The sequence below is a fragment of the Sphingobium sp. DN12 genome (genome assembly GCF_051058005.1).
Lineage (GTDB): Bacteria > Pseudomonadota > Alphaproteobacteria > Sphingomonadales > Sphingomonadaceae > Sphingobium > Sphingobium yanoikuyae.
Genome location: NZ_CP173719.1, coordinates 170,930 through 278,126, shown reverse-complemented (window position 1 = coordinate 278,126; position 107,197 = coordinate 170,930). Strand labels below are relative to the sequence as shown.

The 107,197-nt window shown below is 62.8% G+C and carries 109 protein-coding genes and 9 pseudogenes (1 of these 118 only partly in view); 50 read left to right on the top strand and 68 right to left on the bottom strand.

Annotated elements, in window-relative coordinates; genetic code table 11:
- Nucleotides 1-27 precede the first annotated feature (27 nt).
- Genes ACI6S0_RS26555 through ACI6S0_RS26545 form a run of 3 tightly spaced genes read right to left on the bottom strand, consistent with a single transcriptional unit; the run spans nucleotide 28 to nucleotide 1,996 of the window.
- Nucleotides 28-891 carry a 3-hydroxyacyl-CoA dehydrogenase gene (locus tag ACI6S0_RS26555; RefSeq protein ID WP_313326569.1) on the bottom strand — a complete coding sequence of 288 codons (864 nt, stop codon included), beginning with the start codon at nucleotides 889-891 and terminating at the stop codon, nucleotides 28-30.
- On the bottom strand, nucleotides 888-1,385 hold the full coding sequence (locus tag ACI6S0_RS26550) for an acyl-CoA thioesterase (RefSeq protein ID WP_004207018.1): 498 nt from the start codon (nucleotides 1,383-1,385) through the stop codon (nucleotides 888-890). The genes ACI6S0_RS26555 and ACI6S0_RS26550 overlap by 4 nt, the downstream gene beginning before the upstream one ends.
- Nucleotides 1,382-1,996 (bottom strand): TetR/AcrR family transcriptional regulator, encoded by a 615-nt coding sequence (locus ACI6S0_RS26545; protein WP_004207015.1) that lies wholly within the window; start codon nucleotides 1,994-1,996, stop codon nucleotides 1,382-1,384. Before ACI6S0_RS26545 ends, ACI6S0_RS26550 begins: the two co-directional genes overlap by 4 nt.
- A gap of 121 nt (nucleotides 1,997-2,117) precedes the next feature.
- Between ACI6S0_RS26545 and ACI6S0_RS26540 the strand changes: the two genes are divergently transcribed.
- From ACI6S0_RS26540 to ACI6S0_RS26485, 12 genes are all read left to right on the top strand, one after another.
- Nucleotides 2,118-3,206, top strand: coding sequence for a catalase family protein (locus tag ACI6S0_RS26540; RefSeq protein ID WP_434406017.1), 1,089 nt, complete (start codon nucleotides 2,118-2,120; stop codon nucleotides 3,204-3,206).
- A gap of 40 nt (nucleotides 3,207-3,246) precedes the next feature.
- Nucleotides 3,247-3,858 (top strand): hypothetical protein, encoded by a 612-nt coding sequence (locus ACI6S0_RS26535; RefSeq protein ID WP_004207013.1) that lies wholly within the window; start codon nucleotides 3,247-3,249, stop codon nucleotides 3,856-3,858.
- Between the two features lie 3 nt (nucleotides 3,859-3,861).
- Nucleotides 3,862-5,229, top strand: a complete 1,368-nt coding sequence (locus ACI6S0_RS26530) for a Dyp-type peroxidase (RefSeq protein WP_004207012.1) — start codon at nucleotides 3,862-3,864, stop codon at nucleotides 5,227-5,229.
- Nucleotides 5,230-5,353: 124 nt separating this feature from the next.
- Entirely contained in the window at nucleotides 5,354-5,692 is a 339-nt protein-coding gene (locus tag ACI6S0_RS26525; protein WP_017503244.1) for a hypothetical protein, read from the top strand.
- A gap of 22 nt (nucleotides 5,693-5,714) precedes the next feature.
- The gene (locus ACI6S0_RS26520) at nucleotides 5,715-6,056 is read left to right on the top strand and encodes an MFS transporter (RefSeq protein ID WP_037490093.1); all 342 of its coding nucleotides are present in this window, start codon (nucleotides 5,715-5,717) and stop codon (nucleotides 6,054-6,056) included.
- Nucleotides 6,057-6,076: 20 nt separating this feature from the next.
- Complete coding sequence (locus ACI6S0_RS26515) at nucleotides 6,077-6,511, top strand: hypothetical protein (RefSeq protein ID WP_025290603.1); 435 nt, start codon at nucleotides 6,077-6,079, stop codon at nucleotides 6,509-6,511.
- A gap of 111 nt (nucleotides 6,512-6,622) precedes the next feature.
- On the top strand, nucleotides 6,623-7,156 hold the full coding sequence (locus tag ACI6S0_RS26510) for an SMI1/KNR4 family protein (protein WP_082733396.1): 534 nt from the start codon (nucleotides 6,623-6,625) through the stop codon (nucleotides 7,154-7,156).
- 4 nt (nucleotides 7,157-7,160) lie between these two features.
- The gene (locus ACI6S0_RS26505; RefSeq protein ID WP_161734492.1) at nucleotides 7,161-8,753 is read left to right on the top strand and encodes a GMC family oxidoreductase; all 1,593 of its coding nucleotides are present in this window, start codon (nucleotides 7,161-7,163) and stop codon (nucleotides 8,751-8,753) included.
- A gap of 12 nt (nucleotides 8,754-8,765) precedes the next feature.
- Nucleotides 8,766-9,167 carry a DUF2147 domain-containing protein gene (locus tag ACI6S0_RS26500; RefSeq protein ID WP_004207001.1) on the top strand — a complete coding sequence of 134 codons (402 nt, stop codon included), beginning with the start codon at nucleotides 8,766-8,768 and terminating at the stop codon, nucleotides 9,165-9,167.
- A gap of 429 nt (nucleotides 9,168-9,596) precedes the next feature.
- A complete protein-coding gene (locus ACI6S0_RS26495) occupies nucleotides 9,597-10,184 on the top strand; it encodes a recombinase family protein (protein ID WP_025290601.1) in 588 nt (195 codons plus the stop codon).
- Between the two features lie 27 nt (nucleotides 10,185-10,211).
- Nucleotides 10,212-10,520: a BrnT family toxin gene (locus ACI6S0_RS26490; RefSeq protein ID WP_037474511.1), complete on the top strand. Its 309-nt coding sequence runs from the start codon at nucleotides 10,212-10,214 to the stop codon at nucleotides 10,518-10,520.
- Nucleotides 10,501-10,836 carry a BrnA antitoxin family protein gene (locus ACI6S0_RS26485; protein ID WP_004206995.1) on the top strand — a complete coding sequence of 112 codons (336 nt, stop codon included), beginning with the start codon at nucleotides 10,501-10,503 and terminating at the stop codon, nucleotides 10,834-10,836. Before ACI6S0_RS26490 ends, ACI6S0_RS26485 begins: the two co-directional genes overlap by 20 nt.
- 47 nt (nucleotides 10,837-10,883) lie before the next feature.
- Here ACI6S0_RS26485 and ACI6S0_RS26480 read toward each other — a convergent pair whose 3' ends face one another.
- Nucleotides 10,884-12,257, bottom strand: a complete 1,374-nt coding sequence (locus tag ACI6S0_RS26480; RefSeq protein ID WP_313326573.1) for an aldehyde dehydrogenase family protein — start codon at nucleotides 12,255-12,257, stop codon at nucleotides 10,884-10,886.
- A gap of 146 nt (nucleotides 12,258-12,403) precedes the next feature.
- Between ACI6S0_RS26480 and ACI6S0_RS26475 the strand changes: the two genes are divergently transcribed.
- Both ACI6S0_RS26475 and ACI6S0_RS26470 read left to right on the top strand, forming a co-directional pair.
- Entirely contained in the window at nucleotides 12,404-13,192 is a 789-nt protein-coding gene (locus ACI6S0_RS26475) for a hypothetical protein (RefSeq protein WP_434406016.1), read from the top strand.
- A gap of 4 nt (nucleotides 13,193-13,196) precedes the next feature.
- Complete coding sequence (locus ACI6S0_RS26470; protein ID WP_434406015.1) at nucleotides 13,197-14,813, top strand: LuxR C-terminal-related transcriptional regulator; 1,617 nt, start codon at nucleotides 13,197-13,199, stop codon at nucleotides 14,811-14,813.
- A gap of 76 nt (nucleotides 14,814-14,889) precedes the next feature.
- On the opposite strand, the gene ACI6S0_RS26465 is transcribed toward ACI6S0_RS26470, so the two are convergent.
- Nucleotides 14,890-15,333 (bottom strand): TetR family transcriptional regulator C-terminal domain-containing protein, encoded by a 444-nt coding sequence (locus ACI6S0_RS26465; protein ID WP_434406031.1) that lies wholly within the window; start codon nucleotides 15,331-15,333, stop codon nucleotides 14,890-14,892.
- Between the two features lie 45 nt (nucleotides 15,334-15,378).
- Nucleotides 15,379-15,513, bottom strand: a pseudogene (locus tag ACI6S0_RS26460) (TetR family transcriptional regulator); the annotation flags it as partial.
- On the opposite strand from ACI6S0_RS26460, the gene ACI6S0_RS26455 reads away from it, so the two are divergent.
- From ACI6S0_RS26455 to ACI6S0_RS26440, 4 genes are read left to right on the top strand one after another with little or no spacing between them, the layout of a single operon-like run.
- Nucleotides 15,458-16,972 (top strand): TolC family protein, encoded by a 1,515-nt coding sequence (locus tag ACI6S0_RS26455; RefSeq protein ID WP_434406014.1) that lies wholly within the window; start codon nucleotides 15,458-15,460, stop codon nucleotides 16,970-16,972. The pseudogene ACI6S0_RS26460 and the gene ACI6S0_RS26455 overlap by 56 nt on opposite strands.
- Nucleotides 16,969-18,006 carry an HlyD family secretion protein gene (locus ACI6S0_RS26450; protein WP_004206989.1) on the top strand — a complete coding sequence of 346 codons (1,038 nt, stop codon included), beginning with the start codon at nucleotides 16,969-16,971 and terminating at the stop codon, nucleotides 18,004-18,006. Before ACI6S0_RS26455 ends, ACI6S0_RS26450 begins: the two co-directional genes overlap by 4 nt.
- Nucleotides 18,003-19,166 (top strand): ABC transporter permease, encoded by a 1,164-nt coding sequence (locus ACI6S0_RS26445; protein ID WP_161734484.1) that lies wholly within the window; start codon nucleotides 18,003-18,005, stop codon nucleotides 19,164-19,166. The genes ACI6S0_RS26450 and ACI6S0_RS26445 overlap by 4 nt, the downstream gene beginning before the upstream one ends.
- Nucleotides 19,163-20,293, top strand: a complete 1,131-nt coding sequence (locus tag ACI6S0_RS26440) for an ABC transporter permease (RefSeq protein ID WP_228221674.1) — start codon at nucleotides 19,163-19,165, stop codon at nucleotides 20,291-20,293. Before ACI6S0_RS26445 ends, ACI6S0_RS26440 begins: the two co-directional genes overlap by 4 nt.
- A gap of 163 nt (nucleotides 20,294-20,456) precedes the next feature.
- On the opposite strand, the gene ACI6S0_RS26435 is transcribed toward ACI6S0_RS26440, so the two are convergent.
- The 10 genes from ACI6S0_RS26435 to ACI6S0_RS26390 form a co-directional block, all read right to left on the bottom strand.
- On the bottom strand, nucleotides 20,457-21,368 hold the full coding sequence (locus ACI6S0_RS26435) for an alpha/beta hydrolase family protein (RefSeq protein ID WP_039996358.1): 912 nt from the start codon (nucleotides 21,366-21,368) through the stop codon (nucleotides 20,457-20,459).
- 295 nt (nucleotides 21,369-21,663) lie between these two features.
- Nucleotides 21,664-21,903, bottom strand: a complete 240-nt coding sequence (gene acpP / locus ACI6S0_RS26430; protein ID WP_004206981.1) for an acyl carrier protein — start codon at nucleotides 21,901-21,903, stop codon at nucleotides 21,664-21,666.
- A 102-nt stretch (nucleotides 21,904-22,005) separates the two neighbouring features.
- Nucleotides 22,006-22,305: a hypothetical protein gene (locus ACI6S0_RS26425; protein ID WP_313326577.1), complete on the bottom strand. Its 300-nt coding sequence runs from the start codon at nucleotides 22,303-22,305 to the stop codon at nucleotides 22,006-22,008.
- A 14-nt stretch (nucleotides 22,306-22,319) separates the two neighbouring features.
- Entirely contained in the window at nucleotides 22,320-22,745 is a 426-nt protein-coding gene (locus ACI6S0_RS26420; RefSeq protein ID WP_004206979.1) for a PaaI family thioesterase, read from the bottom strand.
- Between the two features lie 8 nt (nucleotides 22,746-22,753).
- Nucleotides 22,754-23,680, bottom strand: a complete 927-nt coding sequence (locus ACI6S0_RS26415) for an electron transfer flavoprotein subunit alpha/FixB family protein (RefSeq protein ID WP_004206978.1) — start codon at nucleotides 23,678-23,680, stop codon at nucleotides 22,754-22,756.
- Between the two features lie 115 nt (nucleotides 23,681-23,795).
- Complete coding sequence (locus ACI6S0_RS26410; protein ID WP_313326578.1) at nucleotides 23,796-24,539, bottom strand: electron transfer flavoprotein subunit beta/FixA family protein; 744 nt, start codon at nucleotides 24,537-24,539, stop codon at nucleotides 23,796-23,798.
- A 9-nt stretch (nucleotides 24,540-24,548) separates the two neighbouring features.
- Nucleotides 24,549-25,457, bottom strand: a complete 909-nt coding sequence (locus tag ACI6S0_RS26405) for an NAD(P)H-dependent flavin oxidoreductase (RefSeq protein WP_025290593.1) — start codon at nucleotides 25,455-25,457, stop codon at nucleotides 24,549-24,551.
- Entirely contained in the window at nucleotides 25,454-27,244 is a 1,791-nt protein-coding gene (locus tag ACI6S0_RS26400) for an acyl-CoA dehydrogenase C-terminal domain-containing protein (protein ID WP_025290592.1), read from the bottom strand. The genes ACI6S0_RS26405 and ACI6S0_RS26400 overlap by 4 nt, the downstream gene beginning before the upstream one ends.
- A gap of 45 nt (nucleotides 27,245-27,289) precedes the next feature.
- On the bottom strand, nucleotides 27,290-29,641 hold the full coding sequence (locus ACI6S0_RS26395) for a 3-hydroxyacyl-CoA dehydrogenase/enoyl-CoA hydratase family protein (protein ID WP_161734707.1): 2,352 nt from the start codon (nucleotides 29,639-29,641) through the stop codon (nucleotides 27,290-27,292).
- Nucleotides 29,638-30,774, bottom strand: a complete 1,137-nt coding sequence (locus tag ACI6S0_RS26390) for a thiolase family protein (protein WP_004206969.1) — start codon at nucleotides 30,772-30,774, stop codon at nucleotides 29,638-29,640. Before ACI6S0_RS26390 ends, ACI6S0_RS26395 begins: the two co-directional genes overlap by 4 nt.
- Nucleotides 30,775-31,056: 282 nt before the next feature.
- On the opposite strand from ACI6S0_RS26390, the gene ACI6S0_RS26385 reads away from it, so the two are divergent.
- From ACI6S0_RS26385 to ACI6S0_RS26365, 5 genes are all read left to right on the top strand, one after another.
- Nucleotides 31,057-31,701: a DUF3422 family protein gene (locus ACI6S0_RS26385; RefSeq protein WP_099233883.1), complete on the top strand. Its 645-nt coding sequence runs from the start codon at nucleotides 31,057-31,059 to the stop codon at nucleotides 31,699-31,701.
- 211 nt (nucleotides 31,702-31,912) lie between these two features.
- The gene (locus ACI6S0_RS26380) at nucleotides 31,913-32,317 is read left to right on the top strand and encodes a DUF2147 domain-containing protein (protein ID WP_026109759.1); all 405 of its coding nucleotides are present in this window, start codon (nucleotides 31,913-31,915) and stop codon (nucleotides 32,315-32,317) included.
- 32 nt (nucleotides 32,318-32,349) lie between these two features.
- A complete protein-coding gene (locus ACI6S0_RS26375) occupies nucleotides 32,350-33,657 on the top strand; it encodes an OmpP1/FadL family transporter (RefSeq protein ID WP_036526777.1) in 1,308 nt (435 codons plus the stop codon).
- On the top strand, nucleotides 33,657-35,333 hold the full coding sequence (locus ACI6S0_RS26370) for a long-chain-fatty-acid--CoA ligase (RefSeq protein WP_017503286.1): 1,677 nt from the start codon (nucleotides 33,657-33,659) through the stop codon (nucleotides 35,331-35,333). The genes ACI6S0_RS26375 and ACI6S0_RS26370 overlap by 1 nt, the downstream gene beginning before the upstream one ends.
- A gap of 81 nt (nucleotides 35,334-35,414) precedes the next feature.
- Nucleotides 35,415-35,885 (top strand): MerR family transcriptional regulator, encoded by a 471-nt coding sequence (locus ACI6S0_RS26365; RefSeq protein WP_017503287.1) that lies wholly within the window; start codon nucleotides 35,415-35,417, stop codon nucleotides 35,883-35,885.
- Nucleotides 35,886-35,953: 68 nt separating this feature from the next.
- Here the strand turns inward: ACI6S0_RS26365 and ACI6S0_RS26360 are convergent.
- From ACI6S0_RS26360 to ACI6S0_RS26345, 4 pseudogenes are all read right to left on the bottom strand, one after another.
- A pseudogene (locus tag ACI6S0_RS26360) lies at nucleotides 35,954-36,151 on the bottom strand (hypothetical protein); the annotation flags it as partial.
- Between the two features lie 347 nt (nucleotides 36,152-36,498).
- A pseudogene (locus ACI6S0_RS26355) lies at nucleotides 36,499-37,230 on the bottom strand (DUF4158 domain-containing protein); the annotation flags it as partial.
- A 4-nt stretch (nucleotides 37,231-37,234) separates the two neighbouring features.
- Nucleotides 37,235-37,678, bottom strand: a pseudogene (locus ACI6S0_RS26350) (recombinase family protein); the annotation flags it as partial.
- A gap of 16 nt (nucleotides 37,679-37,694) precedes the next feature.
- Nucleotides 37,695-38,042: pseudogene (locus ACI6S0_RS26345) on the bottom strand (integrase core domain-containing protein); the annotation flags it as partial.
- Nucleotides 38,043-38,195: 153 nt separating this feature from the next.
- Between ACI6S0_RS26345 and ACI6S0_RS26340 the strand changes: the two are divergent.
- Nucleotides 38,196-39,489, top strand: a pseudogene (locus ACI6S0_RS26340) (IS110 family transposase).
- Between the two features lie 213 nt (nucleotides 39,490-39,702).
- On the opposite strand, the pseudogene ACI6S0_RS26335 reads toward ACI6S0_RS26340, so the two are convergent.
- Both ACI6S0_RS26335 and ACI6S0_RS26330 read right to left on the bottom strand, forming a co-directional pair.
- Nucleotides 39,703-40,508 (bottom strand): annotated as a pseudogene (locus tag ACI6S0_RS26335) (transposase); the annotation flags it as partial.
- 63 nt (nucleotides 40,509-40,571) lie between these two features.
- Nucleotides 40,572-40,727 (bottom strand): annotated as a pseudogene (locus ACI6S0_RS26330) (recombinase family protein); the annotation flags it as partial.
- A 738-nt stretch (nucleotides 40,728-41,465) separates the two neighbouring features.
- Here ACI6S0_RS26330 and ACI6S0_RS26325 point away from each other — a divergent pair.
- Nucleotides 41,466-42,540 (top strand): annotated as a pseudogene (locus ACI6S0_RS26325) (IS110 family transposase).
- A gap of 241 nt (nucleotides 42,541-42,781) precedes the next feature.
- Here ACI6S0_RS26325 and ACI6S0_RS26320 read toward each other — a convergent pair.
- The 5 genes from ACI6S0_RS26320 to copC (ACI6S0_RS26300) form a co-directional block, all read right to left on the bottom strand.
- On the bottom strand, nucleotides 42,782-43,198 hold the full coding sequence (locus ACI6S0_RS26320; protein WP_230188858.1) for a MerR family transcriptional regulator: 417 nt from the start codon (nucleotides 43,196-43,198) through the stop codon (nucleotides 42,782-42,784).
- Nucleotides 43,195-45,552 (bottom strand): heavy metal translocating P-type ATPase, encoded by a 2,358-nt coding sequence (locus ACI6S0_RS26315; RefSeq protein ID WP_434406013.1) that lies wholly within the window; start codon nucleotides 45,550-45,552, stop codon nucleotides 43,195-43,197. Before ACI6S0_RS26315 ends, ACI6S0_RS26320 begins: the two co-directional genes overlap by 4 nt.
- A gap of 107 nt (nucleotides 45,553-45,659) precedes the next feature.
- On the bottom strand, nucleotides 45,660-46,334 hold the full coding sequence (locus ACI6S0_RS26310) for a class I SAM-dependent methyltransferase (protein WP_062787969.1): 675 nt from the start codon (nucleotides 46,332-46,334) through the stop codon (nucleotides 45,660-45,662).
- Between the two features lie 36 nt (nucleotides 46,335-46,370).
- Complete coding sequence (copD, locus tag ACI6S0_RS26305) at nucleotides 46,371-47,315, bottom strand: copper homeostasis membrane protein CopD (protein ID WP_062787970.1); 945 nt, start codon at nucleotides 47,313-47,315, stop codon at nucleotides 46,371-46,373.
- 4 nt (nucleotides 47,316-47,319) lie between these two features.
- The gene (gene copC, locus ACI6S0_RS26300) at nucleotides 47,320-47,697 is read right to left on the bottom strand and encodes a copper homeostasis periplasmic binding protein CopC (protein ID WP_007406420.1); all 378 of its coding nucleotides are present in this window, start codon (nucleotides 47,695-47,697) and stop codon (nucleotides 47,320-47,322) included.
- 132 nt (nucleotides 47,698-47,829) lie between these two features.
- Between copC (ACI6S0_RS26300) and ACI6S0_RS26295 the strand changes: the two genes are divergently transcribed.
- From ACI6S0_RS26295 to ACI6S0_RS26255, 9 genes are all read left to right on the top strand, one after another.
- Complete coding sequence (locus ACI6S0_RS26295) at nucleotides 47,830-48,099, top strand: hypothetical protein (RefSeq protein WP_037447996.1); 270 nt, start codon at nucleotides 47,830-47,832, stop codon at nucleotides 48,097-48,099.
- A complete protein-coding gene (locus tag ACI6S0_RS26290; protein WP_026109207.1) occupies nucleotides 48,099-48,539 on the top strand; it encodes a periplasmic heavy metal sensor in 441 nt (146 codons plus the stop codon). The genes ACI6S0_RS26295 and ACI6S0_RS26290 overlap by 1 nt, the downstream gene beginning before the upstream one ends.
- Nucleotides 48,536-49,102, top strand: a complete 567-nt coding sequence (locus ACI6S0_RS26285) for an RNA polymerase sigma factor (protein WP_017501305.1) — start codon at nucleotides 48,536-48,538, stop codon at nucleotides 49,100-49,102. The genes ACI6S0_RS26290 and ACI6S0_RS26285 overlap by 4 nt, the downstream gene beginning before the upstream one ends.
- 67 nt (nucleotides 49,103-49,169) lie before the next feature.
- Nucleotides 49,170-51,095 (top strand): copper resistance system multicopper oxidase, encoded by a 1,926-nt coding sequence (locus ACI6S0_RS26280; protein WP_313326464.1) that lies wholly within the window; start codon nucleotides 49,170-49,172, stop codon nucleotides 51,093-51,095.
- Nucleotides 51,095-52,243: a copper resistance protein B gene (locus ACI6S0_RS26275; RefSeq protein ID WP_313326463.1), complete on the top strand. Its 1,149-nt coding sequence runs from the start codon at nucleotides 51,095-51,097 to the stop codon at nucleotides 52,241-52,243. The genes ACI6S0_RS26280 and ACI6S0_RS26275 overlap by 1 nt, the downstream gene beginning before the upstream one ends.
- 90 nt (nucleotides 52,244-52,333) lie before the next feature.
- Nucleotides 52,334-52,807, top strand: a complete 474-nt coding sequence (locus ACI6S0_RS26270) for a DUF305 domain-containing protein (RefSeq protein WP_004212732.1) — start codon at nucleotides 52,334-52,336, stop codon at nucleotides 52,805-52,807.
- A 59-nt stretch (nucleotides 52,808-52,866) separates the two neighbouring features.
- Nucleotides 52,867-54,402 (top strand): PAS domain-containing sensor histidine kinase, encoded by a 1,536-nt coding sequence (locus ACI6S0_RS26265; RefSeq protein WP_313326462.1) that lies wholly within the window; start codon nucleotides 52,867-52,869, stop codon nucleotides 54,400-54,402.
- Nucleotides 54,392-55,015 (top strand): response regulator transcription factor, encoded by a 624-nt coding sequence (locus ACI6S0_RS26260; protein WP_007683357.1) that lies wholly within the window; start codon nucleotides 54,392-54,394, stop codon nucleotides 55,013-55,015. The genes ACI6S0_RS26265 and ACI6S0_RS26260 overlap by 11 nt, the downstream gene beginning before the upstream one ends.
- An 81-nt stretch (nucleotides 55,016-55,096) precedes the next feature.
- Nucleotides 55,097-55,504 carry a response regulator gene (locus ACI6S0_RS26255; RefSeq protein ID WP_007683354.1) on the top strand — a complete coding sequence of 136 codons (408 nt, stop codon included), beginning with the start codon at nucleotides 55,097-55,099 and terminating at the stop codon, nucleotides 55,502-55,504.
- A 62-nt stretch (nucleotides 55,505-55,566) separates the two neighbouring features.
- On the opposite strand, the gene ACI6S0_RS26250 is transcribed toward ACI6S0_RS26255, so the two are convergent.
- From ACI6S0_RS26250 to ACI6S0_RS26240, 3 genes are all read right to left on the bottom strand, one after another.
- Nucleotides 55,567-55,725 carry a CorA family divalent cation transporter gene (locus ACI6S0_RS26250; protein WP_254908007.1) on the bottom strand — a complete coding sequence of 53 codons (159 nt, stop codon included), beginning with the start codon at nucleotides 55,723-55,725 and terminating at the stop codon, nucleotides 55,567-55,569.
- Between the two features lie 18 nt (nucleotides 55,726-55,743).
- Entirely contained in the window at nucleotides 55,744-56,229 is a 486-nt protein-coding gene (locus ACI6S0_RS26245; RefSeq protein WP_016743853.1) for a hypothetical protein, read from the bottom strand.
- Nucleotides 56,230-56,480: 251 nt separating this feature from the next.
- Complete coding sequence (locus tag ACI6S0_RS26240; RefSeq protein ID WP_037479754.1) at nucleotides 56,481-57,311, bottom strand: SDR family oxidoreductase; 831 nt, start codon at nucleotides 57,309-57,311, stop codon at nucleotides 56,481-56,483.
- Between the two features lie 69 nt (nucleotides 57,312-57,380).
- Here ACI6S0_RS26240 and ACI6S0_RS26235 point away from each other — a divergent pair, with 69 nt between their 5' ends.
- The 4 genes from ACI6S0_RS26235 to ACI6S0_RS26220 all read left to right on the top strand — a co-directional run bounded on the left by ACI6S0_RS26235 (nucleotide 57,381) and on the right by ACI6S0_RS26220 (nucleotide 62,834).
- Nucleotides 57,381-57,947: a TetR family transcriptional regulator gene (locus tag ACI6S0_RS26235; RefSeq protein WP_313326461.1), complete on the top strand. Its 567-nt coding sequence runs from the start codon at nucleotides 57,381-57,383 to the stop codon at nucleotides 57,945-57,947.
- 738 nt (nucleotides 57,948-58,685) lie between these two features.
- A complete protein-coding gene (locus ACI6S0_RS26230; RefSeq protein ID WP_015449259.1) occupies nucleotides 58,686-61,388 on the top strand; it encodes a TonB-dependent receptor domain-containing protein in 2,703 nt (900 codons plus the stop codon).
- A 10-nt stretch (nucleotides 61,389-61,398) separates the two neighbouring features.
- The gene (locus tag ACI6S0_RS26225) at nucleotides 61,399-62,103 is read left to right on the top strand and encodes a PepSY domain-containing protein (protein WP_004213138.1); all 705 of its coding nucleotides are present in this window, start codon (nucleotides 61,399-61,401) and stop codon (nucleotides 62,101-62,103) included.
- Entirely contained in the window at nucleotides 62,100-62,834 is a 735-nt protein-coding gene (locus ACI6S0_RS26220; protein ID WP_004213137.1) for a PepSY domain-containing protein, read from the top strand. The genes ACI6S0_RS26225 and ACI6S0_RS26220 overlap by 4 nt, the downstream gene beginning before the upstream one ends.
- A gap of 3 nt (nucleotides 62,835-62,837) precedes the next feature.
- Here the strand turns inward: ACI6S0_RS26220 and hutC are convergent, their stop codons facing one another.
- The 9 genes from hutC to ACI6S0_RS26175 all read right to left on the bottom strand — a co-directional run bounded on the left by hutC (nucleotide 62,838) and on the right by ACI6S0_RS26175 (nucleotide 71,880).
- Nucleotides 62,838-63,527, bottom strand: a complete 690-nt coding sequence (gene hutC, locus ACI6S0_RS26215; protein ID WP_313326460.1) for a histidine utilization repressor — start codon at nucleotides 63,525-63,527, stop codon at nucleotides 62,838-62,840.
- Nucleotides 63,528-63,718: 191 nt separating this feature from the next.
- Nucleotides 63,719-64,156, bottom strand: a complete 438-nt coding sequence (locus ACI6S0_RS26210; protein ID WP_004213035.1) for a DUF411 domain-containing protein — start codon at nucleotides 64,154-64,156, stop codon at nucleotides 63,719-63,721.
- A 68-nt stretch (nucleotides 64,157-64,224) separates the two neighbouring features.
- A complete protein-coding gene (locus ACI6S0_RS26205; RefSeq protein WP_313326459.1) occupies nucleotides 64,225-65,466 on the bottom strand; it encodes an MFS transporter in 1,242 nt (413 codons plus the stop codon).
- A complete protein-coding gene (locus tag ACI6S0_RS26200; RefSeq protein WP_026109204.1) occupies nucleotides 65,460-66,446 on the bottom strand; it encodes a copper resistance protein B in 987 nt (328 codons plus the stop codon). Before ACI6S0_RS26200 ends, ACI6S0_RS26205 begins: the two co-directional genes overlap by 7 nt.
- On the bottom strand, nucleotides 66,443-68,149 hold the full coding sequence (locus tag ACI6S0_RS26195; protein WP_313326458.1) for a copper resistance system multicopper oxidase: 1,707 nt from the start codon (nucleotides 68,147-68,149) through the stop codon (nucleotides 66,443-66,445). The genes ACI6S0_RS26200 and ACI6S0_RS26195 overlap by 4 nt, the downstream gene beginning before the upstream one ends.
- Nucleotides 68,150-68,174: 25 nt before the next feature.
- Complete coding sequence (gene adhP, locus ACI6S0_RS26190; protein WP_313326457.1) at nucleotides 68,175-69,200, bottom strand: alcohol dehydrogenase AdhP; 1,026 nt, start codon at nucleotides 69,198-69,200, stop codon at nucleotides 68,175-68,177.
- Between the two features lie 26 nt (nucleotides 69,201-69,226).
- On the bottom strand, nucleotides 69,227-70,747 hold the full coding sequence (locus ACI6S0_RS26185) for an aldehyde dehydrogenase family protein (RefSeq protein ID WP_004213023.1): 1,521 nt from the start codon (nucleotides 70,745-70,747) through the stop codon (nucleotides 69,227-69,229).
- Nucleotides 70,748-71,000: 253 nt separating this feature from the next.
- A complete protein-coding gene (locus ACI6S0_RS26180; protein WP_150289956.1) occupies nucleotides 71,001-71,330 on the bottom strand; it encodes a hypothetical protein in 330 nt (109 codons plus the stop codon).
- 148 nt (nucleotides 71,331-71,478) lie between these two features.
- A complete protein-coding gene (locus ACI6S0_RS26175) occupies nucleotides 71,479-71,880 on the bottom strand; it encodes a hypothetical protein (RefSeq protein ID WP_202600425.1) in 402 nt (133 codons plus the stop codon).
- 398 nt (nucleotides 71,881-72,278) lie between these two features.
- Between ACI6S0_RS26175 and ACI6S0_RS26170 the strand changes: the two genes are divergently transcribed.
- Nucleotides 72,279-72,500 carry a hypothetical protein gene (locus ACI6S0_RS26170; RefSeq protein ID WP_046765852.1) on the top strand — a complete coding sequence of 74 codons (222 nt, stop codon included), beginning with the start codon at nucleotides 72,279-72,281 and terminating at the stop codon, nucleotides 72,498-72,500.
- 622 nt (nucleotides 72,501-73,122) lie between these two features.
- Nucleotides 73,123-74,589: a multicopper oxidase family protein gene (locus ACI6S0_RS26165; RefSeq protein ID WP_031290511.1), complete on the top strand. Its 1,467-nt coding sequence runs from the start codon at nucleotides 73,123-73,125 to the stop codon at nucleotides 74,587-74,589.
- Between the two features lie 143 nt (nucleotides 74,590-74,732).
- Here the strand turns inward: ACI6S0_RS26165 and ACI6S0_RS26160 are convergent, their stop codons facing one another.
- On the bottom strand, nucleotides 74,733-75,179 hold the full coding sequence (locus ACI6S0_RS26160) for a hypothetical protein (RefSeq protein WP_159365907.1): 447 nt from the start codon (nucleotides 75,177-75,179) through the stop codon (nucleotides 74,733-74,735).
- Nucleotides 75,180-75,749: 570 nt separating this feature from the next.
- Between ACI6S0_RS26160 and ACI6S0_RS26155 the strand changes: the two genes are divergently transcribed.
- The 7 genes from ACI6S0_RS26155 to ACI6S0_RS26125 are packed head-to-tail and all read left to right on the top strand — an operon-like array spanning nucleotide 75,750 to nucleotide 81,206.
- Nucleotides 75,750-76,514 (top strand): universal stress protein, encoded by a 765-nt coding sequence (locus tag ACI6S0_RS26155; protein ID WP_086012833.1) that lies wholly within the window; start codon nucleotides 75,750-75,752, stop codon nucleotides 76,512-76,514.
- Nucleotides 76,442-77,683, top strand: coding sequence for a hypothetical protein (locus tag ACI6S0_RS26150; RefSeq protein WP_004212669.1), 1,242 nt, complete (start codon nucleotides 76,442-76,444; stop codon nucleotides 77,681-77,683). Before ACI6S0_RS26155 ends, ACI6S0_RS26150 begins: the two co-directional genes overlap by 73 nt.
- A gap of 15 nt (nucleotides 77,684-77,698) precedes the next feature.
- Complete coding sequence (gene gnd / locus ACI6S0_RS26145) at nucleotides 77,699-78,685, top strand: phosphogluconate dehydrogenase (NAD(+)-dependent, decarboxylating) (RefSeq protein WP_004212668.1); 987 nt, start codon at nucleotides 77,699-77,701, stop codon at nucleotides 78,683-78,685.
- A gap of 6 nt (nucleotides 78,686-78,691) precedes the next feature.
- Nucleotides 78,692-80,128, top strand: a complete 1,437-nt coding sequence (gene zwf / locus ACI6S0_RS26140; RefSeq protein ID WP_021243094.1) for a glucose-6-phosphate dehydrogenase — start codon at nucleotides 78,692-78,694, stop codon at nucleotides 80,126-80,128.
- A gap of 34 nt (nucleotides 80,129-80,162) precedes the next feature.
- The gene (locus ACI6S0_RS26135; RefSeq protein WP_021243093.1) at nucleotides 80,163-80,357 is read left to right on the top strand and encodes a hypothetical protein; all 195 of its coding nucleotides are present in this window, start codon (nucleotides 80,163-80,165) and stop codon (nucleotides 80,355-80,357) included.
- Nucleotides 80,266-80,463 carry an HAD hydrolase family protein gene (locus ACI6S0_RS26130; RefSeq protein WP_376784566.1) on the top strand — a complete coding sequence of 66 codons (198 nt, stop codon included), beginning with the start codon at nucleotides 80,266-80,268 and terminating at the stop codon, nucleotides 80,461-80,463. The genes ACI6S0_RS26135 and ACI6S0_RS26130 overlap by 92 nt, the downstream gene beginning before the upstream one ends.
- Entirely contained in the window at nucleotides 80,460-81,206 is a 747-nt protein-coding gene (locus ACI6S0_RS26125) for an HAD-IIB family hydrolase (protein WP_004213020.1), read from the top strand. The genes ACI6S0_RS26130 and ACI6S0_RS26125 overlap by 4 nt, the downstream gene beginning before the upstream one ends.
- Nucleotides 81,207-81,352: 146 nt before the next feature.
- On the opposite strand, the gene ACI6S0_RS26120 is transcribed toward ACI6S0_RS26125, so the two are convergent.
- The 26 genes from ACI6S0_RS26120 to ACI6S0_RS25995 form a co-directional block, all read right to left on the bottom strand.
- The gene (locus ACI6S0_RS26120; protein WP_026109687.1) at nucleotides 81,353-81,793 is read right to left on the bottom strand and encodes a four-helix bundle copper-binding protein; all 441 of its coding nucleotides are present in this window, start codon (nucleotides 81,791-81,793) and stop codon (nucleotides 81,353-81,355) included.
- 14 nt (nucleotides 81,794-81,807) lie between these two features.
- Entirely contained in the window at nucleotides 81,808-82,251 is a 444-nt protein-coding gene (locus ACI6S0_RS26115) for a DUF1622 domain-containing protein (protein WP_004212663.1), read from the bottom strand.
- Complete coding sequence (locus ACI6S0_RS26110; protein ID WP_004212662.1) at nucleotides 82,238-82,960, bottom strand: hypothetical protein; 723 nt, start codon at nucleotides 82,958-82,960, stop codon at nucleotides 82,238-82,240. The genes ACI6S0_RS26115 and ACI6S0_RS26110 overlap by 14 nt, the downstream gene beginning before the upstream one ends.
- On the bottom strand, nucleotides 82,957-83,685 hold the full coding sequence (locus ACI6S0_RS26105; RefSeq protein WP_017503491.1) for a hypothetical protein: 729 nt from the start codon (nucleotides 83,683-83,685) through the stop codon (nucleotides 82,957-82,959). Before ACI6S0_RS26105 ends, ACI6S0_RS26110 begins: the two co-directional genes overlap by 4 nt.
- Entirely contained in the window at nucleotides 83,685-85,595 is a 1,911-nt protein-coding gene (locus ACI6S0_RS26100; protein ID WP_004213019.1) for a 2Fe-2S iron-sulfur cluster-binding protein, read from the bottom strand. Before ACI6S0_RS26100 ends, ACI6S0_RS26105 begins: the two co-directional genes overlap by 1 nt.
- Before the next feature lie 23 nt (nucleotides 85,596-85,618).
- Nucleotides 85,619-85,939, bottom strand: coding sequence for a hypothetical protein (locus ACI6S0_RS26095; protein WP_009824017.1), 321 nt, complete (start codon nucleotides 85,937-85,939; stop codon nucleotides 85,619-85,621).
- A 60-nt stretch (nucleotides 85,940-85,999) separates the two neighbouring features.
- Nucleotides 86,000-86,221 (bottom strand): hypothetical protein, encoded by a 222-nt coding sequence (locus ACI6S0_RS26090; protein ID WP_004212658.1) that lies wholly within the window; start codon nucleotides 86,219-86,221, stop codon nucleotides 86,000-86,002.
- Entirely contained in the window at nucleotides 86,218-86,697 is a 480-nt protein-coding gene (locus tag ACI6S0_RS26085; protein ID WP_004213016.1) for a heavy metal-responsive transcriptional regulator, read from the bottom strand. The genes ACI6S0_RS26090 and ACI6S0_RS26085 overlap by 4 nt, the downstream gene beginning before the upstream one ends.
- 138 nt (nucleotides 86,698-86,835) lie before the next feature.
- Nucleotides 86,836-87,192 carry a hypothetical protein gene (locus ACI6S0_RS26080; RefSeq protein ID WP_004213015.1) on the bottom strand — a complete coding sequence of 119 codons (357 nt, stop codon included), beginning with the start codon at nucleotides 87,190-87,192 and terminating at the stop codon, nucleotides 86,836-86,838.
- Nucleotides 87,193-87,986: 794 nt separating this feature from the next.
- Nucleotides 87,987-88,394 (bottom strand): YgjV family protein, encoded by a 408-nt coding sequence (locus ACI6S0_RS26075; RefSeq protein ID WP_313326454.1) that lies wholly within the window; start codon nucleotides 88,392-88,394, stop codon nucleotides 87,987-87,989.
- The gene (locus ACI6S0_RS26070; protein WP_313326453.1) at nucleotides 88,346-88,561 is read right to left on the bottom strand and encodes a YgjV family protein; all 216 of its coding nucleotides are present in this window, start codon (nucleotides 88,559-88,561) and stop codon (nucleotides 88,346-88,348) included. Before ACI6S0_RS26070 ends, ACI6S0_RS26075 begins: the two co-directional genes overlap by 49 nt.
- A 125-nt stretch (nucleotides 88,562-88,686) precedes the next feature.
- On the bottom strand, nucleotides 88,687-89,079 hold the full coding sequence (locus ACI6S0_RS26065; RefSeq protein ID WP_017502290.1) for a copper-binding protein: 393 nt from the start codon (nucleotides 89,077-89,079) through the stop codon (nucleotides 88,687-88,689).
- Between the two features lie 11 nt (nucleotides 89,080-89,090).
- On the bottom strand, nucleotides 89,091-92,231 hold the full coding sequence (locus ACI6S0_RS26060) for an efflux RND transporter permease subunit (protein ID WP_313326452.1): 3,141 nt from the start codon (nucleotides 92,229-92,231) through the stop codon (nucleotides 89,091-89,093).
- Complete coding sequence (locus ACI6S0_RS26055) at nucleotides 92,228-93,721, bottom strand: efflux RND transporter periplasmic adaptor subunit (protein ID WP_017502288.1); 1,494 nt, start codon at nucleotides 93,719-93,721, stop codon at nucleotides 92,228-92,230. Before ACI6S0_RS26055 ends, ACI6S0_RS26060 begins: the two co-directional genes overlap by 4 nt.
- Nucleotides 93,718-94,947, bottom strand: coding sequence for a TolC family protein (locus ACI6S0_RS26050; protein WP_017502287.1), 1,230 nt, complete (start codon nucleotides 94,945-94,947; stop codon nucleotides 93,718-93,720). Before ACI6S0_RS26050 ends, ACI6S0_RS26055 begins: the two co-directional genes overlap by 4 nt.
- A 523-nt stretch (nucleotides 94,948-95,470) precedes the next feature.
- On the bottom strand, nucleotides 95,471-95,698 hold the full coding sequence (locus ACI6S0_RS26045; RefSeq protein ID WP_234781450.1) for a hypothetical protein: 228 nt from the start codon (nucleotides 95,696-95,698) through the stop codon (nucleotides 95,471-95,473).
- Nucleotides 95,699-95,891: 193 nt separating this feature from the next.
- Nucleotides 95,892-96,335: a DUF411 domain-containing protein gene (locus tag ACI6S0_RS26040; protein WP_017502283.1), complete on the bottom strand. Its 444-nt coding sequence runs from the start codon at nucleotides 96,333-96,335 to the stop codon at nucleotides 95,892-95,894.
- Between the two features lie 8 nt (nucleotides 96,336-96,343).
- On the bottom strand, nucleotides 96,344-96,775 hold the full coding sequence (locus ACI6S0_RS26035) for a DUF305 domain-containing protein (protein ID WP_313326451.1): 432 nt from the start codon (nucleotides 96,773-96,775) through the stop codon (nucleotides 96,344-96,346).
- A gap of 71 nt (nucleotides 96,776-96,846) precedes the next feature.
- Nucleotides 96,847-97,293 carry a DUF305 domain-containing protein gene (locus tag ACI6S0_RS26030; RefSeq protein ID WP_017502281.1) on the bottom strand — a complete coding sequence of 149 codons (447 nt, stop codon included), beginning with the start codon at nucleotides 97,291-97,293 and terminating at the stop codon, nucleotides 96,847-96,849.
- A 42-nt stretch (nucleotides 97,294-97,335) separates the two neighbouring features.
- Entirely contained in the window at nucleotides 97,336-98,028 is a 693-nt protein-coding gene (locus ACI6S0_RS26025) for a PepSY domain-containing protein (protein WP_313326468.1), read from the bottom strand.
- A gap of 23 nt (nucleotides 98,029-98,051) precedes the next feature.
- Entirely contained in the window at nucleotides 98,052-99,251 is a 1,200-nt protein-coding gene (locus ACI6S0_RS26020) for a copper resistance protein B (protein ID WP_313326450.1), read from the bottom strand.
- Nucleotides 99,248-101,143 (bottom strand): copper resistance system multicopper oxidase, encoded by a 1,896-nt coding sequence (locus ACI6S0_RS26015; protein ID WP_021243450.1) that lies wholly within the window; start codon nucleotides 101,141-101,143, stop codon nucleotides 99,248-99,250. The genes ACI6S0_RS26020 and ACI6S0_RS26015 overlap by 4 nt, the downstream gene beginning before the upstream one ends.
- Before the next feature lie 93 nt (nucleotides 101,144-101,236).
- Complete coding sequence (locus tag ACI6S0_RS26010) at nucleotides 101,237-101,809, bottom strand: RNA polymerase sigma factor (protein WP_021243451.1); 573 nt, start codon at nucleotides 101,807-101,809, stop codon at nucleotides 101,237-101,239.
- The gene (locus ACI6S0_RS26005; protein WP_017502275.1) at nucleotides 101,806-102,243 is read right to left on the bottom strand and encodes a periplasmic heavy metal sensor; all 438 of its coding nucleotides are present in this window, start codon (nucleotides 102,241-102,243) and stop codon (nucleotides 101,806-101,808) included. Before ACI6S0_RS26005 ends, ACI6S0_RS26010 begins: the two co-directional genes overlap by 4 nt.
- On the bottom strand, nucleotides 102,240-102,521 hold the full coding sequence (locus ACI6S0_RS26000; protein ID WP_017502274.1) for a hypothetical protein: 282 nt from the start codon (nucleotides 102,519-102,521) through the stop codon (nucleotides 102,240-102,242). Before ACI6S0_RS26000 ends, ACI6S0_RS26005 begins: the two co-directional genes overlap by 4 nt.
- A gap of 135 nt (nucleotides 102,522-102,656) precedes the next feature.
- The gene (locus tag ACI6S0_RS25995; RefSeq protein ID WP_017502273.1) at nucleotides 102,657-103,253 is read right to left on the bottom strand and encodes a c-type cytochrome; all 597 of its coding nucleotides are present in this window, start codon (nucleotides 103,251-103,253) and stop codon (nucleotides 102,657-102,659) included.
- 223 nt (nucleotides 103,254-103,476) lie between these two features.
- On the opposite strand from ACI6S0_RS25995, the gene copC (ACI6S0_RS25990) reads away from it, so the two are divergent.
- Both copC (ACI6S0_RS25990) and copD (ACI6S0_RS25985) read left to right on the top strand, forming a co-directional pair.
- On the top strand, nucleotides 103,477-103,857 hold the full coding sequence (gene copC, locus ACI6S0_RS25990) for a copper homeostasis periplasmic binding protein CopC (RefSeq protein ID WP_434406012.1): 381 nt from the start codon (nucleotides 103,477-103,479) through the stop codon (nucleotides 103,855-103,857).
- 4 nt (nucleotides 103,858-103,861) lie between these two features.
- Nucleotides 103,862-104,797 (top strand): copper homeostasis membrane protein CopD, encoded by a 936-nt coding sequence (copD, locus tag ACI6S0_RS25985; RefSeq protein WP_017502271.1) that lies wholly within the window; start codon nucleotides 103,862-103,864, stop codon nucleotides 104,795-104,797.
- A gap of 7 nt (nucleotides 104,798-104,804) precedes the next feature.
- On the opposite strand, the gene ACI6S0_RS25980 is transcribed toward copD (ACI6S0_RS25985), so the two are convergent.
- A complete protein-coding gene (locus ACI6S0_RS25980; RefSeq protein WP_037522285.1) occupies nucleotides 104,805-106,103 on the bottom strand; it encodes a hypothetical protein in 1,299 nt (432 codons plus the stop codon).
- 85 nt (nucleotides 106,104-106,188) lie between these two features.
- Nucleotides 106,189-106,533, bottom strand: coding sequence for a flagellar biosynthetic protein FliQ (locus tag ACI6S0_RS25975; RefSeq protein ID WP_017502270.1), 345 nt, complete (start codon nucleotides 106,531-106,533; stop codon nucleotides 106,189-106,191).
- Nucleotides 106,534-106,774: 241 nt separating this feature from the next.
- Here ACI6S0_RS25975 and ACI6S0_RS25970 point away from each other — a divergent pair, with 241 nt between their 5' ends.
- Nucleotides 106,775-107,197, top strand: the 5' end (the start) of a protein-coding gene (locus ACI6S0_RS25970) for an NAD(P)/FAD-dependent oxidoreductase (RefSeq protein ID WP_026109407.1). The gene runs 465 nt beyond the window's last position; the window shows 423 of its 888 coding nt (coding positions 1-423); it begins with the start codon at nucleotides 106,775-106,777; its stop codon lies beyond the right edge, outside the window.

The window sequence follows — 107,197 nt, the reverse complement described above, 5'->3', positions numbered from 1 at the left end:
GGCAAACTCCTGTTTTTCTTGTTGGGATCAGTCGGCGGGCTTGTAGCTGTAGAAGCCTTCGCCCGACGCGATGCCGAGCTTGCCCTTGTCGATGTAGTTTTCCTTCAGCCACGCGGCGAGCGACTGTGCGTGCTCATCACCGTGCGACAGGATGTTGTAGGGGGTGTTCAATCCGATGATGTCGTAGATCTGGAACGGCCCCATCGGCGCGCCGGTGGCGATCCGCCAGACCTTGTCGACATCTTCCGGCTCGGCATAGCCGCCGGCAGCCAGATCGGTGGCCGCGTTCAGGAACTGCACCAGCAGGGAGTTGAGGACGTAGCCCGCTTTTTCCTTGCGCACCGGGATCGGCACCATGCCGATCGCGGAGGAGAAGGCGATCAGGGTATCGAACACGGCCGGATCGGTGTCGTCCGTACCCATCACCTCGGCAGTGTTGAACTTCCAGATGCTGTTGGCGAAGTGCAGCGCCAGGAAACGGTCCGGGCGGCCGGTGAAGGCTTTGAGGTCGCTCGGCAGCAAAGTCGAGCTATTGGTGGCGAAGATCGTTCTGTCAGGCGCGAGCCCCGCCAGTTTCTCGTAGAGCGCCTGCTTGATCTCGAGCACTTCCGGAACCGCTTCGATGACCAGATCGGCATTCGCAACCGCAGCCCCAAGATCGGCGGTGAGCGTGATGCGTCTCGAAGCTTCGGCTGCCTTGCCGTCAGCCGCACCCGTCACCTCTTTCACGTAGGTTTCTACAAGCGTTTCGAACCGATGCCTCGCCTGGTCGAGTGCTTCGTCGCTGATCTCATAAGCGGTAACGTCAAAGCCACTATAGGCGGCCTGGAAGGCGATCTGGCTGCCGAGGACACCGGTGCCTAGCACCGTCACTTTCAGGATGTCGCTCATTCATTCTCTTCCTTGCGTCGGGTTTCATAGAGAAACGGCGCAGCGACTTCGGCGGGCACGCGAACCAGCTTGCCGGTAGCTTTCTCGATGAGCACCCATTGCGACAGGGCCGCGACGAGCGTCTGACCGTTACTGTCTTTGAACTCGACGCACCGGGCGTATCTCGCTCCGCGCGGCTTCCCTTCGACCCAGGTTATGGCAAAGGTCTCTTCGCCCGCCCGGATATTGCCGCGGTAATCGACCTCGTGCCTGAGCACCATAGCAACATAGGTGTCGGCATCCCTCGGACGCGCGGCTGTCAGCCAGTGCGCCACCGACACATCCTGAATCCAGGTCACCCAGACCGCATTGTTGACATGGCCGAGTTCATCGATGTCTTCTTCGGTTGCCTGGAAACGGATATGGAAGCGCCGACGTTCGTCCACTTTTCCAGCCAAGGGCACGCCTGAAGCATCGCAGCCGATCCTGCGGCGTCCTTCGCCAGGAAGGCTCATGACCGGGTGGATGGCGCATCGAGGCCTGCCATCGCGCGAAAGAAGCCGACAAGCATTTGCTCTCGGGGAATAGCGCCTTCGACATCGCCCTGGACCGCCAGTCCCATCCACAGTGCATAGAGGCCGATCCCGGTCTGCAGCGGCGGCAAGGCAGGCCGAAGCGCAAAGCGCCGCGTCAGATCCGCCACAAGTTCTCCGAACAAATGGTGGCAGGCGGCCTTTCCTTCGCGATGCCGTTCAGCGAACGCGGGGTCCCGCCGCGCATGAAGCTGCAATTCGATCGAAAGCAGCGACCAATGCTGTTCGTCAGCCAGCTTAGCCAGCCGCGCCGCAAGCACTTGCAGAGTCGCCTCGATATCATCGCCGGAGCAGTGGGCGACCAGATCGCGCAGAAGCACGACCTCGTCCTGGATATGAGCCTGCAGAATCTCGACCAGCAGATCGTCCTTGCTTGCAAAATTCGAATAGAAGGCCCCCTGCGAATGACCCGCTGCACTACAGATGTTGCGGATCGACATGGCCGCCACCCCTTCTTCCACAATGGACGAATGTGCTGCGGCGAGCAGCTTATCCCGCGTCTGGCGCTGCGTTTCCTTTCGCGTGAGGCGCATGAGCGATCGACCTCCAATTCAGCACGGCATGGAAACCTTTTACCCATGTCGGCGTTCACCGTAAAACCAGATATCACCTGATATCTCGAATGCAACGAAAATCCGGTTCGAAGGATCGCCCTTGGCTGAGACCTATATCCCCTACTCCACCAGCGTCGAAGTGCTCGGCGAAGACGAGGAGCGGCTCACCGCCGAAATCCTCGAAATCATGGCGAGCACCAACCGCAAGGCGTTCGAGCGCCATCGGCATGCGGTGCGCGACGCCCATGCCAAGAGCCACGGGTTCCTGAAGGGCGAACTCGTCGTCCCGGAACTGCCGGAGCATCTGCGCCAGGGGCTTTTCGCTCGCCCGGCCACCTATTCCGTGGTGATCCGCCTCTCATCAGCGCCCGGAGATATCCACTCGGACACCATCCCCGCCCCACGCGGCATGGCGATCAAGGTCATCGGCGTGGAGGGAGAGCGGCTTCTGCCCGACGACCAGGGCCGCAATCAGGATTTCCTGCTCGTCAACATCCCGACCTTGAGCTTCGGCACGATCGGTAAATATCGCCAGCTCATTGGCCTTCTGGAGAAGAATGCGCAGAACCCCGCCTTCCTCCAACGCGCCATGGCCGGGGTGGCGCGTGGCGTGGAAGCCGCGGTCGAAGCGTTCGGCGTCGAGCCCGGCGCGACGCTGCGCGGGCTCGCGCGCGACAACGACCATCTGCTCGGCGAGACCTATCACTCGATGGCGGCGATCCGCTTTGGCGATCACATCGCCAAGATCAGCGCCGCGCCGCTTTCCGACAATGTCCGCGCGCTCACCGGCAAGGACGTCGGCACAGTGGAGGATTCTACGATGCGCGATCTGGTTGTCGAGCATTTCCGCGACCAGGGTGCTGAGTATCAACTGCGCGCCCAACTTTGCGCTGATCTCGACAAGATGCCTGTCGAGGACGCGGCGGTGCTCTGGCCCGAAGAGCTGTCGCCACACCAGCCGATCGCCACGCTGCGCATCCCGCCGCAGGACGCCTATTCGCCGGCGCGGCGGGTCTATGGCGATGACGTGCTGTCGTTCAATCCCTGGCACGGTATCCGCGAGCACCAGCCGCTCGGATCGATCATGCGGGTGCGCATCGCCGCCTATGAGCGATCCACCCGCTACCGCCATGAGATGAACGCGCAGCCGCGTGTCGAGCCGACAAACATTGACGCCATCCCGGACTGACGCACCGATCGACACACGCAATCACGAAAGGAGGCCAGTCATGGCCGAGACCGAAGAAAACCCGCAGATCGACGAAACCCGCCTTCAGGCCATCCGGCGGCGGATCGAGGAAGTGGCCGGCGACGCGCCGCAGCTCGCCAAGCTCGCGCTCGAGCAGATGGTGACGAAGCACAATCCCGACCTCAAGGGCACGGCCGGCTCGGCCGGTCGCGTCGGCGCGCAGTCCGGCAATGTCTCCGAGCTCACCGCCATCGCCAACCTCAAGCCGGGCGGCGCGGACCGGCTGAAACGCATCTTCGGACTCGTGAACGGCAATTTCGACGGGGCGCAGAAGGTCGGCACCCTGCACAACATGCGGTTCGTCTTCTTCGACAACGACACCCGCATCCTGTTCGCCACCGCCTATGACGGCGACTGGGACACCTATATCAACGACTTCGCCACCAAGATCCCTGACCTGATGGATTTGCTCTTCGCCTCGGTCGAAGGCTGGCCGGGCATCGCGAGCCCGAAGGTCAAGGATTTCATCGCCGAACATCAGATCACCGCCGCCGGATGGTTCGTCGCCAACCCGCAGGTCACGGTCGTCGACGTGCGTCGGCTTCAGCGGATGGAACATGCCGTCAACGAATTCCTGGACAAGGTGGGCTGAGCGATGACGATCCTTCAAAAGCTGAAAGAGCGCTTCTCGAGGGACAGCGTTACGCTCGACCTGCACGATATCCAGGCGCTGATCCTGCGAAGCCGGCCGGAGCCCTATGTCGGCATCCATGCGATGCTCCATTTCGACGAGGCCGAGGGCGCGCGCGCTTTGCTGGGCCGGCTCGCGCCCCATATCGCATCCGCCGACAACTGGAACGAGGATCTCGATTTCTGGATAGGCGCTGCACTCAGCTTCGAGGGACTGAAGGCGCTCGGCGTTCCTGAAGCGCAGCTCAAGACATTCCCGCTCCCCTTTCAGCAGGGCATGGCGGCGCGCTCGGAGCAGCTCCGCGACTTCGGACCCAACGCGCCGGAAAACTGGGAGGACGTGTTCAAGCCGGGCAACTGCCATCTCGCGCTGACCATCTACGCGGTCGACGATGCTGCGCTCGACAAGGCGCTGGCGACCGCGCGAACCGAACTCGACCAGAGCAGCGGCGTCACCTTGATCGGCGAGCATCGCTTCGGCGCGCCGGACGGCGCGAAAAACCCGTTCGGCTTCCGGGATTCGATCTCCCAGCCCGCCGTCGAAGGCAGCGGCGTCGATCCGCTGCCCGGCGAGGAACGCGCGATCAAGGCGGGCGAGTTCATCCTTGGATACGAGAGCGAGAACGGCCAGCCGCTCGGCATGCCTGAACCTGCGGCGCTGGGAAAGAACGGCACCTTCGTCGTCCTGCGCAAGTACAACAGCCGGGTCGGCTGCTTCAACGCCTTCCTCAAGGCCCATGGCGAGACGGCGGAGGACCGCGAACGTCTTGCCGCCAAGATGTTCGGTCGCTGGCGGTCAGGCGCTCCACTGACGTTGTCGCCGGATCATGACGACCCGGACCTCGGCGCCGATCCGCAGCGCAACAACGACTTCAATTTCAAGGACGACCCCAAAGGCCGCGTCGTGCCGCTCGGCTGTCATATGCGCCGGCTCAATCCCCGCGATTCCGAGCTGACACTGCTCACCGACGTCAACATTCACCGCATCATCCGCCGTTCCTCGACCTTCGGGCCGGTTTATTCCGAGGATGTGGCGCCGAAAGACGATGCCAAAGGCGATCGCGGCCTGTTCTTCATCTTCATAAGCGCGCGCGCTTACGACACGATCGAGTTCATGCAGCAGGAATGGATCAACCGCGGCAATTTCGTCGACCTCGGCGAGGAGCGCGATCCAATCGTTGGTCTGCATGAGGAGGACGGCCGGTTCACGATCCCGCAGGCGCCTGCGCGCAAGCGCATCGACGGTGTGCAGACCTTCAATGTCATGAAGGGAGGCGAATATCTGTTCATGCCAAGCCTATCGGCGCTTAAGTGGTTGGCAGAACAACGCTAAAGCTATTCACCTGATTGTCGGTTGAGATTTGAAGTGTGCAGAGTGACCCGGAAAGTGCGGGGCTGTGCGGAAGGTTAAGTGAGTGGGAGTTGAGTTTCGGCAAGGCTGGGGATGGTTGGTCCTTGTGGCGCTTACGATTTCGACGACCGGCGATGAAATCACGTTGCTGACGTTGATGTTCCGCACTGCCGAGAACGCATCCGGCTATGCGGTGCCGACGCTGCTGACCGCGGAGCTGCTACCCGGTCTGATCGCCGCACCCTGGGCGGGCCGCTTGATCGACCGCCGGGAGGCGGCCCGCATTCTGGTCATGGTGTCAGTTCTGCAAGCGGGCGTGATAGCATTTATCGCCTATTATCCCATGTTCACGCTCGCCGGGGCCGCGCTGTTGAGCGTGCTGTTCACGATCAGCAGCGCCGCAACATTCGCGTTGATTCCAGTGCTGGCGAGCGGCTTGGAATGACCTCGCACTCGCCAATTCCCTTATGGAAATGGTTCGCAGCCTTGGAATGCTCGCTGGTCCAGTCGCTGGGGGCGTACTGGTGGGATGGATCGGATCGCGCAATGCGCTTTTAGCCGATGCCGCCAGTTATGCCCTTTTGGCCCTCGTCGTGATGGCGAGCAGGCTTCGCCGCAAGCCACAACGGGACGATCAGGAGGAAGAGACCCTGTTCGCGGACTACCTGCCGCTGCTCCGCAATCGACGGTTGATGGTGGTTACGGGTGCGCTCAGCCTCGAAGTGTTTGCGACCGCCATAGCCGACGTTGCTTTCGTGTTTCTCGTGATGGTGACGCTGGGAGCGGGCCGACCGCGTTTGGAATGCTGACGGCACTATGGGCGGTTGGGATGTTGATCGGCGCTGGGCTGGCCGAAAGGGTTATTGGCCATAGGGTCGGACTGGCGGCGTTCGGCACGGCCGCTGTCATGGGCGCGACCATGCTGTGGATCGGCCTTGCGCCGATCGGGCTGGCAATCGTTGCCGTCGCCTTCATCCTAGGCGGCGGCGCAAACAGCATCCACAACGTCGCTGTCCGAACCTTGTTCCAGTCGGAATGCCCGCCCGCCGATCATGGCAAGGTCGCCGCGATCTATGGTGCGGTGACACGCACCGCCGTAATCGGCGGCTATGTTGCTGGCGGCTTCTTTTTTGTGCCGAATGATGCGCCAACCGCCTATCTCGTGGGCGGCCTGCTGGGCGTTGTCGCGGGCTTAGTCGGATGGCGGATATTCAATCGTAGATGGAGCGCAGCACCAATCAAAGCATCGACGCGCCAAGATTGACCTGATTGTCGTGCCCCTCCGCTAACGGCTATACCAATCAGGTGGCGTGATTGAGGCGCGGTGCGGAACGGACACGATAGCGACGCCCTAATGATGTAAGGCAGAAAATATATGACCTTTCAGTTTGATCCATCATTCGATGCAGAATCACTCCACATGCCGGGAGATTCTTTGATCGAATTAGACCAGATAGAGAGTTCATTAAGGATATTGCTGCCCTCTGAGCTTCGTGATTTATTTATTGAATTCGGATCAGCGATAGTTTTCAATAAGGATGTTGAATTTCCTGCGGAAAAATGCGCCTATTCCGAAGATTCAGGAAGAATTGGCGTTTCAGTTATATATGGCCCTGCTGACGGAAGCTTAGGAATAATTCGCATAAACGAACAATTATCCATGCAGATTCCAAAAACATCTGTGGTTTTTGCGGAAATCGGTCTGGGTAATATGCTGTTAATTGACAGAATTGATGGAAAGATATCCGTATGGCTGCACGATGAAGCTCTGCCTTCTAGGGCGATAACCCCCGTATACGACAGCTTTCATGACTTTATCGATGCACTGGTAGCCTTCGATCCTCCTCCCCTGCCCAGTTTAAAGGAATTGGGATTGGACTTGAAAGCGATGGGGATAGAAGAGGAGTAGCTAGATGTTACGGTTCGGCGCTGACGGAAACCACATCATTGGCGGCGGCTCGGCCGGCTGCGTCATGGCCAACCGCCTTTCTGCTGATTCGGATAAAGCTGTCTGCCTCATCGAGGCGGGGCCGCGCGATCGCAATCCCTTCATTCACATGCCGCTTGGCGTCGGCGTCATTGCCCGCACGGGATGGGTGAACTGGAACTGTGAGACCGAAGTCGAGCCTCACCTTAACAACCGGCGGCTCTATTGGCCGCGCGGCAAGACGCTGGGTGGCAGCAGCTCGATCAATGCAATGGTCTACATTCGCGGCGATCGGGCGGACTATGAGGGCTGGGGGGCGGCCGCCGGAGCTGACTGGGACTGGCCGCGCATGCGCGAGCTTTTTATCGCGCTCGAAAACAATCAGGCTATCCACGACGAGCATCATGGCAATGCCGGGCCACTTTGCGTCTCCAATCTTGGGCGAGTGAACCCACTTACGGAAGACTTCGTCGAAGCTGGGGTGGAACTGCACTACCCGCGAAATCCCGACTTCAATGGCGTGAGCCAGGAAGGCTTTGGTGTCTATCAGGTGACCCAGAAAGACGGGCAACGGTTCAGCACGGCGCGAGCGTTTCTCGATCCGGCTCGCTCGCGCAAGAATCTCGCCATCGAAACGAACGGCCTCGTCGAACGGATACTGTTCAAGGACCGTCGCGCCATCGGGGTCCGCGTCGGCGGCCGGGACCTGCTGCTGCGCCCCGGTGGAGAGGTGATCCTTTCGGCTGGCGCGGTCAATTCGCCGCAGATTCTGATGCTGTCGGGCGTCGGCTCGGCGAGCGAACTCAGGCAGCATGGCATAGAGATCGTTCTGGATGCGCCCGAAGTCGGAGCCAATCTCGCCGATCACCTCGACTATACGGCTGTGGCAACCACGGCCGATCGCGAAGGATTTGGGGTGGCGCCCAGTTTCCTGCCTCGTGCGATACGCGGCGCATGGAGCTATTTCCTTCATCATGAAGGCGAATTGACGTCAAATGCCTCGGAGGGCGGCGCTTTCCTCAAATCCGACGCCGGCCGGGAGCGGCCCAATCTTCAATTCCATTTCCTGCCGGCGATCCTGCGTGACCTTGGCCGCAAGACAGCCTTCGGCTACGGAATGACCGTGCATGTCTGCGACCTTCTACCGAAGAGCCGCGGCAGGATCGGGCTCAAGATCGCCGATCCCACGGCTCATCCGCGCATAGAGGGCAATTATCTCAGTCATCCCGATGATGTGGGCGTCTTGCTGAATGGCGCGAAGCTAGCCCGCAAGCTCCTTCATGCGCCGGCGCTCGCCCGTCACTTGCGCGAGGAGGTGCGACCGGGACCCGCGGTCCAGACCGACGAGGCTCTGATCGACGACATCCGCGCGCGCGCTGAAACAATCTATCATCCGGTAGGAACATGCCGCATGGGCAGTGACTCGGCATCCGTGGTCGATCCGGCAGCCCGTGTACGTGGCATTGACGGTTTGCGCGTGGTCGATGCATCGATCCTGCCGTCGATCGTGTCGGGCAACACTAACGCGCCTACCATGGCGATCGCGGAAAATGTCGCGCAAATGATGATCCGGCCTTGAGGAAGAATGGCGATGAGGTTCAGTTTCGTATTGGCAGCCATGCTGCTACTTGCAGCATCTGCGTCCGTCGAGGCACAGCGCGCTTCTTTCGGAGTGTGGAAGAATCCGCAGGACAGCGTACATGTGCGAGCCCAGCCGTGCGGAAGCAGAATGTGCGGGGTCGTGGTCTGGGCAAGTGACAAAGCCAAGGCGGATGCGCGGCGCGGCGGGACAAACGATCTGGTAGGTCTGATCCTGTTTCGCGATTTTGTTCCTGAAAAGAAGGGCGTGTGGCGCGGCAGTGTTTTTGTACCCGACATCGGCCAAACCTTCTCTGGAACAATCACCACGCTCGACGATCGGCGGATGGAGGGAAAGGGGTGCCTGACAGGGCGGATCATGTGCAAATCGCAGATATGGACGAAAGTGAACTGAAATCCGTCCAATCATCGTCTGACCGAGAGCGGCAAGCCAAGGATTTTAATAAGACACATCAAAAGCTTCTACGATAAATTGAAGAGGCGCGGAGCAGGAAACGGGCATGGCGACAGCGATGTGTGCAGCCGCCACGGGATCAATTCGGCGACGGGCATGCGACTTGGTCAGCGTAAGCAGGCGGATAATCCGTTATTGATCGTCGCGGCCAGAAGACGGTCCGCTGCGGCAGCGGCTGCACGAACAGATTAACCTAATGGAAATCACACGATAAGCGCCCCGCCTGATGCGCCCGACGACACATTCCGCCGCTAGCAGGCATCCCCCCGGAAATTCCAGCAATCTACGCACGCCCAAAATCCGTAGCGTCCGATAAACTCTGCCGGAAAGGAGGACTGTCCCACAACAAGCTATCAGGGGTTTTCCGACATGCTTATAGGCTACATGCGCGTCTCTTCCACAGATGACCGGCAATCGGTCGATCTTCAGCGCGATGCGCTGATCGCAGCCGGCGTCGATAGCCGGCATCTCTATTCCGACAAGGCATCCGGCGCTCGCGAGGACCGGGCGAGCCTGCGGGCCTGCCTCGAATATCTCGCAGCCGGCGATACGCTGGTCGTGTGGAAACTGGATCGGCTCGGCCGCTCCCTGCCGCATTTGCTGTCGATCCTGACCGATCTCAGGGAGCGTGACGTGTCATTCCGGTCATTGACCGAGCAGATGGACACGGGAACGCCGCATGGCGAGCTGCTGTTTTCGCTGTTCGGCGCGCTGGCCCAGTATGAACGGGCATTGACGCGCGAGCGCATCATGGCAGGCCTTGCGGCCGCCAGACGGCGCGGGCGCTACGGTGGCCGCCCGCGAACGATCGATGCGGAAAAGCTCGATCAAATCACCGCCGCCCTTGCCGGTGGCGCTAGCAAGTCGTCGATCAGCCGCACGTTCAACGTGCCCCGATCGACCCTCGCAGATACGCTCGCGCGGGCCGGATGGCTCAAACCGCCGCGCCTTGCGTAACGACAAAAACATAATTATATTTCCGTAATGCCATCCATGCGCTTCTCCTGGCATCCGGCCAAAGCCGAGAGCAATCTGAAGAAGCACGGCGTCAGCTTTGCGATCGCTACTCGTGCGTTCACAGATCCTTTCGCGCTGAGCGATCAGGATCGGATCGAAGGTGGCGAGCGACGATGGCAAACCTTGGGCCTCGTGGAAGGGCATCTGCTCCTCCTCGTGGCCCACACTGTCGTCGAGCAAGACGATGACGGCGAGTATGTGGAGATCATTCATATCATTTCGGCTCGAAAGGCCGATCGAACGGAAAGGCGACGTTATGAAGAAGAAAGACGCTGATACCGTCCGTTTCCAACTCGATCCGGACAATCTGCCGCCGTTGACCGAAGCGCAACAGGCCGAACTGGATGCCCTGCAGGCGATGCCGGATAGCGGGATCGACTATAGCGACTCTCCGGCGCTGACAGAGGATTTCTGGCGGAACGGGCAGCGTGGGCGCTTCTATAAGCCCATCAAGCAGCAGGTGACGGCACGCCTTGATGCTGATGTGCTCGCCTGGCTCAAATCGCAGGGTAAGGGCTACCAAGCCCGCATGAACGCCATACTTCGCCGTGAGATGCTGGCGACCGCCAGAAGGCAGGAAAAGCCACGTTAATTTAGATAGTTAGGCTATCGGTTATCGTGATATAGTCGTACATGGATTTACCCCAGAAAGCGTTTGGCAAGTCGGATCAGACGCGCTGCCCGGCCCGAATAGGGAGGAAAGACGAGAGGCAGAGCGGAGAAGCGGTTCTGGAGAACGGCGCGCTCATGACTGAAAGTCCGGAACCCGTGATGGCCATGTGCCGCCCCGATCCCGGAATTGTTCACACCGCCGAACGGCAGATGATCGTGGACGTATTGGACGATGGTAAGGTTGACGCCTGCACTGCCGGAAGTCGTGGCCGCCAGGATATGATCCACTCTCGCCCGGTCACGATCGAACACATAAAGCGCCAGCGGCTTGGGTCTTGCGTTGATCCGACCGATCACGGTTTCAATGTCATCATAGGTCAGGACCGGCAGGACGGGACCGAATATCTCCTCATGGTCGATCGCCGCCTCGGGAGCGATCGCTTCCAGCACTGTGGGCGCCAGCGCCCTTCCCTGCCTTTCGCCGCCGACAATGATCCGCCCGCCCGTGGCCAGGGCATCCGCAATCAGGTCCCCCAGTCTGTCCGCATGGCGATCATTGACGATCCTTGCGAGATAGGGGCTCGTCATGCCCGAACCATAAGCGGCGGCGATCCGGCGGCGCAGCGCTTCCACGAACCGGTCGCGGATCGAAGCGTGGACGAACACATGATCGGGCGCGATGCAGGTTTGACCGGCATTGGAGAATTTGCCGAAGGCGATCCAACTGGCGGCCGTCTCTATGTCGGCATCCGGTCCCACGATCGTGGGCGACTTGCCACCCAGTTCCAGCGTAACGGAGGTCAGGTGGCGGGAGGCTGCCTGCATTACGACTTTCCCGACCTCGGGGCTGCCGGTGAAGAAGATATGATCGAAGGGCAGCGCGAGCAGGGCCTGAGACATCTCCTTCCCGCCGAGGGCGACGGTAACCAAGTCTGGCGGAAATGTGTCGGCGATCAGCCGCGCGATGACGCCCGAGGTAGCAGGTGTCATCTCCGAAGGCTTCAGGATAGCGCTGTTGCCGGCAGCAAGGCAGGAGACAAGCGGCCCCAGGCAGAGATTGAATGGGTAATTCCAGGGCGCGATGATAAGGCACACGCCGCGTGGCTGCGGCACGATCCGTCCGGCCGTGCCGAAACCGATCAATGTCGGTCCGACATGGACTGGCCGCATCCATCGGCGCAGATTACGACGGCTGTGGCGGATTTCCTGCATGACCGGAAGAATTTCCGTCAGAAACACTTCGGCCTCCGGCTTGCCGAAGTCGATCGCCATGGCCTGGACGATCTCCCCTTCGAACTTTCGTATGGCAGCCGCGAGGCGCGCCAGCGCAGCGCGTCTTTCAGCAAGGCCAAAGCGCATCCGGCGCTCGTCCGACATTGCCTTTTGCGCGGTGAAGAGCATTTCCACCGGGCGGCCATCACAGGGTTCCTGCGAAATCGAATGGCTCTCTTCAATCATTTCATTCTCGTCGAAAACATGACCTTCGCGCGAGTCTTACGAGCGCAAAAGCAATAGGGAACTACACGAACATGTAGTATCGACCCGACATGGGCCTGGGAACCGAATGGACTCCAACGCTGCTTTCGCGACTGGCGGAAACGGCACTTCGCCGTGTGGAATTGACCGCGCGCGTCAGCCTGCTGCGCGCACCTTGCGGCTACGGCAAATCGGCGACGCTCGCGGCCGGTTGGAAGGAGGCGGCGGACACTGGTCGCCCGGCGCTTTGGGCAAGTCTTGCAAGCGACGACACAAAGAAGGGCACCCTGCGTCGCCTCGCCTTTCAGGCCGGAACCGCCGCGGACATCGAGTCCATTCTCCAATGGATATGGCATCAGGACAGGCCCGGGATTATTTGCCTCGATGATGTTCAGGAAGCGCCGCATCTCGAAACGCTGACAAGAGACATGATGGATGCTCTTCCCGATGATTGGCGAGCGGTCCTTGCAACCTCCGCCCCCTGGGGATTTGGCGTCCTCAACGCTGACTGGCAGGAAGTCGGCCCCGATGCCCTGGCCTGCCGCGCCCAGGATCTGAAGGAATTGATCCGGGTCCCTTCAGCCCTCGACCGGATCATATCGGACACACAGGGTTGGCCCGCATTGTGCCGCATCGCGGGCCGTGTATCCTACCGGATGCTTATGGCCCGAGATCATCTGTTATCTCGATCAGATGGTGTTGGCGCCCTTATCGCCCGCTCTGCGCACATGGCTGAAAAAGGCGGCATTAATCGCTCCCCTCGATGCCGAAAGCCACGATTTTGCCCTGCGCGTCCACGACGGCGCGCAATGGATCGCACGTGCGCAACGCGAATGCCTCCTATTGAGGCCGGACAGTGACGGAATGTTTGCGCTCAATCCGGCGCTGCGACACCATCTTGCCTTGAGCGGACAGTCGCAGCTTCGTTCCTCTCCAAGCCATCTTCTAAAACGTGCGGCTTTTCATCACTGGCGCGCCGGCCGGCCAGCGCAAACGATAGCGCTTTCGCTGCGGGCCGGCGATCCGGCCTGGGCGCGGGGGCTGGGCGGTGAGATCGTCATGGATGTCGCCCTGCGACAAGGCCGTATCGATGAGTTGGCCCATTGGCTCGAGGGCGTGCCCGACACAGCGTTGCTGACCAATCCCATGGCTGGCCTGGGAAAGATATGGGCCCTTTCCTTCCAGCAGCAGCAGCATGCAGGGGCGACGCACCTTTTGAAGTTGCTGTCACGCACGGATGCGCATGAGGAATTGCTGACGCTGCTCGGTGCGACGACAGCGGCGCTGAGGGACGATGTCGTCCGGGCGGAAATGCTCTGCCGGCAATGGCTCGAGCTGCACGCCCGGGAAAATCCGATGATGAAGGCCTCCGCCCTGGCCTGCCTCGCGAGCATCGTGGCGAGCCAGTCGAACGCGGCCGAGTTCGCGGCACTACGTCCCCTACTGGATCAAGCCTGTGCCCTGGCCGATCAGGGCTTTGCCCGCGACTGGGCAAAGATTGCCGAAGTGCTGCTCCTGCTGACGCAGGGGCAGATCATTCCCGCACGAAATAGGATCGACGCGCATCTGACGGATATGGTCTCCCCGGTCGCCGAGCAGACGCTGAAAACATTGCGCCTCGCTGTGCTGGCCGAAAGCGGCGTGCCTCTGGCAGAACTGGAATGGCCGTTGCTTTTCTGCGACCAGATCGTCGACGTCCGCATTCATACGGCACGGGCCATATTACGGGCCGCTCGTCTGGCCGGAGATGCGGACCTCTGCGAAAAAATCCTGACCGAACTGGACGTGAAAGCCGTACGCGACCACATGCCGCGACTGCAACTCATGGCCGATATCCTGACTGCGGAACATGAAATCGCGTCGGGTCGATCGGTCACCATCCCCAATATTCCCAGGAACGACGCCATCACTTCGGCTCACCTCGCCATTGCGGACGTCGAGTGCATGCTTCTGTCTGCGACGCGGGCGCTTGCCGACGGGAAGGATCACCTCGCGCGCCAATTGACGGACCGTATCCTGGCCCGCATCCGCAGGGCAGGATGGCAACATATCATACTCAAAACCCTCATGCTGCGTTCGGTGCTGCATCTACGTAAAGAGGCGCTGCAACTTTCCATACGGTCAGCGGAAGAGGCCTCGGAAATTCGCGACAGCACAGGACTGAAGGAAACAGCGCGGGAGTTCCGGAATATCCTGGAGCATATTCACGCGGGATGGGCCGTAAAGGCGAGGTTTGATCGGTCCGCAGCACAACATCACTTGCCGAGTTCACAACATACCGAAGGATCCGACCTGTCTCGCCGCCAACTCCATATCCTCGGCCTGGCGCGGGATGGTCTTACGAGCGCGGAGATCGCCAACATATTGGGTATCGGCGAAGATGGCGTAAAATGGCATTTTCGCGCGATCTTCAAGTGTCTCGCTGTCAACAGGCGCACCCAGGCCGTCGCCACGGCGATACAGCGCGGTCTCCTTCACTAAACGATCTCCCACGTCACAAATAGAGGCAGGCATGCTGTTGCGCGGCCTCCCGCAAGGCAAGATCAGCAATCCATTCTTAGTCGACTCTCGTTGCCGCCCTCGCCAGCATGAGATCCACGAGAAAGTCCAGAAGCTCTCCGCTTGCGACCTCGTGCGGTTCGAGCAGGCCCTGGAACATGCTTCCCTCGTGGACAGCCAGGATCAGTCGCGCGATGCGCGGGAGGCCCCGGGCAACGATGCGGGAGTCCTCGCGAAGGATGTCGGCGAGCGCGCCCTCGATGATGGCGAGGATCCGTCCTTGCCGTTCGGCATAGTGGCTCGCCATGGCAGGATGGCGTAGGGCATAGAGGCCGAACTCGGCCTGGAGCAGATACCAGTCCCGATCGAACGGATAGCTGGCGATAAAGGCCTTGAGGAAATTGTCGGCCGTCGAGCCGGGCATGGACAGGGCGCAAGCGGTCGCCTCCTCCAGCCTCGACTGCAAGCGCTCGATCACCCGGTCATAGAGGGCGAAGAACAATTCGTCCTTGGATCGGAAGCTGGAATTATAGGCCCCCCGGCTCAGACCGACGCGCTCGCAAATATCTTCCTGGGTGGAGCCATGGAAGCCACGTTCGGCGAAGGCCTCGAGAGCGCCATCCAGGATGCGCTCCCGGGTCTGCGCCCGGGTCGGGCGCGTTCGTGCCGGGCGGCGGCTCACGGGATCACGGGCGGGAGCATTTCGATACAAATATGTATTGAGTCGGTTGGATGTCAACGTTACCGTGCGGGAGCAGGAGACGTTCTTCATGACCTTGCGATGTTCGATGCTGGTTGCCGCGCTGGCGACTGCGGTCTGTCAGGGCGCGCAGGCGCAAACGATCGACAGGCTTGATCTCGATTATCGAAGCGCCCAGGCGAGGCTGCTCGAGCGGTCGGACGCGATCCAGGGCGCCGACGCCGATGTGCGCAGCAAGGAGGCCCAGAAAGGCTCCACGAGCACGTTGCGGCGTCCGACCGTCGAGTTCGAAGGACAGATGATCCGCTATCAGAAAACCCTCTATCTGCCGCTCGGCCCGCTGGCGGACGTGGCCCAGGATTATTCCATCTCTGACCCCCTGCGCTTCGAGATCGAGCGCACCAGCACCCGGCCGATCGTGACGGCGACGCTGCCGCTCTATTCCGGCGGCCAGATTCCCGCCGCCCAGGCGGGCGCCGCGGCGCAACTGGGACAGTCGCGCGCCGAACGCCAGATCGTCATCGACAACGGTCTGTTGCAGATGACCCAGCTCTATTTCGGCCAGCAGTTGCTCGAGCGCGTGCGCGATGTTCGCCGTGATGCGCTTGCGGGATTAGAGCGGCATGTCGCGGACGCCCTCAAGCTCGAACAGGAAGGGTTCATAAGCCGGGCCCAACGCCTCCAGGCGCAGGTAGCGCGCGACGACGCCGCGCGCGAACTGGAAAAGGCGCAGGCCGATCTCGCGAGTGCGCAGGTAGCGCTTGCCGGCGCGCTGCGGGCGCCGTCCGGCGTCGATCCCGTCTCCCCGATCTTCGTCATCCGTCAGCCGCTCCGTTCGCTCGACACCTATGTGGACGCGGCCCTGCGCGCCCATCCCCAACTGGATCGGCTCGGCGCGCTGGAAGACCAGGCTGAAGCGGGGGTGGCCCTTCAGCGCGCCAAGCTCCGGCCTACGATCTATGGCTTCGCCCAGTATAATTTCGATCGGCGCGACACGCTGTTGACGGATCCCGACTGGTCGATGGGCGTGGGGCTGCGCTACACGCTCTTCTCCGGTGTGGGCCGCTCGCAAGCGGTGCAGGCCGCGCGGGAAACGGTGACGCAAGCCAATGCGGGCCTGCGCGAAGCCCGCACCCAGATCGAAATCGGCGTCACGCGGTCCTGGAACGATGCGGAAGCCGCGCGACGGCGGTTTGAGCTGACCGACACGGCCATCACTGCGGCGCAGGAGAATCTGCGGGTCCAGACCCTCGGCTATCAGGAGCAGCAGACAACCTCGCTCGACGTGATCGATGCGCAGCTCGGTCTTGCCCGCTCCCGGATCCAGCGCGCCCAGGCCGGATATGATTTCGTTGTCGCGCTCGCCCAGCTTCTCCACGTCAGCGGTCAGATCGCCACATTGCCGGACTATATCGACCAGGGTGAAAGGGTCACGCCATGACCGCCACATCGGAAACCCTGGTCACCCCGGACGAGACGGCTCCGCCGGTTCCGACCGGGCGGAAGCGCAAGTTGCTGCCGCTCATTGCTTTCCTCGTCGTGGTCATTCTCGGCCTCGGTCTCTGGCTGGCCTATCGCCCGGTTCCCGATCAGCTCCAGGGCATGGTCGAGGCCCGCGAACTGCGGATCACGAGCAAGGTCTCGGCTCGGATCACGGCCTTTCATGTCGAGGAAGGCCAGCCGGTGAAGACGGGACAGCTGCTCTATACGCTCGACAGTCCCGAGGTCGAAGCCCGCTCCGAACAGGCCGGCGGCGCGCTCGCCGCCGCGCAGGCGAATGCGGACAAGGCCGATGAAGGCGCACGGCCGGAGGATATCCGGGCTGCCGAGGCCCAGTGGCGACGCGCGCAGGCGGCGGCGGACCTCGCCCAGACCACCTATCAGCGCACCGAGCGCCTCTTTGAACAGGGTGTGCTGGCGGGGCAGAAACGCGACGAGAGCCGCGCAAACGCCCTGGCCTCCAATGAAGCGGCCCGAGCGGCGCGCGCGCAATATGATCTGGCGCTGGCCGGGGCGCGGCGACAGGATCGGCAGGCCGCGAGCGGACAGGTGCGCCAGGCGCGCGGCGCCCTGGCCGAAGTCGAGGCGGCCGAGAAGGAAACCCGGGTGTTCGCGCCGTCGGACGGTGAGATCGGACGCAGGCTGGCGCAGTCGGGCGAACTCGTGCCGCAGGGATTTCCCGTCTTCGTCCTGACCGACATCGATCATCCCTGGGTGACGCTCACCCTGAGAGAAGATCAGTTCAGTGCGATCCGCCGGGGACGGGTCCTGACCGGCCGCATACCTGCGCTCGGCGATCGTTGCGCCCAGTTTCGGGTCTTCTACATCGCGCCCGCCGGCGATTTCGCGACATGGCGCGCGACCCGCCAGTCGAGCGGCTTTGACGTGAAGAGCTTTGACGTGCGCCTGTCGCCCGTGTCGCGGGTCGATGGGCTGCGCCCCGGCATGACGGTCCTGTTCGACTGGCCGCAATGATCCGGGCCTTCGTCGATAGCGCCCGGCGCGAAACCGCCTTCCTGCGCGGCAGCGTCTGGGATCTGGCGCTGGTCACCTGGCTGCCTCTGCTGCTGCTGGCGATCCTCGCGGTCCAGTTGTCGGCAGGCGTCATGCGGAACCTGCCGATCGTCGTGGTCGACGAGGACGGCGGCGGCGTCGCGCGCGACCTCACCCGCAAGCTGGAGGCGTCACCCGGGCTCAAGGTCGCGGCGCGGCCACCGGACATGGCACAGGCCGAGCATCTGGTCCGCTCCAACGCCGCCTATGCCGTGGTCCTGATCCCGCGTGATCTCGAGCGCACCGTGCTGCGCGGCGAGACCGGCAAGATCCTCCTCTTCTACAATGCGAGCTATTCCACGCCCTCGGGTTCGGTGTTGCGTGAAGTCGGCACCGTGGTCCAGGCCCACGCAAAGGCCTTGGCCGGGGAGCAAAGCGCCGCGATCGCCGGTCCCGCGCGTGTGCGGCCGCAGCCGGTGAGCGTGCAGAGCCGGATCCTCTACAACCCGCAGGCCAGTTACGAGCTGCAACTCGTCGCCCTGATCCACCCCGCACTCCTGCACCTGCTGTTCATGATCGCGGTCGTGAGCGCGCTCGGTCGCGAGCTGCGGGACGGGACCATCGGAGCATGGCTTGCAGGGCCTCGAGGCGAGGCGGTCGCCGCCGTCGCCGGCAAGATCGCGCCCTATATCCTCATCTTCCTGCTCTGGGGGGCGCTTGCGACCGGCTATCTCGCGGTCTACCGGGGCTGGCCCGTGCAAGGGAGCGTGGCGATGCTGATGGGCGGCTATCTCGCCCTCTATCTCGCCTATGCGGGCATGGCCTTGTTCATCGTCGGGGCCACCCTTTCCATGGGGCAGGCGCTGTCGATGACCGCCCTCTATGCGGGCGCTTCCTTCGCCTTCGCCGGGGCGATCTTCCCGATCGAGTCGGCCTCCGCCTTCGCCCGGCTATGGAGCGCGCTGCTGCCTTTTACCCGCTTCGCGCGGCTGGTCGCGGAGCAATGGATGATCGGCGCACCCGTGCTCGCATCTCTTGGATCGATCCTGGCGCTGTTTGCCTTTCTCGTCGTCGGCTCGGGCGCCGGGCTGCCGCGCTATGTCTCGGCGCGGATGAGCCCGGAGGTCTGGGGACGACGATGATCGGCCCCGCCTTCCTCGCTACCTTCCGCGCCGTTCTCTCCGACCGCTCCGCCTTCATGCTGATCGTCGTGTCGACGATCCTCTATTCCTTCTTCTACCCTTCAGCCTATTCCGGGGAGGTCGCGGTCCGCATTCCGGTGGCCGTCGTCGATCTCGACGACAGCGGCGCAAGCCGCAGTCTCGTGCGCCGGATCGCAGCGCTCCAGCAGGCCGATCTTGCCGCGCGCCCGGCCTCTCCAGGAGCCGCCCGGCTCTGGCTCGAGACGACCGGCGCAGGGGCCGTGGTCATCATCCCCGAGGGGTTCGAGCGACATATTCTGAACGGCGCCCAGGGCACGGTCGCGCTCTACGGCAACGGCGCCTATCTGCTGCGCAGCAGCACGGCGCTGTCAGGCATCGGCCTGGCGGTCACCACGATCGCCGGCGAGGCGGCGAGCGATCAGGCCATGGCGCAGGGCGCACCCGCCCGCCCTGCCCTGTCGCTCGTTCAGCGCCCGCTGTTCAACACGCGCGAAGGCTATGGCAGCACGGTGTTCCCCGGGGTCGGCTTCCTCATCATTCACCAGACCCTGCTGATGGGCCTGACGATGCTCGCCGCCACCCTGCGCGAGACACTGGGACGCTTTCGTCTGCCCTCGCGCACCCTTATCGGAATTGCCCTGGCCTTCTTCGTGATCGGCTGGGCCGACGTGGCCTATTATGCGGGTTTTGTGTTCTGGTTTCAGGACTATCCCCGCGCCGCCGGCTCTCCTGGCGCCTTGATCGTGGGCGGCAGTTTGTTCGTGGGCGCGACTGTGGCGGCGGCGCTTGCGCTGGCCAGCCTCTTCCGGACACGGGAACGACCCCTGCAACTGTGGATGGGCACGTCGCTCGCCATCTTCTTCCTCGCGGGTCTCTCCTGGCCGGCGGAGGCGACGCCGGCCTGGCTGGCGCTCCTCGCGCGCCTCCTGCCAACCACCGCGGGCATTCATCTCATGGTCGGGCTCAATCAGATGGGCGCGAGCCTTGCCGAGCAGACGCGGGAGGTGCTCAACCTCGCCATCCTCATTCTGGTCTACGGAGGCCTGGCCTGGTGGCGCTTCACGAAGATTTCCGCGCCGGACCTTCAGCCTCTCAAGCCTGACTGACGCCTCAATGGAACGAGATCGTCAGGGGCACCCCAAGTGCAACCCTCTCGCCCCGGCCGACGCGACCTTGGCGCAACCCAGGGGGAGGTGTTCGAAGCGGACCTCTGCAGGGCTTCATCAGATAGAGATCACTGAGATGGGGATAAACCGGAGGCTGCCTCGACTATTGCTCTGCTTTCGCCGCCGCGAGGATCGCGGCCTCTACCGGCGCCCAGGTGGGGTCCGCAGGCGAAAGCATGTTGAAGTGGCCCGCATTCTCCAGGGTGATCACCGTCGCCTTATCGCCGGCCGACTGTGCGGCTGCTGCATAGGCTTGCGCGGCTGAAGGCTCCAGCACGACGGAAGCGACCATGAATTGAGGCACGGCCAGAGGCAGCCATTCGATCGGATTTGCCTGACGGTAGCGGCCCGCCTGTGCGTCAGGAGCGCCCCCGAACAGGTTGACGAAGATCGGGCGGCCGCAAATCTCCTTGTCGAACCCGTACAGGGTTCGCAGGTCGCCTGGGCCGTCGATGGCGACCGCGGCGGAAACCTTCAGTGGATCAGCGCCGCGGACCTCGCTGTCGGCAGGCAATCTGGGACGGGCCGCCAGCCACAGGGCAGCGTGGGCGCCGGCCGAATGTCCCACCGTCACCACATGCTTCAGGTCCAGAGGCTGGGTTCGTGCCAGCACCCTCAAGTGATCGAGCGCCGCTCCCCAATCCTGGAAGGTCCCAGGCCACCCGCCGCGGGTGTCACCAACCTGTCGATACTCTATATTCCATGTCGCCACGCCCTTGTCCGTCAAGGCGCTCGCCAACGGCGCCGTGCCTGCCAGTGTCTCATAGCCTTTGGTCCAGCAGCCACCGTGAATGACCATGACGACGGGAAACGGGCCAGGACCTGCAGGCAAGCGCAGTTCACCGATCTGCAGAGGATCAGGACCATAGGCCTCGACGAGCGTCGGAGCGGTGACGGGAAGGGCGTGGAGTTGGGGCGGTCCGATCAGCGCATGTTGGTTATCCGACGGCGTCTGCGCCCAAGCGGTGCTCGTGACAATCAAGACTGTAGCCAGGCCTAATGAACGGTATCGCATGATCTACCTCTTTCATGCATCTTCCCGCTCCGACGTTACCAGCCAGTTCGTCAAATGTGAGAAGACAGCGATTCGTCATTAGATAACATGGTTCGCTATATTCTTTTCGGAAACACCATTCCGTCATCGAGTGGGCAAAGCGATAGATGAAATCCCGTTTCTGGCGCAAAGCATATGGCGGCTATGCGCGATCACGGTAGCCTTGATCATGGAAGTGATACGTCAGGCGACCAAAGAGCTATCTAGATTTCATTGTCGTCGTGAATTGCGGTTTCAGAGGATCGTGGGTTTTATCTCACTTGGCTATCCATGCTTCGACCAGCTTGACCGCATCCTCTACTGTTTTGACCTCACCGGCGGCTTCATCCGGGATAGTGAGTCCGAATTCGTCTTCAAGCGCCATCACAACTTCCAGCACATCGAGACTATCCACGCCGATGTCATCGTAGAAAGACGAAGCAAGGGCAATCTGATCCGGATAGACGCCGAGCTGACGGCTAATGATCCTGAAAACTCGGGGAGCGATTTCTTCCATCACAAAGCCCTCGCGCGGACACTATCGGCTAGGAAACAGGGCAGATTCTCGTAAACTCAATCATCGCAGAGCAACGATATTGTCCTGCGGCCAGTAAATTCATCATGCCTTGCTGAGCATTTTCTCGGCGCTCGTTTTCACAAAATCCGAAATCTGTCCTGACATCATTTTGAGGAACAGCGGTACGCTGACGTCGCCGCGAATCTCGCTATCCTCAATGTCGAGTTGCACCGGGATATTCTGCCCCATCGCCCCGATGACCAAGTGTAGTGCGTAGTCCGATACCCACTCGGAACTGAGCGAACCGCCTCCCGGGATATGCGCTGCCAGCTTGGGCAGGCCGGCCTCGATCCTGCTCTTCGCTTCGATTTTACCAAGGCCGTGCGGGATAACGACTTCCATATCTTCTTTCCTGTTCAGGCCGCCCGATCGACGAGCAGCAAGGTCGATGTCGCGGAGGCATAGAGTTTGCCGGCCATGTCGATCAGACGCGCCTCGGTATGCGCCACCCTCTTGCCCATCGACACCACCTGGCCGATTGCACGGACCATCCCGACCCTGTCGGTCAAGGGCGCATGATAGGCGACCTTGAGTTCGAGCGTGACGCAGTTGATGGGCACTTGGGCCGCGGAGTTCGCCGCGATGCCGCAGGCCGAATCCAGCAGCGTCGCGGCATAGCCACCATGGGCGATGCCCATGAAATTGTAGGTCTGCGAGGTGGGCGTCGCGACAAAGACGACCTTCCCCTCCTCCGCCTCAAGCAGATCGATGTCGAACAGGTCCATCATGGGCGGCCGGGTGCCGGCCGCCATGAACTGTTCGATCTCTTCCAGACCGGTCATCGCTTACCTCAAAGCTTTTCGGTCAGTTCAGGAACGATCTTGAAGAGGTCGCCGACCAGGCCGATATCGGCGACCTGGAAGATGGGCGCGTCCTCATCCTTGTTGATCGCGATGATGGTCTTGCTATCCTTCATGCCAGCAAGGTGCTGAATCGCACCCGATATGCCGACGGCGACATAGACTTCCGGCGCCACGATCTTGCCGGTCTGGCCGACCTGAAAATCGTTGGGCGCATAGCCAGCATCGACCGCCGCGCGGCTTGCGCCCACACCCGCGCCCAGCTTGTCGGCCAGCGGATCGATCACGCCATGAAACTGCCCGGCCGAGCCCAGCGCTCGCCCGCCCGAGACGATGATTTTGGCCGAGGTGAGTTCCGGGCGCTCGGACTGGGCGATCTCGGCACCCACGAAGCTGGAAAGTCCCGCATCCGTGCCCGTCGCAGCCTCGATACTGGCCGAGCCACCCTCGCGGGCCGCCTTCTCGAAGGCTGTGCCACGCACCGTGATAACCTTCTTTGCATCAGACGACTGGACCGTCGCGATCGCATTTCCCGCGTAGATGGGACGCGTGAACGTGTCAGCGCTTTCCACCGACAGGATGTCGCTGACCTGCATCACATCAAGCAAGGCCGCCACGCGCGGCGCGATGTTCTTGCCATTCGAAGTGGAAGGCGCCACGAACGCGTCATAGCCGCGCATCAGGTCCGCGACGGCCGGCGCGACATTCTCGGGCAAAGCGTGTTTGAACGCCGCATCGTCGAACGTTACGACTTTGGCGACACCCGCGACCTTCGCAGCAGCCTCGGCCACGCCGCCGATGCCCGCACCGGCAACCAGCAGATGGACCTCACCAAGTTTGGCAGCGGCGGTGACGGCCGATAGCGTCGCATCCTTGACCGACGCATTGTCATGTTCAACCCAGACGAGCGTATTCATAACTTATTCTCCGAGAAATCCGCCCCCGCTTCATCTCTGTGCGCACAGGATGAAGCGGGGTGCGCCGTCACTTGCATGGGAGAGGTTCGGCAAGTTCGGCGCGTTTGAAAGTTTATCAAATCGCCATTTCCTTGAGCCTGGCGACCAATTCATCGACGTCGGCCACCTTGATGCCCGCCGAGCGCTTGGGGGGTTCGGTCACCTTGAGCGTCTTGAGGCGCGAGGCGGTCTCAACACCGAGATCGGCCGGCGTCTTCGTCGCCAGCGGCTTGGATTTGGCCTTCATGATATTGGGCAGGCTCGCATAGCGCGGTTCGTTGAGACGCAGATCGGTCGTCACGATCGCCGGCAGTTTGAGGCTTACGGTCTCCAGACCGCCATCCACCTCACGGGTCACCGCGACAGTCTCGCCCGATACTTCGACCTTGCTGGCGAATGTGCCCTGCCCCCAACCGAGAAGGGCTGCCAGCATCTGGCCGGTCTGATTGGCATCATCGTCGATGGCCTGCTTGCCGAGGATCACCAGGCCCGGAGCCTCCTCGGTGGCGATGGCCTTCAGGATCTTGGCGACGGCGAGCGGCTCGACCTCATCGTCAGTCTGGACGAGGATCGCGCGGTCGGCCCCCATGGCGAGCGCGGTGCGCAGCGTTTCCTGCGCCTTGGCGACGCCGATCGACACCACCACGATTTCGGTCGCGACTCCCTTTTCCTTGAGGCGGATAGCCTCTTCGACGGCGATCTCGTCGAACGGGTTCATCGACATTTTCACGTTCGCCAAATCGACGCCCGTCCCATCCGCCTTCACGCGCGGTTTCACATTATAATCGATAACCCGCTTGACGGGCACAAGCACCTTCATGGATCAATCCTACTCTGATTGTAATGCCGCCTGATATTCGGCAATGAGTCTCTCACAGATGGATCGGGCCGGTTGGACGGCAGTGGTAGCGCCGACACCGTGGCCTGCCGACCAGATCGTCTTCCAGGCCTTGGCCTCCTCCGAAACCGAAAGCGCGCCATGTGGCTCAGGGAGAGTCGCGGCTTCCAGCGAGGGCCGGAGAAAATTGGCCCCGACGCCGGTGACCCGGTCCGTATAGACGATATCCGCTGGTCCGGCCCCGATCACCATGTCTTTCTGTGCCGGCGAGGCGAGACTCTCTTCCGACGCGATGAAGTGGGATCCGATATAGGCAAGATCGGCCCCCATCATCTGCGCGGCCGCGATCTGGTGGCCGCGCGTGATGGCGCCGGAAAGCGCCAGCGGCCCCTGGAAGAAGCGCCGTATCTCGTCAACCAGTGCGAACGGGCTCATCGTGCCGGCATGTCCCCCCGCGCCGGCAGCGACCGCGATCAGACCGTCGACGCCAGCTTCGAGCGCCTTTTCCGCATGACGCACGTTCGTCACGTCGTGAAAGACCAGCCCGCCATAGCCCTGAACCACCTGGACAAGATCCGCGACGGCGCCGAGCGAGGTGATGACCAATGGCACATGGTGCCGAACGATCAGTTCCAGATCGGCGTCGAGCCTCGGATTGCTCTTATGGACGATGAGGTTGACGCCGAAGGGCGCCGCTCCCGGCATGGGAGCCAGCCGCTCCTCGATTTCATCCAGCCATTCACCGAAACCTTCGCTGGTCCGCTGATTGAGCGCCGGGAACGTGCCAAGCAGTCCCGCCTCGCAGCAACTGACGACAAGGTCCGGTCCCGACACAAGGAACATCGGCGCAACGATGGCTGGAATGGCCAGCCGCTTTTCGAGGCTTGCCGGAAGCGTCAAAACACGTCGTCTTCCAGCGCCATCAGCGACTTCTTGCCCGCCTTGATCGCCAGGAAGCTGGCCGTCGCCTGCGGCAGGATGCGCTCGAAGAAGAACGTCGCCGTCTTGATCTTGGCATCGTAGAAGCGCTTGTCCTCGCTGCCGAAGAAGAGCTGCAAGCCTGCAATCTTGGTCGCCTTGGCAAAGCAATAGCCCATGGCCACCAGGCCCATCAGACGCAGATAGTCCGCCGACGCCGCGCCCGCCTCTTCGGGATCCTTGAGTGCCCGCTGCGCGACCGTGGCCGTCGAAAGCTGCAGCGCCCCGAACGCCTTGGCGAGCGCCTCGACCATCGGCTTCATCGGTCCGTCGACGTTGTTTTCCTCGATGAAAGCCGACACCGGATGGAAGAAGCTGCGCAGATAGCGGCCCATATGGGCGCCGAGCTTGCGGCCGACGAGATCGAGCGCCTGAACGCCGTTCGTCCCCTCATAGATCATGGTGATCCGGGCATCACGGGCATATTGCTCGACGCCGCTTTCGCGGATGTAGCCGTGGCCGCCATAGCATTGGACAGCGAGGTTCGCACTGTCGAACGCAAGGTCGGTGAAGAGCGCTTTGACGACGGGGGTCATGAGCGCGATGAAGTCACTCGCACGCTGGCGCACTTCGGGTTCGGGAGAATGTTTTTCCGCGTCCAGCGCGCGCGAGACCCAGGCCGAGAGCGCCCGGCACCCCTCATTATAGGCCCGCATCGTCATCAACATGCGGCGAACATCGGGATGGACGATGATCGGATCGGCAGCCTGTTCGGGATATTTGGGGCCCGAGAGCGCCCGGCCCTGAATACGGTCCTTCGCATACCAGGCGGCCGCCTGATACGCGGCTTCACCGACACCGAGGCCCTGAATGCCGACAGAGACGCGCTCAGTGTTCATCATCGTGAACATGGCGGCCATGCCCTTGCCCGGCTCGCCGACCAGCCAACCGGTCGAATCGTCGAAGTTCATCTGGCAGGTCGCCGACGCCTTGAGACCCATCTTGTGCTCGATCGCGGCGCAGGCGACGCCGTTCGATTGACCGGGAGTGCCGTCCTCCTTGGGAAGATATTTGGGAACGAGGAACAGGCTGATGCCCTTTACGCCCTTGGGGGCGTCGGGCAGGCGGGCGAGCACGAGATGGATGATATTCTCGGTCAGGTCATGCTCACCGGCGGAGATGAAGATCTTGGAGCCGGTGACCTTGTAGCTGCCATCGCCCTGCGGGACCGCGCGGCTGCGCAGGAGCCCGAGATCGGTACCGCAATGAGGCTCGGTCAGGCACATCGTGCCGGACCATTGACCGCTTACCATCTTGGGCAGGTAGGCCTGCTTGAGCGCGTCGCTCCCATGGCCCTCGATCGCAGTGGTCGCACCATGGGTGAGGCCCGGATAGAGGCCGAAGGAAAGGTTGGACGAGCAGATCATCTCTTCGACCAGCTTGTTGACCGCTTCCGGCAGCCCTTGCCCACCCCATTCTGGATCGGATGCGAGCGCGGTCCAGCCACCTTCGGCGAATTGCTTATAGGCTTGCGCGAACCCCGCCGGCGTCCGCACAACGCCGTTTTCCAGATGGCATCCTTCCTCGTCGCCCGACCGATTGATCGGCAAGAGCACGTCGCGACAGAAGCGCGCCGCCTCCTCGAGGATGGCATCGGTCAGATCCGGCGTGAACTCCGCCAGCGCGGGAATGTCCCCGAAGCCGTCATCGGCATGGAGTTCGTTGAGCACGAAGCGCATATCGCGCAACGGGGCGTCATAGACTTGCATATTTATATCTCCTGACCAGTCGGCCCTCGGGCCGCCGGCCGCCAATCAGTTACGCAGCGGCTTGCCGGTGACGAGCATCTGCTCGACGCGCGCCTGGGTCCGCGGGTCGCGCACCAGTTGCATGAAGGCCTTGCGCTCGAGCGCCAGCAGATCCTCTTCGGTCACGATGTCGATCAGATCCTTCTCGCCGCCCGTCAGGACGTCGGCGAGCGCGCCGGACACGACACCATCGTAGGAGGTTGCGAGGCCACGGGCCTGGAAGCCTTCGACAGCCATCGAAAGAGCGGACTTGCCTCCCGCGCCAGGCAAGCGGAATTCCGGAGCCACGGGCGGTTTGTAACCGTCCGCCAGTTCCAGTGCCTTCGCCTTGGCATCCGCCAGCAGGCGGTCGCGGTTCATCGTGATGCCGTCCGACGGACGCAGGAAGCCATGCTCCTTCGCCTCGGCGGCCGACTTTGCCACAGTGGCCGTCGATACCGTCTCGAACACCTTGGCAACGGCCGGCATCGGCCCCTTGGGCATGCCGGGACTGGAGCGCCAGCGATCGATCATTTCACCGCATCCGCCCCAGCCAGGGATCAGGCCCACGCCGCACTCGACCAGACCCACATAGCTTTCGGCATGGGCCTGCACGGCATCACTGTTGAGCAGGATCTCGCAACCACCGCCCAACGCCATGCCGGCCGGCGCGCTCACGACCGGGAACGGCGCATATTTGAGCGCCTTGTAGGCCTGCTGCCCGCCCGCGACGAGCTTTTCGATCTCGCCCCATGCCGCGATGTTCAGCGCGAACAGGGCAAGGCCGAGATTGGCGCCAGCAGAGAAATTGCTGCCCTCATTATAGACGACGAGCGCCTTGAACTTGTCCTGCACGACCGGGATCGCCTGACCGATCAGCTTCATCACATCGCCGTCGAGCGCGTTCATCTTGCCGGTGAACTCAAGGCAGGCAACGCCGTCGCCGACATCCCAGAGTGCCGCCGAGCCATTTTTGAGGATCGGCTGGCTATGAAGCTTGATGTCTTCCAGCAGCAGCACGCCCTCGGGCCGCACGACATCATGATAGTCGCCGGCGGCATCGAGATATTGCCGACGGCCGTCCTGCACCCGGTAGAATGGCCGATCTCCGGCTACCTTGAGGATCGCGGGAACATCCCGCCCCTCGGCCGCCAGCCGTTCGGCGAGCTTGCCCGGCCCGAGGCGATCGATCAGTTCGAACGGCCCGAACTTCCAGTTGTAGCCGAGCTTCATCGCGTCATCGATGCCGACGATGTTGTCCGCAGCTTCACCGACCAGACTCGCGGCATAGGAAAGAACCTTGCCGAGAATTTCCCAGGCATAGGCCCCGACCTTGCCGGGCGCAGCAACCAATGCTGCCAGGTCCTTCTCGGCCCGGCCCGGCAAGGAAGCCGGCTTCACCGATACGCGATATTCGCCGGTCGCGAGATCGAGCGCTTTCTTGGTCTTCGTCGCCTTGTCGAACGCGTAGAAACCGCCCTTGCCCTTCCGCCCGGTAAAGCCTTCCGCGATCATCCTGTCGACGAGCGGCATCGGCCTCACCGTGTCGAAATAGGCGTCACCTGCCGGCAGCGTCGAGGACAGGCTCTTCGTGAGCAGCGGCATGAGGTCGACGCCAACGAGATCGACAAGGCCGAAAATGCCGGTCTTGGGCACGCCCATCGGCTTTCCGCCGATCTGGTCGGCTTCCTCCACCGTCAGCCCCTGGTCCATCGCGGCATTGATCGCGACGGCCAGCCAGTAGGTACCGATGCGATTGGCGATGAAGCCCGGCGTGTCCCGCGCCGGCACGATGCGCTTGCCGAGCTTTCGATCGACGAAATCCGAGACGCGCCTCGCCACAGCCGTATCAGTGTCGGGGCCGGTCACGATTTCGATGAGCCGCATGTAGCGCGGCGGATTGAAGAAATGGGTGATCAGGAAGTCCTGTTTGAACTGATCGTCCCGCCCCTCGACCAGATCGCCAAGCGGAATCGTCGAGGTATTGGACGATACCGCCGTGCCCGGACGCTTGAGCTGCTCGAGCTTGGCGTAGAGCGCCTGCTTGATGTCGAGCCGTTCGACGATCGCCTCGACGATCCAGTCGCATTCGGCCACCCGCTCGAGATGGTCGTCGATATTGCCCGTTTCAACGAGCTTCGCCGCAGCCTTCGACATGAAGGGCGCCGGATCGGTCTTCAGCATCTTCGCGACCGCACCCTTCGCCACGGCGTCACGATCGCCGCCCTCCTTGGGCACGATATCGAGCAGCAGCACCGGCACGCCGGCATTGGCGACCTGCGCTGCGATGCCGGCGCCCATGACGCCTGCGCCGATCACGCAGACCTTTTTGATGGTTTCCGGCGGGGCGCCGACTGGCTTGATGGCCTGCTCGCTCATTCCGCCGCCTCCAGCACGGTGGCGATGCCCTGACCGCCGCCGATGCACTGGGTGGCAAGCGCATAGCTGCCGCCTTCGCGCTTCAGCAGAGCCGCGGCCTTGCCCACGATCCGCGCACCGGTCGCCCCCAGAGGGTGGCCTATCGCGATGGCGCCGCCGTCCAGATTGACCTTCGACTGGTCAAGCCCCAGGTCGCTGATGCAGGCCAGTGACTGGCTCGCAAAGGCTTCGTTGAGCTCGACAACGTCAAGCTGGTCCACACTGAGCCCCGCCCGCTGCAGCGCCTTGCGCGAGGCCTCGACCGGTCCGATGCCCATGATCTCCGGCTGGCAGCCAGAGACAGCAACCGACTTGATGCGGGCAAGGATCGGCAGTCCATGCGCGCGCGCATAATCCTCGCTCGTGACCAGGATTGCGCTTGCGCCATCGGTCAGCGGCGAGGACGTTCCCGCCGTTACCGTGCCGTCCTGGCTGAAGGCCGGCTTCAGCCCGGCGAGGGTTTCCGTCGTCGTGCCGGCACGCGGCGTGCCATCCTTGTCGACCACGCCCGCCTTGGTCGTGATCGGCACGATCTCGGCCTCGAGCTTGCCGGCCGCGATAGCCGCGGCCGCCTTGTCCTGACTGGCGACCGCAAAGGCTTCCTGCTGGGCACGGGTGATCTGATATTTGGTCGCGACATTCTCCGCCGTGTCGCCCATGCCCATATAGGCGGCGCTCTTCTTCGCGAGCTCGGGGTTCGGCAGCGGATTGAACCCCATCATCGGCACGCGGCTCATCGACTCCACGCCCGCGCAGATGAAGGCCTCGCCGGCGCCAAGCTGAATCTGGCCCGCAGCGATGTGGACCGAGCTCATCGACGATCCGCAGAAGCGATTAACGGTCATGCCGCCGACAGAGAGCGGCAGGTCGGCGAGAAGACCGATAAGGCGCGCGATGTTGAAGCCCTGCTCGCCTTCAGGAAAAGCGCAGCCCAGCACGATATCCTCGATATCTTCGGCCTTCACGCCGGTCTGCTGAATCAGTCCGCGAATGACCTGAGCGGCCAGATCGTCAGGGCGGACGCGCGCCAGCGCGCCCTTGCCTGCCAGGTGAAAGGGGGACCGGGCATAGCCCGCAACAACCACATTACGCATCGATGATAGCCTCTCCAGGGAATCGGACATCTGATTACCTAATGGTGCGTGAAATGACGTTTACGTCAACTAAAATCTTTGGCACCCTTCTCACGCCGTCGAGGGAATCGTCATGCACCGGTTCCCGGGAGGCTTGATATCGGAGGTCTTGGCCGAGGAACGTACGGATGCTCGCCAGTGAAAAACCGCGCACTCTCATCCCGGCGATGATGCTCGCGCCCGTCTTATCGACGGCTGCGCCTCTCCCCAAGCGCCACTGCACCTGTTTTCGAAGGCGCACACATGCGATTTTCTGAGCATCCCCTCCGGCGTCAGATCGTCGGCGAAATGCATCTGCGCCGTTTTCCTGCACTCGAATTGCCCGCCATGGCATTTCAGACGGTTCGCCTGGTCGATGAGAATGACCGGGAGAAGGAATGGCTGATCCTGGAGCAGCGATGTGCCTCTGGACTCGATCGCAACCTGCGCCACCTGGAAACGGAGTGGTCCGCCAACGGGCGGCTGGCCTGGGAAAGGCACAGTGAAGCGGTCACCACGACGCTAACGTCAACCTCGGTCAGCGCGGACGCGCAGTTCTGGTCTGCTCCCAACGTCGGCCCCTTCAGTGATACCTTGCAGTGGATGGAAACGCTGCCGGGCCTGGTCATCCGCGCAACCCACATCGTCGTTGTGGCGAACGATAGCTACGCCGAGCCGGTTGTCGATCGGGCCGACTTCCATCCGGGCCATCTCGTCTCCTGCATCATCGGGGATAGCGTCCGGATCTGGAGCGACTTTCGCATTCACGCCGGCGGCTACGGGCGCCTGGTCGTTGCCGCGAACGGGGCGGCTGACGGCGAAGTGTCGCGTTCCATCCAGCGCATTCAGGAACTGGGCAATTATCGCAATCTTTCCTTTCTTGAAGGCACGCACAGATCAATAGCTTGACGGCGTCACACACGAACACGCCCGAACCCTGACGACGGGGCCAGCAGCGCCTGACCCCTCCAATTCGCACACAACCTAATAGGCATTTTGATGACGCATTGAGCTATTGACTTACCTATACGTCATCTAGATGGTTATGGGACGCTGATTTGCCGCATATTGGCTCCAGACGTGAAACAGACGGTCGCCTGAAGGCGCGCGGAGAGGAACAATGTCGATCATTCTGACACTACTGGCTTCGAGCACTGCATTGCCCGCCGACACCGTTGTCGGTCGCTGGCAAACCGAGAGCCGTCATGGCGTCGTGGAAATCACCCGCTGCGGGCAATCGATCTGCGGTGCCTTGATCAGTTCCGACGGGATCAAAGCCAACCCCGAACTACGTGACGAAAAGAACAAGACCGCTGCGTTGCGCGGTCGTCCGCTTCGTGGATTGCAGATTCTGCAGGGTTTTACGTGGAAGTCGGGCAGTTGGTCGGGTGGTTCCATCTACAACGCTGAGGATGGCGGTACATACAGCGCGACGGTCACGTTAGCCGATCGGGATCATTTGCGCCTCAAGGGCTGCATCGTCTGGCCCCTGTGCAAGACGCAGACATGGACGCGCCTCCGATAAGCACGAGGAATTTGACAATCACGAAAGGGGAGATGGGCGTGGCAGGCAAAAATTGGAAAGTTGGGATCGCAACATCGGCCGTGGCGGCTGGATTGCTCGCGCCGCAAGCCGCGAGCGCGCAGGCCTTTTACCTTCAGGAACAATCGTCCAGAGGTGCCGGACGAGCCTTTTCGGGCGAGGTCGCCGACCAGGGCGTACAGTCCCTCTGGTGGAATCCGGCTGCGATCGCAGGCATGGAAGGAGTCGATGCCCACCAGGCCGTAAGCGTAATCCTTCCCAAAGGGTCGGTTGACAATGTCAACACGCTCATTGTCCGTCCCGGGCAGTCGGCTGCGGCTGTAGGCGGGAGCCAACGCTCTCGTGATCCGATCAATAATGGCGTACTACCCTCCGGCGCGATAGCCGTCGGCCTGACATCACGGCTCGCTTTGGGGCTGACCGTCGCCTCCCCTTATAGCTTCACAACCAATTATGATGCCGACAGCTGGGCACGGTATAGCGCCGACAAGACCAAGCTGCGAACATACGACATCCAGCCATCGATCGCCTACCTCGTTACGCCAAATCTCAGCATCGGCGCCGCGCTTAATATCGAATATGCCGACGCATCATTGTCCAACTATCTGCCGAACCTATCGCCTCTTCTCGCCGACGGCCACCAGGAGCTGAAAGGCAATGGTTGGGATCTTGGCTGGTCGGCCGGGCTGCAATATCGCGCCGGCCCCATGCAACTGGGCGCCAGCTACAAGTCGAGCGTGAAGCATAATCTCGACGGTTCGGTGACGACGACCGGTCTTCTTGGTCCGCTCGCCGGGCAAAACAGCGTAGTGAATGCAAACGCCACGTTCGAGACCCCCTGGCAGGCGATCTTCGGAGCGCGCGTGGCGGTGTCGCCCAAGGTCACCCTCAACGGTCAGGTGACCCGCATGGGTTGGTCGAAATTCGACGCTATCCGGCTCGGCGCGCCGCTCAACGTTTCAATCCCGGAAAATTACCGGGACACTTGGAGCTTCGCAGGCGGCATCGATTACGCGGTCACACCAGCCTGGACCGTTCGTGCCGGCGTTCAACACGCCCAGACCCCGACGCGCAACGGCAATCGGGACGCTCGAGTGCCTGACAGCAACCGTTGGAATTTCGCTGCCGGCACAAGCTATGCCGTGTCTTCCCGGTTCACGCTCGATGCGGGCGCAGCGTATATTACGTTCAAGGATACGACTATTGATCGCACGACAGCGGCCTATGCCGGCACGGCCGTGCAGACGCCGATCCTGATGGACGGCAAGCTCGAGGACGCGCACGCCGTCGTGCTGTCGCTCGGCGGACGTTTCCACTTCTGATGCTGGAGATCGCCATGCCCCAGCCCGCCATCAGCGCCTTCCCGTCGATACCGGAACCGGCAATTCCGCCACGGCTCCTGACCGACCTCCTCGACAATGCGTTGAACCTTTATCCCGAACGCGTCGCCATCGACTTTCTCGGGCGAACCTGGACTTATGCGCAGGTGGGGCAACTCGTTCGCCGTGCAGCACGTGGATTGCAGGATCAGGGGCTGCGCAAGGGCGATCGGTTCGGCCTGTGCCTGCCGAACTGCCCCTATTTCGCGATATTGTACTTCGCGGCGCTGCGCGTGGGTGCGATCGTGGTCAACTTCAACCCGCTCTACACGGAGCGCGAACTGGAGCATCAGATCCGGGACTCGGGAACGCGCATGATGGCGGTACCGGACGTCCGGATAATCCACGAGAAAGTGCAAGCCGTCGCGCCACGTGCCGGGCTGGACAAGATCGTGTTGTGCGGCATGAGGGATATGCTGCCCTGGCTGCAAGGCCTGGGCTTTGCGCTATTCAAGCGAAAAGACCACGCGCGGATACTCGACGAAGGCCTTCATGTCCGGCTCAAGGCGCTTCTCGCCCATGATGCCGAACCTGACGCGGTAGAACGTCACCCTGATGATGTCGCGGTCCTTCAATATACCGGAGGCACAACCGGCGTGCCCAAGGGCGCAATGCTGACCCACGCCAACCTCACGGCGAACAGCGCCCAGATGGTGGTGCATGTGGGAGGACTTCGCCCGCAGCAGGAGAGAACTCTCGGCGTCCTGCCCATGTTTCACGTCTTCGCACTCACGACGGTGCTCAACTTCTCAGTCGAAATCGGCGCCGAAATCGTCCTGCTGCCACGGTTTGAGATGAAGCAGGTTCTCAACACGATGAAGCGCAAGCCGCCGACACAGTTCTTCGGCGTGCCTACGATCTATGTTGCCCTGAACGCGCTTCCGGACGACGAGATACCCGATCTCTCGGCCGTGCGCGCCTGTATATCCGGCGGCGCACCGCTCCCGCTCGAGGTACGCGAGGAGTTCGAGGCACGCACGCGTGCCAGGGTCGTGGAAGGATATGGGCTCTCCGAAACCGCCCCGATCATCGCCTGCAACCCGTTGTTTGGGACGGTGAAGGACAATAGCTGCGGCCCAAGTTTCCCCGGCACCATCATCGAGATCCGAGATCCGGAGAATCCCTCGCGGGTTCTTCCCCAGGGAGAACGCGGAGAAGTGTGCGCCCGCGGCCCTCAGGTGATGAAGGGCTATTGGCAGCGCCCTGCAGAAACCAGTGCTGTCTTCGTCGATGGCGCGCTACGAACCGGCGATATCGGCTATTTTGATGAGGATGGCTATCTCTTCCTCGTCGACCGCATCAAGGACATCATCTTCTGTGGCGGATATAATGTATATCCCCGGATCATCGAGGATGCGGCCTACCAGCACCCGGCGGTAAAGGAGGCGATCGCAATCGCGATTCCTGACGCCTACAGAGGTCAATCTCCCAAGTTGTTCATCGCGCTGCACGAGGGATCGAACCTGACCGTCGATGAACTCAAGGTCTTTTTGCAGGATCGCCTCAGCAAGATCGAGATGCCCAAGGCCTTCGCATTCCGGGACAGCCTGCCCAAGACGTTGATCGGCAAACTTTCGAAGAAGGATTTGATCGAGGAGGAGAACAAAAAGCTCGCCTGAGCCTCTATCCCCTGTCAAGCTACGAGGCTTATGCGCTTGAGTGGTAGGGTAGCCGTGATTGGAGGACAGGGAGTGGATGGCATGGGGAACTCGCTCCACCTCGCCGAGGACGATGAAACGCTTAAGGACGCGGATCGCGACAACCCCACGCACAAGGGGAGAACCCGCGCAAAGGATGCGGATTTACAAGTGTACGGCATCCAGGATGTCGCTCAGGAACTCGGACTGACACTTCGCACGCTACGCTTCTACGAAAAGGAGGGGCTTATCGCCCCTCAACGGGTAGGCAGTACCCGGGCATATTCCAGGCGTGAGATCGGACGCATACAGCTGATTTTGCGCGGCAAACGCCTTGGCTTCTCCATCAAGGAAATCAAGGAGTTTCTCGATCTCTACGATGCCGATCCCGAGCATAAGGAGCAAATGGAGCGATTGATTGCCCGCATCCGGGAAAGGTTGGTCGACTTGAAGACGCAGCGCTCTGCGCTCGACCTGACAATCGACGAGCTTACAACCATCGAAGTGGAAGCGATGGCAAAGTTGCAGCGATAATTTGGTCATCCCATTCTCTAACCGAGCGGTAACGCTTGATCGCGGCGCCCCCGATCCAATTAAGCCGTCAAGCGACGAGCGCCGCGCCGATCGCTAAGGCCGCCCCAGAACCGCGCCATGATCATCCAGGCGATGCCCGACGCGGTCATCGCCCCGCCGACCTGCCATGGCTCGAGGCCAAGCACGCGCGCGATGGGGCCCGCGAGCGCCACGAACGACATCATCGCCATCGAGCAGACGAAGGTCTCGAACATCAGTGGCTTCATGCTGAAAGCGCCTGATGCTTCCTCCCCCACTTGTTCGTCGCCTGTCGCTGTCGCAGCTTCGGTCATGCTGCTTCGTCCCGTGATGCGACCGGCGAACGGCCACCATTCCGGAGCAGCGCCGTCGAGACGGCATAGACAACGAGCCAGCCGAGGTTGAACGCGGCGCCGTCAAGCCAGGTGTGCGCCGGCTCGGGCAGGATGCGCGCGATCAGCATGCCGATCGCGACCAGCGAGACGGGATTGGCCAGCGCTGCGAACCAGCGTGGCCAGGCGGTGCGGCCCAGCGCGATGACGATCCCGAGGAGCAGCAGCGCCAGGCCCAGCGTCACGATCGGCATCAACCAGGCGATGAGCAGGACAGGCTCCAAGCCGATTGCCCGCAATGTGGACAATCGCTCGAGAATTTCCGCGAAGGCACGTCGTCCCGGTCTACCGGGTGGTTGGCGGATCCAGGCAAGAATGCTGATGCGGCCTGCATTGTGCTGCAGCAGCAGCGAGTCCAGCAGGCCGCATTGCACTGAAGTCAGACTTCCCGTCAGCAGGTTGCCCACGTTCCGCTCGGCATCTAACAGAGCTTTGCTCACCATGCGTTCCAGGGACGTGATACCGGGCACGATTATCTGCCGGCGGCGGAATTCTTCCATCAGGATCCGCGCGAGATCGATTCCACCGGTCATGGTCAGTGCGATCGGCAAGAGCCAAGCCTGCAGTTCTGCATGGATCGGACGGCTCAATTGCCGGAAACCGAATACCTCGCGCAGCGTATCGAGTTGCTCATACCGGGTGGGACCACGCGTGGCATAATCGGCAAGCGCGTCCGGCTCGACGCCGAGCTGATCCCCGACGAACCTGAGAGGAGCATCAGGGATGAATTCGCCGGGTTTCAGCAATCGGCCAGGATATCGCAAGGCGCAGAGCTGCAGCGCAAAACCGAGGCGGTTGTGGGGACGCCTCCGGCTCGTGAAGACGCGCAGATCTGCGGAACTGAGCGTCCAGTATCGCACCAGATCTGGCTCGCTCTCCGGCAAGGCGAACAACTCGGCGTGTTGCGCCTCGGTCAGAACAGAGCGGCGGGGCATCGGGTCAGGCCTTGACCGGTCCCGTCCAGCCAATGCGATCGAGCGTGCCGATGAGGGTCGATCGCGGCACCTTGAATGATCGGCACACCGACGCCTTGCTTGCGCCGGCATCGAGGGCTGCCGTGATCTGCTCGATCGTTTCCGCGTCAATGCTGGGCGGCCGGCCCCCGCGCCGGCCCCGTCGTCGAGCTGCGACCAAGCCTGCCATCACCCGCTCACGCGTGAGCGCGCGTTCATATTGGGCGAGCGCGCCGAAGAGCGAAAACAGCAATTCACCATGGGGCGTGCTTGTGTCCATCTGCTCCGTTAGCGATCGGAAGGCCACACCTCGATTTTTCAGATCGGTTATGATCGCCAGAAGATTGGTCAATGATCGCCCGAGACGGTCGAGTTTCCAAACGACCAAGGTGTCGCCGGCCTTCAGGAATTCGAGGCAAGTGACCTGCCCCCCGGCGGTCCCTCGATCATAACGAGAGTCTTGCGGTTGAATATTCCGGTATGCTCGCCTGCACAAGCGCGCCGGGCGTGATGCTATCGTCCTGCACGAACGTCCGACGCGCTTGTGCAGGCGTTCGATTTCCCAACGATGAGTGGGGGCGAACATGGTTGTAGTCGTAGCGCCAGATGGCCAGCTTCCGGCGGGCGTCAGCCAAGCTGTCGAACAGCTCCTCGTTGAGCAGCTCATCGCGCAATGAGCCGTTGAAGCTCTCGATGAAGCCGTTCTGCTGGGGCTTACCGGGATCGATGTAATGCCACTCGACCTTGTTCTGGCTGGCCCATTGCAGGATCGCCCGGCTCGTAAATTCAGTGCCATAGCACATTGGGAAGCGGCCCCTCGAAGGGGCGCACTGCCTTGATGAAGGCAAGGGCGCGTAGCGCCCGCAGGCTTCATCAAGGCGGTCATGATCGGCCCGCAGGTCTCTAAAGTGAAGTTGTCGACTCAACCCTTTGGAGACAGACCGACCATGACCAAGCGTAGCTCTAATCCCACCGACGCCGTGCTGGTAGCCATCGATATGTCCAAACACCGCCAGGAGGTCCTGATCGAACGTCCAGAAGGCGGACCCCGACGTCGCATGACGGTGATGGCGACAAAGGCAGATTATGATCGCCTGGCCACGGATCTTAGCGACATCGGGCGTCCGATCATCGTCGGCTTCGAGGCTACTGGTAACTACCATCGCACGCTGGCGCATCGCCTGCTGTCCGCCGGCTTCGAGTTGCGCTTGATCTCGTCCGTTGCCTTGGCTCGAACGCGCGAGGCTCTGCACAATGGCTGGGACAAGAACGATTCCAAGGATGCGCAAGTGATCCTGCACATGCTGCGGATTGGCGCCACCCAGCGATACGTCGATCCGCTCGCCGCCGGGATCAACGACCTGCAGGAGATGTCGAAAACGCACGAGGCGATCTCCAAGGCTAAGACGCAGACATGGCATCGCATCCTGACCCACTACCTGCCGCTCTATTTCCCGGAGATTGAACGCTTCGCTGGCAACAGCCGATCCGACTGGTTCCTTGCTCTGCTCGAACGATTCCCGACTCCAGCCAGCATGACTGTGCTCGGCCAGGAGACTTTCTCCCGCGAAGCATGGGACTTGGTCGGCCGCAAAGTGTCCAAAGCCCGGCTGATCAACGATATCTACGAGACCGCCTGCGCCTCCGTGGCGCTACCTGTCGACGAGGATTCCGTCTCGATCGCTATGTTCCGCATGGTGATCGCCCAAGCACGCAACCTGATCCGGCAGCGCGACGAGATCGAGCGAACGGCGCATGCCATGCTGGCCGAAAACCGCGATTATCAGCTTCTGCGCATGATCCCCGGCATTGGGCCCATCAATGCGTTGACCATTCTCGCCGAGGCAGGCGATCTACGCCGCTTCAGCCATCACCGTCAGTTCCTGAAGTTCTGCGGTCTTGATCTTGCGACCCGGCAGTCCGGTACATTCCGAGGCCGCACGATGCTGTCCAAGTACGGTAATGCGCGATTGCGGCGGACCTTTTGGATGGCTGCCCAGGTCGCCGCACGTCAGCGCAACAACAGTTTCCGCGACAAGCTCGGACGATACACTGCCGGGCACGCGGATGATGCCGATCGTCGCCGCAAGGCGATGACGGCGCTCACCGCCAAGATGGCGCGCGTTGCCCATGCCGTCATCAAGACGGGGACAGAGTACCGACCGTTCCTTGAACGGTCGGATGCCAGGTGGAAGGACCCCTCTCTGCAAGTGCCGTGAGGGCGCGAAAGCGACCCTGTAGATAATGTTCGGGCCTTCCACCTGGGTGCGTATCTCGTTCTAAGGACGGTGAGGACCACGGCCGCTTCGGCGCCGCTGGATCCTGTGTTTGCTATGGCAGGGAGCGATCCCGTTGACGGTGGAAGCCATCTGGCTCAGAATGCATGCCTCGCCGCTCAATGCCGGCGCATAGAGATCTGTTGACCAAATCTCGCTTTCCTTCGTGACCCAGGACGTTGTCACTGACAATGCAAGCAGGTTTCCCGTGCAGGCGAACCAGCGCATCCAGTTCGCGCGCCACCCGAGCTCCCGAGATGCTGGTGTCCGCGGCCAAGCACAGGTTCTCCCGGCAGCAATCATCGTTGATCGCCAGAATCCTGAACTTGCGCGACGCACCAAACGTATCGGCGACAAAGTCCATCGACCAGCGGTCACCAGGACGAAGTGCTCCCGGCACCGGCGTCCGGCTGCCTCGGGCGCGCTTGCGGCCGCGTCGTCGGCGTATAGACAAGCCTTCTTCCCGATATAGCCGGTAGAGCTTCTTGTGGTTCATGCTCATGCCCTTGCGCTCCAGCATGACGCCGATCCGGCGATAGCCGAACCGACGGCGCTGCCCTGCGATCTCCCGCATGGCTTCGCGGATCGCTCCGTGGTCCGGCGGGCGTTCGCGCCTGACCGTCTTGGGATCGACGCCAATCAGCACGCAGGCCCGACGCTGTGAGACCTGGTAGTCCCGCATCACGCCGAGCGCCACGTCGCGCCGCTGGCCCGGCGTCGTCAGCCTTTTCCCAGCAGGTCCTTCAGGATCGCGTTGTCCAGCATGCTGTCGGCCAGGAGCCGCTTCAGCTTGCCGTTTTCGTCCTCCAACTGCCGCAACCGGTGGGCGTCCGATACCTCCATGCCACCGTACTTCGCCTTCAGCTTGTAAAAGGTCGCCGTGCTCAGGCCGTGCTTGCGGCAAACCTCCACCGTCGGAAGTCCGGCCTCCTGTTCCTTGATCATCCCGATGATCTGCGCCTCGGTAAAACGGCTCTTCCTCATGCGTCTGCTCCTTCTCGTGGGCAGACTCTACATCAGAATGAGGGATCCTTCGGGGGGCAGGTCACAAGCCTTCAGGCCGGGACGATCATCCCGGGCGCCCGATGCCTTGTCGGAATAGAGATGGCGCTCATCGACACCTGCGGCGAGGAGGGCATCGCGTTGAAGGTCAACCGACTGACGGTCATCGACCGATGAGACACGCATGTACCCGATGAGCATGTGCGACAAACCCTGAAATTGATGTTGTCGCGCACTAGATCAAAGCGACAGGGTTTGTCGTGCAAAATCAACCATGGTTGTCGAGGCGTAGCCTGGTTGCGATGCTACCCTGTCGGAAAACATGTGATTGCCGCCTACCGGAATAGCAGGCAAACTCGGTTAACTATTTGCACTTCCCTGCTGCAACGAGAGCCGCACGATAGCGGCGACCATGTTCGGCCCGCCATGCATTCGCATTCGCGGTTCCCTTTGCAGCTAACCGGCGCTTATATTCGGCTTCCATCGCGCGCCTCTCCGGTCCCGGACCAGAATCAGCAAGACATCGGGCCGATACCGAATTGGACCGCGAGTTCCCGTTGGCGATGTCGCCAGACAGTTTATTCGCCATCGTACTGGTCGCCGTTTGCCCCATCGGCATTGGATCGACGGGCGCATATTGAGCCTGTGCCGACTGATTGAAAAGAAGCAGAGCGGCGCTCACCGCGCTGCTTGTGGCAAGACACCTCATATGGTTCTCCCGATAATCAAAATTCAATATGCAGAAAATGTGCGACGTCGCCCAACAGCGAGCGATGGTTAGCCTCATAATATCGACCGACCACGTCCACTGCAGGGCAGTCAGCACCGAAAATCAGGTGTTTTCCGACGCCCTCAGGCCTTAGACCCCATGACTGCCAGAGCCTCGGAGGCTCGAATCTGAGATGCTGATGATGGATTTGTCAGCAGCGGAGACGAGTCATGACGGAGACGGTGAAATACGTTGGTCTGGACGTTCATAAGGAAACCATTGCGGTCGCGGTTGCCGATGGGGAACGCGGAGGCGAGGTGCGTTTCGTCGGCACGGTCGCCAACGAGGACGATGCGATCAGGAAGCTGGTCAAGCGGCTGACTGGACCGGGCGTGACGTTGAACGTCTGCTACGAAGCTGGGACAGAATTGCATCGTCATCGCCCCCTCGATGATGCCGCGGCGCCCGGGTGACCATGTAAAGACGGACCGGCGTGACGCGATGACCCTGGCGCGGCTGCTACGCGCTGGCGAACTCACCGCAATCTGGATACCGGACGAAGCGCACGAGGCGGTACGCGATCTCATCCGCGCGCGACGCAGCGCGCAAGATGATGCCATCGGAGCCAAGCAGACAGTGCGCAGCTTCCTGTTGCGTCATGATCGTCGTTTCGGCGGCAAGGCGGCCTGGACGAAAATGTACTGGCGGTGGTTGTCCGAGCAGCGGTTCGATTTTCCCCACCAACAGCTGGCATTCGAGGAAATGCAGAAGCGGGTGCTGGAGGCGCAGGCACGGGTTGGGCGCTTAGAAGCGGCGCTGACTGAAGCGGTGGACGCATGGTGTTTTGCGCCGCTGGTCCGCAATCTACAGGTCCTGCGCGGTATCAGGCTGGTCAGCGCTGCGACGCTGGTCGCTGAAGTAGGCGATCTCACCCGCTTCGACAATCCCAAGCAACTGATGGCGTATGTCGGCTTGGTGCCGTCCGAGCACTCCAGCGGCGCTCGGACCAAACGGGGCCGGATCACCCGCGCGGGCAACGCGCAGGCACGAACCATGCTGATTGAGGCGGGCTGGTCGTATCGACTGCCCGCTCGCGAGGAACGACGCTACCGTGAGCGGGTCATCGACTTGTCCGAGGACATCCAGGCGATCGGGTGGAAAGCGCAGGTTCGCCTGTGCCAGCGCTACCGTCGCCTGGCGGCCACGGGCAAGCCTCAGCCCAAGGTGACCACCGCGATCGCGCGTGAACTGGTCGGCTATGCCTGGGACATCGCCCGTCGGGTGTCGCCGGCGATAGCCGGCTGATCCGCCCACGACATTAACGAGAGGAGGCGCCAGCGCACCAACTGCATAGCCTTGGCCGGCGTGCCGCGGGCACCCGACTGTGATGGGCAATCCACGGTGTACGGTGGGGCAGGTTCGTCCGACGCCCGAACTTAGACGGAGGATAGGCCCAGCGACGGATACGGGTAGTGCGGTAATCAACCCGCGGATGAGAGCATGATCAATCGTCGTCGATCAGGCGCCCGCGGCACACCCGCCAAGGTCAATGCGACCGCTGGTCTCGAGGCCAGCGAAGGAGTAAACTCGGCCAGCGTCTCGGATGGCAGTCATGAGAGCGTATATCTGTGCCCGTTTTATGTGACGCCCCCGTGTTGCGCAAACTGGTCAAGGCTTCGGCCTTGCGTTGAAGCTCTTCAGCCCGAGCCAATGCGAGGGTCTTCACCTCCGAACTTGCCCGTCCAATATCTGCCCAAAGGCCCAACAGCGTGCGGATCTCCTCGATCGGGAAACCGAGATCGCGGGCATTTGCGATGAGCCGCAGGCGATGGAGATCGCGCGCGCCATAGTCGCGATAGCCCGCACCCCGGCGTGGCGGCGCCGGGATGAGGCCGATCTTCTCATAATGGCGGATCATCCGCTCCGAGACCCCGCTTTGCTTCGACGCCTCCCCGATGTTCACAGCGCTTTCCGGTTGAGGCGCAGCGCGTTGGTGACCACGCTGACCGAGGAGAGCGCCATGGCGGCGGCCGCGATGATCGGCGAGAGCAGGATGCCGAACAGCGGATAGAGCGCGCCCGCCGCCACCGGCACCCCGGCGACATTGTAGATGAAGGCGAAGACCAGGTTCTGGCGGATGTTGGACATGGTCGCCTGGCTCAGCCGCCGTGCCCGCACAATGCCCATGAGATCGCCCTTGAGCAGCGTCACGCCCGCGCTCTCGATCGCGACGTCGGTGCCCGATCCCATTGCGATGCCGACATCGGCGGCAGCCAGTGCGGGGGCGTCGTTGACCCCGTCGCCGGCCATCGCCACCACGCGCCCCTCGCTCTTCAACCGCGCGACGACGGCACTCTTCTGGTCGGGCAGTACCTCGGCTTCGACATCGTCAATGCCGAGCCGCCTTGCCACCGCCTCTGCTGTGGTGCGGTTGTCGCCGGTCAACATCACCACGCGAATGCCTTCGGCCTTGAGTGCGGCCAGGGCCTCCGGCGTCGTCTGCTTCACGGGATCGGCGATTGCAAAGGCGCCGCCGACGGTGCCGTCGACGCCGATGAAGATCGCGGTGGCGCCATCCCGGCGCAGGGCGTCGGCCTGCTCCGCCAGCGCGTCGGTTGCTATGCCCTCTTCCGAGAGGAACCGCGCATTACCGAGCACGATCCGGCGGCCGTCGACGGTGCCGAGCGCGCCGCGTCCGGTGGGGGAATCGAAGTCGGTGACGTCGCTCGTGGGGATGCCGCGATCCTTGGCGGCCTCGACGATCGCCAGCGCGAGCGGATGCTCGGAGGCCCGCTCGACCGAGGCGGCAAGCCGCAGCAGTTCGGCTTCGTCGAAGCCGGGCGCCGGCACGATCTGGGTGACGGCAGGCCGGCCTTCGGTCAGCGTGCCGGTCTTGTCGACGACGAGCGTGTCGACTTTTTCCATATGCTCGAGCGCTTCGGCATTCTTGATGAGGACGCCGAGCCCGGCGCCGCGGCCAACCCCGACCATGATCGACATCGGCGTGGCGAGACCCAGTGCGCAGGGACAGGCGATGATCAGCACGGCGACCGCCGCAACCAGCCCGTAGGCGAAGCGCGGCTCGGGGCCCCAGATGCCCCAGGCGATGAACGCGACCACCGCGACCGCGATGACCACGGGCACGAACCAGCCCGACACCTGATCGGCCATGCGCTGGATCGGCGCGCGCGAGCGCTGCGCCTCGGCGACCATCTGGACGATGCGCGCCAGCATGGTGTCCCGGCCAACCTTGTCGGCGACGATAACGAGCGCGCCGGTCTGGTTGAGCGTGCCGCCGATCACCGTGTCGGCCTTGGCCTTGGTGACGGGCATGGACTCACCGGTGACCATCGACTCGTCGAGCGAGGAACGGCCGTCCTCGACCACGCCATCGACCGGCACCTTCTCGCCGGGACGCACACGCAGGCGGTCGCCGACCGCAACGAGATCGAGGCTGATTTCCTCTTCACTGCCATCGGAACCGATCCGGCGCGCGGTCTTTGGAGCAAGGTTAAGCAGCGCCTTGATCGCGCCCGAGGTCCGCTCGCGCGCGCGCAGTTCGAGCATCTGGCCGAGCAGCACGAGGACAGTGATCACCGCGGCCGCCTCGAAATAGACGGCAACCATGCCGTCCTCTCCGCGGAAGGCGGGCGGGAACAGCTGGGGCGCGAGCGTCGCGACGACGCTGTAGATCCAGGCGACCCCGGACCCCATCGCGATCAGGGTGAACATGTTGAGGTTGCGGGTCTTGAGCGAGGCCCAGCCACGCTCGAAGAAGGGCCAGCCCGCCCAGAGCACGACGGGTGTCGCCAGCACGAACTGGATCCATACCGAGATCGACATCGGCACGAGGCGATGGATCGCGGGAAAGAGATGCGCGCCCATCTCGAGGATCAGCACCGGGAGGGCCAGCATCAGGCCGACCCGGAAGCGCCGTGTGAAATCGACCAGCTCATGGCTGGGGCCGCTGTCGGCAGTCACGGTCGCGGGCTCGAGCGCCATGCCGCAGATCGGACAGGATCCGGGATGGTCCTGCCGGATCTCTGGATGCATCGGGCAGGTCCAGATCGTGCCTTCGGGCGCCGCGACCGGCGGCGCTGGCGGGCCGAGATAGCGCTCGGGATCGGCGATGAATTTGGTCCGGCAGCCCGCGCTACAGAAATGATAGCGTTCACCGCCATGCTCGGCGTGATGCGCCGTGGTCGCCGGGTCGACGGTCATGCCGCAGACCGGGTCCTTGACGCCGGTCGCCGCTTTCGCGGCGCTGTGGCCGCCGCAGCAACCGCCGCCATGCGCCGCTCCATGTGTCTCGTTCATCGCCTTGCTCCTTTCGACGCATGACGATCTAGGGTCTGACACCGTGTCAGGGTCAATACGTAATCGCCTAAGCGGACAAATCGGCGGGCCCGTTCGCCTGGCCGCCATCAGCCAAGGTCATTGGCAACCGTAAGGCCGTGGTCCTGCGCCGGTCGATGCGCCGTAAACAGGTCGATCGCGCCGGTGATGGTCAAAAGCCGAAACGTCTCGGCCACATGCCTGAAGCCGGCCGCCGCGATCAGGCCGGGGAGCACGCCGTCGGCATTGGGCCGGGTATCATCGATGCCATCGAGCCCCTGCACGGTCAGGCGGAAGGCGAGCCGCATGAGACCGTGCTGGCGGCCATAATCGGCGATCACCAGGCGGCCACCCGGGCGCAGCATGGCGAACATGGCGCGCAGGGTTGCCGCCTTCTCCCTGACCGGCATCTGATGCAGCACGAGACTCGACACGACAGCGTCGGCGGTGCCTGGGGCCACGTCCCTGGCAAATCCCTGACGCCAGTCGATATCGGCCTGCCGCGCAGCGGCCTTGTGCCGCGCGATGTCGAGCGCCTCGGCATCGGGATCGAGACCGATCACCTGCGTCCTGGGCTCGGCTTGCTTGAGCATCAGCGCGAAGCTGCCGGTGCCACAGCCGACGTCGACGACCGTCTCACCGGCTTTGGGCGCCAGGGCGGCGAGCATGGCGGCACGCCACCGCTTCTCCCGCGTCCACAGGCGGATCGCGCGATCATAGTCTTTCGTCGATCCGGTCCCGAGCGGCGGGGTGTAGGATTGCATTGGCTTCTCCCAACGCGAGGCGTCCGAAACGATAAGCTACATCGACATGGGCGGCGATAGTGTCCCCAGCCAGGCGACGAGCCCGAGAATGACGATCGCAAGACCGCCTTCGACGACGAGGCTCGCGCGCAGCAGCGCCTGCGCCCGTGGCGCGTCCTCTTCCTCGATCGCCTGCGCCAGTGCCGGGGTCAGGCGATAACGGTTGAGCGCGGCCAGGCCCAGCATGCCGGCGAACAGCAGCAGCTTGGCGATGAGCAGCAGGCCGTAGGTCGACTGCCCGAGCGAGGCGACGTTGCCCGGGCCGACCAGGAACCAGCCGTTCACCGTCCCGGTCAGGATCAGCAGGGCGACGATGATCGTGCCGACGAGGGAGAAGCCCCGCAGGGCTTCCTCGGCGAGCGTGATCCGGTCCATGTCTTGAGCGGCGAGATCATCGGTTGCGAGCCTGGGAAGTACCAGCGCGAGGAAGGCGGCAAGCGCGCCGACCCAGGCGCCGGCGGCGAGCAGATGGATGAGATCGGCCAGCAGTTGCAGCCAGCCCGCCTCGCCTTCGCCGGCCGCGCCATGCCCGCTCCAGGCGAGGGTCGCGAGCGCGACCGCGCCCGCCAGAGTGGAGGCGATGAAGGCAGGACGGGATTGCCGGCGATACAAGGGGATGCAGAGCAGAAGAACGAGGAGCGCGACGAGGCGCGCCTTCAGCGCCGTTCCCATGGAAGTGCCGTTGAACAGCTCTGCGACCATGGAAAGATCAGGCTGGGCGAGTGGCAGCCCGGTCATCGCCGCAGCCTGCAACGCGAACCCCAGCGCCGACAGCAGGAGGGCGAGACAGGCGAGACCGGCCACCATTGCCGCCATCGGCAGATGCCGCTGCACCATCCGGCCGCCGCCGGGCGCATAGAGCGCGAACAGCGGCAGGCCGAACAGCAGGCCGAGATCGACGTAGAGCGCCCAGCGGACGGCGACGAGTGCCACGTCGTTCATGGCGTCACTTGACGGTAAAGGCGAGATTGCCCTGGATGCGGTGCGTGTCGGTCGAGACGACGTGCCAGGCGACCTGATAGCTGCCCGCCATGAGCGGCTTGGCGAGCGTCAGCACGAGCGTCTTGTCGCCTTCGACGGACGTCTTGAAGCCGGTTACCGCCATGCGGTGGTTGGGCATGCCGGGCATGCCGGTCATCACGATCTCGGCGCCCGACAGCTTCGGCATCAGACCTTCACTGAAGGTGAGCGTGATACGCGACGGCGCCGGGACGCTGGCGTTGGCGGCGGGCGTCGAGGACACGAGCTTGGGATGGGCGTAGGCCGGAGCAGAAACACTCAGGCCGACGGCGGCGATGGCTGCGAGCGGCGAAAAGAAGCGCATTTGGACATTCTCCTGTCAGTGACATGAGAGAATACGCAGCCGCGACCTGCACCCCTCGCAATTTTCTTTTTGTTCCCGGACAAGGGTTAGAAGACCACCCTGCGTATTGAGAAGAGAAGACGGAGAAACATCATGGACCACCTCGACGACATGCTCAGCCGGTTGCGGGAAGCCCCCCTCGATCCCCGGCTTGCCGGGCTGGACAGCCGCGTCATGGCCGAGATCGCCCGGCTCCAGGCCATGCCGCGCCTGAGCGCCACGACCTTCGGTGTCGCAGCCGCGGTCGCGCTCTTCATCGGCATCGCCGGTTCCGCGGTGCCAGTGCGTTCGGCAGATGCTGCGGCATCGCCCTTCGACGCGCGGCTCGCGCTCGCTCCTTCGACGCTGCTGAGCGCGCAATGATGCGCGATCGCCGCGGCCTTCTCCTTCTCGTGCTGCTGACGTTTGTTGCGGCAGTAGCGGGGGTCGTGATCGGCCGGCTCTATGTCGTGCCGGCGCCCCCTGTCGAGAATGAGCTGCACGACCTGCTCCATCGCGATCTCAAGCTGGATAGCGCGCAACATGCACGGCTCGAGGCTATCGAAGCCCGCTACGCCATCCGCCGACAGGCCCTGGAAGCGGAACTGCGCGCCGACAATGCATGGCTCGCGCAGGCCATCAGGTCGGAACATGGCTATGGGCCTCAGGTCTCCGCCGCCGTCGACCGGTCACACCAGGCGATGGGCGCGCTGCAGAAGGAAACGCTCGAGCATATCTTCGCGATGCGTGCGGTGCTCCGCCCCGACCAGACGGTGAAGTTCGACGACGCCGTCGTGAAAGCGCTGACGGCCGAGAAAAAATGACGCTCCACCTCCCCGACTGCTCGGACGGGGAGCTTGCGGCTCTGGCGCTGGGGGGCCGGCAAGCGGCCTATGGCGAGCTGGTCCGCCGGCATCAGGGCTGGGTACACCGTCTCGTGCGCAGCCATGTCGGTAGCCCCGACGAGGCGCTCGACGTCACTCAGGCGAGCTTCGTGGCCGCCTTTTCCGCGCTCAGCCGCTATGATGGGACGCGGCCCTTCCCGGTCTGGATGTCGCGGATCGTCATCAACAAATGCCACGACTGGCGCCGTCGCCGTGCGGTCCGCAATTTCTTTTCCTTCGCCCTTCCTCTGGGCGAAGCCGAACATATCGTCGACGACGCCCCCTCGGCCGACCGCGCCCTGGATGCCGAACAGCAACTCGCCGAGGCGATGACGGCGATCGCCGCCCTGCCCGCCTCGCTCAAGGACACGCTCATCCTGCGGACGATCGACGAGAAATCGGAAGCCGAAACCGCCGAGATCCTCGGCATCTCCCAGAAGGCCGTCGAGACCCGCCTCTACCGCGCCCGGGCGCGCCTCGCGGAAAGTTTGAAGAAAGTTTGAGGGGCAGGCGGGTGGGCTGCGTATTTCCAATAGGTCCGCCCTCTTTCCGCAAGCTGAGACAAACCGAATGATTTCTGCCCTCGACCGCCGCCAGTTCCTTCGCGGCGCGGCCCTCGCCGGTGGTGGCGCCGCATTATCAGCCTGGCTGCCTGCCTGGGCGCAGACCATCTCGCCGGGGATGCGACCGACGCTGCCGACCGTGTCGGGCGAAGACATCACGCTGACCATCGCCCGGCAGTCGATGAGCATCGACGGGCGCCAGTTCCGCGCAATCGGTCTCAACGGCACGGTCCCCGCCCCGCTGATCCGGCTGCGCGAAGGCCAGCGCGTGCGGCTCAACGTCGTCAATCAACTCGAGGAGGACAGCTCGATCCACTGGCACGGGCTGATCCTGCCGGCCAATATGGACGGCGTGCCGGGCGTGTCTTTCCCGGGCATCAAGCCGGGATCGAACTACCTCTACCAGTTCCCCGTCGTGCAAAGCGGCACCTACTGGTATCACAGCCATTCAGGCCTGCAGGAACAGGAAGGCCATTACGGCCCGATCATCATCGATCCCGCCGGTGCCGATCCGGTCGCCTATGACCGCGAGCATGTCATCGTGCTCGCCGATCACAGCGCGCTCTCGCCGCAGGCGATCTTCCGGCGCCTCAAGGTCAACCCCGGCCATTTCAATTTCCAGCGCCAGACCCTGGCCGGGCTCCTGTCGGGCAAGGATCAGCCGCTCAAGGACCGGCTCGACTGGGGCCAGATGCGGATGGACCCGGCCGACATCTCCGATGTGACCGGATCCACCTACACCTATCTCGTCAACGGCCATGGTCCGATGGACAACTGGACCGCGCTCTTCACCCCGGGCGAACGGGTGCGGCTGCGGGTCATCAATGCGTCGGCGATGACCACCTTCAACGTCCGCATCCCCGGCCTGCCGCTGACCATCGTCCAGGCCGACGGGCAGAATGTGGTGCCGGTCACCGTCGACGAGTTCCAGATTGGTGTTGCCGAGACCTACGACGTCGTTGTCAGCCCAGGCGATGACAAGGCCTACACCCTTGTCGGCGAGGCGATCGACCGCTCGGGCATGGCGCGTGCCACGCTCGCGCCGCGCGCCGGCATGGCCGGCGAGGTTCCCCCCTTACGCAAACGGCCGCTCGCCGACATGAAGGACATGGGCATGGACATGTCCTCGATGCCGGGCATGGAAGGCATGGACATGTCGGGCGGCGCTATGCGGGGCGTCGATCCGACGGCCGAGAAGAACGCGTCCGCGCGCCTCGCGACCGGCGCGGCGGCAGCGATGGCGACCATGGACAATAGCGCCATGGCAGGCATGGATCATTCGGGGATGGATCATGGATCGATGGCCGGCATGGACCACGGCGCGATGGGCGCCGATGGCCAGATGGCGGGCATGGATCATGACGGGCACGCGATGGGCTCGATGAAGATGCGCGACTTCTCGAACGCGCCGCAGGTGAAGCGCGACCCGAGCGTCCAGACCATCTCGCCGATGCCCGTAGACCGCACCGGCGAGCCCGGCCAGGGCCTCGCCGACGTCGGCCACAAGGTGCTTGTCTACAGGGACCTGATGGCGCTCGATCGCAATCCGGACGTGCGCGCGCCGAGCCGCAGCATCGACATTCACCTCACCGGCAACATGGAGCGGTTCATGTGGTCGTTCGACGGCGAAAAAATGTCGGACCATCACGAGCCGATCCCCTTCATCGAAGGCGAGCGGGTGCGCGTCAATCTCATCAACGACACGATGATGGGGCATCCGATCCATATTCACGGGCATTTTTTCGAGCTGGTGACGGGGCATGGCGATCATGCGCCGCGCAAGCATACGGTGATCGTCCAGCCCGGCGGCAAGGTGACCTGGGACTTCACCGCCGACGCGGTCGGCGACTGGGCCTTCCACTGTCATCTCCTCTACCACATGCATGCAGGGATGATGCGGGTCGTGAGCGTCCGTCCGAAGGGAGACGCGTAATGACCCGCATCCTCACGCCGCTGGTGAGCGCGATCGCCCTTTTCGCTGCCGCGCCCGCCTTTGCCCAGGATCATTCGATGCACGGCATGCCCGGCATGGCGCCGCCGGGCGAAGTGGCGCCGGCGCAGGAGAAGAAGAAGGACAAGGCCGCCGCCAGGCCGCGCGCTCAGACACCAGCGCCAGACGCCACCTCGGCGATGGACCATTCGCAGCACCAGGCCAGTCCTGCGCCGCAGGGAGATGCGGCCGGTCAGCCGCAACCCGCGTCTCCCGCGATGCCGGACATGCCGGGCATGGACCACTCCCAGCATCAGGACGGCGCGATGCCGGACATGCCCGGGATGGACCATTCGCAGCATGGCCAGACCGCCATGCCCGGCATGCAAATGACCGGCACGGCGCTTCCGGCCGGCAATGCGCCCCCGCCGCCTCCCCCCAGCGACCACTTCGCCGATCGTGATTTTCCCGGCGCCGAGATGGCGCGCTCACGCGACATCATGATGAAGGACAGCGGCGGCAACAATTTCGGGCAGGTGCTGCTCAACCTGTTCGAGTATCAAGCGCATAGCGGTCGCGATGGCTATCGCTGGGATGGCGAAGGCTTTTACGGCGGCGATATCAACCGGCTCTGGCTCAAGAGCGAGGGCGAAGGCGAGTTCGGCCGCGGCATCGACAGCGCGGAGGTGCAGGTGCTCTATAGCCGGGCCATCGACCCCTATTTCAATCTTCAGGGCGGTATCCGCCAGGACTTCGGCCGCGGGCCCGACCGCACTTACGCGACGGTCGGCGTCGAGGGCCTGGCTCCCGGCATGTTCGAAGTCGAAGGCGCGCTGTTCCTCTCGACCAAGGGCGATGTTCTGGGCCGGGTCGAGGGCTATTACGACCAGCGCATTACCCAGCGCCTGATCTTGCAGCCGCGCGCCGAGGTCAATTTCGCCGCGCAGGATATTCCGGAGAACGACATCGGTTCGGGGCTGGTCAACATAGAGCTCGGCGCGCGCCTGCGCTATGAGTTTAGCCGCCAGTTCGCACCCTATATCGGCGTCTCTTATCTGCGCAAAGCCGGCGACACGGCGCGGCTGTCGAGGCTTGCCGGCGAGGACGTCCATGCGACCAGCTTCGTCGCCGGCGTTCGCTTCTGGTTTTAGCATCAGGACGGCTGATGGCGGGGGCGAACAGGAGAGCGGGGCGTTACACTCATACCAAGGTCGGCCGGCGCCGAGCGAAGGAGATACGTCATGGACCATTCGTCCCACATGAACACCCGGAAGATGGGCGCCTATTGGAGCCTTGCCGTTCAGACCGTCATCAGCGGCGTCATCATGTATCTGGTGATGTTCGTCATGATCGACGGGCTCGACAGCTTCTACAACAACCTCAACATGCTCTACATGACGCTGATGATGGTCGCGCCGATGGTGGTGCTGATGATCGTCGCCATGCGGCACATGTTCGCGTCGAAAGCCGCCAACATCGCGCTGATCGCCGCGTCGCTGGTCGCCTTCTTCGGCAGCTTTGCGCTCATCCGCACCCAGACCACGATCGGCGACACGGCCTTTCTGCGCTCGATGATCCCGCATCATTCCGGGGCGATCCTGATGTGCCAGGAAGCAAAGCTCAGCGATCCGGAAGTCATCCGGCTTTGCGAAGCGATCAAGCGCTCGCAGCGGCAGGAAATCGACGAGATGAAGGCCATACTCGCGCGGCGCTGAGTGGCACGGTCGGGCTACGCCCGGATCCGTGCGCCCGGCCAGGCATGTGAGCCGGGACGATGGTCGACACGAGGCGCGGGCCGGACGAGATTGCCAGCGACGTAGCGCGGCTTGCGCCGCTGTTCCTGCGACAGGCTGGCGGCCATGTCCTGACGCTGCTCGATCCTGCCGGGATCGTGCTGAGCTATAATGAAGAAGGCGAGCGTGCCGAATGCTGGCCCCTCGATCGCGTCCTGGGACAGCCCCATGACCTGTTCTACCCGCCCGACGAGATTGCGGCGGGTCGTCCACGCGCAGACCTGGCGGCCGCCCTTCACGAGGGCACGCTGGAGCGCGAAGCGTGGCGGGTCTGCGAGAACGGCGCGGAATATCTCGCGCGCCTGACGATCAGCGCCCTGTTCGAAGGCGACACACATCGAGGCTTTGCCTGCATCAGTCGCGATGTCACCGACGAGGCGGCGGTCCGGGCGTCAATCGAGACCCGCGAGCAGCATCTCCAGTCGATCCTGGCGACCGTCCCCGATGCGATGATCATCATCGACGAGACCGGCGCCATCACGTCGTTCAGCGCGGCCGCCCAACGCCTGTTCGGCTATTCGGAAACCGAGCTCGTCGGCCGCAACGTCTCCTGCCTGATGCCCCAGCCCGATCGCGACCGGCACGACGAATATATCGCGCATTATCTCCAGACCGGCGAGCGCCGGATCATCGGCCTCGGCCGCGTCGTGGTCGGCCAGCGCCGCGACGGCTCGACCTTCCCGATGCAGCTGTCGGTTGGCGAGGCCGGTGAAGACGGGCAGCGGTTGTTCACCGGCTTCATCCGGGATCTCACCGCCAAGGAGCAGGATGAGCTCAGGCTCAAGGAACTGCAGGCAGAGCTGGTCCATGTCTCCCGGCTGAGCGCGATGGGCACGATGGCCTCGACCCTCGCGCATGAGCTCAACCAGCCGCTTGCCGCGGTCGCGCTCTATCTCGAGACGATCCGCGACATGCTCGACGAGCGGGACGACGAACCCTTCGTGTCGCTACGGTCGGTGATGGATGATGCGGCACAGGAAACGCTGCGGGCCGGCCATATCGTCCGGCGCCTGCGCGATTTCGTCGCCCGCGGCGAGGTCGACAAGAGCCTCCACGAGCTGCCGCGGGTCATCGCCGAGGCGAGCCAGCTCGCGCTGGTCGACGCCCGCGAGCGCGGCATCCGCAGCTTCTTTGCAGTCGATCCCGCCGCGACGCCGGTCCTCGTCGACAGGGTGCAGATCCAGCAGGTGCTGGTCAACCTGATGCGCAATGCCATCGAGGCGATGGCGGAGTGTCCGGTTCGCGACCTCAAGGTGGCGACCAGGTTGCGCCCTGACGGGCTGATCGAGGTGACCGTGGCGGATACCGGCCCCGGCATCGCCGACGAGGTCCGGGAGCAGCTCTTCACGGCGTTCAAGTCGACAAAGGCCGACGGCATGGGCCTCGGCCTTTCGATCTGCCGGACCATCATCGAAGCGCATGGGGGCCGTATCTGGATGGAGCGCCCCGACCGCGGCGGCGCGCGCTTTCATTTTACCTTGATCCATGCGCGGGCGGAGGAGGAACATGGGGGATAGACGCGTCATCCATCTGGTCGACGACGAGGAGAGCATCCGCAAGGCGGCGAGCTTTGCGCTCAAGACCGCGGGCTACGACGTCGTGACCTATGCCTCGGGCGTGGAGTTTCTCAAGGAGGCGAAGTCGGCGGCCGTCGGCTGCGTCATCCTCGACGTGCGCATGCCCGAGATGGACGGTCTCGAGGTTCAGGCCGCCATGGCAGCACGCGGGGTCAATATGCCGGTCATCGTCCTGACCGGCCATGGCGACGTGTCGGTTGCGGTGCAGGCCATGAAAGGCGGCGCGGTCGACTTTCTCGAGAAGCCCTTCGAGAAAGCCGCCCTGCTCGGCGCCGTCAGCCGCGCGTTCGCGCGTCTCGACGATGTCGACTTTCGCACTCTGGAAACCTCTGAAGCCGGCGTGCGGGTCGCTGCACTGACGCCCCGGGAGCGTGAAGTGCTGGAAGGGCTGGCGAACGGCCTGCCCAATAAGACGATCGCCTATGACCTGGGCTGTTCATCGCGAACGGTCGAGGTCCATCGCGCGAGCCTGATGGCCAAGCTCGAGGTCCGCAATTTGTCCGAAGCCCTGCGGATCGCCTTTGCCGCGGGCATGGGCCGCAAGCCGAAGTGACTGCGACCTCTACGTAGCGACGGGACGAGGCGCGATATGCGATCGATGGTGCAATCGTCACACGGGTGTCCGCTTCTCGCAATGCCATCGGTCCGTTCCACTCAGCATGATGGCAGATACACCATCCTCGTCTCCGACGACGATCCCGGCGTGCGGCGTGGCCTCCAGCTGCTGCTGAGATCGCGCGGCTATGCCGTGTGGGGATATACGACCGGCCACGCGCTGTTGGCCGACCCCCGCGCGAAGGAGGCAGACTGCGTCATCCTCGACTATCGCATGCCCGACATCGACGGATTCGCGATGCTGCGTCACCTTCGCGAGATCGGATGGTCGGGACGCGCCATCATGATCTCAGGCTTTCACGACACGCTGCTGGCCTGGCGGGCCGCCGAGGCGGGCTTCGATCACGTTCTCGCAAAGCCTTTGATCGGCAGGGCTTTGCTCGATGCGTTGGACCGGCACCGCGCCGAGGTTCTGCGAAAGCATTGAGTTATGGCGGCCGGCCCCCGGCAGCCTCAGCCCGGCGCGATGTGGAAAGCCGATCTGCGCCGTCAAAGCCAGTGGCTACGTTTGAACCGGATGTAGAGCCCAATGCAGACCGCAGCGATGACGCCGAGGATGACGAAATATCCCCATTGCGTCTTCAGTTCGGGCATATTCTCGAAATTCATGCCGTAGATTCCGGCAATCGCGGTAGGCACCGCGAGGATCGCAGCCCGGGCGGCAAGCTAACGGGTGATCGCACCTTGGCGCTGCTGTTCGAGCAGGTGACTCGCCTCGAACACCGAGATCAGGATGTCGCGGATGCCGGTGATGGCGCTCTCAACCCTGAGCATGTGATCGTCGAGCTTCGAAATCTGGTGGCCGTTGTCGGCACCTTCCATGGCAAGCGGGTGAAGGCCGTAATTCCCGGCGATGTCGGCAAGTTCTGTTTCGCTGGGCTGGGACATTTTGATCCACACGAAGTCATCCTTGCCGACGTGCTCGCACGCCGGATCGATCAGGGTCGCCGGCCGTAGCCGTTTGCCATTGTGACAAAGAACGGCGGCGGCGACCGGAAGCCGTGTGCCTCGCCTATTGAGACGCGCGCACAAACACTCGTCATTCTTCAAGCCCAATCGCAGGAAGAAGAAGGCGGCGCGCAGCAATTCGAGCGAGAGCTTATAGAAAATGCGGCGGAGCGTTGGGTTTCGCAGAAGGCCGCTCCCGTTCATGACGCGCGTGGCTGGGCGGCGCGCTGCCACATCAAGGGCACGCAGACTGCGAAGGTCTGCGCACCCTTGATTGGCGACCGCGAGGGTTTTCCTCTCTTGCGATGGTACCAAGCGATTGCCCGTGTGGCGCCTCTGCAATCGTGTCGGATGACTATACCTAAGTATCGGATAACGGCGCTGACGACAGGGTTGCCGGGCCCCGGTGAGGCGCGTCGCACCGCGCGGAGACGAAAGCTGGAAGACGGAAAAGCTCAACTGTCGAAAGCGACCGAGCGCGCGAGCGCTTCCTGGGACTGCAGAAAGGCGAGCCGCGATTGCAGCGCCGCCTGGACAACGCCGAAAGCGTCACCCCCCAGAGTCACGCGCAGCGGCGGATGGTCGCTGGTTGCGACATCAACGATCGCTTGCGCGATCTTTTGCGGGTCGAGCGTGTAGAGCTCGTTTCCGGCGGTCTCGAACATCTTGCGGATATGGCCGGCGGGCGTATCGCGATACGCGGCGATCTCGCTGGCGAATTGCAGATTGTGGCTGAAGCTGGTGCGCGCCCCGCCCGGCTCGATCAGTGTCACGAACAGGTTGAAGGGTTCAAGCTCCTGGCGGAGGCATTCGCTGAAGCCCTCCAGGCCCCATTTGGCCACATGATAGAGACTGCTCGTCGGAAGCGAGCCCTGACCACTAGCGCTGGAGATCTGGATGATCCGGCCGCTCCCGCGCAGCCGCATGGCGGGGACAAAGGCGCGGGTGATGTGGATGGGCGCCATGAGATTGAGCGCGATCTGGCCTTCGACCTCGGCGTCCGACATCTCTTCGGTGGCGCCGATCACGCCGCCGCCGGCGTTGTTGACCAGAATATCGACGGGTCGACGCGCCTGCGCCCGGGCCACGACCGCAGCAATATCGTCCTTGACCGTGACGTCGAGCGCTTCGACGCGCAGCTGGCTCGGATATTTCGCCGCGAGATCATCGAGGCTTTCGGGCTTGCGGGCCGTCGCGGTAAGGTCGTCGCCAGCGGCCAGGATCAGTTCGGCCAGATGGCGGCCGATGCCGCTGGACGCGCCCGTGAGAAACCAGTGATTGGACATATGTTACTCCATATATTACCAACTGGTAGGTAACTTGAAACCTGGAATGCGTCAATGCTTGGAGGTGTGATGAAGCAACGAACCCGGCGGAATGCCGCACAGAGCCGCGAGACGCTCCTGGCTGCAGCGACCGAGGAGTTCGCGTCCCATGGGCTGGCGGGCGCGCGGATCGACCGGATTGCGCAGGCGGCGGGTATCAGCAAGCCGATGCTCTACACCTATTTCGGGGACAAGGAGGCGCTCTTCGATGCCGCGCTGACGCAGGAAGTGATGGACGCGGCGCAGGCCGATCGCTTCGATCCCAATGATCTTGAGGGTTATGCGGGGCGCACCTATGACTTGCTGGTCGAACGCCCGCGCCTGTGGAGGCTGCTGACCTGGCATCATTTGGAGCGTGGCCAGGATGTTCTGATGCTCCCGGCCGGCGAGGTCCTTCTCGGGGAGAAGCTGGACGGGATCGCAGCGGCGCAGGCCGAGGGGCGGATCGTCGCCGACTTCACGCCCCTGAATGTCGTCCGGCTTGTCGCCGCCCTCACCCAGCTCTGGTGCATGACCGGAGCTGCACGCGACGCTGCCGAGCACGCGGCGCGCCGGGCGACGATCATGCGGGCGGTGGGGCGACTGCTGCGCGTGTGATCGTGCGAGGCGCGAGCTGCACGCCCGCGCGCCGACCGGGACACAGCAAGCATTTTTCGCAACCTGCCGTACTGCCCAGCGGCAAAATCAGGGCGGCTCATGCACAAGCCGGCCCGTCGGCTCCGCGGATGCGATCGACGTTCGAGGACTGCGCCGCCACTGCCGAACCGGATTGGATCATCGCCAAGTGACCCAGTGGCTGCGCGACGATCTCAGGTCGCCGGACTCGTCGCACGACGTTTCGTCAGGAGTCGTTTCATCTGCCTCAAAAGGCGAACCTGCGGCTCAATCCGGAAGAAGGCGCGACACATCCAGGAAACGAGGATCAAATGCGGTCCGCATCGGTATTACTTTCCCTGGCGCGTGCAAGCTCAGCAAAGGACTAATGTTCCCGGAGCATCTCTAGCGCTATACCTAGGTATATCACGCCGACACCAATAACATGTGATCATGCCGCTTCGCATTCTTGCCGGCCAAATGTCCCGATCATCAAATCGAAGCGTGCGAGGCTGTATTACGATATGATATTCTATCTCCTATCTCAGCAGATTTGCAAATGAGCGCTCGCAAAAATATCTCTTCAGTCATGAGGGTTCGACGTCTGGCGTGCGTATTATAGCTATATCTATATCTAAATTTCACGAGAATAAGGTATTGGAAAAACAGGAAAAATACTGTTGACCTGTATATACAACTGATGTTGTCTGTGGCTGTTCTAAAACGTCAGGGGGATTGCACATGACCATCAGGATGGCCCTGCTCGGCAGCGCCGCCATCGTCGCGGGCTACGCCGCGCCGGCTCTCGCTCAGGCCGATCCGACACCGCAGCCAAAAGCACAAGTCCTGGGGGATGACAGCGACATCGTCGTTACCGGCTCACGAATCCGTCGGCAGGATCTGGCCGGGGTTGGACCGGCCACCGTGGTCACCGCCGAGCAGATCCAAAATACCGGCATCGTCAATATCGAAACCGCCTTGCAGCGTTTGCCGGCCAATGCCGGCTTCGCGGGCAACCAGACATCGGCCTACTGGACCAACAACGGTTATGGCACTGCTCAGGTCAATCTGCGCGGCCTCGGCATCAAGCGCACACTCGTGCTCCTCAACGGCCGACGCCTCGTCGCGGGCGGCACCGGCGCCAATTCCTCACCCGATCTCAACATGATCCCGGTCGTGGCGCTGGCACGCACCGATGTCCTCAAGGATGGCGCGTCCGCTATCTACGGGGCCGATGCCATGGCCGGCGTGGTCAACCTTGTCACGCGCACCGATTATGAAGGCCTGGGTCTCAGCGTCCGACAAGGCATTACCGAGCGCGGCGACGGCTCCGATCTCACCGCGGACCTACTTTGGGGCATTCGCAACGATCGTGGCGGGTTCATGGCAGCAGTCACCTACCAGAAGACCAGCGCCGTCAACATGGCCTCGCGTGCGCCCTGCTCGCTCGCTGAAACGACGCCGGGCTCGCTGAGCTGCGTCAACAGCGCCTCGACGATCGGCGGACGCGCGGTGCTGCCCAACGGCCAACAGATCAACTTCAACCAGGTACCCGGAGGGAACGGGAACTTCTACGAGCCTTACAGTCCCGCCAAGCACAACTTCAACTCGAACCCGTTTCTCAATGCGGTCAGCCCAGTCGAGCGCGTCAGCACGGCCTTCTTCGCGGACTATGCGCTGACCGACGGTATCCAGGCGTTCGGCGAGTTCCTCTATACGTTCCGCAAGTCGAATCAGATCGCGACACCCGGCACGCTGCGCAATCTCTCGATACCAGCCAGCAATCCGACCAATCCGACCGGCCAGAACCTGGTCCTGGCCCAGCGCCGCCTCGCCGAACCCGGCGCGCGCCACTTCTTCCAGGAGACCGATACCTGGCAAGGCACCTTCGGGCTGCGCGGCAAGCTGGCGAACGACTGGGCCTGGGAAGTCGCGGGCAGCTTCGGGCGTAACACGGCCGTCGACGGCTCGACCAACATCGCCAATCTCGAGCGCGTCGCGAACACGCTCGACAGGAGCAAATGCTCCAGCACGGCGGGCGCGGCCATCCCCTGCGGTGACTATCTTGGGTTCGGAGACCTGACACCTCAGGTTCTGGATTATATTCTGTTCACCTCGCGCGATCGCGGAGGCAACGAACTCGGCACGGTCACGGCTGACCTCAACGGCGATCTCTTCTCCCTTCCAGCCGGCGCGGTGTCCTTCGCCACCGGCGTGGTCTATCGGCGCGAAAAAGGCTGGCGCGATCCCGACCCGTTGACGGTGCTCGGCGTGGCGAACGTCAATCAGCAGGATCCTATTTCGGGCTCGAGCACCGCCAAGGAAGCCTATCTCGAGCTATCGGTGCCGGTGCTTGCCAACACAGCTTTCGCCAAGGCGCTCACGCTCGATGGCGCAGTCCGCTACTCAGACTATAATCTCTTCGGGAGCGACTGGAATTACAAGCTCAGTGCCGACTGGGTAGTCAATGACAGCATCCGTCTGCGCGGCACTTATGGGACGGGCTTTCGCATTCCCAACGTGCCGGAGCTTTTCGGCGGCGTCTCGGAAGGCAATCTGACCACGACCGATCCCTGCTCGCGCTACACCTCCAGCGGCAACGTGACCTTGATCGCCAATTGTCAGGCGTCCGGTGTGCCGGCCAACTATACGCAGCTCGGCACCACGATCCTCACCACAGTGGGCGGTAACCAGAGCCTTCGGCCCGAAAGCTCCACGACCTGGACCGTTGGTACGGTGATATCGCCGCGCGGCATCATCCCAGGGTTGTCGCTGACGGCAGACTGGTTCGACATCAAGATCAAGGACGCGATCCGGGCCATTCCCGGCTCGACCAAGCTCGCAGTCTGCTATGCGAGCCAGAACCTGTCGCACCCGTTCTGCAGCGACTTTACGCGCAGCGCGCTGACCGGCGAGGTCACTTACCTCTCCGCCCAGCCCATCAACACCGGCCGCGAGGAGATGAATGGTCTCGATCTGGGTCTGGTGTACAGTGGTGCGGTGGGCGAGGTGAAGATCTCCTTGGATCTCAACATGACCTATCTCAACAAATATGTCGTAAACCCCTTCCCCGGCGGCGCGCCGATCTATTTCGACGGGTTTATCGGGGGCGGCAATGGCGGCTATCCGAAATGGCGTGGTTATGGCGTGCTGACGGCGGAAAAGGACGGCATCAGCGCGACCTGGTCGACACAATGGATCGGCAAGGCGACCGACTTCAACGCATCGGCCGGCGACATCGGCTACCGCACGCCGAACGTCTTCTACCACAATCTTCAGCTTGCCTTCGCGATCGACGAGAAGACACGTTTCCAGATCGGGGCCGATAATCTGTTCGACCGCAAGGCGCCCTATATCCAGAGCTTCACCGATGCCAACACCGACACGATGACCTATGATCTGCTCGGACGGCGCTTCTACGCCGGCTTCCGAACCGCGTTCTGAAGGGCAGCACATGGCAATTCGCTGGCCTTTGGTCATCCGCCGGACGCACAAGTGGCTGGCCCTGATCGTCGGCGTCCAGGTTCTGCTCTGGACGCTGACCGGCTTCTATATGGTGGCCGTCCATATCGACATCATCCATGGCGACGATCTGGTCCGCCCACCGGTCGTCGCCCCCATCGACCTTGCGAGCTTCGTCCCGCCGGCGCGGATTGTTCAATCGGCTCCCGACGCGTCCGAGATCCGCCTGCAACGGTTCATGGATCAGCCCGTCTGGCGCGCGCAAACCCCGGGTGGTCCAAGACTCTTCGATGCAGGTTCGGGACAGCCCATCCCCGATTTGAGCGAGGCACAAATCCGCGCCGCCGCTCGGCGCATCTACAGCGGCACCGGGGACATCGTCGCAGCCCGGCTGCTGACGACGGCGCCACTGGAAATGCAGGCGCGCAAGCCTCCCTATTGGCAGGTCGAATTCGATGCCTGGAACCGGCCAACCCTGTATCTCTCTCCGCAGACCGGTGAGCTGATCTCGCGCCGCCATGCGCTGTGGCGCGTGTTCGATTTCGCGTGGATGCTGCACATCATGGACTATGACGATCGCTCCGACGTCAACAATCCGCTGCTGCGCGTGGCGACCTGGAGTGCCCTTGCCATGGCGCTGGCCGGGGCTTGGCTGCTGCTTTGGTCGTTCCCGCGGCGCAGGAAGAAGAAGGCATGAAGAAAATCCGGTTCACCCCGCTCTTTTTTCGGCGCATCCACAAATGGGTCGGCCTGATCCTGGGCGTGCAGTTTCTCCTTTGGGCTCTGAGCGGCTCGATGATGGCCTTGCTCGATCAGGAGAAGGTCGGCGGACACAGTGCGCAGGCCAGCCATCAGCACGCCCTACCTGCCGGTGACTATATTGCGCCGGCAAAGCTCGCTCTTGATGGTCCCGTGCTCGGCATCGCCTTGCGGTCCCTTGCCACACGCCCCGTCTACGAGCTTCGATCCACCACGGGCACGCGGCTAATCGACGCGACGAGCGGCGCCCCGGTTCGGGTCGACGAGCAGGTCGCGCGCGACGTCGCGACGATGGTGAATGAAGCACCGATCCGCAAGGCAACGTTGCTCGCCGAACCGAATGTGGAAGCGCGCGAGCACGAAGGCACCATGTGGCGACTGGATTTCGCGGACGCAGAGAACAGCAGCGCCTACATCTCCGCCGACACCGGCCGATTCCTGGTCATGCGCGGCGACACATGGCGCACCTGGGATTTCTTCTGGATGCTCCACAATATGGACTATGTGAACCGCACCAGCTTCAATCACCCGCTGATCGTCTTCGTTGCGTTCGGTACTTTGTGGCTGTCGGGGACGGGCTTCTACCTGCTGTTTAAGAGCTTCAGTCGCGCCGACGTGCGATGGTTGCGGCGCAGGCGCAAATCGGCCGTCAAGTTGGGCGCGGGCTGATCGCTAGGTCCCAACAGAAAAAGCCGCCGATAGCTCGAACCGATTGCCCGGGTGCGTGAGCCAAGCGTGCGATACGAGACGTCCGCGACTCCAGGTTCTGCGCGTCATCATTAGCACTGGTTCTCCTTCAGCGAGGCCCAGCATTGTTCGCATGGCTGTATCCGGCATCGCCGCGCACACCCGGTGCTCTACTCGCTCGAGCGGGGCAACACGTGTCAGATATTCATTCGGCGTCGAGGCGCTGAAATCCCTCTCTCCGTAGCGTGGCGCAGCAGATGCCAGCACAAAGCGCTCCTCGACCTGAATTGGGAATTCGGTCTCGTGATGGACGATAAGCGAATGGAAGAGGCGCGTGCCCAAGCCGACTTCCAGCAGAGCTGCCCTTTCCGCATCAGCCCGTATCTCGATATTATAAATGACGCACGCGCGATAGGCGTGGCCCCTGCCGCGCACCTCCTCCGCGATGTTGCGGATCTCGATCAGCTGCCCGATCGGCCGGGGCTCGGCGACAAAGCTGCCCCGCCCCGCCCGCCGTACCACGACACCGGCCGATTGCAGTTCCCGCAACGCCCGGTTTGCGGTCATGCGCGAGACTTTGAACGTCTCGACGAGCTCGGCCTCTGACGGCGTCTGGTCGCCGGGCTTCAGGCGACCTTCCCGGATGTCCTCGAAAATGCTGTCTTTGATCGCCACATAGCGAGGTTGCTTCTCCGCACCGGCAGCGTCGACCGCGGGTTCGCCCACAGAAGCAGCTTTCGTCCGGGGAGCGGATGCGCGGCTATGGGGGCGAGCGGGAGCATGCATCAAATGACTATACAGGTGGGGGCGAGCAAGTCCCAGTCATTCAAACAGGAAATCACCAGCGAGAGCCGAGGCGTGCGTGATCAATGCCGCGCGAAGACCTTCTGGCCCGAACTGCCGAACGACACCACCGCATAGGGTTGGCGGGCGGCGCCTGCCACTTCCATGCCCTCCGAGCCGATCGGCATCCCCGCCACCGCAATGCCTCTGACGCCTACGGGACGGGTTGCCAGCAGGCGCTTGATATCGGCGACCGGGACATGGCCCTCGATCAGATAGCCATCAACCATCGCGCTGTGGCAGGATGCCAGCGTGCCCGGCATGCCGGCCCTCCGCTGAAGCGCCCCGCGCGACGCATCGTCGCGCATGACGACCGTGCGGCCCAGCTTCGCGCGAAGCGCCTGGGCCCACTTCTCACAGCATCCACAACCCGGGTCCCGGTGGACGACGACATCATTCGCCGCAAGCGCTGCGCCGGGCAGGGCGAGGAACAGCAAGGCGGCAGAAAGACGGGTCTTCATGAACGGCTCCCGGAAGCATGCGATAGGGTTCCTAATGATCTATACGCATTGATGCCCCCTACCCCTCATCACGCTGAAGATTTCACGATGGCGCGCGGCCTCCAGGCGAGCGGCAAGGACACAAGCAGCGCCAGCGACAGACCACCAATCCCCCACAAGACTAAGTGCTGCGCCCCGGGAGCGACGACGGCGATCGCCAGCGGCGCGAGCGCCTGCCCGATGCTGGCGGCGGAATGCTGGAGACCGAGCTTCAGACCCGAAGGGGCTGCCGCACCGCTGATCCAGAAGCTGGTGACCAATCGAAGGGTTGCCGAGCTCCAGCCGGCAGCAACGATGATCCCACTGAGTTCGGCCATGCTCGCGGCGACAGGGAACAGGAAGAGCGCCGCAGCCAGCAGGCCGAGCGTCAGCCCCGCAAGCCGCCTCGGCATGGTCACCAGCCAATCGAGCCTCGCATGGAAGATCTGTGCTGCCAGCATGCCCAATCCGCAGAGACTGAGCATCCAGGCGATCTCTTCGCGGCTCAGCGAAATGACGCTCCACGTCACCAGGAGATTGACATGCATCGCCGCCAGCCCGCCGCCCGCGACGATCGTGACGAAAAGCAGGATCAGCGTCGCGCCGAGCGTCGGCGCGGGCAGGTCTCCGCCATCGATGCAAGGTGCACACCAGCGCGGCAGACGAACGGCGCAAAGCGCCGCCCCGACGGCACCGATGCCGAGAGCGAGGATCATGAGGGGAGCGCGGGGCAGGATCGCGGCCGAGACCTCCGCCACCAGCGGACCGGCGAGATCGCCCAGAAACACGAAGGCGGTCAGCCAGGTGAAGCGCCGCGCCTGGTCCGCGCGCCCGTTTGCGGCAAAGCTCGCGCAGAGCAATCCCAGCGGTATGATGGCGGCCGCCGCCATCCCCGCCACCAGGCGCAATGCATAAAGCTCAGGCAGCCCGACGAGGCCGATCGGCGCGGTCACCAGCGCGAGGATGACCAGCGCTGCGCGCAACATCGCCCGATAGTCGACCCGGTCCGCGATCCAGCCCCAGAGCGGCGCCGCCAGCAAGGCAGCCAGGGGGTGGACCGCGGTCAGGCTCGCGACATGAAAATCATGAGCGCTTGACGATAGCGCGCCACGAGCCGGGTCGACCAGTGTCGGAAGGAAGGCGAGAATGGCCGTCTGTCCCGCCGACGCCGCAGCCGCCGCGAGCAGCAAGACGAAAAAAGAGGCCGGCCAGCGACCGTTGGCTTGCGATCCAGCCTTGTAACGCGGCGCGTTCGCGGTCGATCCCTCAAGTCGCCATCCCCGGATCACCACCAGGCGCGCAAGCCGATCACCAGCCTGTGTTCGGAAGGCCCTTCCCCGCGCAGGCGACGGAAATCGGCCGTGCCGTCAAATGCGCGCTCCCAGACGAAGCCGATATAGGGCGCGAACTTGCGCGACACCTCGTAGCGCAACCGTCCGCTCAGCTCAACATTGCTGAAGCCGCTGCCGAGCTGCCGATCGCCCGACCGCTTCGAATAGATATTGGTCTCCACCTGCGGCGTAAGGATCAACCGATTGGTGAACAGGACCTCATAGGAGGCTTTGGCGCGCGCCGCGAGACGCCCATCGGTTCCTACATAGCCGGTGAACTGGACGTCGAACCAATAAGGCGCCAGTCCCTCGACGCCGGCGGCCAGCCACGTCGTCGCGCCCTTGCCGAGATCCTGCCTGACCCCGAGCAGCGTGCCCCAGAACGGGTTCTTGCTGTGCCACCACAGCGCCTCGACGCTGCTTTCCGGATCGAGACGTTGGTCGCGGGAGTTCTTGAGCCCCTGGCTGCGCAGCCAGAGCTTGTCATTGTCCTGACCCTTGGTGACGAGCACGGTCCAGCCCACGCCCTGCCCCTCGTTGCCGCTGGTGAACTCGAGCTCATCGACAAGTATCTTGGGGATCGAGAGCTTGTCGGCCATCTCATAGCCCGGCAGCGTCGAGTTGCGGTAGCCGTCGGCATAATCGTCCGAGTTGCGCGCGTCCGGCGGGGCCTTGCCACCCTGCATCGAGCCCATGTCCATCGTGGCGCCGTTACCGGACGCCTTCGTGTCGGTCATATCCATGCCCGGCATGCCCATGCCCGCATGGTCCTGAGAGCCTTGCGCGGAAGGGGCGTGCGGAGCGGGAGTGGCCGTTTGGGCAGGGGTGGTGGCGGGCGACGGGGGCGAGGCATCCTGCGCGAGAGCGGGAGCCGTGATCGCCGGCGCCAGGAAGAGGGCAGCGCCAAGAGCGATGCCGCGCGAGGGGAAAATCCGGATCATGCGACCACCACCTCCCGGAACATGCCGGCCGCCATGTGATAGAGCAGATGGCAGTGAAAGGCCCATCGACCCAAGGCGTCGGCGGTGACGCGGAAGCTCACCCGTTGGGCGGGCTGGACCACGACTGTATGCTTGCGGACCTGGAAGGCGCCGTCCGGGCCTTCGACATCGCTCCACATGCCGTGCAGATGCATCGGATGCGCCATCATCGTGTCGTTGACGAAGGTGACGCGCAGCCGCTCGTTCGGCCTGAAATGGAGCGGCCGGGAATCGTTGAGCTTGAGGCCGTCGAGCGACCAGATGAACCGTTCCATATTGCCCGTCAGATGCAGCTCGATATCGCGCTCGGGCTCGCGCGGGTCGGGATCGCCGCCCGGCGTGCGCAGGTCGGCCAGCGTCAGCACGCGCCAGTCGCGCCCGCGCAGGCCCGCGCCCGGATCGTCGAGATTGGTGCGCGGATAGTCGACGCGCATGTCGGTATTGGCGCCATATTCGGTGCGGGCGTGCTGTGCCCTGGCCGGCATCTCGGTCATGCCGTGCCCGGCATGCGCGTCGCCTCCCATTGCGCCCATCGTCGCCATCGCGCCCATCATGTCGACCGGCTCGAGCCAGGTCCGGGCATCGAGCGGCGGCACGGCTGCCGCCATGCCCGGGGCTGGTGCGATCGTACCACGGGCATAGCCGCTCCGATCGATAGCCTGCGCGAAGATGGTGCGGGCGCCGCCCTCGGGCATGGTGAACTCGACGTCGTAGGTCTCGCCCGGGCCGATCCGAAATTCCTCGACCGTGACCGGTTCGACCGGCTGCCCGTCGGTCGATACGACCGTCAGCTCGACCCCCGGGATCCGCACGTCGAAGAACGTCGCCGTCCCCGCCCCGACGAAGCGCAGGCGCACGCGCTCGCCGGGCGCGGCGATACCGGTCCAGTTGCCGGCGGGCGGCGCGCCGTTCATCAGATAGGTATAGGTCGCGGCAGAGACATCGCTGTAGTCGGTCGGGTTCATCCGCGAGCTGTTCCACATCCGCCGGCGCTCGAGCGCCCTGCCAAGGCCCATGGCGCCGGCATCCTTGAGGAAATCGCCGGCGGTCGGCTGCGCAAAATTATAGTAGCTGCTCTGCTTCTTGAGATTGAGGAAGATCTGCAGCGGCGGCTCGTCCGACCAATCGCTGAGCACGATGCAATAGTCGCGATCGGGCGCCCGCGCCGTCGGCGCCTGTTTCGGCTCCACGATGATCGCTCCATAGAGTCCCGTCTGCTCGGCGAGCGTGTGAGCGTGATACCAGTAGGTTCCGCTCTGGCGGACCTCGAAGCGATAGGTGAAGGTCTCGCCCGGCGCGATGCCGGCAAAGCTGATGCCGGGCACGCCGTCCATCTCCGCCGGCACGATGATGCCGTGCCAATGGATGCTCGACATCTCCTTGAGGCCGTTGCGCACGCGCAGCGTGACCGTGTCGCCTTCGCGCAGACGCAGGACCGGCGCGGGCACGCTGCCGTTCACGGCGGTCGCAATACGGCGCTTGCCGGTGAAGTTGACCGGCAGCTCGGCGATCTCGAGGTCGAACTCGGTCCCGCTCAGCTCAGCGGGCGAGACTGGGGCGGATCGCGCGAGAAGCGCCGGGGCGAAACCGGCGACCGCGCCGCCGATCGCCAGCCCCTGGACGAAACGGCGCCGCGCGATCGGGCGGATATGTAAGGGAGACATGAACTGTACTTTCGCGAAGTCGGGTTCAGGCGAGGTCGAGGACGATCCGGCCCTCGATGTCGCCATGATGCATGCGGGAGAAGACGTCGTTGATGTTCTCGAGCCTGTCCGCATGGACCGTGGCCTTGACCTTGCCCTCGCCGGCAAAAGCGAGTGCCTCGAGCAGATCGAGCCGCGTGCCGACGATCGAGCCGCGCACGGTAATGCCGTTCAGCACGGTGTCGAAGATCGACAACGGGAAGTCGCCCGGCGGCAGGCCATTGAGCGCGACCGTGCCGCCGCGCCGGACCATGCCGAGCGCCTGCTGGAACGCCTTGGGCGAAACAGCGGTCACCAGCGCCCCGTGCGCGCCGCCAATGGCTTTCTTGAGCGCTGCCGAAGGGTCCTCGCTGCGCGCGTTGACCGTTAGTGTGGCGCCAAGGCGTGTAGCGAGGTCGAGCTTGCTATCGTCGATGTCGACCGCGGCCACATTGAGACCCATGGCTCGGGCATATTGCACCGCCATGTGGCCGAGCCCGCCAATCCCGGAGACGACCACCCACTCGCCGGGCCGGGCCTCGGTGGCCTTCAGTCCCTTGTAGACGGTGACGCCCGCGCAGAGGATCGGCGCAATGTCGAGGAAGTCGACATTGTCGGGAAGGTGACCAACATAGTTGGGATCGGCGAGGACATATTCGGCAAAGCTGCCATTGACCGAATAGCCGGTGTTCTGCTGTTCGTGGCAAAGCGTCTCCCAGCCACCCAGGCAATGCACACAGTGCCCGCAGGCGGTGTAGAGCCAGGGCACACCGACCCGGTCGCCTTCCTTCACATGGGTGACGCCGGCACCGACGGCGGCGACATGCCCGACGCCTTCATGGCCAGGAATGAAGGGCGGGTTGGGCTTGACCGGCCAGTCCCCTTCTGCCGCGTGCAGGTCGGTATGGCACACGCCGGTTGCCGCAATCCTGACCAGGATCTGCCCGGGGCCGACCGTCGGGATCGGCGCCTCCTCGATGACCAGGGGCTTGCCGAATTCGCGGACGACCGCCGCCTTCATGGTTTTCGCCATGTCCGTTTCTCCTTTTGAGCGAGGGGTCAGAACAGGCCGAGCGCGTGCTCGTCATAGGAGACGAGCAGGTTCTTGGTCTGCTGATAATGGTCGAGCATCATCCGGTGATTTTCACGCCCGAAGCCCGACGCCTTGTATCCGCCGAAGGCGGCATGGGCGGGGTACTGATGATAGCAGTTGGTCCAGACCCGCCCGGCCTCGATCGCGCGGCCCAGCCGGTAGGCGGTGTTGCCGCTCCGGGTCCAGACGCCCGCGCCAAGACCGTAGGCGGTGTCGTTTGCGAGTGCGATCGCCTCCTCGACCGTCTTGAACGTGGTGACCGACAGGACGGGGCCGAAGATCTCCTCCTGGAAGATGCGCATGTGGTTCTGGCCCACGAACACGGTCGGCTGCACGAAATAGCCCTGGTCGAGCGCACCGCCCGGCAGCGCCCTGGCGCCACCGACCAGACACTGCGCGCCCTCGGCCTTGCCGATATCGATATAGCCCAGGATCTTGTGGAGCTGGTCCTCCGACGCCTGCGCGCCGACCTGGACCGAGGGGTCGAGCGGATTGCCCTGGCGGATCGCGGCGACGCGCGCCACGGCGCGCTCGATGAAGCGGTCGAAGATCGACTCATGGATCAGCGCGCGCGACGGGCAGGTGCAGACCTCGCCCTTGTTGAACGCGAACAGCGTGAAGCCTTCGAGCGCCTTGTCGAAGAAGGCATCGTCCTCGTCGAGCACGTCCGCCATGAAGATGTTCGGTGACTTGCCGCCAAGCTCCATCGTCTGGGGGATCAGATGGTCGGCAGCCGCATGCATGATCTGCTTGCCGGTGACGGTCTCGCCGGTGAACGAGACCTTGGCGATGCGCGGATTGGCGGCGATCGCCTGGCCGACGGTCCGTCCCGGGCCGGTGACGACATTGAGCACGCCGGGCGGCAGGATGTCGGCGGTGAGCTCGGCGAACATCAGCAAGGTGAGCGGCGTCTGGGATGCGGGCTTGATGACGGTGCAGTTGCCCGCCGCCAGCGCCGGGGCGATCTTCCACGCCGCCATCAGCAGCGGGAAGTTCCACGGGATGATCTGGCCGACGACGCCGAGCGGCTCGCGGAAATGATAGGCGATGGTGTCGGCATCGATCGTCGAGATGCCGCCTTCCTCCGCCCGGATGCAGCCGGCGAAGTAGCGGAAATGGTCGATCGCAAGCGGCACGTCGGCAGCGCGGGTCTCGCGGATCGGCTTGCCATTGTCGATCGTCTCGGCAAGCGCCAGCAGCTCCAGATTATCCTCGAGCCGGTCGGCGACGCGATTGAGAATCCTGGCGCGCTCGGCGGGCGCGATCCTTGCCCATTGATCCTTGGCGGCGTGCGCCGCATCGAGCGCGCGCTCGACATCTTCCGGCGTCGACAGCGCGAACTCGGCGATCTGGGCGCCATTGATCGGGCTCTTGTCGGCGAAATACTCGCCGCTCGCAGGAGCGCTCCAGCGGCCTCCGATGAAATTATCATAGCGGTGTCGGAAGGAGGCCGCCGCGTTAATGGTCCCGATCGCCTTCTCGAACATAACCTGACTCCATCTCTATCGATGGCCTGACGGAGTAGTCTCTTTGCCCGGGCGGCCTATAAGTAAGTTCCGCAGAAGGTAGTCTGGTATCGGTGTCGCGGGCTTTAAGGGTCGGACACGCCAACGGAGCCGATGAATATTCATCGACTCCTGAACCTATTCGCGCACGCCTGATCGGAATTATGCCGAGACAGGCGTTACTCGGCCGAGTCTTCTTTTGGCGAGGGCGGCGCTTGGCATTCCAATTCTGGCGTTACGCCCGGGCGCGCTTTAGGCTCACCCAATCGCCTTTCTGAAACGTCCCGTCCCTCACGCGGAAATGAGCGTAATGGTCGTCGAAAATCTGGTCGACTTCGACATGACCGACAAGGCGGCGGTGGCGCGGCGTTGCGTGATAGACTTCGAGTATCTGCCCGATGTGCGCGCCATCGGCCTTGCCCAGGCAGGCCACTGTGCCGCCCGCATCCATACGGACGATCTTGCCGCGCATGAACAAGCTATGGCCGATACCCTGTGCGAGGAGCGGCGTGCTGCCAAAGAGCAGAAAGCCAACAGCAGCACCGACGCCAAGATGTTTTCGCATCTCTGTTTCCTCTCTCACGTCAGACGCTCGGACCCGGTTTTGAAGGCCGGGAGCACGGACGACGCTGGGCATCGTCAAAGAACTGGCCCGCCGCGGGGGCGGCGGCGGGCCCTCAGCCCCGGGGGGTGTTTTATCGGGGCTGGAAACTTCACATGTCGCTCATCGGCTTGTCGGCCATGGGCTTGGCGGTCTTCTTCTTCGCGGCCGGCTTGGCCTTCTTCATCGGCATCTTGCAGCAGCCACTCTTCGCCTTACCGGCCATGCCCGAGCCGTTCGATGCTGGCGACCCGCCGGACATGCCGGCCATCCCCGACATGCCCTGTTGATCCTGCTGGGCCGGTTGCCCCTGCTGCTTCTGCGCGCCGGCCTGATGATCCTTCATCATCTGATCGTGCATCTGCTGCCCGCCATGATCCATGCCCTGCTGGTGGGCAGGGGCCGGCGCAGTCTGCGCGGGCGCGGGCGTCGACTGGGCGAGAGCGGTGCCGGCGGCGAAGGTTAGCGTCGCGAAGAGGCTGACGGTCGCCGCTAGAAATGTCGTCTGTCGCATTGAGGGTCTCCGAGTGTTCGTCCTGTTGCCCGATCGACGTTCCGATCCCGGCAATTCCGAAGCTTCAATGCTGCTAGCGAGACGCAGTCTGTATACGTAACTTACGAATCCGCTTTGGATCGCGACTAGCATGCGCGGGATCGTGCGGGGTGGACCATGGTCCAAGGTCAAGCGAATTCATGATCCCGCTTGATGGCGGCCGACAGCGAAGTGCAAAAACCAATTGGCCCGCCGTGGGAGAACGGCGGGCCAAAGCTGCAGTTGAACCAGGCCACGGTCGTTGGCCACCCAGCCTCGTGATCGGAGCTGGCTTAAGTGCAGGGTCAGCAACCGCCCCGCGACCTACGCAACATGCGGGAGGCTCCGTCCTGGGTTCCCATCTCCCGCATAGCGATCCGATGGTCCTGCATCATCTCACCGTGCATCGGCACTTCGCGGTGTCGCATTCCTTGCATCTGGGCCGTGTCGGACCGAGCCGGCGCCGGCTTCGCCTTGAGCGTCTGCTCAAGGTCCGGCATGCCCGGCGGCATCCCATCGGCGAGAACTGGCCCGGCGCCGACGGCAAGGACGCCAAAGGCTGCGAGCGAAGCGATAATCGCTGCTTTCTTGCGCAAATATGATTCCTTCAAGTCTGAGTTTCAGTTCGACCGGACACATGCCCGGTCGATTCTCGCTCCCCAGGGAGCTTGCCGTTGAGATGGTGTCGGCCTGGAGGCGGCAGTATACGTAATTTGCGAAGCCGGCGGTCAGCCTGCCATGTCCGCTTTAGTTCGGCTATTAGCAAAAGCTGGGCGCGGATGACCGAAGACGGCGGCCATCAAAGCCTCCGCCTAGCCCGAGCACTGGAAAGCGACGCCGCCTGCTGCAGTGGCAAACAGCGAAACGTAAATCGCACGCCGCTTTTGCTTCGGCGCGATCGTGGCAAGGCTCACCGCCGAACCAGCCACTCGGACTGGCCCAGGCTAAATTGTCGGAATAGACGCTCGCTCGGATCGGTGCCGCAGTGATTGAACGCTCGCCTGGCTGATGATTGATCAACTGGCGAGGGCCGCAACCAGCTTAGAAGGGCAATTTTTTCTTCCCAGAGGGGGCGGGCACAAAAGCGATCGGTTCGGGTATTACGGATATTGCCCTCCCGAGCGCCCTTTAAGGGAAGAGCGGCGCTTCGCCTCGGTGGATCTCATCGGGATCGAGAAAAGCGCGTTTGCGTCAGTTTCACGATTGCTCAGGAGGGGCTTCGAAATGACTTTTCTGAGCCGGCGAACTCTCTTGGCGGGCGGAGGCCTCCTGCTGGGGGCGGCATGCACGCGCAGATTTGCGACGCCGGACCAAGCAGGCACGCTGCCCATTCCTCGCCTGTTAGATGCACGCGACCATGGGCAGAGAATTGGACTGAGGGCGCAGGAAGGGGAAACCACTTTCTTCCCAGGGCGGCGGAGCGCCACCATGGGATACAACGGCAGCTATCTCGGCCCGACTCTGCGGGTACATCGCGGGGACGACGTGACGGTGACTGTCAGCAACAATCTGTCTGCTGATACCACGGTTCACTGGCACGGGCTGCTCGTACCGGGAGAGCTGGACGGCAGCCCCCACCAGACCATTAGTCCAGGCGAGACTTGGCGTCCGACGCTGCCGATCCGTCAGCCGGCGGCCACTCTCTTTTATCATTCCCATGCACACGGCCGAACGGCGGAGCAGGTCTATGCAGGCCTAGCGGGATTGCTCTTCGTCACCGACGAGGAAGAGCAAGGTCTCGGTTTGCCTTCAGATTACGGCGTCGACGATCTACCAATATTGATCCAGGATCGGCAGTTCGTGGATGGCCGTCTGGTGTTACCGGCGGGCATGATGGTGGCGTTGGACGGGAGGCGGGGCAACGTTATTCTCGTAAACGGCGCGTACAACCCGCGAGCAGACGTTCCCAGAAGCTTAGTGCGGCTGCGGCTTGTAAATGGTTCGAATGCCCGGACTTACGATCTTTCGTTCAGCGACGGACGAGCCTTTTATTGGATCGGCACCGAGGGCGGCCTTTTGGAAAAGTCCGTTGAATTGCAGTCCCTCACTCTGGCCTCCGGTCAGCGGGCGGAGATCTTGGTGGACTTCAGCGATGGCAAACCGGTCTCGTTGGTCTCGGCTCCGGACCAAAGCACCCTGAGGATGCATGGCATGGGCATGATGCATCGGCACGAGGCTAGCGAAAACAACGCAGGCAATGAAACTGTCCTCACATTCTCACCGCGCTTGGCATCGAGCAAGCGAGGTAGCACCACGCTTCCGCTCCTCCTGGCGTCCCGCGCGGTGCCAAATCCGGCGACGGTCGTCGCACGGCGACGTCTGGTGCTCAACATGAGGCTGGGGGGCATGATGGATAGCGACGAAGAGCCGCTAACGATCAACCACAGGCGATTCGATATGGATCGAATCGATGAGGAGGTCGAGCTTGGCGCCGTCGAGATATGGAAAGTCTCCGGGCAGAAAATGGCCCATCCCTTCCACATTCATGGAGTGCACTTCGACGTGCTAAGTCGCGATGGCGAGGAGCCAGATCTTCTTGATCAGGGGCCACGTGACACCATCGTCGTGGACGAACCGGTCGAGTTATTAATCCGCTTCGACCAGCCTGCTTCAAAGGCGCCCTTCCTGTTCCATTGCCATATCCTGGAGCACGAGGACGAAGGCATGATGGGTCAGTTTTCCGTGACGTAGTGGGAACAACTCAAGAATCGAAATCCCGCATATGCCAATAAGGGGGCAATGCTCGACGTATGACTTCGAACTCCACTCTCGTTTTTGTTCCCTTTTCGGGCTTGGGCCAGAACGTTTCGCACATCTCGATCGAAGGCATTCGATCATCCCGGACACTTGTGCATCACATGACGAACCCTGCGGTTCGTCACGGCCACCAGGCGCCGCGGGCCGCGCTCTATAATGACCATACGCTTGTCGGGCCGTCCCGCGGCCGCTGTCAGTACTCGCGGCAATGAGTAATAGATGGTATCGCCGCGTTCATACCACTTTCCTCCGCCAAGCGGCGTCTGGTCAGGCAATCGGATTTCGCTGTAAGATCCGTTGCGATTAAGAACCCAGGCCATCCCCGACTTACAGCCGGATCGGCCATCAAATGACCAGACACCCGCGAGCTTGGTGGTCGAGGTATCTTCCCCTGCGGGAACGACCCTGGCCGGCGAAGGTAGCGTTGGCACAGTGAGCGCGGCGAAAATCGCCCAGATGGAACACGACCACCGTGTGAAAGTGAGCAGCCGGCATCGAAATAACCCGTTAAGCGCGATCGTCATACTATTTCCTTCCGATCCACACTCACTGCGCTGAGAGCTTCGTTGGTTGCCCTTGGCAGACTATGCAGACCATCTGCCGGCGGTAATGCGTATTTGCCGCTAGACAGAAGGGACGCCTGCCACGGCATCTGATCGCAGATCGCCCAGGACAAGGCAGGCGGCGCAGAACTTGGGATGACGGTGATCGGCTCATGCGCAGGGCAAGCGAGCGACCATATGAGCGGTAACGGGGGCGACGAGTTCGCTTCCGGACGAGGAAAAGGTGGCCCGGTGACCTTCACTCTATCCCGACATGTTAGTTTGGACGCTCAAACCGGGTACCGAGGCGGAGGCATATAGGCCCGCCCGATGTACTAGTCGCAAGCGACCGGCTTTCGGTTCTGATGCTCTTGCGACCCGGTCAACCGACCGATCGCCATTCGTATATATCACAATTTCGCGGGTCGTTCCCCCCAGATAGGGTCAGAGCAGGTTCGAGTCGTGGAGGGTACGCCAGGCCGAGATGCCGGATGTTCCCGCTGTCCTAGCCGCCACGAATTCGATGGAGATCCAAGGCAAGAGGAGCATTTGATGTCAGCCGCTTCAGCATTTCCAGCTCTGGCGCAGGCGTCCCCCCGACCGCAGTCCGGGATTGTCGCCTGCATCGATTGCTCCGATCATGATGCGTGGATCTACTCACACGCTCGTGCGCTCGCGACAACGCTCGACGTCCCTATTACCCTGCTACAAGTACTTGACGGCGAGGGCTCGACGCGCTCTCGTCCAGACCCGATTGAATGTAACCTCCGGCGGCGCGAAGCCCTGCGCGCCCTCGATCGATGCGCCGCCGCGACCAGCGCACCTCCAACCAAAACCTCCATCGAACTGGCCGAAGGCCAAACCGCGGAGGAAATTTGCCGCTTTGTCCGAGAGTGCGACGACGGCATGGTCGTACTGGGAAGACGAGGCAGGCAAGAGGCCGGTCGCCCGGGCATGGGGGCAACCGTGCACAAGGTGCTCATGCAGACGCCAGCCCCGGTCCTGCTCGTACCGGTAGAGGCCCCGCTTCCGGCAGCGCCCTACAGAAGGGTTGTGGTGCCGCTTGACGGCTCTCGCTGGGCTGAGAGCGTGCTGCCCCTAGCTGTGCGTCTTGCGAAGGCCTCGGAAGCGGAACTCCTGCTCGTCCATGTCGTCCCTACGCCCGAGATGATCGAGGCACGGCCCCTGGAAGTCGAGGACAAGAAGCTTCAACAAGCCCTTATAGAGCGAAATGAGGATCGACGATGGAGCCCGAACTGCTCCGGGCGTATTTCTGGGAATTGTCCGGCAAGGATGGCGACCGCTTCGTCGCGGTGACCGATCCGGGATCGAAGCTCGAGAAGCTGGCCAAGGAGCATGGCTATCACGCCATCTTCCTCGGCGATCCGGCGATCGGCGGGCGTTATTCGGTCCTGTCGGTATTCGGCATGGTGCCGGCAGCGATGATGGGGATCGACGTCGAAGCCTTTTTCGCCGCGACCCAGCCCCTGGTCGAAGCGTGCAAGGGCGACACCGCCAATCCCGGCCTGATCCTCGGTGCGATCATGGGCGAGGCGGCGGTTTCCGGCCGCGACAAGCTCACCATCCTGACCAGCCCCGGCCTCGAGCCGATCGGCGCCTGGCTCGAACAGCTCATCGCCGAATCGACCGGCAAGCATGGCAAGGGAATCGTGCCCGTCGACCTGGAGCCGTCCGCGCCGGTGGAGGATTATGGCGCGGACCGCGTGTTCGCCCTGCTGACGCTCGCCGGCGACGATGCGTCCGACATCATCGAGCAGGCCCATTTCCTGGTCGCAGCGGGCCAGCCGGTGATACGCATCACGCTGCCGTCGAAGGAGCGTATCGGCCAGGAATTCTTCCGCTGGGAAGTGGCAACCGCTTTTGCCGGTGCGGTGATCGGCATCGATCCGTTCGACCAGCCCGATGTCGAGGATGCCAAGATCGCGACGCGCGAGCTGATCGACAAATATGAGGAATCGGGCGCGCTCGCCCCCGAAACCCCGTTCCACCAGGACGCGGCCATGGCCTTCTCCGCACCGGGCGACCACATTTTCGCCGCGACCAATCCGGTCGAGATATTGCGCGACCATTTCGCCAGCGCCGAGCCCGGCGACTATGTCGGCTTCCTCGTTTATCTCGAACGTAACGCCGAACATGAGGCGGCGATCGCGCGGATGCGCGGCGAAGTAGTTCACGCGAAGCATGTCGCGACCGTCGCCGGCTTCGGCCCGCGTTTCCTCCATTCGACCGGCCAGGCCTATAAAGGCGGGCCGAAGAGCGGGGTGTTCATCGAGATCACGCGGACGCCCGATCCGGATCTCGCCGTTCCGGGGTGGAAAGCGAGCTTTGGCATCGTCCAGCTTGCGCAGGCGCGCGGCGATCTCGACGTGCTCGCCGCGCGCGGGCAGCGCACCTTGCGCATTCATCTCAACACAGGGGATCTCAATATTCTCGAAACATTGGTGGCGCGTTCGCTACAGAATTGAAGGGGATCAGCATAGATGCGTATCGCAATGATCGGACTGGGGCGCATGGGCGGCAATATCGTCCGTCGCCTGGTGCGCGGCGGACATGAAGCGGTCGTCTTCGATCGCAACCAGGATCTGATCGACGATCTGGTCAAGGAAGGCGCGGTCGGCGCGACCGGGCTCGACGATCTGCGCGGCAAGCTCGCCGAGCGCGCCATCTTCTGGGTGATGCTCCCGGCGGGTCCTCCGACCGAGGATACGATCACCGCCCTGCTCGAAAAGTCCCTGCCCGGCGACATCATCATCGACGGCGGCAACAGCTTCTACAGGGACGATATCCGCCGCGCGAAGCTCTGCGTGGCGAAGCAAGTCGCCTATGTCGACATCGGCACGTCGGGCGGCGTCTGGGGACTCGAACGCGGCTATTGCATGATGATCGGCGGCGAGACGGAGGTGGTCGACTACCTCGATCCGATCTTCAAGACGATGGCACCGGGCCGAGGGACGATCCCCCCCACGCCCAATCGGATGGAGCAGGAAGGCGAGGATGCGCGCGCCGAGCTAGGCTACATCCATGCCGGCCCGCCTGGCGCCGGCCACTTCGTCAAGATGGTCCATAACGGCATCGAATATGGTCTGATGCAGGCCTATGCCGAGGGCTTCGACATCCTGAAGTCGAAGAAATCCGACAAGCTTCCTGAGGATGAGCGCTTCGATCTCAACCTCACCGACATTGCCGAAGTGTGGCGCCGCGGATCGGTCATCTCCTCCTGGCTGCTCGACCTGACCGCGTCGGCGCTCGCCAAGGATCAGATGCTCGCCCAGTTTACCGGCACCGTGGCGGATTCGGGCGAAGGCCATTGGACGATTGAGGCGGCGATGGAGGAAGCGGTGCCCGCCTACGTCCTCTCGGCCGCCTTGTTCGCGCGCTATCGCAGCCGCGTCGAACATACGTTCGGCGACCAGGTGCTGTCGGCGATGCGCTTCGGCTTCGGCGGCCATACCGAAATGCCGCAGTAGGCTCCCATGAAGAAGGCCCCACCCGCCACTCTGGTCATTTTCGGCGCGACCGGGGACCTGACCCGCCGCCTGCTGGTCCCCGCCGTCACCAATCTGTGCACCGACGGATTGCTGGGAAAGGACTTCACCATCCTCGGCATCGGCCGCAGCGATGGCGATGACGAGATGTTGCGCGCCAGCCTCGATAAGTTCGCGACCGAGGGCGATTGCTGGCGTGATCTGCGCAAGCGCATCGCCTACCTCCAGGGCGATTTCACCGCAGACCGGGTGTTCGACGATGTCGCCAAGGCGTTGGGCGACCGAAGCGCGGTCTTCTACCTCGCCACGCCAGCGCAATTCTTCGGCGCCATCGTCGAAAAGCTTGCCGCCAAAGGCCTGATGGCGGAAGCGGGCAGTCGGTTCCGCCGCGTCGCGATCGAAAAGCCGTTCGGCCACGACCTCGCCTCGGCCAAGGCGCTTGACGCCCGAATCCTCGCCTTGCTCCCGGAAAGCCAGATCTACCGGCTCGACCACTTCCTGGGAAAGGAAACTGTCCAGAACATCCTGGTCGCGCGCTTCGCCAACCAATGGTTCGAAGCGGTGTGGAACAATCGCTATATCGATCATGTCCAGATCACCGCCGCCGAGACGGTCGAGGTCGGATCGCGCGGATCTTTCTACGATGCAACCGGCGCGCTCCGCGACATGGTCCCCAACCATCTGTTCCAGCTGCTGGCGATGATCGCGATGGAGCCGCCCAACAGCTTCGATGCCGACGCGATCCGCGACGAAAAGGCCAAGGTGTTGCGCGCGATCCGCAAGCCCACCGCAGTCTGCGCAGTGCGCGGCCAATATGGCAAGGGCCGTGTCGGTAGCCGCAACGTGCCGGCCTATCGTAAGGTCCCGGATGTCGCTACCGACAGCAGGACCGAGACCTATGTCGCACTGAAGCTGGAAGTCGACACCTGGCGCTGGGCCGGCGTGCCCTTCTACCTGCGCACCGGCAAGGCGCTGGCAGCGCGCGATACGGAGATCGTCGTCACGTTCAAGGCAGTGCCCTACGCTTTATTCCGCGATTGTCCGATCGACCGCCTGCCAGCCAATCGCCTGATCTTCCAGCTGCAGCCGGACGAAAGCATCGTCTTAGACATGCTGGTCAAGAAACCGGGTCCAGTGATCAAGACCGCAGGGACAACGCTCGATTTCACTTATGCCGACCACTTCAAGCTGTCGGGCCGGACCGGCTACGAAACCTTGCTCTATGACATGATGACCGGCGACCAGACATTGTTCCAGCGCGCTGAGCAGATCGAGGCGGGCTGGGCCGCGGTCCAGCCGATCCTCGATGACTGGGTCAAGGACAAGGGCAGGCTTGAATCCTATGCACCAGGCAGCGCCGGCCCGGCCGGCGCAGATGCCCTACTCGAACGCGATGGCCGCTTCTGGCACAGGATCGGCCAATGATGCTGGGCCTCGTCATCTCCGACATCGACGGACTTTGGTTCGCAAGGACAAGAGCCTGGCGTCGGCGACGATTGCCCGGTCGCGGACCTACTATCTGGACGTCACCAACCCCTATGCCAACAAGCGAGCTGGCGTCGATGCCCTGGCGCGGGCGCTCGGCCACATGCCCAATGACCTGCCCTTTGCTCGTGCGCACCGGCCTATCGATCGCCATGGGCAAGGCGCCTGAGGAGATCCGTAGCGCAGCGCACTACATTTCAACCAGCGACGACAAAGATGGCATCGCCGATGCCATCGACGCATTTCTGCTGCCGCTTGTGGGAGGATCATCATGAAGCGACTGGCCGCTTTCGACCTCGATGGAACGCTCGCGCTCAACAAGCAGCCGCTCGACGATGAAATGGCGGATCTGCTTACCCGCCTGCTCGACGTGACGATGGTAGCGATCATCTCCGGAGGCGACTGGCCGCAATTCGAGAAACAGGTGGTGTCGCGCATGCCCGCCCGTGCGCGGCTCGACAATTTTATCATCCAGCCGACCACGGGCACCAAGCTATATCGTCACGCCGACGGCCAATGGACGCGTATCTATGCCGATCTGTTCACCGGCGACGAAAGCCAGCGCATCCGCGAAGCACTGACCAAGGCGGTCGAGCAGGCGGGCTATGCAAACGAGAACATCTGGGGCGAGCAGATCGAGGATCGCGGCAGCCAGATCACATTCTCCGCGCTCGGTCAGCAGGCGCCGCTCGAGGCCAAGGACACGTGGGATCCCGATCACGCCAAGCGCAAGAAATTGCAGGCCCTGCTCCAGCCGTTGCTGCCAGGCTTTGCCATCAATATCGGCGGGGCGACATCGATCGACATCACCCGCGAAGGGATAGACAAGGCCTATGGCCTTAAGCGCCTTTCCGAGCAGACCGGCGTCGCACTCGACGAGATGATCTTCTTCGGTGACGCGATCTTCCCGGGCGGAAATGATTATCCGGCCAAGCATCTCGGGCTGGATACCGTGCGAGTCCGCGACGTTGCCGAAACCAAGTCGGTGGTTGGCGCGATCGCTGCCTGGCTGGTCTAGAAGCGCTACCGCCGATCCTTAACCAGTCCCGCTTTCGCACCCATACGACCCAGCTTCGCAGCGGTCCCACATTGTAGAGCCGACGGATCGCTTCAATGGTGCTGGAGCTGCTTGACCTCACTACGCCTGGGCGCGTTCGAGGAAACTCAGCTCGCCATGTCCGCCATCATCCGACAGCTGGCGGCGCAGTCCTTGCAGGTAGCCGAGCAACGCTTCATCCGCTCGTCCACGACGTGGCTCAGGCATTCCCGCGCACATCGTTCGCAGGCGTCAGCGCAGGCGCGACACAGGATGGTATGGAGCGGGGATTCGCGCAGCATCGAGTTGGCGGTCGCCTGGCACAGTTCCGCACAGTCGTTCAGCATGGCGATCAGCGACGCCGTGGCTGACGCGCCGCCTTGCTTCGTCAGCCAGGCGGCGGTTTCCAGGCACATGCGGTGAGACGCCACGCAATCGTCGATGCAGTCCGTCATCGACATCGCCATCCCTTCCATTCGATGCTGCTGCGCCGCCGCCGGCGCAGCCAGCGTTCCGGCGGCGGCAAGGCCGGCGCCCGCCATCAGCAATTCGCGTCTCTCGATCATGATGCGCCTTCCATCTGCTATCGCTTGAGCGCTGTGCCGCATCCGGCGGCCTCAGCCGTAGCCGGCGACCCATCCGACGCCGCACGCGCCTTCTCCCGCGCCATCCGCGTTTCCTCCCAGGGCCAGTGGCCGTTGATCTCGACCCCGAGCGAGATGCTCAGGAAGGTCCGCACCAGCACAAGCCCGGCCAGCACGATGAGATCGTCGAGCGTCGGGTTGATCACCAGCGACTTGACGATGTCGCCGGCGACCAGAAATTCCAGGCCGAGCAGGATGCTGCGGCCGAGCGCCGATCGGAACGCGCTATAGGCCTCGGTTCGGTCGCCCGCCCTCGCCCGCCGCGCAAACAGAAAGGTTGCGAGCCCCGCGCCGACCAGGATGGTCAGCGTGCCCGCCAGTTCCAGGCCGATCACCGCGAGCCGGAAGAAGGCGCTCAGCCAGTCGGCCTCAATGGTGATCATACCAGCCTCGCTTGCGGATATTGTTGAAGCTGTCGGTAGCGTGACAGGCATAGCATTGGTCGACGCGCGCCTTCGACCCGGCTGCGCGCTGCGAGACCATGCTGAAATGCTCCATGAAGTGACTGGGCGGCGCCTTGTGGCACTCGGCGCACTGCGTCGAATTGACCGATGGATGGCGGTAATTGGCGATCTTCCAGCTGTCGGTCTTGTGACAGCTCGCGCAGTCGGTGCCGAACAGGCCCTGGTGCGGATCGCGGAACGCATGGCAGCTCGCGCAATTGAGCGCGGTCTCGGGGGTCAGGCTTCGAGTGTTTGTCGACATGCCCGCCAAAGGCTGCCGCCACTTTGCCATGTCGAGCAAGGCGGCGTGATCCATGCGGATGATGCCGCGCTCTCCCTCATGTTCGACGTGGCAGGAGGTGCACTGCGTCGCTTTCGCGTGGAACTGCGTCGACTGCTTCGTCCCGAAATCCGTGCCCGCATGGCAGGTGAGACAGGTCCGGGTTTCGACGCCCTTGCCCGGCGTGTGGCAGGCCGTGCATTGGCCGGCGAAGGACTGGTGGGCGCTCGAGAGCGGGCCGGGCGCTACGAGCTGCGCCACCAGGCCGGCATCCCTCGGCGCGTCCGATCGCATCCGGATCGCGACCGCGGCGACCATCACCAGCAGGGCCGCGATGAAGACGGCGTAGGAAAGACGCTGCCAGCTCATAGCCAGCGCAGCCCGTAATAGATCGCCGCGCCGACGTGGAGCGCGAGCAGCGCGAAGATGAGACAGCCCAGCAGGATGTGCAGGAACCGCCATCGCGCGAACAGGGTGTTGGTCGCCTCTTCGGCGCGGATCGCGAATTCGGTATCGGCCAGCGCCGCGGCGATCCCCGCCTTGTCCTGGGGGTGCTGGCCCGCGGGCGCATCCCCGGCGACGAACAGATAGCGCCTCCAGCCCGACAGCGGCGCGGCTGCGGTATCGGCCTGCGTCGGCGCGGCCGGCTCCTCGAGGAAGGCGGCGCGAAGCGAAGCCAGTTCCGACCTGCGTCCGCGCAGCGCCCGACCAAGCTGGGCAAGCAGGTAGCGGCCGATGAAGCCGGTGATGACCGTCATCAGCAGAAGGATGGTCAGAAGCAGTCCGACCGGGCTTTCGAGCTTGTGCGCGGCGTGGACCAGACCCAGGATCGGCGCCAGCACGCCGGCATAGATGTGGATGGCGAGCAGGGTCGGCTTGCTGACGAGCCGGGAGAGCGCCTTGTCGACCCAGGCGATATGCTTGGCCGCGACATAGGGAAGCGTCAGCAGCATCAGCACGAGCGCTGCGATCCCGATGATCCCGCCGGCCAGGCTGCCCGGAAAGCGCGGTGACACATGCACGAGGTAGCCGAACGGGAACAGCAGCAGGAACGCGACCAGCAGGCCGACGGCGATGTCGCTGCGTTCGCGCATCAGGCTTCGACCACGAGCGGCGTGCCCGTGCCCTTCGCCTGGCACGCGAGCACATAGCCCTGCGCCTTGTCGGCGGGCGCGAGGCCGGACTCGACCTCCATCGTCACCTCGCCCTGCAGCAGCTTGACGACGCAGGCGCCGCATGTGCCCGCACGGCAGGCATAGGGGATCTCGACGCCCGCGCCCTCGGCCGCCTCGAGCACGGTCTCGTCCGCGGGCAAAGCCGCCGACACCCCCGACACGGAGAAGGTCACCGTGCTCGGTGCCACCTCGGCGCTCGGGGCCGGCTTAGCTGCTGGCGCGGGCGCGGGCTTGACCTCGAGATCCTCGTGGTCGGCCGGCAGCGAGGCCGGACCGAACGCCTCGGTGTGCAGCTGCGCTTCGGGGACGCCGAGTTCCGCCAGCACGCCGCGCATCGCGCCCATCATCGCCGGCGGGCCGCACATATGGATCCGCCGGCTCGCGATCTCCGGCACCGCGGCCAGGATCATCTCGCGGGTGATCGGCCCTTCGGGGCCCATCCAGACGGTGCCGGGCGCGCGCTGCATCGCGGCGACGACATGGAGGTTGGGAAAACGGCGTTCGAGCCGTTCGAGCTCGTCGCGGAACACGAATTCCTCGGTCGACCGTGCGCCGTAGAAGAAGAAGATATCACCCTTCCACGCGGTGTCGGTGAGATAGCGCAGCACCGACATCATCGGGGTGATGCCGACCCCGCCCGCGATCAGCACGATGCTCTGGGCATCCGTTCCCGTGAAGGTGAAGGCGCCGAACGGTCCGCTGACCTTCAGCAGATCGTCGGCGACGACCTTGTCGTGCAGGTATCGCGAGACCACGCCCTGCTCCTCGCGCTTGACCGTCAGTTCGACATAGGCCCGCTGGGTCGGCGAAGAGGCGATCGTGTAGGAACGGCGCGCGGTCTTGCCCGCTTCGGGCTCTACCTCGACCTGCAGGAACTGGCCCGGCAGGAAGTCGAACGGCAGCCGGTCGGCGGCCGGGTCCGCGAGCCGGAAGGTCAGCACGCTCGGCGTCTCTCGCACGATCTGGACCACGCGCAGCTGCCCCGCCCAGCTTTTGGGCTTGCGCAGCGAAGCTCCCGCGGGCGCGGCCGCATTGCTCGAGGCGAGCCCGGCGCTGCCGGCAACGGGGGCAGGTGCGGGCGCGAACTTCGCAGCGGGCGGGACAGCCTTCGGCTCCGGCTTTTCCGAGGTCTTGGCGGTGGCGACACCGCCGGCGATCGCCCCGATCCGCCGGAGGCGGAAGATCTGCAGCGCGATCAGCGTGGCGCTCACCAGCCCCAGGAAGAGCATGAGAAGGAGGTGTGAGGGCGAGATGCCGAACCAGTGGTCGGCATGGCCGGGCGCGGCCTGGTCGATGTCGAGCTGATCGCGCAGCCAGGCAAGCCCGACCTCCCGGGGCGGCTGCAAGCCGCCGATCGCGCCCTGCGCGGCGGTGCCGGACCGGAACAGGTCGGTTCCCTCGCGCAGGCGGCGCGCCGCATCGAGCCGGGCCGAGACCGTGGTTGCACGCGCGCCGTCGGCCGAGGCGGCGTTGATCATCGCTAGGCCCGTGCTTACCCGTTCGCCAGCCTGCGCAGCGACCCGCTGCCTTGCCGCTTCGTCGAGCGCGGGAAAGGCGAGCAGTTGCGAGATGAAGCCGGTCCGGCGCGATTCGTGGCCGTGCTCATTCTCCCCTTCCCCATTGATCATGCGATCCATCATGGGGTTCATCATCTTCGCCATGTCCGACGACCCCGACGATGCCGGTGCGGACATGCCCCCGCCGGCCGGCATGCCTGCGCCATGATGCGCGGCATGATCCTCGCCCTCCTGCGCGCCCGCGCCCGCGGACAGGCTGAGAGCGATTGCGCAGCCGAGGCTCAAGCGTCGAAGGCTGATCCGCCTGGACATCCTCATCCCCTTTTTCAGCGCGCTTACATATCCTTCATCGGCATCGCCGAATTGCCCGGCGCGGGATCGGGTGCCGGCGCGGTCTGGTTGCCGGCCCCGGCGCGCATCGCGTCATGGTCCATCGCCTGACGGTGATGCCGCTCCATCTCGGCCTGGTTGCTCATCGCGTCCATCGACGCCGCGTCTGCAGCGTTGCCGCTGTCGGTCAGGACCGGGGTGGCGGCGACGCTGTTCGCCGCGGGCGGCACCGTCTGGTCGGCCTGGCGGTCGCAGCCCGAAAGCGCGAGCGCCAGCAACAGGCTTCCGCCGACAAGCGGAAGGGCTTTTTTCGCATGGTCGATCATAGCTTGCTCCTTGGCTTGAAAACTGTGGTCCCGGGCGCCGGGGATGGCGCCCGGACCGGCTCATTGCGCGCTGCGCAGGATCTGAAGGCACCGGTCGTGCGAGAGGTTCATCGGGTTGCGCCCCTGCCCCTTCATCTCGCCATGATCATGCGGCGTCTGGAGACCCATATTGCCCTCCATCGCCCGGCAACTCTCGACCTGCGCCGAGGTCGGCCGCGTGGTTACACAGGCGCCTAGAAGCAGCGCCGGCGTGAGGACGGCGATCAAACGCATTTTCTTCATGACAAAAGCCCTTTCGCTAGTGATGATCGTTCGTCCTGCGCTGCCTGATGTTTCTTGTTATGCTGTTGGTCTTTCCGCCGCGCCGTCAGGAAGGCGAGGATCGGGCAATCGGAGACGGGCACTTCGCCCGGGCATTCGTCGGCGAGCATCCGCAGCATGTCGCGGATATCCGACAGGCGCTCGAGCCGGGCTTCGGCGTCCGCGATCTTGGCAAGCGTGATATCGAGCACGGCCTGGGCATGCGCGGTGTCCGACGCCCTGAGCGCCAGCAGCTGCCGGGCCTGTTCGAGTGTGAAACCAAGCTCCTGCGCCGAGCGGATGAAATTGACGCGCTCGAGGTCGGTCGCGTCGTAGAGCCTGTAGCCCGCTGCCGTGCGCGCGGGTTCGCGCAGCAAACCCATCCGCTCATAATAGCGGATCGTGTCGCGGCCCACGCCCGCAGCGGCGGCCAGTTCGCCGATCTTGAAATTGCCCATGTCATCCGCTCGATCATCATGCCGGTTGTGTCCAGGGTCAAGCGGTTCGCTTTGACCCCGAACGGTCCGTTGCCGCCGGCAGCCCGCTGCCCCGACGTCTCGCATCCGGGCAGCTTGTGCCGGCGGGCCACCGGCTCGTCAGTTCTTGCGAAGCTCGACGATGTCGTGCTTGGCAGGCGTACCGTCGGCGACGGACACGTGCGCGAAGTGATCATCGAAGATATGATCGATCGTCACATGGCCGATGAGCTGGCGGTGATAAGTCGGCGCCACGCCTTTGGACGGACCCGGATGGGTCACGACGCGATAGACCTCGAGCTTCTGGCCGACCTCGGCGCCATCGGCCTTTCCGATGCAGACGACCGTGCCGTTGCTGCCCGTGTCGACGATCGAACCGCGCATGAACCAGGTGTGGCCGATACCTTGCGCGAATAGCGGAGAGGCGCCGAGCATCGAGATTCCGGCCAGCGCCACCATGATGGACTTCTTCATCATCATCTTGACTCCTTGAGTGAGCGTTGAGAACTGCTGCTCGATTTCTCGAGGGGAAGATTTTGTTTCTTCGCCCACAGGACTATGGTCCCGGGTCCAAGCTCGGTATACGTAGTGTTCGCAGCCGAAGTTTTTCGGGCAAGGTGTCTGAAGGCCGGGCTTACTCGTACGTAACGATCCAGGGCACGACTTTCGTGTTTATGAAACGTAGTCTGGAACCAGGCCTTAACCCCTGAGGACAAGCGCTTTACGTCCAGCTGGCCGCGCAAAACGGCTACGTTGGCGATAGAAGAAGGTCGTCGAAGGTTCGTCCGACGAATTTACGCTTCGCTATCTCCCTCGTATCTCACGAGCAATTCCTTGCGGGCTGCCATTTCGGTCGCAACAGATGCCACCCGGGCAGGCGGAGCAGGCGGTGCCTGCAGCTCCGGAGAAAGCGCCTTTCCAGCCTACTCCAGTGCTCCCTGCCGCACCCCTAAGCCCCGCCATCATCAACGGGAGCGAAAGACTGTGGCGGCCTTTCCGGAATCCACCAGACCTGGCAAAGGCCCCACTCTGCTGACAATTTCATTTCGACCTCGACCGGAACTGATGGCATCTAGGCATGGCCCCAGCCAAGTCAGGCGGCGGCCAGGGGCTACGCGTAGCGCGACCGGTCCCGGGATCGATCCCGATCAACAACATCCGGAACGCCTTCGGCGTCCTCGTTGAAATCGCGAATTGCGGCGCGGCGCCATCCGCTGTTTTGCTCACTTCCGGAAGGAGCCACCCTCATTCCATCGTCGCGCGAAACTCTGTCATCCGGTCCGCTTCAAACGCGTTGGTGCCGGGATGGATGTGCTGATCAGCGTATTCCAAACAGAGATCGACAACAAAGGATTTCGATTCCGGACAACGAACTTCATCAGGTTCGCGAGGTTCGAGACCAAGGATACCAAATCAGTGCCCAAGGCGAACAAAGCTCCGACCATCATATTGTGGACGAGCCAGAATGGGGCCCCTACGAGAAAAAGGCCTTTCATCCGCGTAGTCGAGGTTTGGAGCCGTGCGAAGCTGCCCAACGAACTGCCCGTGAACGCCAGAGCTGAGGGGAGACCGTGCCAGGTCACAACCGACAGAAAAGCCATCAAAATCAGACTAGCGCCGTAAAGCCTCGTCACCACATAGCGATCACGCACTGACGCGGAAATGCGAGCTGCGAACATGAAATGAGGCACGCTATCGCCGCAGTGGGTGAGCCGAGCATCAAAAAATAGAGCGCGAAGGCGGCAGCACCCGCGCTCTGGATTTTCACCGCGGTTCGATAGTCGTCGAAAAACGGCCAGCTAATGACGCACAAAAACGCGACGCAGCCGAACGCGGTGGCAATCATGATTGCCGCCACCCGGTTGTTTCGCTCAAGACCTGCGTTTCGCGCCCAGCTCTATCTTTCTTCATAGTGCAAGCGTGAACGAACAAGGTTAATTACGATTTAAGAACGCCCGTAGTAGCGCGGATTTACGGCTGCTTTTGGATCGCCGTTACCTCGCCGGCGTTGCCCGTCAACATAAGGTCAAAATCGACCTTATCGCCAACCTTCACTGCATCTGTGATCGCCGGGGCAGCCTTGAACGCCATTGTCATTGCCGGCCATTTGGCTTCGGGGATGGCGCCATGATCGAGTGTGATCGTGCCCGCAGACTTGTCGATCGCGGTGACCGTGCCGTGTCCCTTCACCTTGATTGCAGTGGCAGCCGACGGCTCCATCGCCATATTTGCCATGTTGCCGCTCATAGCGGCGGCGGGTTCTGCCTTGTTGGTCTCGACCGCAACGGGCGGTTCGGCTTTTTTCCCGCAAGCGACGGTCAGTGCCGCGAGGCCGAGGGCAAAGGTCAGTCGTCCGTAGTTCATGGTCTTCTCCTTTATAATGAAACGTGTTGGTCATTGGGCTTCATCTTCGGCCGCCGAAGCAGCAGATAGGCGGCAGGCAGGACGAACATCGACAACAGCGGCGCGGTCAGCATGCCGCCTATCATCGGCGCGGCGATCCGGCTCATGACTTCGGATCCGGCGCCCGATCCCAGCAGGATCGGCAAGAGGGCAGCGAGGATCACGGCGACCGTCATCGCCTTGGGCCGAACGCGGAGCAGTGCGCCTTCGCGCACTGCCGTCTCGACCTCGGCGACATCCGGATCGGTGCGCTCTTCCAAGGCGTTCTTCAGGTAGATCAGCATCACGACGCCGAATTCGGCGGAGACGCCAGCGAGCGCGATGAAACCTACCCCGGTGGCGACCGACTGGTTGAAGCCGAGCAGATAGAGGATCCAGATGCCGCCGGTGAGCGCGAACGGCAACGTCCCCATGATCAAAGCTGCTTCATCGAACCGCCCGAAGATCATGTAGAGCAGCACGAAGATGATCAGCAGCGTCGCCGGCACGACGAGCTTCAATTTGGCAACGGCACGCTGGAGATATTCGAACTGTCCCGAATAGGCGACGCTAACCCCTGGCGAGAGCGTCACCTGTCTTGCGATCGCATGCTGCAGGTCACTCACGACCGACGCAAGGTCGCGTCCGCGCACGTCGACATAGACCCAGGTCGATGGGCGGGCGTTTTCGGTCTTGAGCATCGGGGGCCCCTCAGCGATCGAGACGCGCGCAATGGTGCCGAGCGTGATCTGCTGTCCGGACGGGGTCAGGACCGGCAGCATCCGTATTCCGTCAAGACTGTCGCGTAGCTCCCGCGGATAGCGGACGCTGATCGGATACCGTGCCAGCCCCTCGACCGTCTCGCCGATCGTCTCGCCGCCGATCGCGCCAGAGACGATCCGCTGCACGTCCGTAATATTGAGCCCAAATCGGGCGGCAGCGGCCCGATCGACATCGACATCGACATAGCGCCCGCCCGTCAAGCGCTCTGCGAGCGCCGAACTGACCCCAGGCACGGTTTTCGCAACTGTCTCGACATCGTGCGCGATGCGGTCGAGCTCAGCGAGGTCAGCACCCGACACCTTGACCCCGATCGGGCTCTTGATGCCGGTCGCCAGCATGTCGATCCGGTTGCGAATGGGCGGCACCCACACATTGGCGAGGCCGGGCAGTTTTACCGTTCGATCAAGCTCCTCGACCAGCTTGTCCGGAGTCATGCCCGGTCGCCATTGGTCGCGAGGTTTGAACTGGATCGTCGTCTCGAACATCTCAAGCGGCGCAGGATCGGTGGCAGTCTCGGCGCGGCCGGCCTTGCCGAACACGCTCTCGACCTCGGGCACGGTCTTGATCAGGCGGTCGGTCTGCTGGAGCAGGTCCGACGCCTTCGCCGCCGAGAGACCCGGCAGCGCCGAGGGCATGTAGAGCAGATCACCCTCCTCCATCTTCGGCATGAACTCGCCGCCAAGCTGGGTGAGCGGCCAGGCGGTTGTTGCAAAAGCGAGCGCCGCGATCAGCAGTACGGTCCTTGGCCGCCGCATCGTCCAGTCGAGCGCGGGCCGGTAGATGTTCGTCAGCCAGCGATTGACCGGGTTGGACTGCTCGGGCGGAATCTTGCCCCGGATCAGCAAACCCATGAGCACCGGCACCAGGGTCACCGACAGGATCGCCGCCGACGCCATCGCATAGGTCTTGGTGAAAGCGAGCGGTGCGAACAGCCGTCCTTCCTGTCCTTCCAGCGTGAACACCGGAATGAACGACAGGGTGATGATCAGAAGGCTGAAGAACAGCGCTGGCCCAACTTCGGCTGCCGCTTCGGTGATGACGGTCCATCGGGTATCCCCCTCGAGATGTTCGTCCGGGTGATCCTCCTCCCATCGCTCGATTTTCTTATGGGCATTCTCGATCATGACGACCGCGGCATCGACCATCGCGCCGATGGCGATCGCGATGCCGCCCAACGACATGATGTTGGCATTGACCCCCTGGAAACGCATGACGACGAAGGCTGCCAGCACACCAAGCGGAAGCGTGAGAATTGCAACGAGCGCCGAACGGACATGCCAAAGGAAGAGCCCGCAGACGATCGCAACGACTATGAATTCCTCGACCAGCTTGTGGGTCAGATTCTCAACGGCGCGGTCGATGAGCTGCGAGCGATCATAGACCGTAACCACATCGACGCCGGGTGGCAGGCCCTTCTTGAGCTCTGCGAGCTTGTCCTTGACCGCCGCGATTGTCTCGCGCGCATTCTTGCCCGAGCGCAGGATCACAACGCCGCCCGCGACCTCGCCCTCACCGTTCAGTTCGGCAATCCCGCGCCGCATCTCGGGGCCGGCCTGGATCGTGGCAACGTCGCCCAGTCGCACCGGCACACCGCCGGCTGCGGTCCTTAAGGGAATGGCGCGGAAATCGTCGAGCGTCTTCAGATAGCCGGAGACACGGACCATATATTCGGCCTCGGCCATCTCCAGTACCGAGCCGCCGCTCTCCTGATTGGCCTTCTGAATGGCATCGACCGTCTGGGCGTGGGTCACGCCGTAGGCGGCGAGCTTCACCGGATCGAGCAGCACCTGATATTGCTTCACCATGCCGCCAATGCTGGCGACCTCTGCGACCCCCGTTACCGTTTTCAGCTCGTAGCGCAGGAACCAGTCCTGAAGCCCGCGAAGCTGCGAGAGATCGTGGCGGCCAGTGCGATCGACCAGCGCATATTCATAGACCCAGCCCACCCCGGTCGCATCCGGCCCCAGCGCGCTGCGGGCGCTGGCCGGCAGCCGGCCTTGTACCTGGTTGAGATATTCGAGCACGCGGCTGCGCGCCCAATAGAGATCGGTGCCGTCCTCGAAGATCACATAGACAAAGCTGTCGCCGAAGAAGGAATAGCCGCGGACGGTCTTTGCGCCGGGCACAGAGAGCATTGTGGTGGTGAGCGGATAAGTGACTTGGTTCTCGACGATCTGCGGCGCCTGCCCGGGATAGGAGGTGCGGATGATCACCTGCGTGTCCGAGAGATCGGGCAACGCATCGATCGCGGTCGATCGCACCGCCCAGACGCCCACGCCGATCAGCGTCAGCACCCCGATGATGACGAAGAAGCGGTTTCTGACTGACCAGCGGATGAGATGGGCGATCACTGGCCCATTACCTTCGCCATGCGTCGCACGGTTGGTCCACTCGGTGGTTGATCGAACCCGAACCGGACCCGGTCGCCCGTCTTTAAGCCGCGCGCGACTTTCGGGTCTGTGAGCTGAAACGTCATCGTCATCGCTGGCCAGCCAATGGCTGGCACGGCTTGATGGCTCAGCGTCACCGACTGGGCGGTGATCTTTTCGATCGTACCGACGGTCTCATAGACTGCGCCGGTCGGCATAGGTTTGGCAGGACTCTTTGGCATGTCAGCACCGATCGGCCGTGCTTCCACGCCCGAGAGGCTTGCTTCGGAATCGATCAGGAACTGACCCGAAGCGACGATCTTTTCGCCTTCGCTCAGGCCCGCCAGAATCTCCGTATCATCGCCAGCTTCCCTCCCAGTTTGCACCTCGGCAGGGCGGTAGCGCCCCTTGTCGAGCGCGAGCATGACCAACGTGCGCTTGCCAGTGCGGATCAGGGCTTCGGACGGCACCAGCAACGCCGGCTGCGCGCTCCCGCCAAACGAGACGGTCGCAAACATGCCGGGACGCAGTCGCCCGCCGCGATTGGGCAGCTCGATCCGAACGGTGAGTGTGCGGCTGTCGGCCTGTGTCTCGGGGAGGATCGCCGAAACGCGCCCGGAGATGGTTTCGCCGGGGAAGGCTGCAAGCGCGGCTCGCACCGCTTGTCCAGGCTTCAAGGGACCGGCGACCGCTTCCGGCACGGCGGCATTCAACCAGACCGTGCCGAGCCCGTTGACCTCGGCAAGCGTCTGGCCTGCCATCAAGGTCATGCCGCCCCGCACGTTCAACGTCTTGATCACGCCGCCCGTGGGCGTGGAGATGGTGATCACATTATGCGGTCGTCCGGTTTGCTCGACCGATGCGATCGTGCCGGAGGGCATGCCGAGCAGCATGAGCCGTTGACGCGCGGCCTGGATCAGAGCGGCGTTGCCGGTGCGGCGGACCGCCAGAAACTCGGTCTGTGCGCCGCCCCATTCCGGCACCAGAACATCGGCAAGCGGCGCGCCTGCACCGATCACATCACCAGGTGCGCGGCCATAGACACGGGAAACGAAGCCGCCTGCACGCGCCTGAACGATCGCAACGTCGCGCTGGTTGAAGTCGATCGTGCCGGTGGCGGTGAGACTGCTCGCCAATTCGCCGCGCCGCACAGCCACCGTTCGCATCCCGAGCGCCTGGGAGGCGGACGGGTCGATCGATATTCCCGGCTGTGCCGCGCTTGCCCCCACCTCATCCGCATAGCGCGGGATTGTTTGCATTCCCATCGACGACAGGCCTGGACCGTCATGATGCTCAGCGGGGATCATCGGGTCATACCAATAGAGGATCTTGCGTGCCGGCGGTTTGGCGGCCGTAGCGTCGGGTGATCCTCCTCTCCATTCAGAGATGGTGAAACCGACCCCGCCAGCGGCGACCGCGAGCAGCGCCGCGGCACCGAAAAGGCCGCCCCGAGGGATTGTGAAATGGCTCATTGCGATTCGCTCCGATACGTAAGGTTCAGTCGAACACCGTCAGCAGCGACAAGGGCTTCACGGTCGAGAGTGTTGAGGGTGACGTCGGCAAGGGCCGCATAGGCATCCGCGATATCGACAAGATTGGCGCGACCTGCCCCGTAGCTTGCCGTCTCCAACGTCACCCGCTGCTCGGCGAGTGGCAGCAATGTGTCCCGCGCGCGCAGCCACTGTTCATGATGCATGATATGGTCCGCAAGATCGGTTTCGAGATCAGCGGCCAGCGCCCGCAGGGCCGCGTCGCGTTCGGCCAGGATGCGTCCGGCATTCTCCTGGGCCGCCGCAATGCCCGCATTCTGTCGACTGCGGGTAAAGAAGGGCAGACTGACCGTCACACCGGCTGACACATAATCTCCAAAACGAGGGTCGCGGCGTTGATAGGCAAGGTTCACCCCGAAGTCGGAACGGCGGTTGGCATCGGCCATACGCACATCGGCCATTGCCTGACCGGACTGGGCGTCGATCATTGCCATGGTGGGAAGGCGATCCAGGCCAGCGCGCAGTTCGGCCCCATCGACAGGGAAGTCGGGAATAGATCCGGCAATTTCAGGCGCCGGGTCACCCGTCCATCGCGTCAGAGCAGCCCGTGCCCGCGCTATGTTTGAGACCAGTTCGCTGCGACGATCTTCTAATGAGGCGATAGCCTGTCGGCCGGCAAGAGTCTGCGCAGGCCGGGCATTGCCCGACGCGACGGCACTGGGCGTTGTCCGCACCACGCGCTCCAGACGGGCTAGAAGATCATCAAGCGCGGTCAGCCGGCGCTCGGCATAGGCAAGGTTGATCCAGGCAAGCGCAGTGCCGACCTCAACCGAACGCGCCTCAAATGCGGTGTCGGCATCTGCAGCCTTGATATCGCTGTCAGCGCGGGCGCGTTGCGCACGGCGCTTGGCGAGGTTGGGAATATCCTGGGACACGCCCACCCGCGCCATCGTGAAATTGTCCTGCCCGGGAGCAAACGCCAATGGCCCCGAGATCGGGAAACTGTCGAGCCCAACGGCCAGAGTCGGATCAGGTAGCGATCCGGCGCCGCCACGAGCGGAACGAGCGGCCTCGGCGGCGAGCGCCTTGGCCTTGATCGACGGCGCTTCCTGCCGCGCGCGCTGGAGCGCAGCGTCGAAAGTGAGGGGACCAGCGAATGCAACGCCGGGGATCGCCGCGAGCAGCGGCAGACAAACAAACAATCGCATGGAAAACTCCTGATCGGAGGATCAGGCCGGCGTCGCGCACTCTGGCAGGCATGTCAGTGGCGGCGGGATGGGGGCAATCCCGCCGCCACTGCTGGCCTGGCCGTCTATGCGACCTTACACGGCCAGAGGCTGTGCCTAGCCGGCCGAGGGAGCCGACGAAGGCGATGCCATGCTATGCATCTCCTTCATGCAGTCCGCCGCGCTCATCTTCATCATGTCGCAGTTGCAGTTCGCCATCTGCGGAGCATCGGGCACCCAGACGCGACGGGGGCTCATAGATGGCGCACGCGGGCCATAGTTTGGCGATTAACGCCATTCATAATGGCCAGACTGCGAGTTTGTGTTGGGTTCGCCGGCGAAAGCGGCAACGGGAGCGGCAAGCGCAATGCCCAGCAGGGCATAGAAAACACGGTTCTTCATGACTGTAATCCTTGGGCAAAATATCGTGGTAGCCGCGGGTCAGACAGGATTTTCAGATGCGCGATAGACGCAAGAATCCTGTCAGCCTGGCAGCCGGTGTCGATCAGCCAAGGAGAGTCGGTGGTTCCGGTTCGGGAGTGAGGTCACTGCCGTGCAGGACAGTGATGGTTGCCCAGAAGGGCAGAGCTGGACTGGCTTCGCGTGCTTCCAGCATAGGCGCGTCATTACGAACGGCCAGCGGAACGACGCAGCCCATGGCCGCGATGCATTCCAGGGTCATGCCCTTGCAAGGCTTCTGAGCAGGTTGTTGCTGCTGTGCCATTATCTTCATGCAGTCTTCCGACATCCCAGCCACGGCCTGCACAGACGTGGCCATTGGGGCGGACATCGCAGGCGGAGCGGACGCAAAGGCCGCCGCTTGGCCAATCAAGCCAACCATGGCTCCCAGAAGGAGAAGAAGTTGCAAAACGCGTTTCACAGCCGTTATTTATTACGCCTCGTAGCATCAAAGATCAACGAGATGGTCACCCGCCGTGTCGGGCAAATACCGTCTGACCCGCCGATCCGAAGGCGATGACAGAGTAGGGTTGTGGTTTTTGGCCGGGGACTTCCATCCCCGGAGAACCCAGCGGCATGCCCGCTACGGCCAATCCCTTTACGCCCTTCGGGCGCTTCGCGATCGCGCGCTTCATGTCGGCAATGGGAACGTGGCCCTCGAAAACCATGCCATCGACAATTGCAGTATGGCATGATGCCAGCGCAGCGGGCACGCCTTGAGCGCGTTGAAAGCGGCCGCGTTGCTGGTCGTCGACGATATTGACGCTTTGTCCAAATTGTCTGCGCACCTGGGCCGCCCACTGTTCGCAGCAACCGCAACCAGGGTCACGATGCATGATGATCGGGGCAGCTTCGGCGCTGGCGACGGAGAAGGCTGCTATGAACGCAGCGAGGGCAAATTTGAGTGTCATACGATCCCTTATTGGTTCCCCCGCCCCTGGGCGGGGGAGGAAAGGTCTATTGGGCGCTTGTTGTGGGCTCTCAGCCAGCCTTGAAGCTCGCCCACTTCTCGCGTTTGCTCGGTGATTGACTTGTTCGCCATCATTCGGACCTGCGCGTCCTTGGTGTCGCGCAAAACGATGCGTGACATCGCAATCGCACCGCGATGATGCTCGATCATCTTGCGCACCCAGGTCTCCGTTGCATCGCTGCCCGTGGCGGACATCATCTTCTGATGCATCTCCATTTCTGCAGGCGGGTAAGGATTGGCTGGCGTGGGGTTCATGGTCTGGCGCATGTCCATCTTGCTATGGTCCATGCCCTGCATTTGGGCGATCGCCGGCGCGGCCACCAGTCCAGCGATGATGATGGGGACTATTTTCTTCACAATTCTCTCCTCAGCGCCCCGCATTGATAATACGCATGGGCGCGCCATTTCCCTCGTGAGGCGGCACAAAATTTACGGGAACGGGAGCGCGAAGCCTACTTGCGGGCTAGAATAGCCTTCATTTCATCGATTTCGCGGCGCTGAGATTCCTCGATGCCGCTGCACAGACGAACGATTTCCGGATCCTTCAAGGAGGCCTCGCGGCACATCAGGATCGCGCCCGAATGATGCGGGATCATCGATCGGAGGAATGCTGTATCGCCGATCGTTGTTTGCGTGCGGATGAGGGCAAATGATCCGGCGAATATCGCAACTGACCCTAATATAAGGGCCGCGTTTGCCTTTTTCGACGGGAACATATGGCCCATCGCGAGGACCATCAGCACCACCATGGGCGCCACCATCATTAGCGTCATGTAGAGCATATTCAGGTTGTTGTAGAAGCTCCCCAAGCTGTCGATCATGACGAACATCACCAGATACATGATGACGCCGCCAACCAAGGTCTGCAGGGCGAGGCTCGCATAGGCATTTTTCATCATTGGTCGTCTCCTTTGGCCCCCGCCCCGATCCTGCTTGACTATTCAACCCGTGCGGCGTCGCTTTCGCGGCCACCGAAGATACAAAAGTGCCGAACCCGCGATCGCCAATGCGAGACCACCTGCGGCAAACGCCATCAACCACGGCGTGTTGAAATTTTCGTGGTTTTTCCAATCCATGATGTGGAGCGCCCAGAAGAAATCGTACAGGCGCCACGTTCCATTTCTCACAGCGACGATCCGACCACTATTCCGGGCAACATAGACGCGGGTCGCTTCGCGGTCAGGGAAGTCCACCCGCCAGGCCGGCAGGACGCCCTTGAATTCTGGGGTCGACGCCACAACCAGGCGCACGCTCGGCGGCTCCGACGTACCACGGTAGGCCTGTATCGCCACCGCGCGAGCCATCGCAGCGTTCACGGGACCAAGTCGACGACCTGTTTCTGCATCGTGGAGTGAGATCGTCCCATCGATAGACTCGACCTCCGCAATCTCGCGGCCGAGCAGCGCGCGATATCGGACTTCACGCACGGGTCTGGTCGCCGCGCGCAACACTAGGTCCAACGGCGCGCGCGATCTCGACTGTTCCAATATCGCCGGCGACGATCGCTCGACGAGATGTTCACCGCGGACTCGCTCGATCGGCAACAGGCTCATGACAAGACCGCTCGCAAACCAAAACAGCAGCTGGACGCCGATAACCAGGGCTAACCAGCGATGAACGCGGCTAGCCCCGATGTGGAAGCGGAGTTTGGCGCTTCTCAGAACCAGGTCCGAACACCGATTACAAAGCTGGCCGCCTTCACGTCCCCTCCGTCTGAGCGTGCATAGTCCGCCGTCCGCCCGAACTTTCGGTCGTAAGAAACGCCGATGTAGGGGGCAAATTCGCGGCGCAGTTCGTAACGCAAACGCAGTCCCAATTCGGCGTTCGTGATGCCCGCTCCAATCCGCGTCTCCGGGACATTTTGTGCTGAAAGGTTCACTTCCAGGCGCGGCTGGAGAATGAGGCGTTGCGTGATACGCTGATCATAATAGCCCTCGATCCGCCCCAACACCTCGCCTTTGTTCGACAGAAACAGGGCAGCCTCGGTCTCAAACCAGTAAGGCGCCACCCCCTCAATACCGATCGTCGCATAAGTACGGGATGGGTTGGGTTTGAAATCGTAACGGACACCCGCCTGGAGGTTCCAATAAGGGTCGAGTGCACGACTGTAGAGCGCCTGAACTTCTGCGGTCTCCATGTAGGTGCCGCTTCTGCCAGCAAGAACGCCCTCACCCTCTGTCTTGACCACCAGCCGATCGAGATCCTTGCCGAACCACGCCTCCCCGTCCCACCGATAGCCGTCGCGGCCGTTACGGACCTGATATTCCGCCAGATTGAACAGGATCATCGAGCTGGATGAGCCGCCATGTTCCTTATGCAGCATGGTACGCGAAGCCGCCATCTCGCCGTTTTTGTAGACGCGGTCGGCATAGTTGTCGGTAGGAGGTTGGGGTGCAGGGGCGTTGCCGGGCATGAGACTGGTGCCACCAGCGCCATGGGCTGCCATCGGCCCATCCATCGCCATGCCGGGCATCGACGACATTTCGTGCTGCATCGGCTGACCGCCGGGTGCCGCCTGCATGTCCATGCCGGGCATGTCGTGTTTCATCGTACCGCCCGCCCCATCGGGCATGGTCATGCCAGGCATGCCGGACATAGCCCCCATGCCCGACATGTCGTGCGGCGCCGACTTGGGTTTTGCTGCCGGTGCCCGGCGCTTCGGGGTGGCAGGCTTGCCCTTAGCCGTGGGCGCAGCGGCGCGCCTGGGCTGGCTTGCTGGCTTGGCCACCGGCTTTTTCTTCGCCGCTGGCTGAGCAGCAGGCATGTTCATGCCCGGCATATTCTGCATCGACTGCGCGCTGACTGGGGTCGCCAAGGCGAGCGGGGCCGCGCCGATCAGAAGGAGAAGCGACTTCATGCGGCATCTCCCCGGGGACGGACGGAGACGACGCGCATCATCCCGGCATGCATGTGATAGAGCATATGGCAGTGAAACGCCCAGTCGCCGACTGCGTCTGCGGTGACGTCGAAACTTACCTTGCCTCCTGGTGCGACATTGACGGTGTGTTTGCGCGGCGAATACTCGCCATGCCCGGTCACCAGCTCGAAGAAATGCCCATGAAGATGGATCGGGTGCGACATCATCGTGTCATTGACGAGCGTGACGCGGACCCTTTCGTTTTCGATAAAGGGAATGGGCTCGCGCTTGTCACTGAGCTTCACCCCATCGAACGACCACATATAGCGTTCCATATTCCCGGTCAGGTGGATTTCCATCGCGCGGTCTGGCGCGCGAACATCGGGGTTGCGCTCCACCGCCATGAGATCGCGATAGACAAGAACCCGGTGGCCAACGTCTTCGAGACCCTGTCCCGGTTCTCCCGTGCGATCCATCGGCATGGGCGAGATCGTCTGGACACCCGGTCCCATCTTAACCTGCGGCGCTTTGCTGGCGTCGCGCATGTTCATGCCGCCCATTCCGCCCATCGCCATGCCGCCCATTGTATCACCGGACCCGCTGCCCATTCCGGGCATGTTGGCCATGGAACTATCCGCCGGTTTTTGCATGCTTGGCATCGACGCGCCGGCCCCCATATCCATGCCTGCCATCCCGCCCGCGGCAGCTCCGCCGGCAGACATGTCATGCCCCATTGCTGCGTGGTCCATGCCGGACATGCCGCTCATATCCATGTCCCCCATGCCCATGTCCTTCATATCGGCAAGGGGCCGCTTGCGGAGCGGCGGAACTTCGGCCGTCATGCCTTCACGCGGAGCCAGTGTGGCGCGTGCCATGCCCGAACGATCAACGGATTCACCGACCAGCGTGTAGGCGCGATCATCGGTCGGAGTAACGATGACATCATAGGTCTCGGCAACCGCGATCTGAAACTCGTCGACCTCGACCGGCCTGACATTGAGCCCGTCGGCCTGAACAACCGTAAGTTTGAGACCGGGAATCCGGACATTGAACGTCGTCATCGCGGAGGCATTGACGAAACGCAGGCGAACGCGCTCACCTGGCTTGAAAAGCGCGGTCCAGTTGTCCCGTGGGCCATGCCCATTCACGAGATAGGTATAGGTCGAGCCCGTGACATCGGACACGTCGGTCGGATCCATCCGCATATTGCCCCAGTCAAGTCGGTCCTTGAGGGGTTGGTCTTCCTTGGCCAGCAAACCGGCCAGCGTTTGCCGCTGATAATTGAAATAGCCACCGCCGACCTGCTTGAGCTTCCGGAAAATTGCGTGCGGATGCATCTGGCTATGGTCGGAGAGCACGATGACATGCTCTCGATCCGACTGAATCGGATCCTCGCCTTCCGGGTCGATGACAATCGGTCCGTAATGACCTAACTGCTCCTGCAGCCCCGAATGGCTATGATACCAATAGGTGCCAGCCTGGACGATGGGGAACTCATAGACAAAGGTCGACTTGGGCTTGATGCCGGGGAAGCTGATGCCGGGCACGCCGTCGAACTGGAACGGCAAAAGCAGGCCGTGCCAGTGGATCGAGCTGTCTTCCTCGAGATCGTTGATCACCGACAGGCGGACGTTTTGGCCCTGACGCAGACGGATGAGGGGCGCAGGCACAGTGCCATTGATGCCGATGGCATGGCTTTGTCGGCCGTCGATCATCATCATCTGATGCGCGATCTTGAGCGTGATATCGTTCCCGCTGACCGTTGGCAGTGGCTTGGCAATCCCGGACGAAATGGGTTGAGCCCATGCCGGCAGCCATGCCGACAATGCGAGGCCACCGCCGGCCAGCGCAGCGCCGCGGAAAAGGTCGCGGCGGTTCAATCCGGGGGACATAATATCTCCTTGTTCAACGTGCAGCACTTTGGGTCTGAAAAGACGCTTAAGCGCGGTATCTCTTTATCCTTACGCGCGAGCAGCGCGCACCCCTCATTCCTCAGCGAGTATTTCTGCGAGGCGCGCGCGCGCGCGATACAGGCGCGTCTCCACAGCCTTGCTACTGACGGAAAGCGCTTTGGCGGCCTCTGATTGACTGAGCCCTTCGACGGTCCTGAGCATCAGGACTTCACGCAACGTGGCAGGCAATGCGCTGATCGCCGCCGACAGTCGCTCCACCTCTATTTTCGATTCAGCACTGGCATGTGCGGAGGGTGCGTCATCCGGCACTTGCTCAATCTCATCATCCGACGGCGCGGAGCCAAATGTGAAGAGCTGCCGCACCCTCTGGCGGCGGCGCCAATCGCGACATTTGTTAATCGCGATCCGGGATAGCCAGGCGCGCAACGGACGCGCACCATCATATTTCCGCAGATGGCTGAACGCGGATACAAAGCAGTCCTGCGTGAGATCAAGTGCTTCCTCGGCATTCCCGACCAGGCCGCGCACCAGTCGAAATATCGCTGTCTGGTGCCGACGCATAATCTCGGCGAAAGCCGACTGCCGACCGGCAAGCGTCAGTGCCGCTAGTTCACCGTCCGAACACGCCTGGAGATCCAGACTCACCGTGCATCGTCGGTGAGCGCATGAACCACCGCCTGATCGAAGGTCTTGGCCTGATCGGGGCGAAGGATTTGCCGCATGGCGAAGATGTGCCCGAGCGTTTCCTTTTGCAGTTCGCCCATTGCCTGATGCGACTGATCGACGGCCGCGGTCACACGCGGCCCTTCGCCATGTTCGACCTCGATCGCGGCTGCGAGACGCGCATTGTCCGATCGCAGTTCAAGCTCCAGCGCGCGCCGACGCACGGCGAAACCCTGCTCTAGCAGCTCGATCTTGGCCTTCTGACGATCATCCAGATCGAGCTTGCTGTGCAAGACATCGTGGAGCTCGACGCCGGCTGCCTTGGGCCGCGGGAAAAAGTAGCGGCCCAGGAACACGCCCGCAACCGCCGATGCAAAGGCGACGATGGCGACGAGGAGGAGCAATTTGGGCTTCATTGAGAACCTACCAGCAGCGTCGAAGGGGCAAGCGGATTTGATGGCCCGAAAGGCGATAGCGTGACCGACGCCTCGGCACGCGGCGTAAAGCCATTGCTGGCGATACCCAGCAGTACCGCTCCGAAAGCCGCGACCGCACCGAGGCGGAATTGAGACGCGGTCGAAACCTGCGGCAATGCCGCTATGCGTCGGAACACAGCATCCTCCAGACCAATCAGCCCCGGATGCGTCGGTTCGTTGCGTAAGCGGCTCAGCAGCCGGTCCAGGTCGGTATCCATCGAAAAGTCCAATCCTCAATCAATCCGGGGCAACGGCCCAGGACGTGTTCTTTACTTTCCCCTCTATCAGCCTGTCCGTCAAAGCATCGCACATAGCGGGCAGATCTGAGCAACAGCGACGGAGCAGCCGCAACGCTATGGCGCCGTCTTCGTCATGCCGGGCATATCCTTCATCATCGCGTCATGGTCTTCGGGCGCACTGGCTATTGCCGCCTGATATTGGGCGGGTGACATACGCGGAAGTTGCCTTACGAAAGCCACCATATCCCAGATCAGTTCGTCGCTATGGGTCTTACCCCAAGCTGGCATCGCGGTCAGCTTGACCCCATGCTTGATGATCCAGAATTGCTCCTTTGGCGATCTTTGCTCCTCGCGGGAAAGCTCCGGCGCCCTCGGATAGAGTCCCTGGCTGATTTCGGACTTTTCCAGTCCTGGCCCGAGATGGCAGCCGCTGCACATCTCGGTGTAGAGCCCCGCCCCGCTCTGCAGCCGCTTCACGTCCCCAAGGTTGGCCGGGACATTCACATCACGAGATCGCACGGCGATGGAACGATCTCGGAGCTGCTCGATCAGCCAATAGACCGGTTTGGTGTGCGGCGAATCCGCCCCGATGTCATAGGCACCCACATAGACGACGATCCCCGCTAGCGCGCCGCCGACCAGCGCTGTCGCAGCGATAAAACCTACACTTGGAAAGTGCCTGCGCAGCCAAGTCGTCCTAGCATTCTCCATAGCTTCCTCCCGAGCGGCAGCGTCCCTTGGATCCGGGTGGTTCTCACACCCATCCAATTGTCCATACGCACTGCAAGCTTCGATCCCTCATCTGTCGCGCAGATCTCATTCGCAAATCCCGCCGGGGTTCTGATTTGCAGAATTCTTGCGCGCCTGATGAGGGGTGGCGCCGCGTGGTGCGTAATTCGATGTGTCGGCAGTCTCGCCGCCCATGGAGAAATCGATGTTTCGTAAAACAATCTTTGCCGTCGCCATGGCGGCGTCTATCCTCACCGCTACCGCTGCGCAGGCTCACCCTAAGCTCAATGCCGCCACCCCTGCCGCAAATGCCGTGGTCGCCGCCCCGACCAGAATTCAGCTCGTCTTTTCTGAAGCGCTCGTCGCACAATTTTCCGGGCTCGACCTGACGATGACCGAAATGCCAGGCATGAAGATGGCGCCGATGAAGATGAACGGCGTCAAGGCCACCGTGGGCGCCGATGGCAAGACGCTCGTCGCGACGCTTGCCAAGCCGTTGCCGGTTGGAACCTACAAGGTCGACTATCACGTCGTCTCTGCTGACACCCATCGCATCCAGGGCAGCTACACCTTCAAGGTCCAGTAAGACCGTGCCGGACATCATAGCGATCGCAGTGAGGCTGGGACTTTTCCTCGATCTCATGCTCCTCTTCGGGTTGCCGATGTTCGGCCTCTACACGTTGCGCGGGACTGAGCGGGCATCCGGCTCGGTCCTGCGTTTCCGGTCGGTGTTGGCGACAATCGCGCTGGCCGGTATCGTATTATCTATCCTGGGCATGATGGTCCTGGCGGCCTCGATGGGGGGCGTGCCACTCGATCAGGTAGACCGCGCCACGGTCAATCTTCTCATATCGGGCACTGCGATCGGGACGGTCTGGCAGGTACGGGTCGCGGCCCTCCTGCTCGTGCTCTATTTTTCCATCGTCGGTTGGCGGCGTCCCGCTTTCGCCCTGTGGTCGCTGTCAGCGACCGCCGCTGTCGCTCTGGCGACCTTGGCCTGGACGGGGCATGGCGCTGCCGACGAAGGCTTGCGGGGATGGGTCCATCTTGGGGCCGACATCACCCATCTTTGGGCGGCGGGGATTTGGGTAGGCGCATTATTCGCCCTTTGCCTTCTCATTTTCCGCCCTGCAGCTCGCATGGCGATCGATCATATCCACCTTTCTCACCGCGCGCTGGATGGCTTTGCAAAGGTCGGATCGGTAGTCGTAGGGCTGCTTATCCTGTCGGGATTCATCAACAGTTGGATCCTGATCGGACCATCCCGGCTCGGTTCCCTTTTTGCCAGTCTCTACGGCCTTCTGCTGGGGGCAAAGCTGATACTGTTCGGCGTCATGCTGACGCTGGCCGCCGCCAATCGCTTCTTCCTGACCCCCTCCCTCGCTGCAGCCATTGAAACGGGCAATACATCCTCGGCGATAGGAACACTTCGTCGCAGCCTCGCCATTGAAACCGGATGCGCTCTTGTCATTCTAGCCCTCGTTGCATGGTTAGGACTGCTGGCCCCACCTGCATCGGGGATGTAATCCGCCTTCATGGAAGCGCGCGCGAAATAGCTTTGATCGCTTTAAGGCCCGAGCCAAACCGGGAAATCGCGTCCTTGTTCCGTTCTAGCTCACCATAAGGGAGATAGGCGATCTCCAGGTCCGCGATCCGGCTGAACGCCGGCCTTGCGATTTGCGCGCGCACTTCGCTTTCGCGAGCATCTGGAGCGACAAGGAACAATCCGGCTGTGGCATGCAGGTCGCTGCCGCTCAGGGCAAGATCGAGCATCCGGACGATCCCCGAATAGATGGAAGTCGAATGTTCGACTTCGAAGGCTGCCGCGACCCGGTCACCACCCCGCTCCAGCCACAAAACATCAATGAGGCGGATAGCATCCGCTCCGGTCGACGTCGAAATTGAAGCCGGCAAGCTCTCGAGGCACCCCTCCCCCAAACGCACACCGTCATGCAGTCGCCCCCGATCATTGGATGCGATCCAGACGTCATACCCCAGGGCCAGACCGATATCGCGCAGCCATGCCTGGATTTCCGAATGGGTTCGATCACTCTCGCCCTGCTTCTGCAGCGCTTTGTTGAGCGTTTGTGCTTCCGCCCGAGCTTGTTCGAGGCGTGCGGTCCAGGATCCCAGGGTCTGGTCTTCCTCGTCGCGGGGCGGCGCCGGATAACGGCCAGAGCCGATATCGAACAGGAGGCCGCCAATAGCGCCCAGATCGTTTGACAGAAGATCGCGAAACCGCTCGTTCAGGTCGAGCACACCCGAGCGCATGGCGAGAAAATGGTGCCAGCTTCCGAGCTTCACCTTGCCGCCGGTCAGCTTGTTATAGCCGTTGACGATCGCGGTGTTGAACGGCGGCACGAGGGTCGGATGCAGGAAATAGAGGAGATTGGCGACCGCAGGCCCCAGCCCCTTGATGTTCAGGCGATCAATCGTGTGGATACCTGCGATAATCTCTTCCGCGGTGTCGCAACAGGCGCAGTGATCGAGCAATCGGCCAAAGGCGCGCTGGTTCGCCGGGTTTTCATAGATGTCGGGGATCCGCAATTTGGGCTTCCAGAGAAACGCATGGTCCGCGCCTTTGAAGATCTGCCTCTGTTCTGCGACTGAATGAACGACCGTTTCCAGCGAAGATCCGCGATAGGCGACGCCGAACCTTCCGGCTTCGATTTCAGCGACCACCTGGGCGAGACCACGCCGTATCGAACGAAAATTCTTGATGCGCTCGTCCCATAGAAACCAGCTCTGATACGTCGCGTTCGGATCTTCCCTCCATCGTTGGATCAGTTGCCGCGCCAGCAATTCAAATTCCGCCAAACCCCGTTCCCCCATTCGCGTCGATCTTCTCCAACGCTAACACTCCGCCCCGTATACGAACAGTTTTTGCGCGGCCGCCCAGGACGAAAAGCGACCCGCGTCATCTGATATCGTCCGGAATATGCGTCAGCAGGTCACGGGTGTAGCCGATCAGGAGATCGCCAACGGTTGCCCCGTAAAGCGCGAGGAACAAAATGAACGCCAGGAGCTTGGGGACGAAGCTCACAGTCTGTTCGTTGATCGAAGTCGCAGCCTGGATCATGGAGATAATGAGCCCGACCACCAGCATGATTATCAGCGGGGGTCCAGCGACAACCATTATCACCCAAAGCGCCTGGCCCATCGAAACCGAAAAAGGGCTGTAGGTCTCCATCTCTCCCCCGACGATGATGGTTTCGTCGCCCCCTGACGTTGCGGCCTGTGGTTGTTGCGGGGCGAGCGACATGGAGCGCGATCGGTTTATTCCAATCCGTCTTCCCCACATCCGCTCGCCCCCGCGCCACGCTGCGACCCGTGGGCACCTCGGCTGTCCATCCTGCTAGGCGATGGGCTTCATCTGATTTTACGCAGCGACGGGGTTTACCCCTCACGACCCGACCTTTTTTTCGAAGAACGCGCACTCGTTTGAGGGAAGAAGCCTCATTCCGCGTAATACCAGTGAAGACCGAGCTCAGTGAAAGGCACGCATGTACGACTGCGTCATCATCGGCGGCGGCCCCGCAGGGCTGACAGCAGCCACCTATCTAGCCCGGTTTCTGCGTTCTACGCTGGTCATCGATGCTGGCGATGGCCGCGCGACCCGCATCCCGACGACACATAACCTCCTCGGTTTTCCAGACGGTATCTCTGGCGAAAATCTGCTTGTCCGTATGCATCGACATGCCGCCCAGTACGGTGCCGAATTGGTCCCTGGGCTCGTCGATCGCATCGACCGGGTCAGGACAGGTTTCGTCGTCGATACAGATGCCAAGACTTTCAGTGCCCGGTCAATATTGCTTGCCCAAGGCGTCACAAATCATCGACCCCGAATGAGGCAGGAAACGCATGATCGAGGCGTCGCCCAGGGATTGATACGTTATTGCCCGATCTGCGACGGCTATGAGGTCCGC

Excerpts from the sequence above, each read along its gene's own strand:
- ACI6S0_RS26175 (WP_202600425.1), bottom strand. The coding sequence starts at position 71,880 with ATGCGACAGACGACATTTCTAGCGGCGACCGTCAGCCTCTTCGCGACG.
- ACI6S0_RS26065 (WP_017502290.1), bottom strand. The coding sequence starts at position 89,079 with ATGAACTACGGACGACTGACCTTTGCCCTCGGCCTCGCGGCACTGACC.
- ACI6S0_RS26055 (WP_017502288.1), bottom strand. The coding sequence starts at position 93,721 with ATGAGCCATTTCACAATCCCTCGGGGCGGCCTTTTCGGTGCCGCGGCG.
- ACI6S0_RS26005 (WP_017502275.1), bottom strand. The coding sequence starts at position 102,243 with ATGAAGCCCAAATTGCTCCTCCTCGTCGCCATCGTCGCCTTTGCATCG.
- ACI6S0_RS26080 (WP_004213015.1), bottom strand. The coding sequence starts at position 87,192 with ATGATGAAGAAGTCCATCATGGTGGCGCTGGCCGGAATCTCGATGCTC.
- ACI6S0_RS26130 (WP_376784566.1), top strand. The coding sequence starts at position 80,266 with ATGCCCTGGCGCGGGCGCTCGGCCACATGCCCAATGACCTGCCCTTTG.
- ACI6S0_RS26365 (WP_017503287.1), top strand. The coding sequence starts at position 35,415 with ATGGGGAACTCGCTCCACCTCGCCGAGGACGATGAAACGCTTAAGGAC.
- ACI6S0_RS26370 (WP_017503286.1), top strand. The coding sequence starts at position 33,657 with ATGCTGGAGATCGCCATGCCCCAGCCCGCCATCAGCGCCTTCCCGTCG.
- ACI6S0_RS26030 (WP_017502281.1), bottom strand. The coding sequence starts at position 97,293 with ATGATGAAAAATGCCTATGCGAGCCTCGCCCTGCAGACCTTGGTTGGC.
- ACI6S0_RS26275 (WP_313326463.1), top strand. The coding sequence starts at position 51,095 with ATGACCCGCATCCTCACGCCGCTGGTGAGCGCGATCGCCCTTTTCGCT.
- ACI6S0_RS26105 (WP_017503491.1), bottom strand. The coding sequence starts at position 83,685 with ATGCGCGAACGCAGCGACATCGCCGTCGGCCTGCTGGTCGCGTTCCTG.
- ACI6S0_RS26195 (WP_313326458.1), bottom strand. The coding sequence starts at position 68,149 with ATGTCTCCCTTACATATCCGCCCGATCGCGCGGCGCCGTTTCGTCCAG.
- ACI6S0_RS26445 (WP_161734484.1), top strand. The coding sequence starts at position 18,003 with ATGATCCGGGCCTTCGTCGATAGCGCCCGGCGCGAAACCGCCTTCCTG.
- ACI6S0_RS26125 (WP_004213020.1), top strand. The coding sequence starts at position 80,460 with ATGAAGCGACTGGCCGCTTTCGACCTCGATGGAACGCTCGCGCTCAAC.
- ACI6S0_RS26520 (WP_037490093.1), top strand. The coding sequence starts at position 5,715 with ATGGAAATGGTTCGCAGCCTTGGAATGCTCGCTGGTCCAGTCGCTGGG.
- copD (WP_062787970.1), bottom strand. The coding sequence starts at position 47,315 with ATGAACGACGTGGCACTCGTCGCCGTCCGCTGGGCGCTCTACGTCGAT.
- ACI6S0_RS26535 (WP_004207013.1), top strand. The coding sequence starts at position 3,247 with ATGGCCGAGACCGAAGAAAACCCGCAGATCGACGAAACCCGCCTTCAG.
- ACI6S0_RS26550 (WP_004207018.1), bottom strand. The coding sequence starts at position 1,385 with ATGAGCCTTCCTGGCGAAGGACGCCGCAGGATCGGCTGCGATGCTTCA.
- ACI6S0_RS26230 (WP_015449259.1), top strand. The coding sequence starts at position 58,686 with ATGACCATCAGGATGGCCCTGCTCGGCAGCGCCGCCATCGTCGCGGGC.
- copC (WP_007406420.1), bottom strand. The coding sequence starts at position 47,697 with ATGCGCTTCTTTTCGCCGCTCGCAGCCATCGCCGCCGTCGGCCTGAGT.
- ACI6S0_RS26155 (WP_086012833.1), top strand. The coding sequence starts at position 75,750 with ATGTCAGCCGCTTCAGCATTTCCAGCTCTGGCGCAGGCGTCCCCCCGA.
- copC (WP_434406012.1), top strand. The coding sequence starts at position 103,477 with ATGTTTCGTAAAACAATCTTTGCCGTCGCCATGGCGGCGTCTATCCTC.
- ACI6S0_RS26495 (WP_025290601.1), top strand. The coding sequence starts at position 9,597 with ATGCTTATAGGCTACATGCGCGTCTCTTCCACAGATGACCGGCAATCG.
- ACI6S0_RS26470 (WP_434406015.1), top strand. The coding sequence starts at position 13,197 with ATGTTTGCGCTCAATCCGGCGCTGCGACACCATCTTGCCTTGAGCGGA.
- ACI6S0_RS26530 (WP_004207012.1), top strand. The coding sequence starts at position 3,862 with ATGACGATCCTTCAAAAGCTGAAAGAGCGCTTCTCGAGGGACAGCGTT.
- ACI6S0_RS25995 (WP_017502273.1), bottom strand. The coding sequence starts at position 103,253 with ATGGAGAATGCTAGGACGACTTGGCTGCGCAGGCACTTTCCAAGTGTA.
- ACI6S0_RS26455 (WP_434406014.1), top strand. The coding sequence starts at position 15,458 with ATGCGCTCCCGGGTCTGCGCCCGGGTCGGGCGCGTTCGTGCCGGGCGG.
- ACI6S0_RS26200 (WP_026109204.1), bottom strand. The coding sequence starts at position 66,446 with ATGATCCGGATTTTCCCCTCGCGCGGCATCGCTCTTGGCGCTGCCCTC.
- gnd (WP_004212668.1), top strand. The coding sequence starts at position 77,699 with ATGCGTATCGCAATGATCGGACTGGGGCGCATGGGCGGCAATATCGTC.
- ACI6S0_RS26050 (WP_017502287.1), bottom strand. The coding sequence starts at position 94,947 with ATGCGATTGTTTGTTTGTCTGCCGCTGCTCGCGGCGATCCCCGGCGTT.
- ACI6S0_RS26070 (WP_313326453.1), bottom strand. The coding sequence starts at position 88,561 with ATGATTGCCACCGCGTTCGGCTGCGTCGCGTTTTTGTGCGTCATTAGC.
- ACI6S0_RS26240 (WP_037479754.1), bottom strand. The coding sequence starts at position 57,311 with ATGTCCAATCACTGGTTTCTCACGGGCGCGTCCAGCGGCATCGGCCGC.
- ACI6S0_RS26515 (WP_025290603.1), top strand. The coding sequence starts at position 6,077 with ATGTTGATCGGCGCTGGGCTGGCCGAAAGGGTTATTGGCCATAGGGTC.
- ACI6S0_RS26000 (WP_017502274.1), bottom strand. The coding sequence starts at position 102,521 with ATGGATACCGACCTGGACCGGCTGCTGAGCCGCTTACGCAACGAACCG.
- ACI6S0_RS26450 (WP_004206989.1), top strand. The coding sequence starts at position 16,969 with ATGACCGCCACATCGGAAACCCTGGTCACCCCGGACGAGACGGCTCCG.
- adhP (WP_313326457.1), bottom strand. The coding sequence starts at position 69,200 with ATGGCGAAAACCATGAAGGCGGCGGTCGTCCGCGAATTCGGCAAGCCC.
- ACI6S0_RS26295 (WP_037447996.1), top strand. The coding sequence starts at position 47,830 with ATGGACCACCTCGACGACATGCTCAGCCGGTTGCGGGAAGCCCCCCTC.
- ACI6S0_RS26490 (WP_037474511.1), top strand. The coding sequence starts at position 10,212 with ATGCCATCCATGCGCTTCTCCTGGCATCCGGCCAAAGCCGAGAGCAAT.
- ACI6S0_RS26110 (WP_004212662.1), bottom strand. The coding sequence starts at position 82,960 with ATGAGCTGGCAGCGTCTTTCCTACGCCGTCTTCATCGCGGCCCTGCTG.
- ACI6S0_RS26420 (WP_004206979.1), bottom strand. The coding sequence starts at position 22,745 with ATGACCGGTCTGGAAGAGATCGAACAGTTCATGGCGGCCGGCACCCGG.
- ACI6S0_RS26260 (WP_007683357.1), top strand. The coding sequence starts at position 54,392 with ATGGGGGATAGACGCGTCATCCATCTGGTCGACGACGAGGAGAGCATC.
- ACI6S0_RS26245 (WP_016743853.1), bottom strand. The coding sequence starts at position 56,229 with ATGAACGGGAGCGGCCTTCTGCGAAACCCAACGCTCCGCCGCATTTTC.
- ACI6S0_RS26510 (WP_082733396.1), top strand. The coding sequence starts at position 6,623 with ATGACCTTTCAGTTTGATCCATCATTCGATGCAGAATCACTCCACATG.
- zwf (WP_021243094.1), top strand. The coding sequence starts at position 78,692 with ATGAAGAAGGCCCCACCCGCCACTCTGGTCATTTTCGGCGCGACCGGG.
- ACI6S0_RS26415 (WP_004206978.1), bottom strand. The coding sequence starts at position 23,680 with ATGAATACGCTCGTCTGGGTTGAACATGACAATGCGTCGGTCAAGGAT.
- ACI6S0_RS26545 (WP_004207015.1), bottom strand. The coding sequence starts at position 1,996 with ATGCGCCTCACGCGAAAGGAAACGCAGCGCCAGACGCGGGATAAGCTG.
- ACI6S0_RS26270 (WP_004212732.1), top strand. The coding sequence starts at position 52,334 with ATGGACCATTCGTCCCACATGAACACCCGGAAGATGGGCGCCTATTGG.
- ACI6S0_RS26290 (WP_026109207.1), top strand. The coding sequence starts at position 48,099 with ATGCGCGATCGCCGCGGCCTTCTCCTTCTCGTGCTGCTGACGTTTGTT.
- ACI6S0_RS26220 (WP_004213137.1), top strand. The coding sequence starts at position 62,100 with ATGAAGAAAATCCGGTTCACCCCGCTCTTTTTTCGGCGCATCCACAAA.
- ACI6S0_RS26075 (WP_313326454.1), bottom strand. The coding sequence starts at position 88,394 with ATGTTCGCAGCTCGCATTTCCGCGTCAGTGCGTGATCGCTATGTGGTG.
- ACI6S0_RS26310 (WP_062787969.1), bottom strand. The coding sequence starts at position 46,334 with ATGCAATCCTACACCCCGCCGCTCGGGACCGGATCGACGAAAGACTAT.
- ACI6S0_RS26160 (WP_159365907.1), bottom strand. The coding sequence starts at position 75,179 with ATGACGATCGCGCTTAACGGGTTATTTCGATGCCGGCTGCTCACTTTC.
- ACI6S0_RS26375 (WP_036526777.1), top strand. The coding sequence starts at position 32,350 with ATGGGCGTGGCAGGCAAAAATTGGAAAGTTGGGATCGCAACATCGGCC.
- ACI6S0_RS26015 (WP_021243450.1), bottom strand. The coding sequence starts at position 101,143 with ATGTCCCCCGGATTGAACCGCCGCGACCTTTTCCGCGGCGCTGCGCTG.
- ACI6S0_RS26085 (WP_004213016.1), bottom strand. The coding sequence starts at position 86,697 with ATGGGCAATTTCAAGATCGGCGAACTGGCCGCCGCTGCGGGCGTGGGC.
- ACI6S0_RS26385 (WP_099233883.1), top strand. The coding sequence starts at position 31,057 with ATGCGATTTTCTGAGCATCCCCTCCGGCGTCAGATCGTCGGCGAAATG.
- ACI6S0_RS26020 (WP_313326450.1), bottom strand. The coding sequence starts at position 99,251 with ATGAAGTCGCTTCTCCTTCTGATCGGCGCGGCCCCGCTCGCCTTGGCG.
- ACI6S0_RS26480 (WP_313326573.1), bottom strand. The coding sequence starts at position 12,257 with ATGCTCTTCACCGCGCAAAAGGCAATGTCGGACGAGCGCCGGATGCGC.
- ACI6S0_RS26435 (WP_039996358.1), bottom strand. The coding sequence starts at position 21,368 with ATGCGATACCGTTCATTAGGCCTGGCTACAGTCTTGATTGTCACGAGC.
- ACI6S0_RS26150 (WP_004212669.1), top strand. The coding sequence starts at position 76,442 with ATGGAGCCCGAACTGCTCCGGGCGTATTTCTGGGAATTGTCCGGCAAG.
- ACI6S0_RS26165 (WP_031290511.1), top strand. The coding sequence starts at position 73,123 with ATGACTTTTCTGAGCCGGCGAACTCTCTTGGCGGGCGGAGGCCTCCTG.
- ACI6S0_RS26210 (WP_004213035.1), bottom strand. The coding sequence starts at position 64,156 with ATGAAGACCCGTCTTTCTGCCGCCTTGCTGTTCCTCGCCCTGCCCGGC.
- ACI6S0_RS26505 (WP_161734492.1), top strand. The coding sequence starts at position 7,161 with ATGTTACGGTTCGGCGCTGACGGAAACCACATCATTGGCGGCGGCTCG.
- ACI6S0_RS26185 (WP_004213023.1), bottom strand. The coding sequence starts at position 70,747 with ATGTTCGAGAAGGCGATCGGGACCATTAACGCGGCGGCCTCCTTCCGA.
- ACI6S0_RS26095 (WP_009824017.1), bottom strand. The coding sequence starts at position 85,939 with ATGATCGACCATGCGAAAAAAGCCCTTCCGCTTGTCGGCGGAAGCCTG.
- ACI6S0_RS26390 (WP_004206969.1), bottom strand. The coding sequence starts at position 30,774 with ATGCGTAATGTGGTTGTTGCGGGCTATGCCCGGTCCCCCTTTCACCTG.
- ACI6S0_RS26090 (WP_004212658.1), bottom strand. The coding sequence starts at position 86,221 with ATGAAGAAAATGCGTTTGATCGCCGTCCTCACGCCGGCGCTGCTTCTA.
- ACI6S0_RS26440 (WP_228221674.1), top strand. The coding sequence starts at position 19,163 with ATGATCGGCCCCGCCTTCCTCGCTACCTTCCGCGCCGTTCTCTCCGAC.
- ACI6S0_RS26115 (WP_004212663.1), bottom strand. The coding sequence starts at position 82,251 with ATGATCACCATTGAGGCCGACTGGCTGAGCGCCTTCTTCCGGCTCGCG.
- ACI6S0_RS26410 (WP_313326578.1), bottom strand. The coding sequence starts at position 24,539 with ATGAAGGTGCTTGTGCCCGTCAAGCGGGTTATCGATTATAATGTGAAA.
- ACI6S0_RS26425 (WP_313326577.1), bottom strand. The coding sequence starts at position 22,305 with ATGGAAGTCGTTATCCCGCACGGCCTTGGTAAAATCGAAGCGAAGAGC.
- ACI6S0_RS26315 (WP_434406013.1), bottom strand. The coding sequence starts at position 45,552 with ATGAACGAGACACATGGAGCGGCGCATGGCGGCGGTTGCTGCGGCGGC.
- ACI6S0_RS26045 (WP_234781450.1), bottom strand. The coding sequence starts at position 95,698 with ATGAAGATAATGGCACAGCAGCAACAACCTGCTCAGAAGCCTTGCAAG.
- ACI6S0_RS26400 (WP_025290592.1), bottom strand. The coding sequence starts at position 27,244 with ATGCAAGTCTATGACGCCCCGTTGCGCGATATGCGCTTCGTGCTCAAC.
- ACI6S0_RS26395 (WP_161734707.1), bottom strand. The coding sequence starts at position 29,641 with ATGAGCGAGCAGGCCATCAAGCCAGTCGGCGCCCCGCCGGAAACCATC.
- ACI6S0_RS26285 (WP_017501305.1), top strand. The coding sequence starts at position 48,536 with ATGACGCTCCACCTCCCCGACTGCTCGGACGGGGAGCTTGCGGCTCTG.
- ACI6S0_RS26380 (WP_026109759.1), top strand. The coding sequence starts at position 31,913 with ATGTCGATCATTCTGACACTACTGGCTTCGAGCACTGCATTGCCCGCC.
- ACI6S0_RS26475 (WP_434406016.1), top strand. The coding sequence starts at position 12,404 with ATGGGCCTGGGAACCGAATGGACTCCAACGCTGCTTTCGCGACTGGCG.
- ACI6S0_RS26235 (WP_313326461.1), top strand. The coding sequence starts at position 57,381 with ATGAAGCAACGAACCCGGCGGAATGCCGCACAGAGCCGCGAGACGCTC.
- ACI6S0_RS26500 (WP_004207001.1), top strand. The coding sequence starts at position 8,766 with ATGAGGTTCAGTTTCGTATTGGCAGCCATGCTGCTACTTGCAGCATCT.
- ACI6S0_RS26280 (WP_313326464.1), top strand. The coding sequence starts at position 49,170 with ATGATTTCTGCCCTCGACCGCCGCCAGTTCCTTCGCGGCGCGGCCCTC.
- ACI6S0_RS26255 (WP_007683354.1), top strand. The coding sequence starts at position 55,097 with ATGCCATCGGTCCGTTCCACTCAGCATGATGGCAGATACACCATCCTC.
- ACI6S0_RS26035 (WP_313326451.1), bottom strand. The coding sequence starts at position 96,775 with ATGCGGGGCGCTGAGGAGAGAATTGTGAAGAAAATAGTCCCCATCATC.
- ACI6S0_RS26170 (WP_046765852.1), top strand. The coding sequence starts at position 72,279 with ATGGTCCTGCATCATCTCACCGTGCATCGGCACTTCGCGGTGTCGCAT.
- ACI6S0_RS26040 (WP_017502283.1), bottom strand. The coding sequence starts at position 96,335 with ATGACACTCAAATTTGCCCTCGCTGCGTTCATAGCAGCCTTCTCCGTC.
- ACI6S0_RS25975 (WP_017502270.1), bottom strand. The coding sequence starts at position 106,533 with ATGTCGCTCGCCCCGCAACAACCACAGGCCGCAACGTCAGGGGGCGAC.
- ACI6S0_RS26100 (WP_004213019.1), bottom strand. The coding sequence starts at position 85,595 with ATGTCCAGGCGGATCAGCCTTCGACGCTTGAGCCTCGGCTGCGCAATC.
- ACI6S0_RS26555 (WP_313326569.1), bottom strand. The coding sequence starts at position 891 with ATGAGCGACATCCTGAAAGTGACGGTGCTAGGCACCGGTGTCCTCGGC.
- ACI6S0_RS26265 (WP_313326462.1), top strand. The coding sequence starts at position 52,867 with ATGGTCGACACGAGGCGCGGGCCGGACGAGATTGCCAGCGACGTAGCG.
- ACI6S0_RS26225 (WP_004213138.1), top strand. The coding sequence starts at position 61,399 with ATGGCAATTCGCTGGCCTTTGGTCATCCGCCGGACGCACAAGTGGCTG.
- ACI6S0_RS26180 (WP_150289956.1), bottom strand. The coding sequence starts at position 71,330 with ATGCGAAAACATCTTGGCGTCGGTGCTGCTGTTGGCTTTCTGCTCTTT.
- ACI6S0_RS25980 (WP_037522285.1), bottom strand. The coding sequence starts at position 106,103 with ATGGGGGAACGGGGTTTGGCGGAATTTGAATTGCTGGCGCGGCAACTG.
- ACI6S0_RS26485 (WP_004206995.1), top strand. The coding sequence starts at position 10,501 with ATGAAGAAGAAAGACGCTGATACCGTCCGTTTCCAACTCGATCCGGAC.
- acpP (WP_004206981.1), bottom strand. The coding sequence starts at position 21,903 with ATGGAAGAAATCGCTCCCCGAGTTTTCAGGATCATTAGCCGTCAGCTC.